Here is a 102,434-nt window from a genome sequence, read left to right on the forward strand (position 1 = left end):
AGCTATGTGCGGGGCCAAAAGGGGAATCGCGTTGACGCTTGACGGGTTCCTGGGTTTTCTAGGGTTATTCATAGCTATTTATGCAATTGTTTCGCCGGTGACGCGATTGCGGGCGCAGCTGCACCTCACTGTCCAAATTCCGCTGGCTATAATTGCGGTTTCGCTTGTTCTTTATTTCGAGTTTTTTTCCGTGGTTGGACAGTTGTGCCGACTGCCGAATGCAGCAGTGTGCGGCTGGCTGACTTTTCCAAAAGATGAAAGCTTCACACCCCCGCAAGCGGCTTTCCTTGTTGTGTTCTGTTGGATGGTCTTTGCTTGGGGGCTTCACGTCATGCTGAAGCCGGGGCCGCGTTCTTTGTCGGCGATCGGCAAAGTCGTGCAAATGCTGCTTCATGACCACCGTTTTTCAGAACTACTGGATTTTATTCGCCCTCATCTTCCTCTGATCGAGGCGGTAACCGAAAGGCGGCTCCGATGTCAGAGGGTGCACGATTGGTTAGCGGATTCGAATTGGTTAGGCCGCCAAAAAATTCGTTTGCTCAGACCGGTAGAGGCTGGTGGTGGCGAGCCCGAGACACGTAGGACCAGTTTCCGCAAACGAGCATACGACGTTTTTCGGCGTCGCATCCGATGGATGGCGGTGCTCGTTCCCTCCAATCGCAAACCACAAGCAAATGGCGAGAATATCGCGCGGATGTTGTTACGTTCGGAGGAGTTCAGAAAATTCGTCGTCACGATGAGACCCGATGCGTTGCCAGATCTCATGGCGATAAAGCTACAACTGCGGTTTGATTTCTCCGACAAGGTCCTGCGTGAACTAATCACCGACAGTGGCAGCAGGCTTTATCAGGAGATCGAGCAGAACCAAAATCTGTCCGATCGTGGCGGCTACGCGATCCCGGACCAGAATACGTTGCTGCAATTTCTCTTCGGCGATGCTGATGTTGCACACAGGCTTGGAGCCTGGAAACCAGTGGGTGATGCTGTCATTGCCACAATCCGTGGCGGGACGAAGAGCGGCTATGTTGGCCATCTCAATGACCGGGCCGATAGTTTTGACAATGAACAATGGCGCGATATCACCTTCATTGGCATTCGATATTTCGACATCATGGTCAACGAAGCCATGCGTCAAGGTATACCGTACCACATGTGGCTGTTTTACCTTCCGCTATTCGTTAATGAACTCGAAGACGTTTACGACACCAGTGATCCGAATATTGACGTGATGGCGGAATTCCCAACTCGCAATGCACGCCTAATCTACGAAGCCTTCGATGTCTTGGGCAATTGGGTGCGCAACATCAGGCACCTTGATGCCGCCTCCCCACATGCTGCGATGAACGCAGATGGGTTTTCGTTAGGAGCTATTCCTGCCGACGCTGCCGTCGCCCTTGGTAATGCGATGGTGACAGTCACGCTCTCCCCACGGATCGGCGACGCTTTTGCAGGCTATCTCCATGACTGCATCCTGCATGACATTGCGTCCCTGTCGAGGAATGGACTTGAAGGACGTATGCGGGCCACGCTGATCAGAGCGATTGTAACCGGTGGTAATCGCCAACCTCCGGCACGCTATGGCCAGCGTCTTCGTACCTTCCTCGCAATGGCTGACCACGTGCTCCGCGATCAGGTGGACGACTATGTGGAGATGCTCGAGCCAGCTTTGTCGAAAGTCGGGAGCGACCTATGATTGGCGTGATCCCAAGGGCTGAACCTTGGCGTCAAGCGTATGGACCAGTGCGCGGAATTCAAGTGGGAGTCAGTCCTTGCCTGCCCCGAAAACCTTGAGCCAAACGGCAGTCGGCACCGCTTGGATGGCACAGTTTGCCGCCGTTGACCGCGCGGACGCCGCTAGTTTGATCGATGCCATGCTGCTCCTGAACGAGGAGCAGGTAGCCACTTCGATACGATCGGCGCTGGACCGCATCGCCGAACACCCGCGACACCGAAAGAGACGAGTGGCGCTCTACGCCGAGCGTGAGTTCGATTCGGCCATGATCTTCGAAATCAAGTTGGTCCCGGATCTCAGGGGGCGACTACGTCGGCGTGCCGTCGGCTATAATGGCCCACCCGCGGTCAAGCCAGTTCGCGGGCGCGCCCGAGTGGGTAGCGAAGGTTTCGTCTCACACCTGATCTCACAGTCGGCAGAGCGCTGGACGAAGATATTCATGAACCATCCCGGTCCCGACAGACTTCGGGGGAAGACTGCTCCGGCGGGTGAAATCGTGATCGTCACCGACTTTCTGGGATCGGGCACCCGTGTCTCAACGATGCTTGACAAATTTTGGGCCGTTCCCACCGTCCGATCCTGGGTGTCACGGGGTATGATGAGATTTCGTGTGGTCGCGGCAGCGGCGACTTCGTCTGCGCTGGGCAAAGTCCGTCGACATCGGTTGCAGCCGCAAGTGGAGGCAGAATGGATCGCGCCCACTGTGACCTCGACCGCGGACTATATGACCATGCTCGCGTGGAAACGCCTGATCGACAAAAATGGACCACAGGAAGGACGTGGCACCGGGCGCTACGGCTTTGGCGAAGAGGGCGCATTGATCGCTTTCAACTATCGGCTTCCAAACAATACCCCGGCAATGGTCCATCATGGCGGCTCAAACGGGTGGCAGCCACTCTACGTCGGCTCTGCACCCGCGGAACTGCGCAGCCTTTTCGGCGTAAGGTCGCTCGACCAGGCGGTACTTTCGGCCGCCGATGCTAACGGCGTTGAATTTGGCGAGGAGCTCACGGAGGAGGACCGGCAGGCGATACTAGTTCTGAGCATGCTCAGGGGGCGGTGGCACCGCGGAGCTGAGGTCGCCCTGGCCTCGAGAACCTCGTTGCCGGTCCCCACGGTGCTGGACATACTCACGCGTGTACTGAGGGCCGAGCTAATCACGCGGTCAGGGCGGTTAACTGACAAGGGCTACAAGTTCATGGAATCCGGTCGCGCTGGCGAGCGAAAGACACCAATCATTGCAACATCTTCGCTTCCGTACTATCCAGAAAGTCTGAGGATCCTATAGGCTCTGCTCATCTAGAAAAGCTGTCTTCGGACGGCCACGACCGTGGGTACAAACCTGCCGTCTTGGGGGACGGGGCTTCCTGTCGCCATTGTAAGAGCTTGCGAATGCAGGTCCACATCGCGTCATCCATCGTTGCCCTTTGGGCAACCTCCTCGGAGGCTCATTTCGATGGACGACGCGATGCCGCCAGGGCCCGACTAAAGTAGATGAAGCACCCATGGGATTCTCAGGCCTTCACGGTAGGCGCCAAGGATAAGGACCGCTCCGAGGAAACCATAGCGGCGTCCATCGCGGCCGCGACGGCGGTGAAGCGGCACCACCCCGACCTACCCGTCATCCTTACGCTCAACCACCTGGCTCACCTGTCCGATGTGTCCCCTGACTTCCTGCAGGAGGTCGCGCATCGCAAAATCGATCCATACCGAGTGTTCCGGGTCAAGAAACGAGGAGTGGCCAACAAAGTCCCCTCACCTCCACGCCGATACCGCACCATCTGCGTCCCCGAGCTTCGCCTCATGCGGGTCCAGCGATGGATAGCCCAGAATATTCTGCAGGCTATGCCTTCCCATCCCGCAAGCTTCGCCTTCATCCGAGAGCGGGATCTCGTCGGAGCCGCGGAGCGACACGTTGGCGCCAAGTGGCTCGTCAAAATGGACGTCCGGCATTTCTTTGAGTCAATCTACGAGGACTCTGCCTACAGGGTTTTTCGTGGCTTTGGCTACGGCGCCCTGATCTCCTTCCAGATGGCCCGCATCTGCACCCGGCTGCCGATCTATTCTCGAAAAGACCCGCGGGCTCGATTGGGACGGAGGGAAGAAAACCTGCCATACCGCACCCACCCCAAGGGGCATCTGCCGCAAGGCGCGCCGACCAGCCCCATGCTCGCCAATTTTGCATCGGAAGCTCTGGACAAGCGACTGTCCAATCTGGCGTTGACCGCAAATTGGACCTACACGCGATATGCGGATGATCTTGCTTTTTCTCGTCCGGGCGACTCTACGCGTGCCGAAGCGATGCATCTGGTCAAACGAGTGGAGACCGCCCTAAAACTCTCGGGCCTCGTAGTGCACCGTCAGAAAACGTCGATCGTGCCGCCCGGTGCACGGAAAATCCTGCTCGGAGTGAGCGTCGATACCGGCAATCCGCGCCTGACGAAGGCCTTCAGGAACAACATCGAAACCCATTTGTACGCGCTGAACCACGACGCCATCGGACCGGAGCGCCATCGCGTCAAAAGAGGCTTCGCCTCGACTATCGGCATGCGACGACACGTACTCGGCCTGATCGCCTTCGCGCATCAGGTCGATGAGGGATATGCGGCGAGACTGTATGCCGAGGCCAACATGGTGGATTGGGGCAGATGAGCACGAACTTGGCGCGGCATGACCACTAGAAAACAGCGTTACGTTGTCATTCCACCGAGCGCATGTCCGCCGGCGATACGGTTGCCGAATGGTCACCCGCCAGCGGAGATTGAACTCGACATGGCCGACGTCGCCCGCTGCGCGTTGGGGGAGATTTTCCAAACAGCGCCCCATTCGGCCTCCACTTTTGCCTTCCTTGAGGAATTGCTTGCTCCCGGGACCTACCTGACTTGGCGCGAGGCTGGCCCGGGACGCGGCACTGAGATGAGACGCTCGTTCTCCGCCATGTTCGGCAGGTTTTTCGCCAGGACCTATCTCCAAGTCCATCACGACTACAGTTGGTTCTCTGCCATCGACGGCAGTCCATTCCATTTGTCGCCGCATTGGCGAGTGACGCGGCACGCCCATGCAAAGACCGAAATGCCCGACTGGATCTGTGCCCGTCCGGGTGGGTTGGCGATCACCTCGGACAGACCGTACGGCAATGCCGTGCTCATCTGATCCTGGAAGGATTTCACGATATTCGCCTCCTGATCACTCAGGTCGTTCTTATCCTTGGAGAGGAGAACTGAGACCTCAGCGAATGCACGATCAATCTCGGCGTCGTCGGTCGAGAACATTTGGAATAGTTCGGACGTCAGTAGCTGCTCGATTGTCAGGCGCGTGAAATCTTGCTCCAGCCTGACCGCCTCAACCGCTTCGGGACGCTTTGAGACCCCTGTTTGGTAGCGGTTGAGTAACACGACTTCGCCCTGCTTCATGCCGCGGACGCAGAGCGGGTCATGCGACGTCATGATGAACATGATGTTAGGGAATGCCCTTCGCAACCCCTCGATCACCCCGAGTTTCCACCGAGGATGAAGGTGCGCTTCGATCTCGTCGATCAGAACGATGGCGACCCTGTTCCGTGCCTCCAATGCTATGTCAGCTTCCGAGATACCGTCGTTCGCCGCGGTTTCCATGAGTCCCGCGTAGAGTGCGCATACCAACGCCAGGATTGACCTGTACCCCGACGACGCAACCGAGAGCCGCTGCCTTATCTGGAAGTTAGAGCCGTCGGCGGCCGTCTTCTTTATGTTGATGTAGCAGATCCCATCCGATCCCCTGGCGCCTCTCGGAACCTCGATGTGGCTGAACTCGCCATCAAGCTGAAGAACATGACGCAGCGCGCTCACCACTTCAGAGAGGACTTGAGGGGGCCGCCGAGCCAAACTCGCGAGCCAAGGCTCCGGGTTCGATATCTTCCTGTCCGGGAGGAATAGGGTGTCGACGTTTCTGAGGCCGGGACGCCGTACGCTCCCGTCGAAATATCGGCGTGGACGATAGGCGAAAAGCGGCGGCGCCGTCTGCCGGGTGATATCAACGTTGTCGCGTTCAATGATAAGCCTGCGTTCGCCTACCTCGAATTTCAGGTGAACGTCGATCACCCGGTCTGTGCTTGGCGACTCCAGGTGACGAATAACTGAGTCGTGTCTCCTTCCCTACATTGGATCCTTTGTTAAGGTAGCGCCGCGAGATCATGGCTGTTTTGATCCGAAGTTTGCGTTCCATAGCGGGGCCGGCAGGACAGTTAAACCTCAAGACTCCAATCCTCGCTTGGCGTCCCTCCAGAAGTCGGATCCGACTTCGACGCCCTGGTTGACGAGGTCTTTGATGGATGGGCGAGCTCGCTGCGACCAGACTGCCTCGAAATCCAGAGCCGTCTGCATGACGGCATCACCGAATTGGAAGAGGTTCGTCCTAGTGAAGTCTACGCCTTCCGGGTTGATGCCGAGCGAGATGGATGTTCTCGAAATCTCCGAGCTGTGGGCAAACCCTTGGTTTCTCACGATGTCCAGGTTCTGACACTCTTTGGACATCACGAGTTTGTCGATCCGGTCGCACAGGCCGAGGAGAAACTGCCAATCCTCCAGGATCTTCTCCGCATACTGGTCCATGTCCCTCCGAGGAAGGTTGTACTGTTCCACGATCTCGCGCTGCCTCTCAGAGTATCGGAAACGGTAGCTGTCTGGACTAATCGCGAAGGCGTCTCGGAACAGAAAGGCGGCTCTGGGGAGCGATCGTATTTCGTCGTGCGTTCTTCGCTTCTCGTTCACATGACCAATGAAAATCTCCCCTGGTCGATGCTTGTCGTCCTTGCCCTTCAAACGTTCGGTCATTTTCCAGATCGACATGACCAATGCTAGATCGAGCATTGCAGTTAGGCCGTTGAAAAAGCTGATGGAGGGTGGGCTAGTATCCCGAAGCCAGCTCGCGTTTTTAGTGAAGCCGATCCCGATAGCCCGATACTTGGCATAGGATGTCGCCTCCGAGACCCATGTCTTTGCCACGACGTTGACTTCGCGGATATATGCTGCCAGCTCGAGTTCGGACTTCATCAGGGATATAGTTCTCACTGCCGTTGCTGAGCCAAATGCATCCCGCTGCAGCTTCTATGGCATCTGACCGAGGCGCGAGCGATTGGCTTTGAGCGCATACGGCGGTGTACGATTTATCTGCTGCCAGGCCTATTGTACAAGGAGTGCATTGATACTGCATGCCGATCGAACGGCAGGACCGCCGCCTGACATTGTTAAACGAAAATCGCCTGGACGCGTTTACTAATCAATTGCTTAACCAGGTAGCATTGCGCAAGTATGTCTGACTTTGCAGAGCCAATTGGGGATGGGAATGCGTGTTGATGAAAACGCGGGGAGGGCGCCTTTTCTTGCCAAGTTCGGTACCATACGACCGGAAGGTGTTCCGCTGCCGGGTCGCTACGACGCGGCCCAGTCGTTGTGGGTCGTCGACACTCCGAATGGCGTAGTGCCGCTCGTGGATGCTGGACACCGTCTGATGGAACTCGAGACCAAGACCAAGGTGGACAGTGAGCAGGACGATAGTGCCGATCATGTTCTCGACCTTGTCGGAACGACTGAGACCCGCGTCGGGGGGGAGCAGGACGACAACAGCATGCTCACCTTGCTCACCGTGACGATAACCGACGTCAAAACCGAGGCCGACGACCTCGCATGATCCTGTTGGTTTCCAATAGCAGGGACATCACGACGGACTTCATCGTAGCCGAGCTCCGACGTCGCGGCGTGCCGTTTCATCGCTTTAATGGCGATCTCGCGGACCGAGCAGGACTGATATTTTCTGTCAGCGAAGAGGGAAACGCCTCTTGGTCCCTGATGGTTGAAGGCCACAGGGTTCAGGCTACGTTTCGGTCGGCGTATTTTCGGAGACCGGCTTTGCCCGATCTCGGGTCAGAGCTCGATGTACGGTTCGTCGACCAGGTCAACGGCGAGTGGGCGGCTTTGCTCAACTCGTTCTATTCGTCGTTGGATTGCCGGTGGCTAAGCGATCCATCGTTGATCGCGAAAGCTGAAGATAAGCCGAGGCAGTTGGCGCTGGCGGCAAGCATGGGCTTTTCCATTCCCACAGCCACGATAACCAACGAGTTCGCCCAAGCAAGTGCATTCGTTTCTTCGGGGCCGGCAGTAGCCAAGCCGCTTAGATCTGGGCGGCTATCGAGGGGCGCCGAAGAGCAAATCGCCTTCACCTCGTTGCTGGACGGAATTTCCGCATTGGACGAAGCGTCGATCCGCGTCAGCCCAGTGATCTATCAGCGAGCCGTCAAAAAGGCACGCGATCTGCGGATCACCGTCGTCGGCGCCCGCGTCTTTGCGTGCGAAATCACGCAGATCGACGCCACCGAGATCGATTGGCGAAGGTTGGGTACCGAACAGCTGAGCTATCGTGCCGTCGATCTGCCGCCTCCATTGGCCGACCTTTGCATTAACTTGGTCAATGCGCTTGGGCTAGGCTTTGGCGCGATTGATCTCGTGCAGGATTGGGAGGACCGCTACTGGTTTCTAGAGATCAACCCCAACGGCCAGTGGGCATGGATCGAGAGACAGGCGGGCCTGCCGATCGCGGCCGCGATCGTCGACGTATTGACGGGGGAGGCCGATTGATGGGTCGAATAGCAGACTTCTTCTGGCCGACTCTCGAACGGCTATCGCAAGGGGAGACGGAGGCCGCGGCAAGCGCGTTGGTCGCGGATCTGAACGCCATACACGCGATAGAATCGGCTTCCTCATCGTTATTGGAAGAGGCTCGGCGGTTGACAGACCAAGAGACGGCCACGCGAGCTTCCATCGAGACGCGTGGCGGCATCTATCTGGCTACCATAGGCACATTGATCCCGATCATCGTCTTCGTGGCCGATGCGGTGACCACCGGAACTTCAACCACGATCCAGAACATCATCATCATCATCATGTCCGTCGTGGCCTCACTGTACCTGTTCGGCGCCGGCAGGTGGGCCTTGAAGGCCTTGGCGATAGATAGCTATCACCGGTTTGGCGTTTCGGATTTTCGCGCGACGTTTGCGTCCAAGACCCCAGAACTGGTCCTGGCAAAAGCCCTGTTGCAGGCAGTGAGACACAATCGGGCGGTGATCAACCAGCGCGTGACATCGATCAGAATAACCCAAATGTTCATCTGGCGCGCAGTCGTCGTTCTCATCGGCCTGCTCTTAGTGGCAGTGATCCCCAACAGTGTATCAAGGCTGATTTGGCCACCTGAACAAACTACGATCGCCGTTTGTCGATTTACTTCTCAGGACGCGCCTGCCGTCGGAGGCGAGTTTTTTGACTTGTGTCGCATGGAGCCGGCGGAGAGGTAGTCAGGCCAACACGGGACGGTAGCTGCTGCCTTTTCCAGATCATTCATCAGATCAAACCCTCTCGACTTCGTCGAGCGTCACCTCGTCCGACCGACGATCATTCGACTCGGTTGTCCGAGTCGAATTGTGGTTTGCCATCGTTGCCGCCATTTGATCGTACCGCCGGTTTTAAGGTAGGCGGTAATGCCGGTGGCCCGAAACGTGTTGTTGCCGATTTTGCTACCGATAGGCGCGGCGAGTGTTTGGGTTGCGGGTATGGGAGACAGAAAGCTTTAAAGGCTGGTGGAGACCTGCGGCCCGGCTGCAGCGACAAGGAGTGGCAGGGTTTCTCTGCGAAAAGCGATTGGCTCCATCACCGCGATACTTCCGATTTAGCGATGTACCGGCGAAGCATCGCTTTGCTTTCTGGCGTCAGCACCACACCAAGCGAGGGATAGTCCGGTTGGATGACCCTACGAACCTGGCCATCCGGAAAGAGCGCCAGCAACAGGCGGAATGCAGGATTGAAGCGCCGCTTGGGCCACCCTGCTTTCGCAATCAGATCCGGCGCGTGGCCTGAATTGCCCCCAACCATCAATCGGGCGATGTCGACTGCATCGGCCTTTGTATCCCAGTCCATCACCTGGGCGTCGACTTGCTCGTAGGTGCCGTGGGCCATGGATAAAGACCAACCACCGATCCAGTTACGGCTTTTCAGCAGGCCAAGCGTTTTTAGGTCAAATGCTGCATCTTCAACCGCCTGCCGCTCCTCGGCGGGGAACAACGCGCAGAGTTCATCGAGATTGTAGTGCATGTTACCGAGGCCATCGGGGCAGTCCCGCGCAATCCTCACCATCAGTAGCGCAGCCAAGCCAGTGAGCGTCTCCGTTGGAAAGAGGGCGTCTTGGTGATCGTCCAGACGGACATCTTGCTCATTAGTACGCTCGGAAATATCCTTCTGCCATTCATCGCGCGCCTTCTCCGATCGTGGCGGGTGGGCAACTCGCAAAGCACTGGTAACGATACCTCCGCCGGGGACTAATTCGACGATGCCTTCAGCGACCGTTCGTCCGAGATCGCGAACGACGTGCTCAACGGGGGGATTGATCGGAACGCGTCCCTTCTTTTCGTCAACCATCCGCGAGTCCCCTATGTTTGATAAGGGACATTACCCTATATCGAGGGTGGTTGGGGTCCTAACCTTCGCGGCAACTGCCAATCTGATATCAGGCCATTTTACCGTTATCCAGATCCGACAAACGTCGGAAGGGGGGCCGTGAGGTACTGGCAGCATTAGGTGTCCAGACCCACGAGAGCAGACACGGAAGAAGCGAGGCGCCGTAACGCATGTCATCTCGCCCCGATGATGGCTCGTACGGCGTCCCACGCTTGCATGCTCAGCCACATCAGCGGGCCCAAGCCAAGAAGCACCAGCACCTTGAGCAAGAACCGGGCCGGCAAGGCGAGCCAGCTCTTTGACCATCGTTCGGGTCGATTCTCTGCTTCGCCACCCGCCACGCGGTCGGCCGGCGCGGTTAGGAAACGGTCCCAGGACCCATTTGGTGAGAGATTGGCGCTTAAGAGCCCAGGATTGAAGAAAGTGCCGTGGCCATATCCTTTGACCGCATGCTCCCTCTGGAGACCGCTTGATAGCATCATCCAGAGCCTACATCCTTCCGCTTCGCAGACAAGAACGGTTGGACCCCGCTTGCACCCCATCACTCAACTCATCTCGGGCAGTTCGACCTCTCCTTCTTCGAACCAACCCTGCGCTACCAGAGACGACGTCAAGCCCGCTGGGCTATCGGTATAGCAGACGAGCGCCAGGCTCTCCTCCGCCCGGCTGGCGATAACATAAAACAACCGCCTCGTTCGATCGATGCCTGTCTCCTCGCCTTCCGCTTCTTTCTTCAAGTCAGCCGGACTTTTGTCCTTCAACCCAAAGAGCTTGTCATAACTGAACAGGAAGCCTCGAGCTTCCTCGTCGCTCATCACCACCATGACCCTGGGGAACTCCAGGCCTTTGACACCCTGATGGGTGCCGAACGGGGACAACCCGCTCACATAGCGATCGTAGGGCTCGATCTGCCAGAAACGACTGTTGAGCATCTCGCGCCAGGCCAGTGTCTCTTCGGAGTCGAAAGCATCGAATTCGGCGGGGAGATCGCCGAAGTCGAACTGTGCTTCGGCTTTGTCTGGCGTAATGAAGGGTGCCAAGGCGTCGGGGATAGCGAACAGGCCGGTCTTGGCAACGACGTCAAACACTTCCCTGAAGCTCGGGTCCGGGTTGTTCTCGAGGAGCCGCGCCAGCTCTTGGGTGCCTTTAAGCGCTTTTCCGAGCTGGTCCATCTGATCCTCTGCCATCATGCCCTTCAACCGCTTAGCATCTAGCAGTGGCGAACTATTCCGCACGACAGCGGCGAGCGCAAACCTGTCGCCCGCTTGCAATGCCTTCACGGCCGGCAGGACTTCCCGGCCAAAGAATCGAAGCGGTGCAGACGTACCCTCTAGCAGCGAGGTCTGCAGCCGGTCGGCATTGTAGATGGGCTCGAACATGCTGGCGAAGCCGAACCGAACCGCCGCCATATGGTGTTCGAGGGTCAGCGTCTTGAAAAGGCGCCCTTCCCGCGTCCAATCCTCATCGCCGGTGATGCTCGCCATCCTGGCTGCAACCAACGCCTCCGCGCGCTCCTTTTCGACGCCGTTCGAGAAGGCGAACAATCTGACGAAACCTTCCGGCTTGTCCTTGCGGGCGACCTGCTGTTGCTTGTCGGCGTCACCGCGAACCCGATTGATCAACTTGATCACGCGATGGGCGGAACGATGATTCATCACCTTCTTCGGCAAGGCCCACCCCTCTAGGCCGCGACCCAGGTCGGATTTGCCGTCGGTATAGATGCGCTGCATGGTGTCGCCGATGAGGCCCAGGCAAAAATCGGCCGAGTTTGAGGCCTGGACCGCAAGCAATGCCTCCATGAGATGCTTGTTGGTATCCTGGCTCTCATCGACCAGCAAAATTGGAAACCTGGACACCAGTAGACGCTGGAGTGCGGGTTTTTGCGAAAGGAACTGCGAGACCATCGAGATGACCTCCGAGTGGTTCAGCGCATCCCTCGTCCTGTTGTCGCCGGTCGGGCTGTAGATGAATTTGTTGACCGAAGGCAATTGCTCCAGTCGGCGTCGCTTGCTCTCCAGCGAGCGGACCCGCTCCTGATAGGTCTTAGTGGCCCTGTTCTTGGTACCAGCAACGGCGTCCGACAGCTCCGCCACCCTGCGAGTCAGTTCCGATGTAACCCAGGCCCTTATGTCCTCGGTACGCCCCTCGATCAGGGACCACGCGAAAGCATGAATCGTCGATACCTCTACGCGCGGGTCATATTCGAGACGGTGCTTGATTTCGTCGCGCGCCGCGTTCGTGTAGGTGATGACCCCGATCTTTTGGCGGGATAACGAGAGCCGCCTTCCGGATTTGGTCAGCACGTGTTGGACGGCGCCCACAAGTGAACGCGTCTTTCCGGATCCTGCGCCCGCATAGAGGAAAAAGCTGACGGGCTTGTCGAGGTCTAGGCTTTCCCGAATGATGCGATCAGCCTCTTGATCAATGTCCTCGTCTGCCACGGATAGATCAGCCATTTTGCGGTCCCTCCGCACCAGCCAGGAATTCGACCTGTTTCTTCTGCATTTGGGCTTCCAGCCAGGCCAACCCCTCGGCGATATAGTTGGGCACCTGCAGGGTCTCGAAACCTTCGGCACCCAGCACATTGAGCGCGAACTCGGCTTTAACGCCTTTCCGAAGCGCCTCGAGCAGCAGCTTCCCGATGACGTCGACGTCCTGATTTTGGGAGATCGCCTCCCTGAACCGCGCCACGAGGCCAGTCCCCTCCAAGCTGGAGAAGAATTTCAAGTTCTCGAAGGCGAGCGCGTCCTCGAAGGTATAGGGCAAAGCGGTCTGCGTATCGGTCTCGGTAACCGGCCATCGGACCAGCACGGGTGTTTGGTAGGCCACACGAACCGAATAAAGCTCGTCCTCCTTCTTCACCTTGAGGACCTGAGCTCCTAGCAGATCGTCGATGGCGGACGCCTTCGGCCACCAGGACTTCAACGTGTCGTTGTTGGTGACCTGCCCGTCGCCGATCTTGGGCTGAACGGCGCTCCCCTTTTGGGCATCGAGGTCCGTGATGATCAAGGTGGTGATGCCGAGCAGGTTCATCAGACTCTCGAGCTTGTGGGCATGGCTGCCGCCGACCTCGAGGATGGTGATGTACCCCTGGTTGAGGCGCTGGAAGTCGCGCTTGATGAAGTTCGGCAGCATCATCTTCTCGGCGGAGCCTTCCACCAGGATGACGGCATCGGCGAAGAACAGATCGGCGTGATGCGCGCGAATGTATCGGGTGACGAACCGGGAGGTCTCGGTCTCTTGTCCAAAGGCTCTGGTCAGATTCACTACGGTCGAGACCGGGACGTTGACCCCGTCCATGCCCGCAGGCAGTCGCCTGAAGTACCGCAGGCTTGAGTAGGGCGTCTCGTGCGCCACGTGGCTCGAATGGGTGCTGACGACCAATTGCGTCCTAAGGGTCCTGCCGTCTCCGAGATCCTTGTGCGCTCTGAGCACGCCATAGGCTTTCTTGATGAAGACCTGCTGCACCTGTGCATGAAGGTGAGCCTCAGGTTCTTCCACGAGGACCAGGTGCAATGGCTCGAATTCGAATTCCTCAACGGTCTTGGCCGCCTTCTTCACTCGCATCCAGGCATCCCGGAACGACATCAGCCTGAAGATCATGGAGATGAGGTTCTGGTAGCCCAGGCCATTGTTGTCCTCTGGTAGCCGGATGACCGGCACCTCGCCTTTAGGACCGATCATGTCGACTTGAAATGAAACGGCCGCTTGGTGGTTGAGGCCATCGACAGCCCGCAGTCTGGTGGATACATGCGGCTTGGGATCGGTCACACCGGGATACCCGATGCCCCGAACCTCGGTGAAGGCAGCCTGAAAGGCCTCGGTGAGGCGGGCGTCAAAGGCATTTTGAGCCTGTTCGATCGCCTGCAACGCACCAAGGTCCTCGGCTTCCGGGCTGTCGGAAGGATCGAGGTGCTTGTTGTAGTAGGCACGGAGCTGATCCGAGAGCCTATGGCCTGCCGATCGTGTCGAACGAATGTCATCTGGATCGGCAGAGCTTGCTTCCCCGAAGCCACGCTGGGCGTTTACCTCGTCCACGCGGATCAACCCAGATAATGGGTCGCCGTCCAACGGGATGGAGTTGTCTGCCAATATTTGCGGCCGGGCCTTGGACTTCTTAGGGTCGACAAGCCCATCCAGGTCGAGGACATACGCCCTAATCTTGAAGTGGTGATCGAGCCGCCGGGCGAGGAAGTCCATGAGATTGGCGGGCCAGAGCGTCAATTTGGCTTCCGCGGCATTTGGCTCCTTGCCGGCGGCGACTGCGGCCTTCATCTTCTCGGTCGCCTCGATGGCGTCGAGAAATTCCTTATAAAGAAGCTCAGGGTTGACCGGCTCGAGACGCAAGCGAATACCCAGCAAACCTCCTGTCCAATCCAACGTGGGCACTAGCTTGCTGACATGGTGAAGCTCGCGCGGCGAAACCGTCAGCCACAAGTCCAGCGCCGGCATGAACGACGTCCATGAGGATATTGATAGATTTGGCGGCACATCGCCTGCGCGGCCTGCCAACCATGTAGCGCCCAGCGCGTTGATGCCGCCCCAGTGGCACAACGTGATGTCGTGGGTGTCGAATTTGCGGCCCCGGTTAGTCAGGAAGCGCCTCATCGCAAGCATGGCAGAAGTCTTGCCACTGTTGTTGGCACCTACGAACAGCGTGGTTTCGTCCGCAAGATCAATTCGCACCGAAAGCAGCTTTCGGAAGTTCGACAGTTCGATGTGTTTGATATGCATGGCACTCCCCCTGACCATGTATTGTCCCACGGAGTGTTCAAAGATCAAGTCCGAGCGCGCAAGGCGATATTGGCTGCTTTGGGTTTTCGTGGCAGATGTTTTCTGAGAGCGCCCGCTTAAGTAACCCGACTAAATCTACAATACTGATGATTCTTATTCGGTCTGGCGATGAGAACCGGCCGTCCAGCCCCCACGCTTGTCATAGGAGTGCGCCCGCTGAGATGACTGCTTTCAGGAAGGAATCGCTTCAAGCCTAACGGCCAGATTAGGTTATCGAGGGCGTTGATGCCGATGCCCAAAAGGGGCCGCCGCGGCATGGTGCTGCAACAAGACATGCGCGATGCTCCCAACACGTCTATAAGGCGAACTTCTCGTTCGTCTTGTCGATGCCCTTTCGCAGCCGCCCTCGCCGAGCTAAGACGACTAAGTTTTTTTCGGGGTGTGCCTTGGGGCTTGTTGTTATCGATGGTGAGGTGATCGTTGATCACGGCGTTAGCGACCATCTCAATACGGCAATTGAGGGTAATCCCACCCAGGTCAATCTGCGTGGCATGACCGTGCATTGCACATTTCAGCGCAGGTATCTCTCAGCCAAGACGGCGAAGGGTGTCGATGACCGTGTGCCGGGAGACAATTGCCCCCTGATCTATGCCCTCAAGGGTGCGGATGGTCTGCGTGTATCCCATTCCAGCATCAGGGCGCTCAATGCGCACGCGCCGACCATCCTCGCAGCAATTTCGGAAGTGCTCGCCGGCCAGATCGACGCCATTGTGCCAATGCCTTCTTCGTCTGCACTGGCGCGCATTCTCGCAAAACGGCTCGCAAGAATGACCGGCATTTCCGTGCAGGAGGGGATTTTCCTTAAGTCGAATAACGCGCAGGCTATGATTCGTGCGCAGACTCTGACCACTAGTGGGAACAAGACCTTAAGCTATGCCCAGGTGCAGGAGCTGAGGCCACTGCTCCGCTGGATGCATCGCAATGCGGACCTGCCCTACGCCGCCAAGAACATCAAAACGCGCCTACGCGGGTTTTTTGACCCACTTCAGCTTGCTCCCGGCTTTGCGCCGCAAATGCAGAGCGCCCGCTACCTACTTGTGGACGATCTTCTGGCGACTGGTGAAACCCTAGTTGCCGCGCGCAGTTTGATCACTGCACATAATCTTGGTAGTGTAGATCGTGCTGTGGCGTGGTTTGGCCCTGTACGGGAACCACGTTAGGAACCAAGGCGTTCATCAGTGGTCTAAACTTGACATTGAACTGATATCTAGTTAGGTTTAGGAGCCTGAGTGATTAGGCGGAGCGTGTTTGAGATGCCCCGCTCTTAAAAGATATGATGCATCCCGCGTAGCGCGCCACGGCCGGATCGTAAAGATCAAGTAGTGGACGACTAGAGAGCGGCTGGTACCTTAGCTTCGTGCTATTGAAACTGAATTCTGAAGAAAGCAGGCCTAAGGCCTGCTTTCTTGTTTTATTGTTGCCCTGTGACGCACCTTGGCTAGGCCGCCCAATCCGCACCACTCAGAGTGTGATGTTGTCGCGTCCGCCGCATTGACGTTCAGTTCACCGATATGGAGATCAAGATCTTGCGGGGCAATACCCGCATGGAGCCCTCATCCTTCTCGAAACCTGCTCGCTATGAAAATGTTCTGACCGGCGAATATTTTGAGTCAGACATCGTCGAACTGCCTATCGGGGCCACGCGAACCTAAAGTGGGTGGGCACTATTTCCAGTATCACCCGCTTAGATACTTTTACTGTGAGAGTCTGACCCAGGGAATTGTGACACTGTATATGGTGGAAAGCTTTCAAAACGCCCAGCTCATACAGATTCAGATCACTCAAGATGCTAAGTATATAGCCCACTACATACCCCTGAACGATCGCAAGATTGAACGGCGGCTGCATGATCGCCTACAGCGGATGTTGGGGCTCATTGCGTCGGAGGCTTACCCCACGCCGTTTCGCAGCGAATGATCGTGGGATGGTACCAGCGTTTGCTAGATACCGGCCTAAAAGCTGCCACTCCGATAGCGCCCGTCTGTCTCCGACCCTATATCAGCCGTTCCTGACGCTGTAGCGGATTGCCAATAACCGCAGCCGCCAAGCAACGCTGAGCGAAACGACAAATGCCTCCTGCGCTGAATTCAAATCCTTGGGCCTAGTGTCAGGTCATATAGGGACGCCAAAAGAGCTTGAAATGGACAGTCGACATTAGACGAGATCCAGATGGCGGCATCTGAGTGAGATCGCCACACACGGCCACCTTACGCTGCTAACGTCCGGAATCTGCCGAGCAGAAGGGTTTTTCTTTTTCGTTAAGGTTTGACACTCTGCTTTCGGCGCTGTCTTCTCAGGCGACGATGCTGTATCGAAGCGCTGGGAAAGCTTGGCGCCCGACCCGCGTCGGCAGAGAGACAAGGAATGGACCGCACCCTAGACGTGCAGGTGGACCGGACGACGTGGCCGGGAGCGCCGACCTATAAATCCTACCCGCCGGCTTTCATGCCGACGAAGCAGTCCTGGACGGCAAACATCCCTGACCTACTGCTGACGATCGGCTACCTGACCACACCGTCGCACGCGTCGGGCGTCTCGCTTAGTGAATTTTGGGCCTGGGTGCGCTATCTGCACGCCGTGTCGTCTGATTCCGACCTGCGGCTGAGCCGGGCGTTCTTCGAATTGGACTCCCATCAAAAGACCATCCTCAGCGACGATTTTGGCATGGGCGCCCCGATGTACTGGCTGACCGGCAAGCTCGGCCTGACCCAGATAGTCGACGGGCGCTACTTCATAGACCGGATGGCTGCCCAAGTGGGCGCGAGCAAGGCGGCCACGCTGAAAAAACGCGGCCCGACGAAGTCGTCTGACTTCGTGGCGCGGGACGCCAACGGCAAATGGCATGTCATAGAGTGCAAGGGAACGCAGACGGGTACAGGGTATCGCGATAGCCAGCTTGGCTCCGCACTGCCGTTTCCGAAGGGCGCTGTGGCCCAGAAGAGGACCGTGGCGTTCCCGCAAAACAAGACAGGCCAGATACTCGCTGCCGGCCTGTTTCTAGGCGTAGAAAACGGTCGATACGCCAGCGACATGAGGGTTATCGATCCTCCCGGCGAAGACCCTTTTAAGGTTGGCCCCGACGATATCGAGTTCGCCGATGACGCCGCCACCCGTTCGACCGGCGCTAAGGCGCTGCGCCTCGCCGGGTTTCCGGCAATTTCATCGGCCGTCTCCGCACCTTCCGGGCACAATCCGGCCGAGCGCGCCGAAGAAAACGGCCAGCGGGAGCGCCAACGACGGGAAACCGTGGAGGGTAAACGCGCTAACGCCGAAGAGGAATTCAAGAATCGTACGGGCCGAAAGAGGATGGTCTCGGACGGTCGGACCTATCGCGGTCGACAGGTGGAGGTGCCGCTTCCGACACCGATCCACATCGGCAAGCGCCAGATCAATTCCATACTTCTCCGTTACGGCGTCTCATCGACCTTTCTGGACGAACTACGCGAGCACCCAGTGGTCGAGGATCAGATCCAGAAAATGGTCCCGGCGGTCGTGGACCTTGCTTCGGGCATCCGTCTTGAGGGCGACGCGACGGGCGGAAGCATGCATATCGGCGAGTCATTTCTCGCGGACATGACCTTCAAAACCTGATCTCGGGCTGAAAACTGGTGCTTTTCGCGGCCGCTGTCGAAGAAAACGTCAGGAGCACCGCCAAGCCGAGAAGGTCGCATCCTTGCGCAGCACGCCGATTCGATTGAGATGGCCCATGACGTCGGAGTAGAACGCACGTGCTGACGAAGATGCAAACACAAGTTCGCTGCCGCTTTTTGCGTGTGCTGTCGCAGCATTCGAACAAAAGCGGACCGTCGGCTTTTGGAAACATGAAAATCCCGCCTGATTGTCTGCAATGGGGCGCGCCGCTACCAGTCTAGTGGTTATCCTCGAGATTTAGCGGGGAGCTGCGGGGCGAGATTCCGCAACATATTTCGAAGGCACTGGAGCTGGGATTGTGTTCGACGCAGGTCACTCAGAGTTATTTTCCTCACTCCGGCGTCGAGGGTCCTGCAGGTGACGTACGGCTCGACCTCTGGCTTCCATGGGTTGCCATGAGCAGATGCGAGTCCATGCGCAATGGCGTTGCGTACACCTCGGGGTTCGACAAGCTCGTGCAAGAACGTTTTTAGTGGGTCTGTCTCGGCAGCGGGGGCTGCACGGCGCCAATTTATTCCAGCGTCGATCATTTCACCTTCAAGCCAGCCCCATAAGATGAGGGTCCTGCCTATCTCAGCATGAAGGTCTTCAAGTGTTGGTCCAAGCTCGCTCACGCAGTGACCTTACACGATCACCGTTACCGAGCACCCGACGCTTCGCTGATTTGTTTGATTGGTAGGTCAGCTATTTGGATTTTTCTCAATGGTGCTGAACGACTGAGATGAGGCGAATGCCTTTAATTGGCAGGCTGGCTTTCATGCCACCTGCTTATTTGGCTCGTCGCTTTAAGTCTTCCGTCGTCACCCGAATTTCCGCCTCTACGCTTTCGCCACGATAGACGTAGGAGGTTTCGTGGCGAGCATATTGTCCCTCTCGGTCGGCACTCAACCAGTTGAAGGAGCCCACACAAAGAAGGTTGTCGTCGACGGCGACAATCTTGCTGTGAAGCTTCTCGAGGCGTTGTAGCGTGACGCCAATTTGCTTCAATGCATTGGCTGCCTCGTCGATCTGTTTGTCGCCGTTGGGCATCAGACCAGAATTCAGCAATGGATCGGCGTAGATGTCGATAAGCGCGCCGCGGTCAACGGCAGCTCTGAGGGCAGCCAAAATGCCTGTACGCTCCATGGTGCGCAATTTGATCCATGGGCTGACTATGAGGTATCGACGAGCCTCACTCGACAAAACACCCAGCAGAAACGCATCGTGTTCTGCGGCGTCGCGGAGACTTTGTAGCTGTCCTTGGCTTGCTTGTAGATCCAGACGCGGCGGCGGCTGGAATTCGAGTTCGCGGCCAGGCCGGTCGAGGAAATTCGACAATAGTGCCCGCGGGGATCCAAGCGCCGCGCTCGCTAGCAAATCCATGTCACCAAACAGTAGGAAACTGTCCTTGGCGCGCGAGACGGTGACATTCAACATGCTGGGGGAAGCATCGATGAAGCCGCCGTCAGCGTGCTTGGAATATACCGGCGAAAATATCACCACTGGGCGCTCCGCACCCTGCAGCGCATGGACCGTGCCGATCGTCATGCCTGTGCGGCCAGAAACCGTGATTTTGTGTGCGGAGCAGGCTCTGCGCAGCTCACGAACCTGAGCGCCAAAGGGGGTTACAACGCCAACAATTTGTTCTACTGGGCGATCGTATCGAGATTCCAGTAGCGGGCGGTTTTTCGCGATCCAAGTCGCGATGGTTTGGGCTTCAGATAGGTTTGATCTGCTGTTACCCGCCTTGATGGATTTTCCGTCGATATGGACGTAGCCCATGGCGGGCAGGGGCGCATCGCCTGGTGCTGGTCCTCGACGAGGTAGAAGCTTGCCTTGGTAACACAGGGCACTGCTGTACTCGATAATCTCGTCATAGCAGCGACGGTGTTCTAGGAGCCACAGACCGGGGGCGAGATCAGGCCACGGAGATACCCGACACGCCACCTGTGCGATTTGCATAGCGCTCCCAGATGTGCTGCAGATTCCCGTCGCGCTCAGAGTTTCGATATCTGCATTTGGTGCTAGCAGCCCCGCCTCGCGCAAATTCCCGACATCGACGGCGCGGGGTACTGATGAGATTGGTTCTATCTGCCTCAAATCACCAATGATGAGCGCGCGCTTCGCCAAAGCGAAGGCAGCGCCGGCGACCTCTGGCAGAGCCTGGCCCGCCTCGTCAACGATCAGGAGGTCAATAAAATTGTAAAGGTAGTCGGTTGCCCATTCATTGCCATCGCGGCGGCTGTAGGAGAGCTTCGAGGGCAGGGTGGCAAAGGTTGAAACCGCGCAGGGCGTCAACATCATGCGCCGCTGCCAACGCGGCACGAGAGCCGCGCGACCCCTCTTTGCACCTGATGAGGTGATCCCCGCTAGATCGGCCTCCATGGCCATCAGCCATCGTCCCTCCCAATAATGGGTGGCGAGACGAAATAGCTGGAACCGAAGTCCCACATCGGTTCGATCTTCTAGACCATCCTCGCTTCCATCCATTCCATCGAGCGCCTGCAATGCAAGCTTTCGAAGAGACAGAGCGGCATCGAGTTCACGCCGGACATTTCTGATATAGGCGAGCACGCCCACGGCCGCTGTGTGCTCCGCTTCGGCGCTGCGAACAATCCGAGCCAGGTATTGGTCAATTTCGGAGATGCTGCCGAGATTATCGAGACCGGGCATATCTCCAACAGCTAGCCGTGCCCGTAGTACCCGCTTGCGTTCAATGGGAGGAAGAAAACTGAACAATGCCAAAAGGCCAGATTCGCGTGCCTGCTGCTTCTCAAATGCTGCGCGCTGACCTTTGGAGGCTTGGACTAAATGCGCGTGGTCGTCGACAATTGACTGAGCGCGCGTCTCTGCCTCAACGGGGTCGGCTCCGAGTGCACGAGCGGCTTCGAGCGCGATCGACAGCCGCTCAAGACTACGGTCAGCCTCTTCGAGTTTTCTCACCTGTCGGGCAATGGCAGCTTGGAGGGCCGCCACCAAATCCGAAATCTCGCCTCGAACATCGGGAAAGGCCGTTGAAGCAGAGGTCTGCCACGCCGCTTTTGCCGCGGTAAATCCTTCCAAGCTTTCCAGGCGCGTTTGGAAATCTTCCGTCTGATACTTTTCCGCTGCCTCTTGCCGTCGAGAATTGGCAGGCAAGAAAATGCCGTAACTGTTGACCTCTGGCAGCCAATGCCCAGCAAAGGGTCCTTCACCTTCGGCAAAATCCTTGCCGAAGGCGTCGATGATGTTGGTGACGGCCTGGTTGTTCGAAGACGTGGCCACGACGACCGGTGGGTCGCCGCCATTGAGTGCTGATCGAACCCAGAGACCCGCTACAGCGGATAGGAGTAGGGTCGTTTTACCCGTCCCCGGCGGACCATTGACGGCTATAACGTCACCCGGCTTGGCGGCGTCGAGCCAAGCCAGAACCTGTCGCTGTTGCTCGGCGAGCGGGAAGTGAGGGTTGGAATGGCCGAGACGGCGACCAAGCACCCCTTCAACCTTGGGATCAGTAGCCGGAGCCGATGCAGGCGAGACAAGCTCCGCCAGGAGAGGTACGTCAGGCTGATCGGCGAGCAGCTTGTCATATAGGTCCAGGATATTGCGGATCGTCGCCGAAGCGTCTTCTGCCTGCTCCAGCAGACCAAAGCCAGCGGGGCCGTAATTCAAGTCGCCTGTGGGCCAACCTTTTGCCACGGCGTCAACCATTCTGCGGCAATGGGACAAGTAAGCTGCCCAGTCCGACGAGCCGTCAAATCGCAATGGCTCTTCTGTTAGGAACTTATCCATCGCCTCCACTGCGCCGATGGTGAACTCGTCATTCGGCAATGGACTGAGCAGGTCCCGCGCAATTGCATTACGCTGGGGCAAAATTCGACCATCACGGCCAATCAGCGCTTCAGTAACCACGGGGGCGACCAAATCAGGCAACCCATCAGCGCGTGTCTGGCCGTGGGAAAGCCGCTTTGCAACGACCAGGGGCCAAAACCGGACGGTGACGGTTTTCGCTTTCGGCGCGTCCTTAAATAGCTTGCCAACCACGCTTGGCGCCAGCAGGCCTGTCTTTAAGGCCTCGGACGACAGCTCTACGAAACGCTGGCGATCGCGTTCACTGAACTTGCCCTCGCCCAATGCTCCATCAGCGAGGGAGGTACGCCAGTAGTGCAATACGGCTTCAACACGTCGGTTCACAAGTCTGGCCCAGTTCTGGGAATGGCAATCGGAATTGATCGATCAATTGCATATTCGTCAATTCTAGATACTGGCCGCATGCAAGTGCCGACGAAGTTGCGGGCGACTAAGCTCCGCCCTGTCCTCGCATAGAGTTTCCGTTTTCAGGAGACTGAAGAGATGAGAAAAATTGACCGGAATGCGGCGCAGAGCCACGGTCACCAGGACTTCCGAGGTATCCAGCGTCGGCGGTCGCGACGGTGATTTTGTTCACCGCACCGGTCGCGGCGATGAATTTGCTGATGAGGGGGTATTGATAGCCGAGCTCGAGAGCCTAAGGATTTTCGGCAGCGCGATATATACGTGCCGGACCTACCTATTGATAGCATTCGGATGAGAGGGCGGAACTTTCACTGACGTCGGGTTCTGTGTACTTTTCAATAAAAGCAGACCTTCGATGTAGGGAGGTGTGGGCCTGGTCCGTTAGTATCGCAGCGAAAAGTCACCCCCTTCTACAAAATCTTTATCACCGAAACGCTGCTGCCCTGCACTATCAAGTCGTAGTCGCTGCTTTGGAGTGTCCCACGAGGGAAGGTCTCCGGCACTTCCGAAACAGCAAGTTTATACCCGGAGGCATCAAGCCAGCGGATTCGGTTTGGCGATCTGACTGGGATGACGGCGTAACGACCCCGGCGGCCGTCGGTACCTGACAGCGTGGCTTGGATTTGAAGTCGCTGCTCCGTGCCTGAACGGGCGGCGCGAAGTGATCGCGACCATTCGAGGAAGTGGTTCGGGTTGATGCGATCCTCTGCCGACACATCCCCATCCAGACTTCCGTCCAGCCACGCTAAAAAAGTGACGCGCATCGCAGCCGCTTCTGGTCGTGATTTCGCCAGGCCCATTGAGAGCGCGAACGCCACGAATGGGTCAAGAGTGCCCCAACGCAGCAGTTCCTTAGCCCAAAAAGCGAACCAGGGCAGTTCGGTGACCTCCTGCCAGCTATCCAGCGTGGGCGTATCAAGCACACCCTCAGCCTTTTGCGTCCAAATTTGAGCGACAACGGCGCCCACAGCGACGCCAAGCCTGAATTCTAGATTGTCGGTAGTGAAAATTTGCCAAGCGCGCAGATCGCCAGGGCTTGGCTGCGCCGCGCCATCGACCGCCATCCACCACGCCAGGACCTGCCGCCAATTTGCATAGAGGTTGCGGCCCATCTCGGTGTCCCGAACCGAAAAGCCGAAGCCCCCACCGTCTGCCACGACATCTCCCAGGCGAACGAAGACAGCCAGCCTATCAGCTTCCGATTGGTCACCATACCTCCCTGTGTCTTCCAGGATCGCTAGCAGGCTGGTCGCCGCGGTTTCAAAACGTCTGCCTACATGTGGGGAATAACCATAATCATAGAGGCGCTTGCGCTCCTCCGCATCGGGGTAGACAGTCTCAATCACAGCATTGCCACGTTTGATAAATGCCTTCTCCATCCAGTTTTGATGGACGGTGGAAACGCGGGTGAACGTTTGCTGCCAGAGAGTAGCCAACATTTCCTCGGTGGCTGCCGGGGTCGCTGCTGCGCCACTGATGGCTCGAGCCTCCTCAACGGCCGACAATATCATGGCATCCAGCTCATCAATGCTGTCTGCCAGCTTGGCACGTGTCGTTGTGCGCGCCTGCCCGGCGAACGACGAAATGTCTGTCGGCGCGATTGTCTCCAGCCAATCTATGAAATCACTGTCGTCATCTATGCCTGGCAGACGCAGTGCCTGCTTGCGAATTTCAGACAGGAGCAGCGCGAGCGGACTTGACGTTTGACCCGTTCCTCCACCAGCGAGACGCGCAAGCAGGTCATTGTAGTCGCTCCGGAATGCCGCTAGCTGCCCGTCCTGCGTTTCCACTTGCTTTGGGGCTGTTGTTGACCGAACCACCGGCAAGGCAATAAGCGTTAGCCCCTCCATACCTCTCGCCGCGCCCGGCCGGCCCGCTCGCCCCGCTAAATTGCGAAATTCAGAAGCCGACATTGGATATTCATGTCGCTGCTGATTTTCGACGTCGAAAGACGTTCGCTTGAGCGAAGGCAGGAAGATCATATCGAAAGGTAGATTGACCCCTTCGGTCAACGTTGCTGTAGCGACAGTTATGCGGCAGACCGAGCGGTCAATCAGCGCAACCATCATGCGTCGGAGGCGCTGGGGCATCTGACCGTGGTTTGTGGCGATACCGCGGTCGAGCAAACGCAACTCATAGGAATCCTGGCCGCAGTAATCCAGACATACGGATCGTGCCTCAGCAAACAGTTCAGCGTCCGGGCCATCTTCTGGGGCAACGAAGGCGGGCGCGTTCTCCCAACCGGCCAAGTCAAAAGCTTTCGCATACCACCCCATTGTTACTTCAGGCGACTGTGTGAGCGAAATCAGGATGCGTCTTTCCCCATCACTCAAATGCAGTGCTGTCCAGAGAATGGTGTTTTGCATGTAGTGGTTGAGGCTATTCCGTATGCCGGATAGAGGCTCGGGCATAGGTGGAATGCGCAGCGGGATGTAGACCGCTCCAGCATCTTCGACGCTCAATGGATGGTCGTTGAGGCGGCTAAGTTCGATACGCGGTGCGCCCTTCGAGACTTGAAGAATGCCAAGAGCCTGTCGTGCGCTACGGTAGTGCGAACCGACAGGCTCTGCTTCGTTGTTGGATTCAATCCAGCGAGCTACGGGGCCTGCAGCACCGCCAGCAACCGCCGTCAGCGCTAGCCGAACAATGTCTGGCTTGCGGGACAGAAGGCGGGAAACAAAGCTCTCCAGCCGGACGGCTCGGTTAGTGTGTTCAGCCAGGCTATCTCGTTCGCGCTTATTGTCCTCGATCACAACCTGATGGGCTTCGTCGAGGATCAGGAGGCGAAGTCGTGCAAGCAACATCGACCCGAGATAGCGCATCAGCGCTTCCGCCTTTTCGACCGTTGCGATCAACACAGTAGGTTTGTCTGAAGTAAGCCACGCATCCGTGATGCCCCAGTCTGACCCACCATATAGACCGGTTACCAGGACCTCTCGCCCCAATTCTAAGCCCAGTTTGGCCTCGACTTCGCTCGCCAGCGCCCGAGAAGGCACAAGATAAAGTGCAAGGGGAGCAAGTAGGTCATCGCTCCCAAGTATCAGGAGTTCCTTGAGAATTGCTAGGTTGGCGACGAGGGTTTTTCCAGATCCGGTGGGGGTGCAAAGTGCAAAAGACGAGTCGCTGATCAGGCGCTCAATGCCTTGTTGTTGCGATTGCCAAAGAATTCCACGTCCCCGCGCATATTGGCGACGAGCAAATCCCAGGGCGTGAAATTCGTGGGTTGGAGCCAGGGCCGCAAGCCGCCTTAGCGGATCGTAGATTGTCGCCTTGCCAAATCTTTCGCATGTAGCGCGAAGAAAATACGCCAATAGCGCGACGTCGTCTGATGCAGAGCGGACAAGAAAGCGCTCTACGTCCTGGAGCCTCGTTAATGCGGCATCGAACCTCTCGGTGTCACCACGGCGAAGCGATTGCGCCGCCAAACCTATGCAACGGACAAGCTCAACCGTGCCGAACCAGGCGGTACTTTCTCTGGTGTCCTCGCCGAAGAAGCGCTTCGAAGCTCCAGGCTCTGTAAGAGGCCTATTTTTGGCCCAGAAGCGCGCCGCTTTTCGAAGAACACCGTCAAAGTCTGCCCGCAGGAAATCAGCAAAAAGACGTGTTCCTCGATCATCAGATGTCACCTGGCGCAAAAGTCCTGCTGCCATCGCAGGCAGGCCGCCCAGCTGGTAGCACCCAGCTGCCAGGAGCGCCGCTGGCGTTTCAGCACCGATCTCATCGTCAGATCTAGCCAACCATTCCAGGAGCTCTCCAGCACGGCGAAAGGCCAGGGCCGCCGTTTCTGGGTCGCCTTGCTCAACTGTGGTCAAGATGCGTCCAGCACGGATCAAGTGTCGAGCCTGATCAAGTGTCGTCCGGGAATCCCGTTCAGACCATCGAATTGCCTCGACTTCCCAGGTCAGCTGCATACAGCGAACAAACGATCGGGCCTGCAACGAGCTGAGCGTGCCTTCCTGGCCTAGGTCGTTCTGGATCGCGGTAGCCAGCGCAACGCGTTCGTCGTCAAATTCCGGCATCGGGTTTGTCCTTTGCCCATAGAACGTCATAGATGGCGTTGATCACGTCATCGCCGTCTTCGATGATCATTTCAACGACCTGCAAATCTCGGCCGGCCGTATATTCCTCGGGGATTGTTTTCCAAGGTAGAAGGGACGTTTGTGGCTTACGCTTTTTCGATGCACCGCCGGCCAGCAAAATCAGATCTGTTCGCTCGACCGGATCGGGGTTTCGATGTGCGAGAATACGATCGAGCGATGCAATGACAGAAGCGAACTTTGTCGGCTCACGATCCAGCAGAATGGCTTGGAGCTGCTCAAGGCCCAAAGGTACATTAAGCGCCCGGTTGACTTCGAACCATACACCACGATTGTTGTGGGCCTTGTCCCCTTCCGGCCCTATCTTGGGTCCCAGCATGACCGTGGCTAAAGTCGAGGCGTTCCAAGTGCCTCGCCACTTGGCTTCACCAGCGATGAACCGCACCACGTTGCCGTCCTTGTCGACAACAATAGCGATGAAATCGTCACCTTTGCGTCCAAGCACCTCGCGCTTACGTTCGGGGTCCCGATTCAAAGTGTAGATGTACTGCCCGGCATCTTCATGGTTGCGGAAGAGGAACACCGGGATCAGCCATTCGTGCTTCCCGACGAACTCGTACGCTTCGGTGAACATCCCCGACATGACTTCGCCAAACAGGCCCTTGCGGGTGATCAGGGGAAGCGCATTGGGATACTGGCAATCACACCCTATGTCCCCGTCGTCTGGATGGAGGCTGATGCGGGCCAGGCGATGAAAGCACTCACGAGCATCCAGGTGAGCAGACTCGAAATAGGGGACTATCGATCCCTTTATTTCATCGTCGATTGCCTGCAACTGCTCCAGCAGCAGGTGGCCGTAATTATCAACCTCACTGGGATAGTCATCCAGCCATTTGAGCAGCGATTTTTTTGGAGGTGGGACACTGTGCATGTTTTACTTCAAGGCAACACAATTGATGCTTGAGGCGGCTATTGCTGCCTGTACATTGGCTAAGCAGTTTGTGAATGGCACCGGCAGCTCAAGTCAAGTCGCGTTCTCTAGGCTCAACAGAAGCTTGCGCTATTGCTCCGGAAATTACGCTCGATGGCGAGAAGAGGGAAAATGGTGCCCTGATTGCGTTTGCTTTCCGGTCCCGACACGATCTGAGGGAATTCGGTAGATAAGCGCTTCTTGATTTGCCTACGCTAACCAATTCGGAAACCAATAACCTCACCCAATTGAACGAGCACAGATTTGCTCAGATCACATGGTGCTTTTGGCGGATCCAGGCTTCTTCATAGATAATTTTATCGACTCCTATTGGATGCTTCTCAGCGAGTATTATCGCTACGTGTCCATAAGGTTTAGTCGGTCGAAAAACACTCTATTTCTCCGTTTGGCATCAATAAGAAGCCGACTATAGTCGATGACCTCAAAATAGATCCCGAAATGGCGGTGATATCCATAGTAAGATAGCTGGTCCGGCGTCGGCATTGCGTCTGCTATGCCAAGTTCGTTCTTCATGCTTGGCGTGATATCGCAAACGACATAGGCGGAAGCGGGTATCTTTTCACCGGCGACTACGAGTGGCCGGCCATTGTCGTCCTTGAATTGGCCGCCGCGAATGAGCTGTATCTGATCGAACACCTGCCGAAGCGGATTGTCGTCCGCTGTGTAGTCGTCTCGTTGTGGTCGCTTAAACTCGATAACCGAGATGCTATTCAACGGCATTCCATCTTCTCGCCGTTCGGAGAAGGCGATCTTTCGGTCGAAGATGAACAAATCGGGCCGTTTGCGTGAATCCGAAGTGAATTCGGCGTGAGAGTTTAGCGGCCGGTCCGAAGCAATGAACGAGTGAAAATTTAGTCGCTCGTCGATGATCCAGAGGTTCTGCTGCGAATACAGTATATCATGGTCCGTCGCTCTCATTGGGAAAAGGATATTATGGACCGCCTCCTCGAGTGGATATTTGCCAGTTTTCTTGTCATTGGCGAGGGCCTTCTCCAGCAGCTCAATGATGATCTTTCGGTGCGACACGTACTGGGCGAGCGCTGACACACCGAGCTCGTTCGAGCGTTCCATGAATTCGGACAGTCGCAGCCGATATCCCTCGTAATCTTCCTGCTTGGCTGCTTCGATCAGTATCCGGGATCCCTCCCGTTTTAGACTGACTTCGCGCTGATGGAGTTCGCGGTGGAGGGCAAGCTCCATGTCCATCTTCGAGGCATTTGGAGAGATCGATCCGATGAAATGATCCAGATAGCGCAGTAGCGGCTTGTACTGCGGCGCATCAATCCGCACGTATTCTCGGACCCGTTTAGCCTTTGCCGTATTGAGGCCGTCGATCAGGTCGGAGAGGTCGCGCTGTACGAACGCCAGACACTCGTTGCGAATATCCGATCGTCGCAAATCTTCGAGTTGGAGAAGGTCGCTCTGACCATCTTCCAACTCCTCGCGCATGTCGAAGTCAGTGCGGAAATTATTGACCCTATCATTGAGATAGTCGCCTTGGACGACTGCGAGATAGACGAAGCTATCGCCTTCTTCGTCCTGGAGGCGCCCGATGAAATTGGGGATGAACTGATCCAGCCGTTCCGTGATCACGGCACGCGAGTTGGCCGCATAGATAAGGCGGTGTTTGGCAGCGCGCGGGGAATGAAGTCTGAACCCGTCGATACGGAAACTACGGCCGCCGATCTCGAAGCTCTCGTTGTGCCCGCCACGATGGAAGCTTTCGGTGAATACCTTATTGAGCGACAGTTTGATGCCGCCGTCATGAATCTCCACCTCAGGGCAGTCCGGCTGCATCAAAACGAGGATGAAATGCTCGGCTAATCTCTGGGCGAGAACATCGATGTCGGCAGGACATTCCTCGCGATAAGGGGAGAGAAAGCCACCTAGTTTAACGGTGGTACCAGGCGCGCCGCTCTCTATGGAAGTTGCACTAGCGGCATCGGGGTCATAGTCGAAGCCAAACTCGAAATCCCGTATCCAATAGCTAGGCTCTTCATCTCCGTCCTGAGCTTGGAACACGGTTTTTAGGTGGACGGTCTCGAAAGCCTTGAGCCACATGAAGCGGCCAAGGCCCTTTCCGCCTCTATCGTACTTATGTTCCGAATATGCGGTGTTAAAAGAATCGAAATTCTCATCGGTAAAGCCAATTCCCGTGTCGCGGATTTCAAATCCAACGATCGGGGAATTGTCGCTGCCAAGCAGATTGTCGTCACGTTCCACCACGATCGTCACCGTGTGGCGTCGATCGCCCCCGGCATCCTGGATCGCCTGAAACGAGTTCATCACCGCCTCGAACAACGGAAGGAGCGCCTTCCATTTCGGAAGCTGGGTTTGTCGGATCTGGCCCCGAAGGTTGGTGCGGAGCATGCCCGGTTGTAGAGCGACTATCTGGTTCACCTGTCAGTCACCCCACATCGTTGGACATCCAATTCACTCGCGCGCATTCACCAAAAGCGGAGATCGAAGATGCGCAAATCTGATTTCTATTCAGGAGCATCGCTTAGGCCCCAGTCGTTGAGCAAGATTTTTCTCGCTTCCCCGATGCCAAATGCCATTGCGGGGGGTGTCAGGCCGATCAGCGTCAGTGCGGCCAGGGAAAGTTTGATAGTATGAACCAAAAAACTGAGGCCCCGGAAGCTGCCAGGGGTTCCTCTTTAGGATTCGTCGCCACCGGTGTCGATGGTCCGCAGATACTCGACCGTCTGGTCAGCGGTGCCGATTAGCTTGGGGCCCGAAACGCTATCGAGAAGGAGCGATAGCCCAGCAAGGTTGGTTACCCCGCATGGCAGCTATTGGGATCTGCCAATATTGGCTTGGATACTGGAATTGGGCGCAGAGCCGCCACGACCCAGGGAGCCGCGATACTTGGATTCGCATAATATGCGGTCTGGAAACGTTCCGAATGATGCTGATCGACCGATGCCGCCCCCCCTACACACTTCACAGGCCTGCACTCGGCTTGCCGAAACCGGACGTGTGGGCGCCTGTATCGATCCTCTGGTTCATTCGATACCGAGGCCTGGCGCAAGATCGTCAACGAGATGTTCGATCTCGGCCATTGCGTCGCCCCTCACCACGCTAGGAGCACCTTCGCGACTGAAACTGGTGGCAAGGGACCCGTTATGACGCGTGAGCTGCTTGGCAGTTGTGCTCGACACAGGCGCAACAACCTCTGAAAGCGACACCATTGCACCGGTGTTGCCCGGTACAAAGAACTCGAGTACGTCCTCAACCTGCGTGCGGTACTTCGCATCTGTGTAGGCCGGTTCGCCGTCAGTCGCTGCTTGTGCGACTTTGGGGCCTATCAAGGGGGAGTTCGATTTCGAACGTCATGCCACCCATCTCGTTTCGCTTCGCCGCTACGGCGCCGTCATGCGCTTCCGCAATGGCGCGCACGACGGACAAGCCAAGCCCACTCCCGCCGCCGGCACGCGATCTCGAGGCATCCGCCCGCCAGAAGCGATCGAAGACGTTTGTAATCTCGTCATCCGACATTCCGGGGCCGGCATCGGAGCAACGGAAAACGCCCGTTTTGCCAATTTTTCGCGTGGTCAATTGCAGTTTGGAATGGGGAGCGTAGTGGATGGCGTTGTCGACAACAGCAACAATTGCTTGCCGGATGCGCGCCTTGTCCATCGAGATCGGCACCAAGCCAAGATCCAAGGTCAGGACCATGCCGTGACGTTCCAGCTCCCCCTGCATGGCTTGAACTGTGCTCGCGATCTCGTCGGCCAGATTGCCGTGTTCGAGGCGCAATTCTAGCTTGCCCGCATTCGAGAGCGCGAGAATTCGAAGATCCTCGACGATATTGGTCATGCCATCGACGTGGGAAATCAGGGCGTCATAGAGCTGTGGGCTGGGTTGAAAAACACCATCGCGCATTCCCTGGAGCCGCCCCCGCAAGATGGTGAGCGGCGTCCGCAACTCGTGGGCAATCGCGGAATTTTGGTATCGCAACTCACCTTCCGCGCTCTCCAACAGTTCGGCCATCCGGTTAAAATTGTCGATGACGTCATCGATTTCCCCAAGCGGGCTGCCTTGCTGGGGCACCCTGATCGAAAAATTGCCTGTTGCTATTGCGCCCGCAGCACGACCAATTGCCAGAAGAGCATTCACCACCTTCTTGCCCAGCCGCACCCCCATGAATGCAGCGATGAGAAGGCTAACAATGACAACTACCGCCAGCGCCACAAAATCATACCAGGCGAAGGTATCCGTCGTCGTCGGAGGGTGGAATTGGTACCAGATCAGAACATAGATTGTGAACCCAGCGGTTAAGGTGGCAAGGGCCGACGCTGCGACCAGCAGCATGTTACGGACGAGAACCGAGCTGAAGCTTTCCTGTGTCACTGGCCGTTCAATCGATAGCCGACGCCCCGCACGCCAGTAAGCATTTCGCCCAAACCAACCGCCGTCAGTTTGCGGCGTAAGTTGCTGACATGGGAATCGACAGCCCGGTCGAGCGCATCACCTTCAGGCAAGCAGGCGTCGACCAGTTCGCTGCGCTCAAAGACCCGATTTGGATGTCGAGCCATGTGGGAAAGCAGCCGAAACTCCGTTCGCGTCAGGTCTAGTGGTCGAGCGCCTGACGACTCGTCCACGACGGCCGTATAGGAAACGGGATCTACGGTGAGACGACCAATGCGTAAGCTCTTCTCGGTTTTGGCGCCTTGGCTGCGCCTCAAAATAGCGCGCGCCCTGGCAACCACCTCCAGGGGATTGAAAGGCTTGACGACATAATCGTCCGCGCCGATGCGCAGGGCCTGTAATTTATCGAGATCTTCTGCCAGCGCCGTGAGCATCATCACGGGAGTGTCGCTCGTCCGGCGCAGGGCTGCGAGCACCCCATAGCCATCAAGAAACGGCATCTTGACGTCGAGCAAGATCAGGTCGGGTTTGAGCTGCTGATGGAAGACGAGCCCAGTTTGACCATCTGATGCGCTCACCGTGCGAAACCCTTCTCGCTCCAGGTAGCCCCGCAGGATGTCAACGATCTCGGGATCGTCCTCGATGATCAATATGAGTGCTTCGAACATCGGTAATCCTCTCGATCGTCAGGATCGTTGCGATCCCGACGCAGGTCAATGCACCGACAGGCCCAGTCGACCAAACCTCCACACAACGCCGACAATCGCCACACAAACGGAGGTTTAGAAAGCTGCTGTGAGCCGGGGTACCCGGCCCACCCTCAGTCAGGACCTCGAAGCATGATCAGGCACGTCGCAACCATAGCCCTAACCGGCATTCTACTGGCCGGCTGCACGACGCTCAGCACTTACACGCGGCCTGCTATCCCGAATGCTCCAAATTGGGGAGATGCAGCGGGTGTCCGGAATCCCCTGTCAATGGCCAACTGGTGGCGCAGTTTTGGCGATAGCAATCTGGATAGGCTGGTCGCCAGGGTCCTCGAATCGAACAATGACATGCTTGCGGCCTCCGTTCGCGTTCGCATCGCTCTCTTGCAGGCTGAACGCTCCGGCCTCGCTTTGATGCCAACCCTGACTGGGTCGGGAAATGCAGAGCGCGCCACCCCCCTGAATGGCGGTCTCGCCTTGGCCACAACCGCCTCGTCGCTGGGTGCCAGCTACGAGCTCGATCTTTGGGGGCGCCTCTCTAGCGAGCAAGATGCGGCGCGCCTCCGGGCGATTGCCACAAGCGAAGACCTTCTGGCGGCCCGCACAACTGTGATTGCATCCAGCATTGAAGCCTACTGGCGCCTAGCCTTCGCCAATCAGAATATCGCGATCGCCGAGCAGAGCCTGAGCGCAGCGCGTAAGACCCTGTCTTTGGTTGAGAGCCAATCAACAGCCGGTGCAGCAACCGAACTGGAATTGGCGGAGGTTCGCCAGGCGGTTTCCGAACAGGCTGCCGCACTCACGGACCTGCAGCAAAGCCGAGTCGTCGCCAGAAACACTCTGGCCACCTTGCTGAACGGACAACCGAGCCCGGTCAGCGAGCCAGCCCGCCTCGCCGTCCACACGCCGGTCGTGGTTTCCACGGGCCTGCCAGTCACCCTTCTTTCCAGAAGGCCCGACCTTCGCGCTGCCGAATTGCGCTTGATGGCAACACTGCGCAATGTCGACGTCACCACTGCCAGCCTCTATCCGCAGCTGCGTCTCACCGGCAATCTGGGTGGCACAAGCGACCAGCTCATGCAGGTTCTTGCCAACCCCATCTTGACGCTCGGCGCTGGTCTCACCCTGCCATTCCTCAATTTTGCGGATGGCCAGGTTCGCCTAAAAGTGTCGGAGGCGGAGTACGAGCTCGCGGCCATCGAGTTTCGAACGACGCTCCTCAACGCCTTCGCCGATACCGCTAATGCATTGAGCTCCCGAACGATGCTGGCCGAAAAGGCCCGTCGCCTTCGCGCTGCTCTGGAAGCAGCAACTACGGCAGCAAGAGTGATTGACGAGCGATACACGGCCGGTTCGGTGACGTTGCGTGTTCTCTTGGATGCCCAAGAGCGCAGCCGGACCGCAGAGCGCGCCGTGGTTGCGAACCGCCTCCAGCAGCTTCTCAACGAGGTGCAAATTTTCCGCGCCTTGGGGGGAGAGCCTGTGGTGCCGGCCGCGCCTGAAATTGTCGCCGCGCGTTGATCGCTCCCTACACAAAACCTCTACCAACGCGGGACAAAATCTCCACTCTCCCGAGCGAAAACATCAATGCCGGGATGAACTCAGCCCGAACTCTGAAGGAACTACAAAGATGAAACTCCAAGCCACGTTTGCACTGCTCGTTGCGGGCGTCGTTTCCGTGGGCGCCGCTGCCACGGTCCACGCTGCCGATCTGCCAACATATTCGTCCCCAACCTCGGTTGACGTTGCGCTCGACTACGCAGTGCCAAAGTCCAACCGTTGGACCGGCTTTTACGTTGGCGGCAATATCGGTGCAGGTTTCGTCACGAACAATGGCAACGACCGCGACATCGCAGGTGGCGTTCAGATTGGCTACAACCAGCAGTTCGATCACTTCGTTGTCGGCGGCGAATTCGAAGGTATCTACACCAACCGCCTGCAGTACCAGATTGGCGCCGGTGGCCTGCTGGAGCAAACCTGGAACGGCACCGCAAAGGCTCGTGCTGGCGTGGCATTCGACAACATCCTGTTGTTCGGTGCCCTCGGCGTCAACCTCGCTCGCCTTGAAGGCAAGGGCACCGTGACGTCTGGCGACCGGTGGCAAGCGGGTGTCGCTTTCGGTGGCGGCGTTGAAGTGGCGTTCACGGAGCAACTCTCCGGCAAGCTGGAATACACCCAGACGCGCTTCAATGGCGTTGAATCCACCATTGCCGGCATCGGTCGTAAGGACGATCTCGTCAATCATGCGATCAAGGCCGGCGTCAATTTCCGCTTCTAACGTCGCTGGCGTCGCACATTTGGGCGCTGCCAGCTCTCAGGACCCCTGGCCATTCTTAAAATCAAACGATGAAAAGACACATGGTCGAGCCACCAACACCATGAGCTCTGCCTAATGTCACTCAGGTGAAAAATGAATACGTCAAACCATATCGTCCTCGCAGTTGCTCTTATGGGGATTGTCTCTGTGTCTGCTGCCAATGCTCAGGACAGCGGCGGCCGGAATTTCCCCAACGCAGAAAAATCCAGCGTCACCCAGCGCCTCGAGAGCAAGGGATATGATGTCACCGACCTCGAAGTTTGGGGCAGCCACTATCGCGCGTTTCTGGTGGATGAGAATGGAGACATCAGCATGAAGATCTTCAGCAAGAGCGACCTCGCTGTCGTTTCCAACTGACTGCTACGCGGGTCGGGCTTCAAACCCCGACGCTCAACATGCGAAATCTCCTGGCGCACTTAAAGCTTTGGATCGCCCTGATTTCGCATGTACCTTTTTAAGAAGAGCACATCATGACGTCGGAGCAGCTTTGCCTATCTGTTTTGATCGATCGCGATGCCTCGGGTTACGATATCAAACAGTACTATACCCATGGCGAGGGAGCGCTCTTCGCCAGCGCCAGCTTCGGATCGATTTATCCGGCGCTCGCTCGACTTGAGCAAAAGAATGAGGTGACCTATGTGGTCGATTATGGGAGTGTGCGCCCGAGCCGTAAGGTGTACCGCATCACCGATATCGGGCGAAATTCGTTGGTTTATTCGCTGATGCAGTCGAGCGCGGAGGACACCTATAGAAGCTCCTTTGCCTTTCTGACAAAGCACGCTAACCTAATAACCTCCGACCAAATGAGCCGGCATCTCCATGCTCGCAGGGAATTTCTGTCTCGCCAACTGCTGCTCATGGAGCAGATCGTAGGTCATCAGGACAGCACTTCATCAGCACGCTCCACTGCCCGCTTATATCGCTGCATGCTAATTGCGATGGATAAACATCTGCAGGAACACTTCCCCACCACCTGAAGAGGGTGCTTGGTTCAGTCCCAACTCGGTTGGTGACCTCGACGATATACTGGCGCAATCGCTGCGGCAAAGTGCAGCTTCCGCCAGACTTGCTTCGGTAGTTGCAACGTCCAAGGAACATTCGGCGGCCTTGATATCTGGGCGGGTTCGCAACAGATCGGCTGGCACCCCCGGGTTTAGCCGAACTCTCGGCCAAGGCTGGGTGCACCCCCTCTGGAAGACCGCGGCGAGGTCGCAGGAGCTTTGGGCGGTCAGCGCGGCCAGTCGGTTCTGTGCACGAATGGAGTTAAGTTCAAGTTGTGGCATTTCCAGGGTGGCCGCGTTCAGTGCACTTTGAGCCAGCAGCACGTCAAGGCGCGAGCCTGCGCCATCCGCGAACAGCCTTTCGGTCAGGGCAAGAGTTTCCTTGCGGGTCGCGAGGCCTGTGCTGCCCGATGCCAACCAAGGCTTCGCTGATATCGGAAAGCTTTGGCCTGCCGGTACTCGACAGTGACGGTATCCGTGAGTTGCACGAGAAGCTGATCATCGAGACAGGTGACGGTCTCGGTGAAGGGCTTAGCGAGTGCGCCATGCAGATCCACCTTCAGCGCATCATCGGCACCTATGTCGGTCCGCCCACGGTGCCGCACAGTTCTACAGCCCGGCGGTGACCGAGGCTCGGGACGCCACTCTCCGGCCCGCCTGCGATGACCGTGACGAAGATGTAGGCCCTCTGGCTTCGATAGCGCCGCTCAGCGAAAGCGGGGGTTCGCCGCCGGCGTGGCGCTCCAGGCACACGCCTTGCACATGGCTGCGTAAGGCACCATCGCCGTCTGCGAGCATGTCTTCGGCGAGAAGTGGAAGCCCTTCGAGCGGACCGTCGAGAACTTTGGCCTGAGCGCCGATCGCAAAGCAGCCGAACTTCAGATGTCGTCCCTCGGAAGATCCGCTCCGCCCGTTGTTCTTCGACTTCAATATCGCCGACCGAACGGCCTGTCTGTCTGTCGATGGCTAAGCCGTCAAGTGCGCGATGCACGACTACGGTCCCTTATGCTGGATAGGCCAGCCAACGTGCCTTCGCCGGCTGTCGGGATATGGACGAAGAGTACCCAAACTCCAGGTATTGCCAATAGCTGACTCCGCGAGCCTCTACGGCACTAGGAGTTGGTGGGAACTCGTGGGTGAGTCATTCGATTGACCCGAACGACATCGAAGCACTGGAGCCGTCCGTCAATCGTATCCGGCTAGAACTTACACGCTCGGAACTAGCAATCCGCTTCCGCCCTCGGCCATAATGTTGCCGAGGCTCGGGTCGTCGAGCTCAAAAGGAAAATACAATGAACCGCAAATGGGTCTACTGGGTCGCTACCAGCCTTGTTTCTCTCGTCTGTCTTGCCAGCGCGCTGATGTACCTGACCAACATGGCAACTGCGCAAGATATGTTCGTCATGTTCGGATACCCGGGCTATCTGGTTCCGCTCCTCGCCCTAGTTAAGATTGCTGCAGTGGCGGTGATCCTCTCGCGCATCAGCGTTTCGTTATCGGACCTGGCTTATGCCGGCATGTTCTTCCACCTTTTCCTGGCGGCTGGCGCGCATATTGGCGTGGCCGACTATTTCGGTGCCGTGCCAGCCATCTTGGCGCTTATCCTCTTGTTGGTCTCGTTCGTTACGCAGAACGTTGTGCGGCGCAAGGCGTCCCCATGCGGCTCCCTGTCCGCCATTCGCGGCCGCGTAGCTTGACAATAATAGCTGCCGGACCGGTGTTCCGGTCAGGCAGCGCCTGAGTAGAGTTGGTATGTCACCTCTTATACGGAACTGCTGGAATTGGGGCTTTCGCGCTTGGCCCGGTGACATGACCCTTGCGCCCGCCGCAGGGTCTCAAAGGGCTAGTGCGCGGATTGGGAGCTATCCCTTTCCCGGACTAACCCTCGATACTTGACCAAATACAAACCGACCGGTATGATTGTTTTATGGCAGAAGCTCATCGTCGTGAAAAGAACCCTGAACAGGTCAGGCAATCTATCCTACAAAGCGCCGCCGAGGCTGCTGCGCGAGGGGGTTTGGTCGCTATAAGTGTGAACGCTGTTGCGGAGGCTGCAGGGGTTACGAAGGGCGGTTTGTTCCACCACTTTCCGAACAAGCAGGCGCTGGTCAACGCTGTCCTTGAGCAGCTTCTTGAGATGTTCAACAACGAGATAGACGCTATGATCTCTGCGGACGGTCTGAGCGTCGGGAGTTTTACGAGGGCCTATGTGACTGCAGTGACGAAGAGTGGTAGCGCCACTATGAGTTACTTGGCTCTGTGGCGCTCGATGATGACCGACACGACAATCGCCGCCGTCTGGCGGGACTGGTACACTGAAAGGCTTGTGCGCCACCAGGATACAGACCGGGGGCAGAACTTGGAACTGGTCAGGTATGCTGCAGATGGCATCTGGCTGGGGTTGGTGAGCGGCGTTCTAGACGCTCATGGCGCCGACGTATTAAGCGACCGGCTGCTCACAATGAGCCGAAGTACCTGACAACAAAGAAAAATTCATCAAATCAAACATACCGCTGAGTTGGTATGTTTATAATGGAGAAAACTATGAACCCCGTTTTAGTCGCCTACACATTCTTGGGTTTCGCGATCCTGTGTGAGGTCGCAGGCTCAGCGCTGCTACAGCAGTCACAACAATTCACGAAGTTGGTGCCAACCGTGGGGATGGCGCTGCTTTACCTTACCTCATTCTATCTCCTGTCTCAGTCCCTCCGCGAACTGCCACTTGGTGTGACATACGCCATCTGGGCGGGCTTGGGCATTGTACTAACCGCCTTTGTCAGCGTGTTGGTGTTCAAGCAGCCGATGGACCTGTGGGGTGGCGTGGGAATTGCCATGATCGTCGGCGGTGTGGTGATCATGAACACGCTCTCCAAAACAGCGACGCACTGATGCGCCGCCGCGCTGATCAGGACCAGCCCAAACCATCGATTGGTCAAGTCATTCAATGGATCGTCTGTGGCGTTATTCTGATCGTCGCGGTTGAAACGATTGGAACCAAGATCAACGGCCTGCCGGGGATCTTTCGCTTCCTGCTCCACTGCATCGGGGCTGGGATGATTGTCGTCGGTGCCGTCATGGCATTGCGACGCGGCCCGGCGGGGTCAAAAGTGCTTTCCCCAGTTCACAAATCCGAAGTCGGCGGAACGCGCAAACTTGAGGACCCGAACTGAATGGCAAACACTCAAAACGCTGCCGCAACCTCCCGCATTGCCTCTGGTCGGCAATATCTTCGATATTGACGCGCAGAAGCCAGTGCAGGGCCTCATGGCTATGGCAAAAAGCAGGGCCCTTTCTTTAAGCTCCAGATTTTGGGCAGCGAGATGTATTTTGTCTGCTCGCAGGAACTGGTCGATGACATGAGCGAGGCACCGCGCACAGTAGCTTCGTGCCGGATATACCCTTGAGACGTCAACCTAGGCCCGCCGCCCTCCCGACCAGGAGAGGGCGTGGATCGACTGCTTCAATGACCGGCCGGCCTCCCCCCCCCCCCGAACCTATCGGCAAAATCCTGCCTACGGAAGCGGAAAGATGAGACTGGAGCTGTGTTCAGCCGCGCTCGCCTGGCAGCGTAAATGCGATGACATAGTCGCCTTTATCATTCGAGTAGGGGGCACCGCCGACTGAGATCAGCACATACTGCTTGCCGGTGGTAGGGGATACGTAGGTCATTGGGGTTGCGCTCGAGCCGACGGGTAGAGGGTACTTCCAGACTTCCCGGCCGTTCTCGGCGTCGTACGCGCGGATGTAAAAGTCTTGGTAGCCTGCGAAGAACACGAGCCCACCGGCCGTCGCGCTGGTGCCGGCATAGGTTGGTAGACCCATCGGCATGGCAAGGCCGGTCTTGATGCCGAGCGGCCCGAGCTGTTCGGTCGTACCTGCCGGTACCTGCCATGCGATTGTGCGCGTCGTCATGTCCACGGCAGTGATCGTGCCGAAGGGCGGGGTGATACAGGGGACGCCAAGCGGCGAGGTCCACATCTCGGTGGCCATGCCATAAGGTGTGCCGTACTGCGGTGACGGGCCGTGGCCAGTGTCATCGGCATGCACGCTTTCGGCAAAAGCTTCGTAGCCCTCGCGTGGCACGAGGCGGAAGCGGCTCGGCACCCGCACGTCGTTGAGGAACACACGGTTGTTCGGCACATCGACCGATACCGAACCCCAGTTGAGGCCGCCAATATTGCCCGGCTGCTGGATCACATAATCGAGCCCAATAGGGGTGAAGTCGCCCTCATAGCGGTGCTGATAGAATGCGATGCGGCAGGCAAGCTGATCGAACATGGTCAGCCCCCACATCTTGGCTTCCGTCACGCGCTCGGCACCAATAGTTGGCATGCCCACGGAGTAGGGCTGGGTCGCTGAGAGGTACTCGCCAGGGGCGTGGCCGGTCTGCGGCACGGGCTTTTCTTCGACATCAGCCAGCGGATCCCCGGTGGCGCGATCGAGCAGGAAGAGCTGGCCGCGCTTGGTGGTCTGCAGCAAGGCGGCGACCGTGCCGCCATTGCCGTCCGGCAGATCGAGCAAGGCTGGCTGGCTTGGCAGGTCATAGTCCCAGATGTCGTGGTGGACGGTCTGGAACTTCCAGCGCTCGCGGCCGGTGGTCACGTCGAGTGCCACCAGCGAAGCGTTGTATTCGTCGGCAAAGGCCGGGCGGTCGCCACCATAATAGTCAGGGGTGGTGTTGCCGAGCGGCAGATAGACGAGGCCGAGGGTGTCGTCATAGGACGCGGTCGTCCACATGTTGGGCGTGCCGAGTGTGTAGCTTTCACCTTCCGGCGGCAGGCCGGTGATGGCAGGGTTGCCGAGGTCCCAGGCCCAGTCGAGCTGGCCGGTCACCACGTTAAAGGCCCGAATGACGCCCGAGGGTTCGCCCACCATCTGGTTGTCGACCACCCAGCCGCCGACCACGATCTTGTCGCGGGCGACCAGCGGGGCCGACGTCTGGAAGTAGAAACCAGGGATAATCTCGCCCATATTCTCTCCCAGCGAGACGGTGCCGTTGTTGCCGAAAGCGGGGCAGAGAACGCCGGTCTTCGCATCAATAGCGAGGAGGCGTGCATCGACGGTGGTCTCGATCAGGCGGGTATTGCAGAGCTGCCCTTCGACCTGCTGGTCGGCTGGCAACTCATAATAGCCGATGCCGCGGCAGCGCTGCCAGAACGGACCGTTGGCCTGCGGATCGAACTTCCACCGTTCCTCGCCGCTATCGGCGTCGAGCGCGATGATGATGTTGCTGGTAGTGCAAGAGTAGACGAGGTTACCGATCTGCAGCGGTGTGTTCTGGTCGATGCCGACATCACCGCGGCCGGTGCGGTAGGTCCAGGCGACCTGCAGGTCATCGACATTGTCACGGTTGATCTGGTCGAACTTTGAATAGCGCAGGCCGGCTGTGGTGCGGCCATAGGCGGTCCAGTTATCGGGAGTGTTGTCGCCGGCTGCCGTCTCATAAGGCGTTATGTCGGCACCCGGCGAGACAATGCCATGCGGCTGAAAGGCGAGGGCGAACCCGCCCGCAAACAACAGGGCTGCTGCTGTCGCGCCGCCGAAATAGATCGGGCGGCTGGCTGTCTTGCTAAGGAAAGGTACTGTGACACAGGCGAAGCCAGCGAGCGCCAGCGGCGCCATTACGCGGGCGAAAAGTGCCCAGAAGTCGGTGCCCGACTCCCACAGTGCCCAAGCGACAGTCCCTGCAAGGACGGCGAGGACGATGAGCGCGCCGGCCTGTTTGCTACGGAACATGAGGACGGCTGCGACCACATAGGCGACGCCGACGATCACGTAGTATGCGGATCCACCGTAGGAAGCGAGCCAGCCACCAGTCACGGCCAGTCCGACACCGACAATCGCCATCATCAGTACGAACAAGTGGGCAAAAATCTTCATCACTTAATCACCGCGTGAAAATGCGACCTGCGCGCTGAGGCGATCGCCGACATCAAAGGAACTCCAAGCTAATAGATACCTCCCGGTAGGTATCTTGTCAAACCCGTTGCTGTCGTGCGAGAACTGCACAGAAGTCTGGAGGTGGATTGACCATGGCGAGAAGAAAGATCGGAGTTGCGTTAGGGAGCGGTGCAGCGCGCGGATGGGCTCATATCGGCGTGCTGGAGGTCCTTGCAGAAGCTGGCATCGGCGTTGACGTTGTGTGCGGGACATCCATGGGCGCAATGGTGGGCGCCGCATTCGCGAGCGATCGGCTGGATGCTATGAAACAATGGGCAATCCACGCGGACTGGTGGACTGTCGCTTCGCTGGTCGACTTCGGTGTCCTTGCCGGAGGACTCGTTGATGGTGATCGGATTGTCAACTGGATGGCTGGTCTTGGAGTAACGGGACAGATTGGCGACATGGCCAGACCATTCGCCGCAGTAGCGACGAACCTCTCCACAGGCCAGGAGGTATGTTTGGCGCATGGTTCTGTGCAGGCGGCCGTACGGGCGTCTATTGCACTACCTGGGATTTTCAGCCCGATGATCCTTGATGGCGATCCGTTGGTTGACGGAGGACTCGTAAATCCCGTGCCCGTTTCGGCCTGCCGATCATTAGGGGCAGATTTCATCATTGCGGTTAGTTTGCATGATGAGGTGCTCGGTCAACGCTTGGCACGAAAAGTGGCGCCCGCGAAGCAAACCTCGGGCGCGCCCGGCCCCTTGCATCCGGGCCCCAAGAGAACCCTGGCTGATCATGCCCGGGCACCAATTCCAGGATATTTCGAGGTGCTTACCGGTGCCATAAACATCATGCAGGATCAGATAACGCGTTCAAAACTTGCAGGAGACCCTCCACATGCGCAAATCTTACCTCTTGTCGCACATATCGGTTTGCTAGATTTTCATTGTGCAAAAGAGGCAATCGCCGCTGGTCGGTCTGCCGCCACACAATCATTGCCAATGATAAAAGATCGTCTGAACTATTGATTAGATGCCGCTGAGTACCGAGCATTTTCGGAAACCCAAGTGGTAGCAGCCGTACTCATTGCGCATTTTGCGGCAGCTCTTGTCCTCTGGCGTTCTCCGGCAGCGGGAGGGAGGAAGAAGGGAACCGTTGAAGCGAGCGGGGAGCCAAGCATCCAACCAATGGCCTTGGAACAGTTCAAGACGCTGACCTGGAGTGATTTCTAGACGTCGTGGTAAGGCAGGCGCCCTTAGGGCGGCGCAAGAGCACTTACAGGATGGTGGTCGAGCAATAAAATGGCACATCATGGCGTCCCCTTCGGGTCGGGATGTCGGCGGACCTGAAGCCCCCATCGGGGTCTCCACCCATCCGGGCGTCCATCTGTGACGTGAAAGAGGAGGGCTGGGAGATGTCGGCTGTCATCGCGCTCCGGATCGATCATCGTCGCGCCCTTCGCCGCCTCTGGCGGGAGAATACGCCCCCCTTCTTACAGCTGAAGCGACCAATGGCCACTACGAGGCGCCGGGCCACGTGCAGTCTGGCTCTCGGCGGGATGGTAGAATTCTATCACTGGGCCAAGGTCACCGCCGAGATCGCGTGTCTCCCCTGAGGTCGAGATGGATATTGATGTCATCAAACAGCTGGTGTTCGAGGACGAGTGCCGGCATCGGTGATGGAAAAGGCGCAGTGCCGCTTGCGCGCCGCGGCCCGCAAGGGATGCTGTCGCCGCGGCGGTTCTCTCGATGCTCACCCCCGACGAAAATGCCGGGTTGACCGCCGCGCCCTTGCCCGCCTTGCTCTACGCGGCCTCTGGTCTTCGCTTCCGGAAGAGTCAGGAGCGGGAGTTGGGCAAGAGGAGCACGAAAGGTGCCTGCGCGAATAATTGACAAGACAGATCTGGAAGAATTGCGGGCGAAGGTGCCCTGCAGCTCGGTGCTGGAGGAGGCAGGGTTCGCGCTCGACCTTAAGGAAAGCACCCGCAAGGCGATGAAATATCGCCGTGACGCCGAGATCATAATCGTTATTCACGAGGGTAAGGGCTGGTTCGATCCGTTGAGTGACGGCAAGGGCGACGTCTTTAGTCTCGTGGAGCATCTGCAGGGTGTGCGCTTCGTCGAGGCGATGCACGCCGTCGCAGATCTGGTAGGGTTCGTGCCTTCGGATCCCGTCTGGGAACGGGAATCCCGCGAACGGGAACCGGATCGTTCCATTCCCGAACGCTGGCGTAGACGACGCAAGCCATGGAAAGGCTCAGCCACCTGGCGCTATCTCCACGATGATCGTGGTCTATCCGAGCGGATCATCAGCATCGCGATTTCCACCAATCTACTGCGCGAAGGCCCGCATGGCAGCATGTGGGCGGCACACACCGATGCCGATGGTGTCGTCACCGGCTGGGAGGAGCGGGGGCAGGACTGGCGCGGCTATGCCACCGGCGGCGCCAAGGTCCTGTTCCGCCTCGGACGATCCGATGCCCTGCGTCTCTGCGTCACCGAAGCTGCGATCGACGCCATGAGCCTGGCGGCGATCGAGGAAATGCGAGGCGGCTCACTCTATCTTAGCGCCGGCGGCGGATGGTCGCCGGCAACGTCTAATGCCCTGTGCCAGCTTGCCGTGCGTGCCAACGTCGAGCTGGTGGCCGCCACCGACGCCAATGCGCAAGGCGAGGTGTTTGCCGAACGGCTCCGTGAGATTGCCGAGGACGTCGGATGCGCCTGGTCACGCCTGCTGCCGCCAGCGGAGGACTGGAATGACGCAATGCGGATGCGGAACAGGGACGAGCAGGATGAAAGAGGGGAGGTAGGACAAGGCCTGCCGCATGCCCGCCGGTTGACTCAAGGGTGAAGCTTCGCCCGGCCGTGCCGGCCCTTGACCCGCCCGGACGGAGAGGCGGCCGCGGGGAGGGGTCCGGAAGGGCTGAAGGGAAAGGTGATCCGCAAGGGATGAACCGCGCTCCGGCCCGCAAATGGCCAGGAGCCTCCCATGACCGTTCAACCTTCTATCCGCAAAATCTACTTCGACGTTGCAGATCGCCGGCAGATGTTCCGCCTATTCGACCGCCATGCCCCGCGGCCCAATCGCTTCGAGGTTGACGCTGCGCCTCTCTATGCCGGCGAGTGGTTCGAAATCGGCCGCACCGAGCATGACTATATGCTCGAGATTCTGCCGCCACTGTGGATGCGCGGGGAGATGTTCGCTATGCGCGAATTTCTCACCGACACCGTCACCAGCGTCTTCTACACGCTCTGGATCGACAGCAAGACACGCTACTTCCACGCCTATTGCGACCTTTCAGTTGCCCGCTCCGCTGTCGAAATCCGCGATGTCATCGTCGAGCGCGAATCTCGCCCGGTAAAGGCAATGACGCGCGCCGAACGCCTCGAGCATGTGTGGAGCGCCACCCATGATGAATATCGCGGCTATGCCGGCGAACGCTTTCTCCCCGAGCTGCGCGGCAAGCGCACTATCGTGGTTCATGGCCTGGGCAGTAGCGAACTCAAGCTGCTCGAGGACCTGACCGACGCCGAGATCGCCGACCGACTGCCTGAGCATCTGCGACACCTCTCTGTTAAAGCCGCAGCATAGGGAGAAGGCCATGTTTACCTTCTCCATCCCCGGCGTTCGAAGAGTCATTGAGCGCGGCATCGCCGACGCGACCGCCCATGGCGGCTTCCGCGTTCCTTATGAGGGCATCTCATCCCCCGACCAGGCTCGGGCCGGCCTCTGGCTGGTGGGCGACCGGGGTGTCTACCTCTGCTCCAACGGTAAACTCGCCGCCAACGAGAAACCCTTCGTCTTCTATTCGGAGCAGTGCCACCCGAAAGGCGATTTCGACTGGTGGGACTACAAGCGCCGCCATTTCGGCGCCGATGACGGTGTGGAGTTCATCGAGGCCGAACGCCTGATCCCGCTGTTTAACAGCAATATACGGGCGACCCATCTCAACCTGGCGCTGACCGAGACCGAAATCACGATCTCGCTGCTTACCCGCTGACCGTCCCAAAACCGCGATGCCACTCACCCGGCCGACTTGTTCGGTCGGGGATTTGCGCACGCCCGCCTCTCAAGGAACTTTCTCAATGTCCAACGATCTCTTCACGCTCGACCTTTTCGGCAATACTGCGCTTTCTTCCGGCCTCGGCCTGGGTGTAACTGCCTTCGGCAGCGGTTTCGATGCTGGCGATACGCCAGAAGACTCGACCCCGACACCAGTCACCGCGTCATCGCATGATGCGCAGCCCAACGCGCCTCGACTGCCCCGGCCATCCGTCCGTGGCGACAACTTCTCGCTCGCCGGTAACCGCGGCCTCGCCAAGGGTTGGAAGCGGCGGGCCCAGGACAACCTCGATGCCATCCGCCTCGCCGCAGAGATCGAGGCCGAGGAGCGGCCAGCCACACCGGCCGAGCAAGCGCGGCTCATCCGCTTCACCGGCTTTGGCGCATCCGCCCTCGCCAATTCCGTGTTTCGGCGTCCGGGTCAGAATGAGTTCAACACCGGCTGGGACGAGATCGGCGCAGCGCTCGAAGAGGCGGTGTCCGATAGGGACTATGCCTCGCTGGCCCGTTGCACCCAGTATGCGCATTTCACGCCGGAATTCATCGTCCGGGCGATCTGGGCAGGGCTACAGCGCCTCGGCTGGCGTGGCGGCAAGGTGCTCGAATCCGGCATCGGCACGGGCTTGTTCCCGGCGCTGATCCCAAGCGAGCTTCGTGAGCAGGTGCATGTTACCGGCATTGAGATCGATCCGGTGACAGCCCGCATTGCCCGCCTGCTGCAGCCGCGCGCGGATCCTCAACGCCGACTTCGCCCGGACGGACTTGCCGGTGACCTTCGACCTCGCCATCGGCAATCCTCCCTTCTCCGATCGCACGGTCCGCTCGGATCGCGCCTATCGGTCGATGGGCCTGCGCCTCCATGATTATTTCATCGCCCGCGCCGTCGATTTGCTGAAGCCGGGCGCGCTCGCGGCTTTCGTCACCAGCTCCGGCACGATGGACAAGGCCGACAGTGCGGCCCGCGAACACATCGCAAGGTCTGCCGATCTCATTGCGGCCATCCGCCTGCCTGAAGGCAGTTTTCGCGACGATGCCGGCACCGAGGTCGTGGTCGACATCCTGTTCTTCAGAAAGCGCCAGCCCGGCGAACCCGAGGGCGATGTTCTGTGGCTCGACCTCGACGAGGTCCGGCCCGCCCATGGCGATGATGGCGCGATCCGCGTCAACCGCTGGTTCGCCCGACACCCGGACTTTGTGCTCGGCACGCATACCACCACCTCCGGGCCGTTCGGCGAGACCTATACCTGCCTGCCGCGCCCTGGCCTCGATCTTGAACAGGGTCTGTCGCAAGCCATCTCCCTTCTTCCGGAAGCCCCCTATGACGGCGAGCCGGAATCCATCGATGTCGACGATGATACTGTCGCTGCTGGCGCTGATGATCGCCCGGACGGCGCCGCCATCCGCGAGGGCAGCTTCTTCATCGGCAAGAATACTGCCCTGATGCAGATGGTCGACGGCGCGCCGGTCACCATCACATTGCGTAAGGGACGCAGCGCTGATGGCGTGCCTGAAAAGCACGCCCACATCATCCGCAAGCTGGTCCCGATCCGCGACGCGGTGCGCGAGGTGCTCAAGGCGCAGGAGCTCGACCGGCCCTGGAGCCCGGCGCAGGTCAAGCTGCGCATCGCCTGGTCGAACTTTGTTCGATCCTACGGGCCGATCAACACCACCGTCGTGTTGACCAGCGAGGATACGGAAACCGGCGAGGTGCGCGAGACGCATCGCCGGCCCAACCTCGCCCCCTTTCTCGACGATCCCGATTGCTGGCTTGTCGCCTCGATCGAGGATTATGACCTTGAGACCGACACCGCCCGTCCTGGTCCGATCTTCACCGAGCGGGTGATCGCCCCACCTTCGGCGCCGATCATCACCTCGGCCGCCGATGCCTTGGCCGTGGTGCTCAACGAACGTGGCTATGTTGACATCGATCACATTGCCGAATTGCTGCATGTCGATCCCACCATCGTCATCGCCGACTTGGGCGACGCCATCTTCCGCGAACCAGAGACAAGGGCCTGGCAGACGGACGACGCCTATCTCTCGGGCCAGGTCCGCGACAAGCTCAAATCTGCCGAAGCCGCGGCAGCGCTCGATCCGGCCTTTGAGCGCAACGTCCGAGCGCTCATCGAGGTACAGCCCGCCGACCTCGGCCCATCCGACATCACCGCGCGTCTCGGCGCCCCGTGGATCCCGGCTGCTGACGTCGTTGCCTTCGTCAAGCAAACGATGAACGCGGACATAAAAATCCATCACATGCCCGAACTCGCGTCCTGGACGGTGGAGGCGCGGCAACTGGGCTGGATAGCCGCAGGCACGTCCGAATGGGGCACCGAGCGCCGGCATGCCGGCGAACTGATCGCCGATGCGCTTAACAGCCGGGTGCCGCAGATCTTCGACATCATCAAGGAGGGCGACAGCGAGAAGCGTGTTCTCAATGTCATCGATACCGAGGCGGCCAAGGAAAAGCTGACCAAGATCAAAAACGCGTTCCAGACCTGGATCTGGTCTGATCCCGATCGCACCGACCGGCTGGCGCGGGTCTATAACGATCGCTTCAACAATATCGCCCCGCGAAAGTTCAACGGGGACCATCTGCAACTTCCGGGCGCCTCAGGCGCCTTTTCTCTTTATGGGCACCAGAAGCGCGGCATCTGGCGCATCATATCCGCTGGTGCGACCTATCTCGCTCACGCCGTAGGCGCCGGCAAGACCATGACCATGGCAGCCGCCATCATGGAGCAGCGCCGGCTGGGCCTGATCGCCAAGGCGATGTTGGTCGTTCCAGGACATTGCCTGGCGCAGGCGGCGCGGGAGTTCCTGGCGCTCTACCCGACGGCCCGCATTCTCGTTGCCGACGAGACCAATTTCACCAAGGACAAGCGGCATCGCTTCCTCAGCCGTGCCGCGACGGCGACCTGGGACGCGATCATCATCACGCACTCGGCCTTCCGCTTTATCAGCGTGCCTTCGGCCTTCGAGCAGCAGATGATTCAGGATGAGCTTGAGCTCTATGAGGTTCTGCTGACCAAGGTCGAGAGCGACGATCGCGTTTCCCGCAAGCGCCTCGAGCGACTGAAGGAGGGGCTCAAGGAACGGCTGGAGGCGCTCGCCACGCGCAAGGACGATTTGCTCACCATCTCCGAGATCGGCGTCGACCAGATCATCGTCGACGAGGCGCAGGAGTTCAGGAAGCTTTCCTTCGCTACCAACATGTCGACGCTCAAGGGCATCGATCCGAACGGCTCGCAGCGGGCCTGGGACCTCTATGTGAAGTCCCGTTTCGTGGAAACGAAAAACCCGGGCAGGGCGCTCGTGCTGGCGTCCGGCACGCCGATCACCAACACACTCGGCGAAATGTTCTCGGTGCAGCGCTATCTCGGCTTTGACGCCTTGCTTCAGCGCGGCCTGCACGAGTTCGACGCCTGGGCCTCGACCTTCGGCGATGTCACCACCGAACTCGAATTGCAGCCCAACGGCAAATACAAGCCGGTGACGCGCTTTGCCACCTTCGTCAATGTCCCTGAGCTTATCGCGATGTTCCGCAGCTTCGCCGATGTGGTGATGCCGTCGGACCTCGCGCGCTATGTGAAACTGCCGGCGCTCTCTACCGGTACGCGGCAGATCAGGACGTCGAAGCCGTCGGCCGCCTTCAAGCGCTATCAGATCCTGCTCGACGCCCGCATCAAGGCGATCGAGGAGCGCGAGGGCCCACCCGAGCCCGGCGACGACATCCTGCTGTCGGTCATCACCGATGGGCGGCATGCGGCAATCGACCTGCGGCTGGTCGATCCCGACAATGACAATGAGCTCGACAACAAGCTCAACGACCTGGTCGGCAATGCCTTCCGCATCTGGCAGGAAACGGACACCAGAGAATATGTCCGGCCCGATGGCAAGCCCTTCGAGCTGCCCGGCGCGGCGCAGATGATCTTCTCGGACCTCGGCACCATCAATGTCGAGAAGACCCGCGGTTTCTCAGCGTATCGCTGGATTCGTGACGAGTTGATCCGCCTTGGCGTGCCGCCTTCGGAAATCGCTTTCATTCAAGAGTTCAAGAAGTCCGAAGCCAAGCAACGCCTGTTCGGCGACGTGCGCGCCGGCCAGGTTCGATTCCTTATCGGTTCGTCCGACACCATGGGCACCGGCGTCAATGCGCAGCTCCGCCTCAAGGCCCTGCACCATCTCGATGTGCCTTGGCTGCCGTCCCAGATCGAGCAACGGGAAGGGCGCATCCTGCGCCAGGGCAACCAGCACGATGTCGTCGATATCTTCGCCTATGCCACAGAAGGTTCGATGGACGCCCAGATGTGGCAGAACAATGAGCGCAAGGCACGCTTCATTGCCGCGGCATTGTCGGGCGATACCTCGGTTCGTCGGCTCGAGGACCTCGGCGAGGGCCAGGCCAATCAGTTCGCCATGGCCAAGGCCATTGCTTCGGGCGATTCGCGCCTGATGCAGAAGGCGGGTCTTGAAGCCGATATCGCCCGACTGGAGCGTCTACGCGCTGCGCATCAGGACGATCAGTTCGCCATCCGGCGACAGGTTCGCGATGCCGAGCGTGATATCGAATACACCGCAAGGCGCATCGGCGAGATCGGGCAGGATATGACCCGCCTCGTGCCGACCGTGGGCGACGCATTCCGCATGCAGGTCGGCAAGGCTGCCTTCGCCGAGCGCAAGCTCGCTGGCCGAGCCCTGATGACGGAAATCCTGACGCAGGTCCAGCTCCAGCATGCCGGTGACATCACCATCGCCAGTATCGGGGGCTTCGACCTCGACTATTCCGGCCAGCGCTTTGGTCAGGATGGGTATCGCTACGCCACCATGCTGGTGCGCACGGGCGCGGAGACCGAGATCGGGTTGCCCGTCACCACCACGCCGCTCGGTGCTATCGCCAAGCTCGAACACGTCCTCGCCAATTTCGATGTGGAGCAAGAGCGCGCGCGACACCGTCTTGCCGAAGCCGAACGGCGTCTTGCCGCCTATCGCTCTCGTGAGGGTGGAACCTTTGGCTTTTCGGACGAACTCGCCGACAAACGTCGGCAGTTATCGGAAGTAGAGGCCTCGCTTGCCGAGGACATTATTGGCGCAGGCGCCCAAGCTGCGTAAGCAGTGGGGGCGCGAACGCCTCGCACTGCTTAGCGTCGCAGGGCGGCTAGTCATCCAGCAGTGTCAGGCATTGATCGTCATAGCGGCTGGCCAGCTCGGCCAGCTCGCTTTGTTGTCTGGACATCGTCGACACCTGTCGGTTGCGTTCTTTCAGCAGATCCATGGCATTTGCGCCCGACACGGCCGCACCGGCATCTAGGTCCTGTTGACAAAGTATGGCATCCATATCCTGGCTGCGGCTAAGGCCAGGAAGGCGGCGAAGGATTTTGCGGTCTTTTCGAAGCGCGTGGCGATGCGGCGGAACTGCTTGAGCCTGTTGAACATGCGCTCGATGCGGTTGCGGTCCTTGTAGGCCCGGAAGTCACATGGGGGCGGGTTCTTGCGGTTGGCCTTGGGTGGGATCACCGGAACGATGCCGCTCAACAGCAAATCCTCGCGCACGGCGTCGCCATCGTAGCCTTTGTCGGCCAGGAGCAATCGTGGCTTGCCCACCGGCATGGCCATCAAGGCAGGAACGGCTGCATAGTCGGATGCTTCCCCGCCCGTCAGGACAAAGCCAAGAGGGCGTCCTTGACCGTCTGTGCGGGCGTGGATTTTGCACGTAAAGCCGCCGCGTGATCGACCAAAAGCCTCCTTATGAGTCCCCCTTTAGCGCCCGCTGCCTGCGAATGGCCGCGCACCGTGGTGCTGTCGATCATGTGTTGCCAGTCATCGGTGAGCCCGAGTTCGACCAGGGTTTCGAGCAGGGCGTCCCAGACCCCTTGCTCGGCCCAGCGGCGAAACCGGACATAGACCGAGTTCCACTTGCCATAGCGCTCATGCATGTCGCGCCAAGGGCAACCAACCCGCAGAAAGTGGAGCATCCCATTTAGATATCGGCGATTGTCTTGCGCAGGCCGGGACTTGCGACCTCGCTCAGCTGGCAAAAGCTCGCCAATGAGCCGCCACTCTGCGTCCGACAAATCCCCACGTGCCAAAACCGCCTCCTAAAAAGCAGTCTTGAATCACGGCTAAACCGATTTGAGAATCCACTTTGTCAACAGGCCCTAGCGCAAGGGCGGCCTTGTCGCTGTATTGTTGGGCCGTGTCGGGATCATTTTCACCGACAAGCACATCGGCGGTCCTGCGATAATAGGCCGAGCATTCCACATAGATGGTCGCAACGCGGGCTACGGCATCGGGCCCCCCGTTTCTGTCTCCGCGCAGGACCAGGACAGCTGCGGCGATGCCAGCAAGCACGATCGCGTAGAATAACAACGTCCGCCTCATCTGCCCCCCGATGGTTGGTCGTTGTTGTCTTGAATCATGTTTGTCCTGCATCGCCAAGACGCAAAGCAGAACAGGGAAGAAGAGGTGAGGAAAGAGGGAATTGGGAATTGGAAAGAGCGTTCGCAGACCGGTTGGCCCGCCGACGCTGATGCTCAATCGCGCTCATCGCAGTCCCGGCCCGTCATCCTGCGCAGGGCCAAGAGCCCCGCTGGTCCAGCCGGGCATGGATGCTCGGGCGCAATTGTACCGGTCCGCCCGCTCCGCGGTCCTGGGTGTGTCTTCGAGAAGAAGACGGAAAAGGACCGGCAATGGGCCGCGTCCGCAGCCAAGGAGAATCCCCAATGGAAATCAAGCTGATCGATCCGCGCGCGCTCGTCGACAATCCCGACAAGGCCCGGCTGACCAAGTCCAGTCCCCAGTCGGACGCGCTATTGCTGGCCACGATCCGGGCTGTTGGCATCGTCCAGCCGCCCGTCGTGGCGCCGCAGGCCGATGGCGGCAACGGTTTCGTCATCCAGCATGGCCATCGTCGCGCCAAGCAGGCGATTGCCGCTGGTCTCGAGCAGATCGTCGTCATTGTCGACGAGGCGGCCGCCGATGGCGGCGCGATGCGCTCGATGGTCGAAAACACCGCCCGCGAAAACCTCAATCCGGTCGACCAGTGGCGCGCCATCGAACGGCTCGTTGCCCTGGGCTGGACCGAGGAAGCGATCGCCGTCGCCCTCGCCCTGCCGGTACGCCAGATCAAGAAGCTGCGGCTTTTGGCCAATGTTCTGCCCGCCATGCTCGACCATATGGCCAAGGGCGACATGCCCGATGAACGCCAGCTCCGCACCATTGCCGGGGCGGCACTCGATGAGCAGAAGGAGGTCTGGAAGGCCTACAAGCCGACCAAGGGCGATCCGCAGGTCGATTGGTGGCGTGTCGCACAGGGTCTCGCCAAGACCCGGATGTATGCGCGCGATGCCAGCTTCGGTGATGACCTCGCCCAAGCTTATGGCATTGCCTGGGCCGAAGACCTGTTCGCCCCGGCCGACCAGGACAGCCGCTACACCACCGATGTGGAGGCCTTCCTCGGTGCCCAGCAGGAATGGATGACCCAGAACCTGCCCAAGAAGGGCGTCATCGCCGAGGTCAACACCTATGGCGAGGTCAAGCTGCCGCCCAAGGCCGAACGCGTCTATGGCACGCCAAAGAAGTCCGATCATACAGCCATGTACCTCGATCGTGAGGGCAAGGTGAAGAGCGTCCATTTCCGGCTTCCGGAGGCGAAGAAGAAGGGCAAGGGGGCGGACGATGCCGGTGGCGAGGACGATGCCATCATCGTGTCAAAGCCACGTCCCGACGTGACGCGCAAGGGTGTCGAAATGATCGGTGACCTGCGCACCGATGCCCTGCACGAGGCGCTGTCGCGGGCGCCGATTGAGGACGACACGCTGCTGGCGCTGCTCGTTCTCGCCTTCGCTGGTCAGAATGTCCGGGTCGATTCCGGTGCAGGTGGCGACTATCGCTATGGCAGCAGGTTCGGCCGGCATGCGGCCGCCCTATTCGATGCCGAGGGCAAGTTCGCCTTCGACACCGACACTTTGCGCATCGCCGCTCGCGGCGTGCTGATCGACGCGCTGTCCTGCCGCGAAGGGATGACGAAGTCGGGCATCCTGGCTTTGGTCGCCGGCGGGACAATCGGCGCCGACACGTTCCTCGCCAATATGGGCACGGAAGACTTTCTGTCCTGCCTGTCGCGTCCGGCCCTCGAAGGCTCCTGCGGCGACACCCCGGTGCTGCCGCGGGCTCGCGTCAAGGATACGCGTGCTGCCTTGGTCGAGCATTTCAAGGAGGGGCATTTCGTCCATCCGTCGGCGCTGTTTGCCCCGGACGCGGCCAGCCTCACCGAATGGCTCGGCAAGAACGCCATTACTGAGGAGGAGGACGACCACGAGGACACCCCTGCCGAGCAGGATGTGTCCAACTTAGAAGCTCAGCCGGAGCCGGTCCACGAAGACGACCTCTCGGAAGGCTATCGGCAGGCCGCCGAGTAAACCTCACCTCTTTGCCATTGCCACTACCGCCGCCGGGTCACCCGGCGGCGGTTTTGTTTTCAACGTCATCAATTGGAGGACACGATGTCCGCACACTCGATCTTTGAATACGCCCCAATCGGCGCCACCATCGCCTGGTCCGATCAGAGTCCGCGCCCACCAGAACGGCACCGCCGCTTGCTCGACGCCTGGAAGACCAATAACAGTCAGGGCCGCCTCGTCCGCAAACAGGGCGCCCGCGATATCGGCACGTTCGATCCACATGCGAGCTTCACCCTGCATGAAGCGGACTTTGGCGCCGGGGGCGTCATTGCCATCCGCGTCTTCCGGACATTCCCGCTGCAATCGACCCTGCGCTTTACCATCATCGAGCGGCCTGCTGTCGGTTCGGTTCGGGTCTTCGACCGGCCCGGCGATCATGCCGAACTCGTGCACCTTGCCGCGCATCGCGCGGCGGCTGAGCAATGGTTGTCGGAGCACGGCTATCCCAATGCCGTATTGGAGGAGGTCACGGCCGACGAGGCGGCCGCCGATGCCGTCGAGGGGAGGGCCGCGGCATGAGCCCGGACCCTCAATCCTCCATGCGACCCGAGGCCCCGGATATATCCGGGGCCTCGTTCGGACGCAGTAGCGACGGCCTGCCGGTCGCGCTTGTCGGCGAGAGCAGCTATGCCATGGTCCCGGGGCGCCGCGGTCAGCACTATCTCGCCACCGGCTGGCGTATCTCCCGGCCGATGGCGGAATGGACACGGTCCGATTTCTACAGCCATCTCGGCGATCTCGCCGATGAGGCTGCGTTCCGCGAGAAAGTGCTCGAACAGGCGCAGCATTGTCGGGAAAAGCAGGCTTTGGGGCGTCTCCGCCTTACCGGTGGCGCACACACGCCTTGGGGGCAGTCGCAGGGCGGCACCATCTATGCCGAAGGCATCGTCTCGCATTCGACCGCCGGACACGGCGGGTTCAAGCTCTCGGCCGAGCACAACCGCAAGGTGCATGTCATGCTTCGTGCCGCTGGCGGCTGGTATGAAGAGGACGAGTGCTGGGCCATCGTCGCCTTCACCTTCCCGCATGTCTTCACCACGCTCGAACGCTGCTATGCGGAGCAGACCATCAAGGACTCGTGGCCGGACGCATGGGAAGCGATCTTTGGCACGCCCCTCGCTCCCGGCGAATCCAGGAAGAAGGACCAAAGGGCCTTCGAGGCGACGCACGCCGCCGATTGGATCGTCGTTTCAGCGAACATCTCGGAGCACGAGCCCGGATTCGTGGAGTGTGTCGCGACGCTTGGCAGGCAGCCTGGCGACCGCGGTGAGGAACGCCGCTTTCTGGTGCCGTCATCCGAATATGACATGGGTCGCTTCGGCTTCGTTATCGATCCGGATCGACACGCCGTCTATGATGGCCCGTCGAGCTTCGTCGGCCAGGGCGGGAGGAAGTCGCCATGACCCTCCGGCCCGATCCCTGCCGGCAACTTTCGCGCCTCGAGGAACAGCGTCGCCAAACCCAGCGGCAGATCGAGATGGTCGAGCGGCAGATCATCCGGCGCATGACGGCGCGGATTCCAGACCTGCTGCCGCGCCGAACGCATTATCGTCATGGCAAGGCCCCCGACCCGCGGGCCTTCCTTGAACGCTACCGGTCGCAGCTCGCCGCATTGACGGACGAGCGACAGCCCGAGATCGACGCTTTGTCGCGCAAGCTTGCCCGGCAGGATCGCGCGATCACCCTGCTTGTCGAACGGCATGGCCAGGCCGCCGAGATGAGCAAACGGTCCCAGACCATTCCCATCCATGGTGGCGCGGTGAAGCCGATCTGAGGGGGCAGGGAGCATGCATGGGGCCGCACGATGCCGGATTGAGCCACTGTCCCGAGCACATCAGCAGGGACTGGGCGAAACGGGCAGATGGTCATCATCATCTGCCTTCCAGTTCCCATGTCGAAATCGAGGCCCGTGCCTGTCCCTCCTCGGTCTTCAAGCGGTCCTGAACCGGTGGCCGAGTGCTTCAAGGCCGCGTGCCGCGCCGCGTTGCGGCCGGATCGGCCCGGTGTCGACAGGGCAGGCGCCGCGTCCTGCGCGAGGGCTAAAAAAGCCCTGCTGGGCCGCAGACCTCCCCTGCTCGCCTCGGTCCGCCCGGACCCGGAAGCGCCCGTCATTCCACCGGTTCCTTCGGTCCGCGTCCGAGGAAGGGCTGGCACGGAGCCGGTCCAAATCTCGGGACCGAAAGAAAGGAATTTGTCATGACCAAAAGTGCCGGTTCTCGCTCAAATGCCCGCGTCCTGTCGCAGCGCCGGGCCACCACACTCGAAATGGTGCGGCTCGCCTGTCCTGATGCCGCGCAATGCAGCCTCATCTCCGAGAGCTTCGGTCTTCCGACCCTCGATAGTGATGGTATTCGTGACCTCCATGAAAAGTTCATCGTCGAGACTGCCACGGCGCTCGGCGAGGGTCTTGGCGAGCGTGCCATGCAGATACACCTGCAGCGGATCATCGGGGCTTATGTCGGGTCCGCCCACGGCGCCGGCCAGTTCTACAGCCGTGCAGTCACCGAGGCTCGCGATGCGACGGCCAAGTCCGCAAACGACCTACGCGACGAAGATGTGGACGGTCCAGTGGGCTTCGACAGCGCCGCCCAGCGCAAGCGTGAATTCGCCGCCGACATGGCGCTGCAGGCTCATGCGCTGCGGATGACCGCCGAGGGTGTCGTGGCAGCCTATGAGCAGGTCGTCGGGGAACGCTGGAAGCCGTTCGAACGTCCCGTCGACAATCCACGCTACGCCGTCGACCGCAAGGCGGCCGCGTTGCAAATGGCAGCGCTCGGATAACGCAATAAGGGCGGGGTTCTGCCCCGCCCTTAGCGATGGGGTGGCAGCTAACGAGGTGGGTTCGACTGACTGTCGCAACGCCCTTAAGCCAGTGGCGGGCGTGTGAGGCTCTGGAAGCTCTTGATCATTCGTGCCTGCGGTATCGCAGTCTGCGGCCGGATGATCAAGAGCTTCCGGAGGCGATAAAGGCTGTTGCCGCCTGGCGGTGCTGGTTCGGATGTCGCCGTATCCATGTGATGTTGCAGCGGCAGGGCATCGAGATGAACATCAAGAAGCTCACGCGGCTCTATGCCGAAGAAAAGCTACAGGTGCGCAAACGGGGCGGCCGCAAACGCGCCTTGGGAGCACGGTGTCCTATTATCGTGCGGAACAGCCCAACCAACGCCTTGGACGTAGACACCTCGCTCTCCAAGCGACTGTTGGTTCGTGTGCTCGATGCCATCATTACGCGAAGGGCAGGCCGTTGAAGGTGGTCAGTGACAAGGGATCCGAGTTCACCAGCATGGCGATCCTGCGTTGGTCTCAGAATCGGCAGGTCGACTGACCCTACATCGCGCCCGGAAAGCCGCCGCAAGACGGCTTCGTCGAGTGCCTCAAAGGCACTTTTCCGCGAGGAATGCCCAAGTGGACGCTGTTTACCCACTTGCCGAAGTCTGGATGCAGATCGGCGCCTGGACGGATGAGTGCAACGACCATCGCCCCATTCTTCACTGGATAATTTCACGCCTGGCGAATTCGCCAACAACCTTGCACTGGAAAAAACGGGTCGCTTGGCGCCAAACATCAGCTCAGGGACTCTGCGCAAAACCGGAGTGGAACTGAAGCTTAGGTCATCAACCATACGGATCGCAGTGCTTTTGGGCTGACAATCTTGAAGTACTCACGTCTAGGGCGGGGCGAGGGTCCGATACGAAGTCTGGCGGGCTGCCTAGCTATGCTCTGGCTCTGCATCTTCGCGAATATCGTCACTCTTCCTCCTAAAGGCTATAGAGTAGAGCGCGGGGATGAGGAAAAGCGTGATAAGCGTTCCTAATGCCAATCCTCCCATCATTACCGTTGCCATCGGCTCCCACAGCGGGCCGCCGAATAGGAAAAGCGGGATTAGCCCTGCGATGCAGGTCATTTTCGTCATCAGAATTGGGCGTAGTCGGACTTCGGCGGCATGCGCGACCGCGTCAAGCAACTCCCGGCCGGATCGCCTCTCTTCCGCAATTCTATCAAGCATCAGAACTGCGTTGTTCACGATAATGCCCATTAGGGCCAAAAATCCGATTGTCGCCGTGTAGCTCATCGGCTGACCGGCAATCAACACACCCAAGGTTCCACCGATCAATACGAACGGCATCGAGGCGATCACTATAAGGGACTTTCGGATACTTCCGAACTGCCATAGAAATAGCAGAAACATCGCGATGAATGCCAAGGGAGCATACTGAACCAGCCCAGCAGTTGTCTTGTCGTTTTCTTCGACCTCGCCACCCGTCTGGATGTAATGGCCAGCGGGCAGTTCTATTGCGTCGAGAAGCGGCGTGATCGTCCCCAAAAGCCCAGACGCATTTTGGACGCTATGCCTTGCCGTTACTTCGACTACCGGCTGCAGGTTGCGCCTGGTGAAGATCGCGGGTTGATGTCCGAATGTGATGTTCGCTAGCATATCCAGCGTTGTGCCGCCAGTAGAGCTAGCGATTGGCAGGGATTTTAGGTTCTCGATCGAGAAGCGATCGGGATCACCGCCCCGAACAACAACAGGTATTGCAGCGTCGCTGGTACGCACTGCAACGGCAGGGTTGCCATTTTGTATTGCGTTTATAGTTTCGTAAACGTCCGACTTCGACACACCGGCCGCAGCTACCCTTTGCTGATCCACGTCCACTATCAGCCTGACCAGCGGCGCCTCCAGATTGGTCGTTACAGACGACATGCCTTGAATTTGCCGGAGCTCCGACTCGAGCCTTTCCGCCGTCTGTTGCAATACAGCGCGGTCCGCCCCGACGAGCCTTAGAACAACGGTCCCCGCCTCCGTCCCGCCTAACGAGAAGCGCTTGGGGTCAAATCTTGCTTCTGGGAAGCGCTCGGTGAGGCTGTCACGCAGATCTTGAATCAAGTCGTTGGGCGACGTTCCCGCCGAGAGATTAATGATTGCGTAGGCGCGATTGACAGCCGGTGTTGGAGGGTTCAAGCCCAAGATAAAGCGCGGGCCTCCGTCGGCCACATAGATCACATGGCTATCAATCCCAGAAAAACTCTCTCTATCAGACAAGAAAGTTGAAATCGTTTGAGCAATATTCATTGTCTGAACGGTTCCATAGCCAGATGGAAGCTCGATCGGCATCTGTATTTGCTTGCGCTGCGAATAAGGGAATAGTTCTGTTGGAATTGTCTGGGCTACACCCCCAGCAATTGCCAGAAGTGAGACCATTGTACCGACTACCACCCAAGGCCAAACAACGAGTTTAGTGACGATCCAGTGATAACCCCGGTTAATGCGTCCCATAACTGCTCCCTGCTCACCATGTCCATGCGCCTTGGTGATGAACCTGGGAGCGATCAGTGGAATTACAGTAACACCCAAGACCAGCGAAACCATCAGAGTTATCCCGAGGACAACTGCAAGGCTACGCATATATTCGCCGGTTTCAGTTTGTCCGGCGACCAGTGGGACGAAAGCGAAAACAATAGCCAGAGAGGACACAAGCAGCGGGATAAACATTGTTTCTCCGGCCATACGCGCGGCCTCCCATCGCGGCTCACCCTCTCCTATCCGTCGTTCGTAATCCTCGACAACAACGATGCCGTTGTCGACGAATATGCCCAACGCGATAATAACTGCTGCGATAGATATTTGATGGAGCTCAATCGACAGGATTTGCATGACAAGAAGTGTAATCAAGACTGTCATCGGAACGATGGCGCCTGTCACCAGCCCACTTCTCCATCCCAGAAATAGTACAACCACCCCCAAAACGACGGCTACTGTTTCAAGAAATACTTTTCCGACTTTCTCCAAGTCGTGAGCGACCACTTCGGCCTGATCAGTCACGTTCCCGACTTCCAGACCGACAGGGAGCGACGCTCTTACCTCTTCAAGCCTCTCATCGAGGGCGTCAGCGAAACCTATGACGTTCAGGCCAGCCAGCATCGAGATGCCTAGCATCACGGCAGGGCGGCCGTTGAAGTAAGCACCACCTTGTGGTGGGTCTTGGGCGATTTGTCGAACCGTTGCTATTGACCCCAAAAGGACCGAAGAGCCATTTCCTGTGGGAATAGGAAACGCTGTGAGCTCGCTAGCGAGCGTTAGGCGATCTCCCGAATGAACCGCTATTGTCATTCCGCCTTGTTGCACCTCGCCCGCAAGCAAGACGTCATCGCGCGAGGCCAGTGCGCGCGTAACATGTGCTACGCCTATGCCGGCGTCGCGCAGTGCATGATGGTTGATATCGACATAGACGATGTCGCGCTGCACACCATGCAGCGAAATGGTTGCAATGCCGGATACGGTTTGTAGCTGGTTGCGTATGTGCTTCGCCCATGTTTCGATTTGTCCAGCTGTGTATCCGTCACCCGTTACTGCGAGCGTTCGCACTGCAACCCGACCAAAGTCACTGTTCAGTGTTGGTCCAATCGTGCCACTTGGAAAATCGGTCTGCACCTCCGCCAAACGAGCGCGAATCTGCTGCCAAATGTCTGGGACGATGCCTGCTGCGACGTCCTCATGGAGGAAGATGTACAGCAGTACGCTCCCTGGACGAATTTGGGTGTCCACTAACCGCACCTCAGCTTGCGCGCGGACAGCCTCCTCGATCGTGCGAGCAAGGCCACTCTCTAGCTTCTCGGTTGTCTCTCCAGGTAGGAACGCTGAGACCGTCGCGACCCTGAGCGTGACACTTGGCTCCTCGGTTGCCGGGAAATTGAGCAGTGACAAAAGACCGACAATACACGCAATGAAAGCGGTAGCTATGACGAAGCGAGGGCGTGCAAAGGCGGCGCCCGTCAAAGAAAATCGAGTTGTTTTCATGATTGGTTCTACCGCTCAGATGCCAGGTACGACAATTTTGACGAGTTCGCCGTCTTGTAAGAATGCGCCGCCAGCCAGAACAATCGATGCACCTACTGGTAGGTCTGTAGCCACACGATAATCGGCACCTGCGACGCCTATTATGTCGACCGCCACGCGCTGAGCTTGTCCATTATCGTCAATTAATACGACGTGGTTTGCGCCCGAGCTGTCCGGCGTCACGGATGTTGTCGGCACTCTTCGAAAAGTACTATCGAACCCTTGGTCAACGCTAACTTGTGCTATAGAGCCTGGGTGAGGATTTCCGTTCTGTACCGCCAGACGCACAATCAGGCCTCCGCCGCTCTCGACCTTCGGGGAGATTGAAATCACCTGCGCGGCACCTTCCAGAGCGCCTACATTAAACTTTGCTGGTTCGCCGATCTCCAGCTTGTCCGCGATTGCTATTGGAACTGATGCTTCAATTACCCGGCCCTCCGGGCTCTCAATTGAGAAAAGAACTTGGCCTGGAGACACAACAGCGCCGACGTCTGCTTCTCGCGCCGACACAATGCCAGTCTTGAAAACACGAACCAGAAACTGCTCTGCTTCATTTTCTGCCAAGGAGAGGGCTTCTTTGGCTGCATCAACCGCTGCTTGGCCCGCCTCTGCCTCAGCAACCGTGGCCGAGCGGCTGGCCTCGGAAACTGAGCCAGTCGCTGCAAGATCGACCGCTCGTTTTGCAGCCGCGAGGCGGTCAACAAGCAGCGCCTCAATTCTTCGCAGTTCCTCTGTTGCCTGGCGTATCCGGATTTTGGCCGACGTGTCATCTATCGTTGCTAACACGTCTCCCGGAGAGACAGTCTGACCAACATTTGCCGAAACTGACACAAGTCTGCCGCCCTGGGCGGCACTTGCCTGCATTGGCTCCACTGAGCGGACAACGCCAGAGAATATATACTGCGCGCCCTGATCCTCTTTCACGAGCGAGGCAGCGACATACGTAAATCTCTGTCCGGAATCCGCGGAGGGTTTATCGGGCGTGCAGCCCGAGAGGATCACCACTGCCAGCAGCGACATAAGGGTGAGCAGAGATTGCCTGGAGATACTGTGCGTCATGTTTTTGTTCTTTATGGCGGCGGCTGAGCGTGGCGACAGTTGCGCGGCGGGAGAGGGTGAAATTCAGTACACTTTTAAAAACCATCCGGTTGGTATGTTATCGAAAGGCCACCTGAATGTCCAGTGCTGTCACGATGCGTCTTTCGCGCGACTTTGTAAGGGCCCAAAGCGTCGCTCCGCAGCGGCGCCTTGGGCAGTCCATCTGTCAACCCAGAGGCGATAGCGGTGTGGGGCGCGTCGATCTGACCAGACATCCAGAGATTTCTGGCGCATAAGTCGCTCGGGTCCCATACCTCAATCCTGTCCTTGACGTCCTCCGCTACGTAAGATGCGGAATCTGCGCTTCCTTTGCGTAGGCATTTCTGTCCTCCACAGCACCTGCGTTACCAAGCGGCCTTCTGCGCAAAGTGATGCGTACAGCGCCAGCCCACCGGCGACGTGTCCAATCCTCGCTCTTCGCGATGGCATTCCTGGTGCGTCAGCGGATCTTCCACGATCAACCCGCGAGGGGTCCGCCACGCAAGCGTGCGGCCGCTTGGCTGAAGCCTTCGCGGTGATCGCGCCCGCCGCCGCACATTGACGGAGCCATCGAGCGGGAATTGGCCCGCTCCAAGATGGAGCCTTCAAATGTCACACGATCTCACTCTCGCCCAGAAAGCCGCCTGGACACTCGCTCGCACCCTTATGGTCCCCGTCATCCTCTTTCAGGTCGACGACGAATTCGGCGTCATTCCCGCCGACGAACTCGACGATGCCGATGTCGACGTGCTTTTCGAATATGACCCCTATTGCGGCAGCCGGTCGATGCACTGACCGAACTGTTCGTGATCCCACTTGGCGGCGCAGCGCGCCGCCTTTCTTGTTTCTGCCGTCCGTTCGCGGTCCCGTCCCTCCCGGGGTCCTGGCAGAGCCGGGCAGCGCGCAACGGCGTTGCCGTCCTCCGCTCACGCTGCGGCCCTAAGGGCCACCCCGTCGCGCCAGCGCAACGGGGTGGTGGGTGCGTCGCCCGCCTTCCTTCTCTGCTCAGCGGACCTCGCAACGGGGCCGCGATCGGCGCGGCCTCCATGATTGGAGGTTCATGAAAATGAGCAGTAGAGAAGGAACTGGACCGCGCATCGACATCTATGCGCGCATCACCGACCGTATCGTGGCTGACTTGGAGAAGGGCGTCCGCCCCTGGATGCAGCCCTGGTGCGCGGAAAATGCAATTGGCCGAGTGACGCGGCCGTTGCGCCATAACGGACTGCCTTATTCTGGCATGAACGTGCTGCTGCTATGGTCCGAGGCGATTGCACGCGGTTATGCCGCTCCGATCTGGATGACATTCAAGCAGGCGCTCGAGCTCGGCGGCGCCGTGCGCAAGGGCGAGACCGGCTCGCTGGTCGTCTTCGCCAGCCGCTTCACCAAGACCGAAACTGACACCTTTGGCGAGGAAATCGACCGCGAGATTCCGTTTCTCAAAGGTTACAGCGTCTTCAACGTTGCCCAGATCAATGGCCTGCCGGACCATTTTTACGGGAAGGCCGAGCCGGTTCGTGACTTGATCGAACGCATCGACCATGCCGACCGCTTCTTCGCCAATACCGGTGCGATGATCCGGCATGGCGGCGTCCAAGCCTACTATGCCGTGTCGAGCGACCACATCCAGATGCCACCGTTCCAGACATTCCGGGACGCAGCGGCCTATGTTTCGGTTCTCAGCCATGAGGTCACGCACTGGACCGCGGCACCGGATCGCGTAAACCGCGACCTCAGCCGCTATGGCATGGACCGCACCGAACGGGCACGGGAAGAGCTCATCGCCGAGCTTGGGAGTTGTTTCCTCTGTGCCGACCTCGGCATCGTCCCGGAACTGAAGCCCCGGCCGGATCACGCGAGCTATATTGCGTCGTGGCTCCCCGTGCTTGCCGACGACAAGCGGGCGATCTTCTCGGCAGCGGCGCATGCGCAGCGTGCCGTCGCGTTCCTCCACGGCTTGCAACCGGCGGTGTCCGCAGGGCGCGAGGCGGCATGATGTCCTGTGCTGGGATGATGGCGAGTGGTTGCGCAACCACTCGGATCGGGGCACTTCCAGTGGGGCCAGGAAGTGCTGCAGCACGGTGATCAGTGAAAAACCCCGCCTGCGTCGGCTTGCAACACACCAATATCACGTGTTAGCAGTCTGGCTGTCGATAAGAGAACAGGCCATTGGTAGTTCGGCCGCTTCAACTGACGAAGTTTCTCGTCCTCATGGACATCCACGACGGCGCGCCCACCCGGGCGCTCTGGTGTGTCCGAGGATCATGACGTCTCCGGCACGCCCTATTTTAAGGATGCAGGATGACTGAAAATACACTGAAATATCTGATCACCGGTGGTGCTGGCGGTATCGGCCTGGCCCTGGCGAAAGCGCTTTGCCGGGCCGGACATACCGTCATTGTCTGCGGCCGCGATATGGCGCGCCTGCAACGCGCTCAGAACGAAGTTCCGGCGCTGATCACCCGCCAGTGCGACATTGCGAACGCCTCTGACCGGCTCGCCTTGGTGACCTGGATCAAGGCAGAACATCCAGACCTGAACGTGCTGATCAACAACGCGGCGATGCAGACCAAATTGAGCCTGCTTGGTGCTGTGGATGAAGCGCTCGTTCAGCAAGAACTGAACACCAATGTCACGGCGCCGCTCATGCTGTCCCTTGATCTGCTTCCGGTACTCACCAGCCAGGAAGAGGACGGGGTGATCATCAACCTGTCCTCCGGACTCGCATTCTGCCCGGTTGCCAGTCTCCCAGTCTACAGCGCCTCCAAAGCCGCTCTGCATTCGTTGACCCTGAGCATGCGGCACCAGTTTGCCTCCCAGCGGGTCAAGGTTCTGGAAGTGATTGCGCCGCCGGTGGCTACCAGTCTCGGTGGGAACGCAGCGCTGGATGCGGCGGATGTAGGGATTCCTCTCATGCAGCCAGATGAGTTTGCCGCCGAACTCTTGCGGGAAATGTCTGGTGGACAGGAGGAAATCGCTATCGGCATGGCCTCTGCAAGTCGCGCCCAGGGCGAGGCCCTGTTCGGTCTCATGAACCCCTAAACACAATCTAGGTGCCCCCGTGTTCGCAACAAACGCGGGGGCATTGTCTAACGAGTCATTCCAGTTCATCCGTCCAGCAGGTTGGTCTCAACGCCAGAAATTACCTGTTCTGTGACATGACTGGAAGACACCTGGCCGCGCGGACCAGTCCCGCCAGACGTCGGTGCAGCAAATTGCTGGCATTTGCAGCAGGAGCAGACGGCGAAGCGCGTCCTGTGCTCGCTCTACTCCACGACCTTCAGCCGACTGTAATGCGTCGGGCTTCGCGGCGGAACACCGTTGCGTCATCGGCTCTCGCGGATCGAGTGACAGACCGCGAACACCCGGTTGGCACGACCTCGTTTGGGTAAAATGCTGTGGTGGAGAGCGACCAGCAATACCAGTCTGCGCCGGCTGCCCGACTTCAGCGAGGTGATGCGGCGGATTGGAAACACTGCATACGGGCTTCCGATTGACCGTGGCGGAGCTCTCCGGCCTTTCCCACATGGCGGCGAGCTGGCCAGCACCGTAAAATCATCAGGGATGGGCAGGCAGGTCGTCGTGGGGTCTTGCCAAGGCCAAGTCCCTAGACGGTGGACGCTTGATGGTGCCGCACCATAACCATGGATGAGGGATGGCATCGAAGCGAGCCAGGTCATCTCCGGGCGGGTCTTCAAGTTCACGTCCATCTGCGTCCTCGATTTGGCATGTCTGACCGAAGGTCGACTGCGCTGCGCGCCCTCTCGCTCTAATCCCCGCAACGGCCATCCGCGACTTTCTTCCCCTGCGCGCTGCGCGCGCATTCCTCGCGAGCCAAGAAAGCCGCTCCCGTCCGCCCTCCACTGTGTTCCGGCCCCTCCGGGGTGCGGGTCGATCGCCCCCGGTCTTCCGACAGCCATCGAGGTCGCGATAGGCGCGACCCGACAAACTCACGGAGACGACAAATGGCTACCATCGGCACCTTCACCACCACTGCCAACGGTTTCACCGGCACGATCAAGACCCTCAACCTCAACGTCAAGGCTCGCATCGAGCGCGTCGAGAACCCCTCCGACAAGGGCCCGCAGTTCCGCATCTTCTCGGGCGCCGTCGAGCTGGGCGCAGCCTGGCAGAAGACGGCCAAGGACACCGACCGCGACTATCTCTCGGTAAAGCTGGACGATCCGAGCTTCCCGGCTCCGATCTACGCCACCCTCGTCGAAGTCGAAGGCCAGGAAGGCCTGCAACTCATCTGGTCCCGCCCCAACGGTAACCGCGACTGACCCTCATGAGGCCCCGCTAACCGGCGGGGCCTCGGTTCCTTCACCCACGCCGCGGGAGAACATCGCCGTGACCACGATCGACGAAATTGCAGAATTGCGGGCCGAGCTTCATCACACCCACCTGACCGCCGAGGAGCGCCGTGACGCCGAGACAAGGCTGGCGGACCTCCTGCGGGACCGCGACGCCACCTTTTCCGACGATGAGCTGCACGACTCGGCCAACCGCGCAGCTGAGGAATAGTCCTCAGATGCGGGTGACCCGTATCGACGAGTATCTGAAGCTGGTAGGGTCAGTATCTGCGCAGCCGGGAGATACACATATGGACGATATGACGCGCGCCGCGTTCGAGCGCCTTCTCGATCTCGCCCGGAGCGATACTGGTCAGGCCCGTCGCGCGGCCAACTTCATCCTCGCCTGGTGGAACGCCGAGAGTCTCGGCGCCTTCGATATCGCGGAGTTGTTCGGCCAGGACGAGACCATTGCCAAGGACATGGCCACTGTCTTTGCTTGGATCGCAAGTCGCTCCAACGCGACCTATCCCGACGAATATCGCTCCGAGATCGAGGGTCTTATCGAGGCCTGGCGGCCCGAGGTTTGGGCCCGCTCGAAGGGCTCGCTCTTGGCTGGTAGCCCCGTCTCCGCTTGAGCCGCAACAGCGCGAGAAAGAGGCCAACGGCATCGCTTTCATCTTCGAACGAATGCTGGACGGTTCGGCCTTCGGTGCCGATCCGCCCCCATCGGCGAACCAGGCATGGCTGGCCGAAGAGTGTCTCTTCAATGGAGAGAGCATAGAACCGCTCCATATTCTGGGCCGAGTCCCGGCGTTCGATATAGAGGTGATAGGGCTGCGCGATCATGCACATAGAATCGCCCAGCCTGACTCCGGCGTCCAATGAGAGATTTGAATCGCTCCAGCGGGAGCGATTCATTTCCGTGATGGATATCGAGTTGACGACTTAGCCGTTCAACGCATCCTTGATTGCCTTGGCCGGCGTGAAGGTCAGCTTCTTCGACGCCGCAATCTTGATCGTGGCGCCGGTCGAAGGGTTGCGGCCGTCGCGTGCCGGCGTGTCCTTGACTTTGAACTTGCCGAAACCGGGGATGGAGGTTTCGGCACCTGAATGCGCCGCCTCGGAGATCTGCTTGAACACACTCTCCACAATCGTCTTGGCCTGCGCCTTGCTCAGGCTGTTCTCGGCCGCAATCTTGTCGGCGATCTCGGTTGTCGTCGTCATCAGGTTTTTCCTTCTGGTTTTTGAAGTACACGATCCTAGAACAGGATTGGTCAACTGACGATATGACTGATCTACCGGACATATTGGCCCCCCGGGCCGCCGGCCAGCGTCTCGATCGCATTGTCTAGCCGATGGAGGCGAAAGGCATTGTCGGCAAACCAGAGTTCGATCTCTGTTGGATCGAGGCTATCGATCATCGCCGATGTCGGGACAGCGCAACCCGCCGCCCGAATCTCGCGGATATTGTGCTGGTAGCGCCGGATGCGCTCCACCATGGGCAGTTCGGGGCCGTGCTTGAGCAGTTTGTCCTTTGGCCAGATGCCCATGTCTTGCTGGCTTCCCTTGATCCCGGTCATTCCGATCATAGCAGGGCGCAATATTGCGGGCGAGGGCAGTATAAGGGGAGCGACCGGAAGGGCTTGGGGGCGGGCCGCCTTGCGGCGAACAGCTCTATTCGCTGCGCTCACGAAGCCCGCAGGCGGTCTCCGCCCATGTCGGGTAACGATCCTCCCGCGACAGCGCTCAACCACAAACGGCGGCGCTCGTGACAGGCATCAGGCCGGCTGGTCGCCGGATGCGGACACGGCGCTGTTGGCGCCGTGGGTGTGCATCACAATGACGGCCCATTCTACCGGGCGCGGACCTCGCCTCAAGGTTGAGCGGTCCCCCCAATTTTCCGCGTCGCCAAGGGGCGCCATCACAAAATCGGTTCCCCCGCCCGCCGCCTCTGGCGGCCGCTCCGCGATCCTTGACCCGATGCCCGACTGGCCAGGTCAGCGATCTCCGTCACTGCAATAAAAGGAGATCAGCATGACAAAGACCATCACCGCCTATCTCGTCGAAGTGGAACAGCGCACGATCCGTACGGTGGAGATCGATCCGGCCAATAGCCTGACCGATATAAGGCGCCATATCGGATGTGACCTCATCGACATGGTCCGCGTTGATCAACACCACTGCGTGGTGGTAGACGATAATGGGCTCATGGACGAGTTGCCCTGCTTCACCGAGCTCCAGGACTATGCCAGCCCGCTCGCCGGCAATCTGCTGATCGTCGGGACGGACGCCGAGGGCGAGACCGTTTCGCCAACGCGGTCCATCGCGGATATCGCCGGGATGCTGACCATCTGCCATCCCGTCCTCTCGCCGACCTTCGAGACCCTCAACGGCCCGTTCGTTTTCGGCAGCCGCATCACAGGCTTCGCCGTTACGCTTAAACGCGCAGTGCCGGCGGTGGTCGCGACGGCCTGACCAAACGCCTTGCCGGGCCCGGAAACTGGTCCGGCTTTTCTGTTTTTCTTGCGGGCTCGTTTTCACGAACACCAGCCCAGGTCAGGGTCGCCCCAGCGTCTGGCCAACCCTTCGCGCACCAGAACCTCGCCGAACGAGGCATTGTCACGCGCAACGATCCGCAGCTTACGGCCAAACCTGTCCTCGTCGTGTGAGCCGGCGATCAGTCTAAACCGGTCGGCATTGAGCAGGTCGAGCAAACGGGCCTTCGCCAATTCTCCGGCCTGCGCCTCCTCGGTGCAGACCGGATTGGAAATCTCCGGCGCGTCGATATCGGCTATGCGGATCTTGATGCCCTCAAACCAGAAGGTATCGCCGTCGACCACGCAATTGGTGCGGATCGGTCCCGCGCAGATGGAGAACCTGGCCTGATAGGGATCGTCAAAAAGAGGCGCAACGGGTCTGGTTGCTGGAGCCAAGATCAGCTCCAGCAGGTTCGGATGCCCGAACTCCTCGCCGGTCAGAAGATAGCCCAACCCGGCGGCGCCCAGAAGCCCGATGGACAAGATAAGCCTACCGGACCTCACGACTTTTCCTCCTTCCGGTGGAACCTGTTTTCGCCGACCACCGACTTCATATCGTTGCGCCGAAACCAGATGGCGCGTCCGCACCGTAACGGTGCATTGCCCGCTGTGAACACGATCTGCTCGTCGCCGCGCATGCGCAGCACTTCATCGGCCAGGATCAGGGGTCGCGATGCCAGTTGCTTGGAGCGCGTGCGCGAAGATCCAGACATCTGCGACGACCGGCTGAGCTGGTCGACCTCGACCGTCGTATTGCCGCAGCGGCGCGAAATATAGTCGGCGGTCTCGGGATCATTGATCGCCGCGAACGAGACCCATGATGCGCTTTCGAACCACTTGCTGGTCGCGTCGCGCCCACCATAGACTTCGCGCATCTGGCCGATCGACTGGAACAGCAGCACGAGGCTGATGCCGTATTTGCGGCCGGCATCACGAGCGGTTTCGAGAATCCGCAGATAGCCCAGCCGGGCGACTTCATCGAGCAAGAACAGTGTCCGGCCCTTCATCTCTCCGTTCCGGTTATAGATCGCATTGAGCAGCGCGCCGATGATCGTGCGCGCCAGACCCGGATGGGTCTCTAGTGTCTTGAGGTCGAGATTGACGAAAATGTCGGTCTTGCCCTCGGCGATCGCGTCTGTGGCAAAACTCGAACCAGAGACCAGGGCGGCATAGTTCGGATAGCTCAGCCAATGGGTTTCTTTGACCGCGTTAGCATAGACGCCGGAAAACGTCTCCGGCGTCATGGCGATGAAGGGAGCGACATTCTCTTTGACGAAATCGGACTCGGAATCGTCGTAGATCTTCTGCAGCCGCTCGCGCAGCTTTGGCTCGGGTTCGGACAGATTCGCCCGCATCTGCCGCAGATGCTGGCTTTCCTTTTCCGTATGCCCTGAGAGACAGACATCGGCGATGAGCGCAGTGATCAACTGCAACGCCGATGCGCGGAAGAAGTCGTCGCGGATCGAGGTGGACCGCCCGGTGTCGGTCACTACCCAGCTAGCGACAGCAACCACATCCTCTTCCTTGGTGCCCCCGAACCCGCCAATCCAGTCCAGCACATTGAACCCCGTCGTTGGGTCCTTCGGATCGAGGACGAAAACGTCCCGACCGGCCTTGCGCCGATGCGCCATCACCATGGGGGCGACCTCATTGGACGGGTCAAGAGCGACGAGGCCACCACCCCATTTGAGCGCGGTCGGCACCGTTACCGACGTCGTCTTGAAGCCGCCCGATCCGGCAAAGACCAGGCCATGGGTCGAGCCGAAGCTCGCATCGAAGCAGAGGAGCGGCGATCGCCCGCCCGCGCCCCAGGTCTCCCGGTCATCTGACCGGAACCCACGCGCCGCGACCACATCCTTGTCGACACGATAGGCTTCGCCGACGACGATGCCGCCGGCGTCGGGAAAGAGGCGCTTCGCCGTGTTGACGCCCATCCATTCGGCTTCGCCATGGATCGCCCGGTTCCCGGAAACGCGGCGTGGCACTGCGGCGGCGAAGGCCGCATTACCGCGAAGGGCGACCCGCAGCGCGAACACGCCGGCCACCATGGCCAACATCCCGCCGATGGCGGTTGCCGGATCGATGTAGTCCGTGATCGCGCTCTCTGGTGGCACATCTCCAGCGAGTGAGGCCAGACGGACGACTTCCCTGACCGCAGCGATGGCAACGACGATCACCGTCGCGCTCAACACGCCTGCGCCCGCAAAGCGGATAGCAGCCGCGCCCTTGGCGCCGAACAGGAAGAAGATGCCGGTCCCCGATGCGGCGACATAGGGCAGGGCGATGCCGATCCTACCGAGCGCGAGACGGGCATCCTCCGTTGTTCCGAAACGCGCGGTCCACTGCTCTATGCCGGTGAGCAGAAACACTGTCATCAACATGATGACGCTGGGCGCCACCACAAGCGCGATCCTAGTCGGAGTCATGAACAAAGGCCGTTTCTCCGATGGCAAGCAGGCGGGCTCGCTCGGTCTCGTTGCCCTTGATCCGCTGGCGAGCATCAATCAGCAGGCCAAGCAGGAGCGCGCGCTTCTCGTATCGCAAACCCGCCTTGGCGATGAGCCCGCCAAGCTGGATTTTCTCTCGCGTGTCTTTCTTCCGATCCTCGGACTGGCTGGCTTGTCGCATGCGTTCAAGCCTCCCCACCTGTCCCCGCAACCGCGCCAGACGCGGGCGGGGTGGCGGACCTGGCCGACCGTGGGCCAGCCTTGCGAAACTTTCCGGCCAGCTCTTCCAATGCTGCCAACAGGTCGGCCTCATCGATCTCGATGTCGCCCAGGCCCGCCTTGAGCGCGACCCTGCCAATCCGCTCGGCTTCCTTGGTCTCCGCCGCTTTCAACTGCTCCTGCAGCTTGGCGATCTCTTCCCTGATTTTCGATGATGGCTTCTTCACTCCGGTAGCTCCTCTTCTGCCTGATCGCCTCTTGGCAGGAGGCAGAATTGCCCGGGAGAGCGCGAAGCGCACCCCGTCAGAAACGACGGGTCGGCAGCGCCGACACTTTCGTGGATCATCCCGGCGTTCCGAAGGAATGCTCCAAGGGCGCAATTATACGTCGCTGGCGCGACGCGTTGCGGTCCGGTGTTCAACCGGCCTGTAGGGGCATCCGGAGGGGAGGTATCAACCGGGAATAGGGGCGGCGCTGCCGTGGCCATCGCGCATTTTTCAGCCAGCATTATCAGCCGCGGGGACGGCCGCAGCGCTGTGCTGTCGGCGGCCTACCGGCACGCGGCGCGGATGGAGTTCGAGCGCGAGGCTAGGACAATCGACTACACGCAGAAGGCTGGCCTGCTGCATGAGGAATTTGTCATCCCGGCCGACGCGCCCGATTGGCTGCGCGCCCTCATTGCGGATCGGTCGGTTGCGGGCGCCGCCGAGGCGTTCTGGAATAGGGTGGAAGCCTTCGAGAAACGCTCCGATGCCCAACTCGCCAAGGACATCAATTTCGCCCTGCCGCTGGAGCTGACCGCCGAGCAGAACATCGCTTTAGTGCGGGATTTCGTTTCAGGCCAAGTCCTATCCAGAGGGATGGTGGCGGACTGGGTCTATCACGACAATCCGGGCAATCCTCACGTCCATCTGATGATGACGCTGCGGCCGCTCACCGAGGACGGGTTCGGGGCCAAGAAGATTCCGCTCATCGGAGAGGACGGCCAGCCGGTCCGTTCGAAAACCGGCAAAATCCAGTATGCGCTCTGGGCCGGTGGCATTGATGATTTCAATGCAGTTCGTGACGCCTGGTTCGAGCGGCTCAATCATCATCTCGCCCTCAACGGGATTGCGCTCCGTGTCGATGGCCGCTCCTACGAAAAGCAGGGTATCGAGCTGGTGCCGACCATTCACCTGGGCGTCGGCGCCAAGGCGATGGAGCGCAAGGGACAGGCGGCCGGTGATGCGCCGGATCTCGAGCGCCTTGCTTTGCAGCAGGAGCGGCGCGCGGAAAATGCCCGCCGCATCGAGGCCAATCCCGACGTCGTGCTCGACCTCATCACCCGTGAGAAGAGTGTCTTCGACGAGCGCGACCTGGCTAAGGTGCTGCACCGCTATATCGATGACGCGACGCTCTTCCAGAACCTCTTGACGCGCATTCTGCAAAGCCCCGAAATCCTGCGGCTGGAGCGTGAGCGCATCTCGCTCGCCACCGGAAAAAGGGAGCCGGCCAAGCTCACGACGCGGAAGCTGATCCAGCTTGAGGCCGGGATGGCTGCGCGCGCCATCTTTCTGTCTCGCCAGACCACACATGGCGTTCGCAGCGCCGTGCTCGAAAAGACCTTCGAACGCAATGAGCGCCTCTCGGCGGAACAGCGCTCGGCCATCGAGCATGTCGCGGGGGGCAAGCGGATCGCCGCGATTGTCGGCCGTGCCGGCGCCGGCAAGACCACGATGATGAAGGCGGCCCGCGAAGCATGGGAAGCTGCCGGGTATCGCGTCGTCGGCGGCGCCCTGGCGGGCAAAGCGGCCGAAGGGCTGGAGAAGGAAGCCGGGATTGCCTCCCGCACCCTTTCGTCATGGGAGCTGCGTTGGCAACAGGGTCGCGATGGACTCGATGACAAGACCATCTTCGTCCTCGACGAGGCCGGCATGGTGTCGTCGAGGCAAATGGCCCTCTTCGTCGAAGCCGTAGCGAAAGCCGGCGCCAAGCTGGTCCTGGTTGGCGATCCCGACCAGCTCCAGCCGATTGAGGCGGGCGCCGCGTTCCGCGCCATCGCCGATCGGATCGGCTACGCGGAGCTCGGGCAAATCCATCGCCAGCGCGAGGCCTGGATGCGGGCGGCGTCCACCGATCTTGCCGGTGGTCGGATCGGTACCGCGCTCGCGGCCTATGATCAGGCTGGCATGGTCAAGACGCAATGGTCGCGGGACGAGGCGATCACCGCCCTGATCGACGACTGGAACGACGATTTCGATCCATCCAGCAAGGCGCTGATCCTCGCGCATCGCCGGGTCGATGTGCGCGAGCTGAACGAACGCGCGCGCGGTAAATTGGTCGAACGCGGCGTCATCGACGATGGATTTGCCTTCCAGACCGAGGGTGGTGCCCGCAATTTCGCCGCTGGTGACCAGATCGTGTTTCTTAAGAATGAAGGATCGCTGGGGGTCAAAAACGGCATGCTGGCCAAGGTGGTCGACGCGGCTCCAGGTCGGATCGTCGCCGAGATCGGTGAGGGTGGTGAGCGCCGACAGGTCCTTGTCGAGCAGCGTTTCTACGCCAATATCGATCACGGCTATGCTACTACCGTCCACAAGTCGCAGGGCGCTACCGTCGACAGCGTCAAGGTGCTGGCCTCCCGCAGCCTCGACCGGCACCTAACCTATGTCGCCCTCACCCGCCACCGGGATGCCGCCCAGCTCTATGTCGGCCTCAATGAGTTCACCAATCGCGGCGGTATTCTCGTCGATCACGGTGAGGCTCCTTACGAGAACAAGCCGGAGAACCGCAAGAGCTACTTCGTGATGCTGGAAACCTCCGAGGGCCAGCAGAACACTATCTGGGGCGTCGACCTCGAGCGCGCGATGAAGAAGGCCGCTCCCGAGATTGGAGACAGGATCGGCCTTGAGCACCAAGGCTCCCAGGACATTCAGCTTCCCGATGGCAAGACAGTTCCCCGCCATGCCTGGAAGGTGGTCGACATTCGGGAGCTGGCCTTGTCGCGGCTGGCCGAGCGCCTGTCACGCGACGGATCAAAGGAAACGACGCTCGACTATGAAAGCGCATCGACCTATCGCGCCGCTTTGCGCTTCGCTGAAAATCGTGGCCTCGACCTGATGACTGTCGCGCGCACGATGGTGCGCGACCGGCTCGAATGGACGGTCCGGCAAAAGCAGAAGATCGCCGATCTGGGAAGCCGCCTGATGGCGATTGCCGGGCGGCTCGGTCTCGTCTCCGGCTCTCGGCGGCAAACCCATTCCACCAATATCAAGGAGGTCCTGCCGATGGTTGCAGGCATCACCGTATTCCCGAAATCCGTTGAGCAGGCGGCCGAGGACAAGCTCGTCGCCGATCCCGCGCTCAAGTCGCAATGGGAGGAAGTCTCGACGCGCTTCCACCTGGTCTATGCGCAACCCGAAGCCGCCTTCAGCGCAATCAATGTCGATGCCATGCTGAAGGATGCGGCGACCGCAAAATCCACAACAGCGAAGATCGGCAGCGAGCCGGAGAGCTTCGGCCCGCTCAAAGGAAAGACCGGCCTCCTGGTCAGCCGAGCGGATCGGGAGGACCGTGAAACCGCCAAGGTCAATGCACCGGCGCTGGCTCGGAACCTCGAAGCCTATCTGCGGCAGCGGGCTGAAGCCGAGCGCAAGCATCAGGCCGAGGAGCGAGCGCGTCGAGTGAAAGTCTCCATCGATATTCCGGCACTGTCCGACCACGCGAGGCAAGTGCTCGAGCGCGTGCGCGACGCCATCGATCGGAACGACTTGCCTGTATCCCTCGGCTTTGCCCTGGCCGACAAGATGGCCAAGGCCGAGATCGACAGCTTCAACAAGGCCGTCAGCGAACGCTTTGGCGAGCGCACTTTTTTGTCCGTCGCTGCCAAGGATGCGGCCGGTTCCGCCTTCGAGAAGCAGGCATTCGGTATGTCACCGGGCGATCGGGAGAGGTTGGCATCGGCCTGGCCCATGATGCGTGTTGGCCAGCAGGTGGCGGCCCATGAACGCACGACCCAGGCACTCAAGGAAACCGAGGCGCTCCGTCAATCGCAGCGCCAATCTCAGGTGCTCAAATGACCGTGCGTGGGGGGCGAGCGGCATTCGTTCTGGCAATCATGGTGATCCCGGTGCTGATCCTGGTGGCCGCCCACGCCGCTGGATACCGCCTCAACCTTACACCGAGCTATCCGCTTGGGGTCTGGCGCGTCGTGCCCCTTGAGCGTGACGTGGCGATTGGCGATCTGGTTTTCATCTGCCCACCGATAACACCGACCTTCCGGCTCGCGCAGGAGCGCGACTATGTGCGCCGCGGCTCCTGTCCAGGATGGTTGAGCCCGCTCATCAAGACCGTGGTCGCGCAGCCTGGCCAGACAATCGCAATCGCCCAGCGGGTGATCATCGACGGCCACGCATTGCCGCAGTCCGAAATCCATCCTGTCGATGCTGAGGGCAGGGTGCTTGTTCCCTATGCCGGCGGCGTCGTGCCGGCCGGCCAGATCTTTCTTCACTCCAGTTTTGCAGGTTCCTATGACTCGAGATATTTCGGGCCCATCCCGGTCGACGGCATTCTCGGCCGCGCTAAGCCGCTTCTGGTCTTCGCGCCCTGATCTGCTCCGGTCAGGTCTGCTGACCGTGGCGGCAGTGGCAGTTGGTGCTCTTGGATGGAGCGGCGAGCCGCTCCTCCTGCCGATCGCAATGCTGTTCCCCGCGCTCTGGGCTCTTGCTCCGTCCCGGGTTGGCGCGGTTCTGGTGTCGGCAGGATATTTCCTCGCCGCGTCGCATGGCCTGCCGAAGGGCGTCGCCAATTTCTACAGCAGTGGGTTCGGGGCTGGCATCGCGCTCTGGATTGGCGCTGCGCTTGCCTTCGTCTTGGTCCATGCGATCATGTGGACCTCGCGACAGGGAGCAGGCAGGGCAGGGCGATATCTTCTGGCCGCGGTATTAATGAGCGTCCCGCCGTTCGGGATCGTCGGTTGGGCGCATCCGATCACGGCGGCCGGCATCGTCTTTCCAGGTTGGGGCTGGTGGGGACTGGCGGCGGCGGCCATCGGCCTTCTTGCCATGATGACAAGATTTTGGCCGATCGTGATCCTGACATTTGGAGGTCTCTGGATCATGTCCGCCGCTAACTGGACAGGTCCAACTGTGCCGGAAGGCTGGATCGGAGTCGATACTGGTTTCGGGGGTAGACAGGATGTCTATGCCAATTATGAACAGCAACTCGAGACAGTCGCGTTGGTGAGAGACGCTGCCGCGAAGGGGCATGCGGTCGTTGTGCTGCCCGAAGGTGCCGCGGGCATCTGGACGCACACTGTCGAGCGATTGTGGCGTGACGCCCTTACCGATGTTGATGCTACTGTCATCACCGGAGCGATCGTTGTTGCCGATTCCGGCTACGACAATGTCATCATGGGAATATCCGCCGATACAACTGCCGTGCTCTATCGGCAGCGAATGCCAGTACCGGTCTCCATGTGGCAACCTTGGCTTTCGCTCACCGGCGGCGGAGGCGGAGCGAAGGCGCACTTTTTCGCCAACCCAGTTTTTGACTTCGCCGGCCTGCGGATCGCGCCACTTATCTGCTACGAGCAACTTCTGATCTGGCCTGTCCTGCAGGCGTTGCCTCATGCACCTGAAGTGATCGTTGCGCCCGGAAATGGATGGTGGACGGCTGACACTGGTATCGTCGCAAACCAAATGTCGGCAGCTAAAGCGTGGGCGCAGCTTTTTGATCACCCTCTCGTGATCGCTACTAACCTTTGATCTAGGCCATCCCAATCCTTGGCATCGTCAGAAAGCAACGAGTTCCGATTCGCATAACTTTGATTATCGAACTAAATCGTTGATTTTAAAAAATAATAGTTAAATTCGACGGGCGAGAAACGAATGGAACGGCTTATCGACGCAATGACTGCGCTATCGGCGGTTGCTACGCCCGGCGATTTGCCTGGGCATCTGGCCGATATTGCTGCGCAATATGGGCTGTCTACTGTTGCCTATCTTGGATCGGGTTTGCCCGGTTGGACCGGGACTGAGCCTTATCTCGCCGTAACATACAGTACGGACTGGGTGGAATACTATCGCCAGCGCAATTTCGTGGCGATCGATCCCGTTATCCGGACAGGGCTGCGTCAGCTGTTGCCGATTGACTGGGGTGTCTTGTCGACCGATGACCAACCTGTCCGCCGCTTCTTCAACGAGGCCCAAGATTTCGGCGTCGGTCGCGAGGGCCTAACTATTCCAATCCATGGCCGGAACGGCGAGAGGGCGCTGTTCAGTATAACAGCCCACACCAAAGAACACGATTGGAGAAAGCAACGCCTTTACCTCATGCGCGATTTCCAACTGCTTGCCGCCTTTACGCACGATGCAGTTGTGCGACTGGAAGGGCTTTCCAAACCTACGCCGCGCCTATCCCCACGGGAGCGAGAATGCTTATTATGGGCGGCCGAAGGAAAGACCGCTTGGGAAACCTCACATATTTTGTCGATCTCTGAAAGCACAGTACGCCACTATCTCGAGACCGCTCGCGGCAAGCTGGCTGCTGTCAGCAATGCGCATGCGGTTGCCAAAGCTATGAGAACCGGACTGCTGTCGTCACTGCTGTAAACCCGGCTGATTGACCGGGTACAGGGCCCAACCCTCATTCGAATATCTGATGTCTCCACCAAGAGAGATATCAGATGATCAAAATTGTTGAAGCTGCCGATCGAGACACGAATGTAGAGTACATTGACCAGATGCATCGTATGCGAGCGGAGGTCTTTGCCGATCGGCTCGGATGGGATGTGACTGTTAACAACGGCCGCGAGGCTGACCGATTTGACGACGAGGACCCGGCCTACCTCCTGGCAATCGACGATCGGACAGGCACCCTAAATGGTGCCGTTAGATTGTTGCCAACCACTGGCCCAAACATGCTCCGAGATGTGTTTTCAGTACTTGTGCCAGACGGCGCCCCTGAAAGCCCGCTTATCTGGGAAAGCTCGCGCTTTGCAATCAAGCCAGCGATCAATAAAGCCGCGCATGTGGATGCCAATTTTGTGGTCAACCGGATGACCGTCGAATTGCTCTGCGGCATTGTCGAAGTCTGTCGATCTGCTGGAATTGCGCAGGTTGTTTCCGTTTTCGATGCTCGCATGGCGCGCATTTTTCGTGCCGTCGGTTGCCCGTTTACTCCAATTGGTAGACCCACGCGGATTGGTTCCGTCATGACCTATGCGGGGATATTCGACATGACAGATGAGCTGCGGGCAAAACTCGGTCGCGCAGGTGGCTTCAATGGACGGGTTATCCCATAACCTAACGCGGCGCACATGACGGCTGCTGATCAGTAGCATCGTCTATTTTTTCAGACGAAAATGCTCTAGAAAGGCCCCGAGGTAGTACGTGCTGCCTCGGGGCTTAGAAACCTCTCCTCAACGGCTGGTGTTGGTCGATACGACACCTGATCCTCTGGCTTTCGGCCCGGGGCCCGTGACGCATGTCCAGGTACCTCGGTGCTAAAGGTCTCAGGGCTGTTTGAGGACGGCTTTCTACCCCCGGCTTCGGGTCATGATCTACTGTTCGCGGGGGCGCACCGCGAACCAAGCCGCAGGGTCGCCTATGCAATGAAACCAGTCTCCGATATCCGAGCAAATGCTGCGCCGAGCTCGAGTACCATCGAGAGTGTTCTGCGCGACCTGACAACAGAGGAATTGAAACGACTTGCTGTGTCGGTGATCCGGGAGCACCGGAGTCGTCTGCAAGTAGCGCAGGAACTCTTCGAAGAGATAGAGAGATTGAAACGGAATCGGCCAGACGAAACTCGACTGGATCTTGCGACCAACGACTATCGCTGTGCCCTGTTGTGTCTAGATGCTCAGCATCACGTCGTGCGGACGATTATTGCGCGTCTGGGATACGTACCCATCGTCGACGGGCAGACTCCAACGCTGAACTAACTAACCGAAGGCGCTCTGCGTTCTTTAGATCAGTCCTTTCTTCACAGCGATGATACCAGCTTGCCGATTGTTGTCGGCACCAATCTTGTGCGTGGCCTGGTGGATATAGGACCGTACAGTTCGCTCCGACAGGTTGAGCATTATGGCTATCTCGGGGATCTTCACGCCCTCCATATACCAGCGCAGGCATTCAGCTTCACGCGGCGATAGCCGAATGTCAGTTGCGAGATCTGTGTCGCCGGTCATCTTGTTCAGGCGAGCATGGATCAAGGTCACTGCGACGGCGGCCGTCACCGGATCGACGATTTGGTCGGATTCAAAAACCGTGCTGTCGCCGGCTAGTGTGAACACCATCCGGTTACGAAAGCCAACTGGCACGGAGATTGACAGTCCGGACACAATCCCAAACTGAGCGGCATCGGAGAAGAACTGGGTGAGGACTCGGCGGCCCAACCGTCGCCCCATTCCGGCCGACCAGGTGAATACCGGTGGGCCGTGCTTGGCATTGGTCACAACGGGATCGACGCGCAGGTAGCCTGACTGGACGTAGTGTTTCTGCCATTGGCGCGGATAGTTTGAGACGGCAAAGCTTTCGGGGCCGCTGAGATAGAGATAGGCATAGTAGCGGAACCCCGCTTCATCGGCGAAGTCGGACAGTGCCCGGCGTGTCCCCCGCTCATCGAGCGGAAGGGAAAGTGTGTCGATCAGATGGAGAAGTAGATTATTCAATGGGAAGGTCTTCCGTTCGTTAGAGACGATGTGCGGCAGACAGATGCGGGCCGGCCCTGATTGCGGAAGTATCGCCGGTTTCATTGGAAGGCGCGTGGAAAGATGATGTCCTGGTCGACTAGGACATTGAACTGGTAGCCCGGCCGGATTTCCAGGGTAGGCTGAACATTAAGATTTCGTGATACCGTCTGCTCCGAAACCTGGCCGAATGTCTCCGCAAAAGAGCGACGGGCAGCATCTTGGGCGTTGTTGCCTGATCCCGAGCTGTTGCGATCCTGCGGGATCATCATTTCGGTGCCAGCGCCGATCAGCGCCACCAGGATCGCCGAGCCAAACGTCTCGAAGTAATGGTTGTCGACCTGGTCGGTGAACCCTCCATAGCCGGCAGCATCCGTCCCAGCCATGCCACCAATTTGCAGTGTCGACCCATTGGGAAAGATGACATCGGTCCAGATGACGAGAACCCGGTTCTGGCCAAAGGCGACTTCGGAATCATAGCGGCCAAAGAGCTTAGCGCCTTGCGGGACAAGCAGATGGCGACCGGTGGCGCTGTCATAGACATTTTGGGAGACCTGAGCGGTGATGCGCCCCGGCAGATCGGAATTTATTCCCGTCACCAGCGTGGCTGGAATGACCGAGCCGCGCTTGAGTTCAAAGGCCGACATCTGCGGCACGATAGCGTTTGGCAGATAGCCGAGATCGGCAATGTCCTGATTGAAGAAACGATCTTTCGCCGCCTGGCCGTTAGCGTCCGCGTTCTGGCCACCCGCCTGCATTGTGGCGGCATAGAGGTCCAAGGCGCTCGGCGTGCGCTGCGCCGCACCCGCATTGATGCTGCTCGGTCCCAGACTTGCGCCCATCTCGGTCTCGCTGAGATTGCCCAATTCGACAGCGATTGGAGAATCGAGGGCCGCGCTGTCGGCCTGGAGGCTGGCCATGCGCTGACGATGCAATTCGCGCAGCAATTGTTCCTCCTGTTCCCGCTTCAGCCTAGCGCGCCAGACCTCTTCGGATTCGAGGGTTGTGCGCGTGGCTGGAGGTGCGTTTGCAGTTTCTACCGAAGGAAAGGGATTGACTGCGGCCTCTTTTGGCTCTGGTGGGATCGGTTGAACAATGACGGGTTGGGGTTCGCCGATGATACCGTCGGGAATGCCCTGCTTGAGCTGGTCAGCATCGCTCGATGCCGGCCGGATGGGGCTGGAGTCATTCCTCTGCCCGCCAAACTGCAGGCCGCGCGAGCTCAGGCCATAGACGATCACGGCGAAAAACGCGACGACGAGGCCGATGCCGACCAGGATCGGCACGCGGTTGAGACGCCTGATGCGTGGCCCGGATTTTTTGTCGGGACCAAGCTGCAGGGATTCGATCATGAAGCGCCCTCCCCGCTCCGCGTCATGATCGAGAGCGGGCTGACCGGCTCGGCGCCTGTCGTGGATAATTTATACATGCGGGTCAGATCGACCTTCGTCGTCGAGAACCGCACCAATACGCTGCCCTCTAACTCGTCGACGACATAGGCCAGCGGCAGCATTTCCGTGCCATTCGTTTGCTGGTCAGTGACGATGGCATAACCCCAGCCACGCAGGGACGCTTCGAGAGCCTGGCCGAAAACAGATCCATCCGACGTCAGCGCTATCGTGGTCTGGCCCGGCCCAGCCTGTTCTGCGAGCCGCCCCACCATGTCGCCTGCAATGGCATTGGCGGCTTCCGGAGAGAGAGCTGTGGTGACGGTGCTGGCGACCAGCCCGGTTCCGCCCAAGGTTTGGCAAGCTGCAAGCGTGGCGGATAGGACGGCGATCGCGGCAAGGCGGCCGAAAAGGGAGAGCATGGTCATGGTCCCTACCCTCCCCTTCGGATGGTGATTTTCTGCTGTTTGCTGCCAGCGCCGGATACGAGGATGGCCTGGTCAATGTAGTAGTCGACCACCATCATGGTGCCATTCATCCGGTAATTGACGATGCGGTTTTCGCCGCCCGAGACGACGAACAGCACCGGAGCGTCCCGGCCCGATATCGCCGAGGGGAACTGGATATAGGTCTTCATCCCGTCGCTGTAGATTCGTGTTGGCTTCCATCCGGCATTGCCGGAAGCACTGAAGGCAAAATTGAGCTGGTCGGCCGGGACGCCGGCGCCCGGAACGATACTGGCTTCCATACGCGCATTGATTTCCTCGAAGCGCGCATTGACGTCTTCGGGATAGTCGAAGCCGACCCGCGCCATGTACTGGCTCTGATGGGACTTGAGCTGGATGTGATAGGTCCGGCGCGACGTCGTCACGACCATGGAGGTTTCAAGGCCCGGTTCGGATGGTTTAACGATCAGGTGCATGGTCTGCGCGCCTGCCGCCCCAGAGGTTGCCGGCTCGACCTTCCATCGCACCGTATCGCCGACGAGTACGTCGCGCACGATCTCGCCCGGTTGCAATTCGATATCGCAGACTTGTAACGGCGAGCAGACCATCGATGGCTGGACCTCGCCATAGAGGAAAATTACCTTGCCATCGGGGCCGCGGGTGACGACGCCTTGCGCTTCCTGCCATTGCCCGGAAATCGCAGTGCCGCGCACCTCGTTGCCGCTCAAATCCTGTGCCGAAGTCGGCAGGGCAGTGATTGCGAGCAAAAGTCCGGCACCAAGAAAAGAGCGCCGCATGGAATTGGAAGTCATACGAAAAAGTCCTTTCCGACGCTCATAGCTGCGCCGTCCAGTCGAAGTCGGTGAGATAAAGCCCGATCGGATTGAGGCGGATGACCGCCTCGTCCTGGGGCGGGGTCAGGGTGACAGTGGCCACCCCGCGAAAACGCCTGACCGCAAGCTCCTTGCCCTGTCGGTCGCGCTCATATTCCGTCCAGTCGACTTGGTAGCTCTGGTTCGAGAGCGGCACGATATTGGTGACTTCGATGGCGACAGTCAGCGTGCGTGCGCGGTCAAAGGGCGAATTGCTCCTGAACCAGGCGTTGACCTTCTGGGTGCCGGGATCGCCGCTGCGCAGGTGGGCATAGGTGCGGTCGATATATTGCTTCTGGACTACTGCATCGGGCGTCACCGACCGGAAATTGGCGACGAAGCTTCCAAGGGTCGCTCGGACCACCCGCGGATCGGCATATTCGATCTGCTGCGGAAAGCCGACACTGGCGGCGGTTCCAAGCCGGTCGACCTCCACGATGTAGGGGACAAGTTTGACCTGGCTGCTCTGATAGAGGGCATAGGAAAAACCGATAACTGCCATCGCCATGCCGGTGATGCCGACAATACGCCATGCGGCAGCGGCCTTCACAAATGAGCCGTAGCGTTCGTTCCACTCCTGACGCGCGGCGATATAGGGATTTTCGGGAGGCTTGGTGCCGGCCATAGGATCTACGCTTTCTCGTCGCGATTGGGTTTGCCGCCATTGCGGCCCTGGCTCTGATCGAGCTTGGCATTGGCGAGACCCAGCGTGGATGCACCCCAGGTGCCCGGAACGCCGATAGCCTTGTCGCGAGCGGCGGAACCCACGGCGCCGGCCGGTGCGCCCATGCCTGCAGCCATGCCCTTGAGGGCTGCAGCGCCGAAGGAGGAACCGCCGGCCCGTGCGTCGGAATAGGCCGAGGCCCCTGCCCGCGCCCCGCCCCAGCCGAGCGCTGCGCCGCCGGCCGCAAAACTCGCGGCCTGTCCGCCATGACGGATGGCTTCCATCCCGCCGGTGACGGAAACGCCCTGCACCACGCCTTGAATGATGTTGGGCACGTACATGGATATGATGAAGACGACCACCGAGATGCCGCCGATCGCCAGCGTCGTCATGAACTGGTCGGTTCCTTCCCCACCTCCACTGGCGAGTCCTTGCAAGACGTCCGAGCCAATGCGGGCGATCATCACCAGGGCCATCAGCTTCATGCCCACGGAGAAGGCATAAACGAGATAGCGGACGGCAAAGTCCTTGGTGAAGGATGACCCGCCCAGCCCCAGCATGATCATGCCGGCCAAGAGGCCGACATACATTTCTACCATGACCGCGATGAAGATCGCGGCGACAAGGCTGAAGGAAATGACAACCACGACCATGGCAAAGACCGCTGCAATGGCGAGGGCATTGTCCTCGAAAAGGCCAAACCTTGCCTGTTCAGACATCGACGCCGCCACTTCAAGCCCAGCGTTGAAAACATCCGCCGGCGAGGCCGATCCGCCTTCTGCGCCGATCTGAAACAGGCTGTCGACAACCGCCCGGGCAAAGTTGGGTCCCTGCTCGAGGATGAAGACGAAAAGCCCGATAAAGAGAATGCGTCGGACCAATTCGGCGAACCAGCTGTCGAGCGAAGCGGCAGCCAAAGCCAGCCAGACCGCAGCGATGCCGACTTCGATACCGGCAAGAATCCAGAATAGAGACCGGGCGGCGTTCATGACCGTGGTTTCCCAGCCCTGCGCCGCAGAGATGACCTCGTTCTCGAGCTCGGTAAGTAGCGCGCCGTCTTGGCCGAGCGCCGGTGCAGCGAACGAGACAAGGATGATCGTTGCCGTGCCCGCCAGTCGGCTTGTGTAGCTGTTTGTCACCATCGGGGCCGCATCTCCTGCCCGCCCGTCGTGTCGTAGGTCTTCTCTGTGCTGAAGAAGGCGTCGCGAGCCTGACGTTTGGAGGCGTCCATGAACAGCCAACCCGTGATGCAGCCGGCGACAAGGAGGACGAGCGTGGCAAGAAGGATCGTTCTCACCAGCGCGGCTCCATCTGCTGTCCGCCCGTCGAAGCCGGCGGCGTGTAGCTGAAGAACTCTTCGCGCCGGGTTTGTGCGAGGTCCTTGGCAGCCTGTTCTGACTGATACCAGGTGCCCATCATCGTCACCTGCTGGGAGACCAACCCCCTCAGCTTTTGCGCCTGGGCCACCTGTTGGGCGGCAATGTCGTGCCCGACCTGCAGCGCCTGCATCTGGCCAACGGCGCTTTCCGACATGGTGCGCAACTGCGCCATGGTCGCTTCTTCGGAGGCGAACTGATCGGCAGTCAGCCCCGCTGCGCGCAGCGTCGCGGCTATGGTGTCGCGGTTGGTGTCGGACCAGGACTGGTAGCTGTCCGAAAAGCTCTCGCCGTCGGCGAGCCCCGTCTCGAATTCTGCAAAGCTCTGAAAGCGCTGCTTGAGGACGTCGTCGATGTTGCCCATTGAGAAGGCGATGCCATTGCCCTGCGCTACCAATTGCTGCAGGCGCGACAGATCGGCCTCGACCTGCCCCCAGGCGTGGTCGGGCAGCTGGAGCGTATTCTGCAGCATGTTTTCGTAGATGCGGATCTGGTTCTGGATCTGCTCGGCCAGTTGCCCGATCTGAGTGACCTGGTTCTGGATTTGCTCGGCCGACTGGCCCGTCAGGTTGATCAGCTCGGCATTGTTGAGGATCTGCGTCCACTCGGTGGCATTGCCGGTCAACACGCCAGCTTGGGCCGGCAGCGGTGCGAACGTCCCTAGGAGCGAAACTGCCACGACGGCAATTCTAACGTTTGGCAAGCAGGGTTTCAGCATTCGCCACTCCTCTTTCCGAAAGCCAGGTGATCGGCCAGTCAGCACCGTGCATCTCATGAAGCTGTTGAACCCTTTTGAGATTTTCTTTTGAAGACGCGCCGACGAACGCGAGGGTCAATGGCCCGAGCGCCATGTCAAAGAGGCGTCGGCCCACCGGCGAGGCGACGTAGTATTCTCGCTTCGGCGAGGCAGCGGCGACGATTTCGATTTGCCGCTCGTTGAAGCCAATGCGCTCGTAGAACTCGCGCGTGCCGGGCTCCCGCGCCGCACCATTGGGCAAGCAGATTTTGGTCGGGCAGCTTTCCTTGAGCACGTCGATAATTCCGGAGCGTTCTGCGTCCGAGATGGATTGGGTAGCCAGCACCACAGCGCAATTGGTCTTACGCAGCACCTTGAGCCACTCGCGAATCTTGTCGCGAAAGGTCGGATGGCCGAGCATCAGCCATGCCTCGTCGAGGACGATCAGACTCGGGGCGCCGGTCAGGCGCTTTTCGATCCTGCGGAAGAGATAAAGCAGGACCGGGACCAGATTACGTTCGCCCAGATTCATCAGCTCTTCGATTTCGAAGGTCTGGAACGAGCCCAGTTCCAGTGCGTCTTGCTCGGCATCTAGAAGTTGGCCCATCGGTCCATCGACTGTGTAGTGCAGCAGCGCGTCCTTGATCTCGCGCAGTTGCACGCCGCTGACGAAGTCCGAAAGCGAGCGGCCGGAAGCCGAGACCATCAGCCCGACCTGCCGGGCAATGGCATTGCGATGGTCGGGCGTAACCTTGATGCCCTGCATGGCGATCAGGGTTTCGATCCATTCCACAGCCCAGGCGCGATCCTGGTCGGTCGAGAGCTCGGCCAGCGGGCAGAAAGCGAGAGCCTTGACGCCCTCGCCTGCCCCCACCTCATAGTGATCACCGCCGGCGGCGAGCGTCAGCGGGAGGAGTGATCGACCCTTGTCGAAGGCGAAGATTTGCGCCTTTTCATAGCGCCGGAACTGTGCCGCGATCAGTGCCAATAAGGTCGATTTTCCCGAACCGGTCGGGCCGAAGATCAACGTGTGGCCGACATCATCGACATGCAGGTTCAAGCGAAACGGCGTCGAGCCACTGGCGACCTGCATCAGAGGCGGCGCGTTCGGTGGATAGAATGGGCATGGGGAGGTTGCACTCCCCGACCAGATGGAATTGACCGGGATGAGGTCGGCCAGGTTCGCCGTGTTGATCAGCGGTTCGCGGATATTTGCGTATGAGTTGCCCGGCAGACTGCCGAGATAGGCCTCTGTGGCATTCAGCGTTTCGATCCTCGCGCCGAAACCTTCAGCCTGCACCAGGCGGCGCACGGCTTCAGCCTGTTCGCGCAGCCGCACATCGTCTTTGCCGAACATGATAATGACCGGGGTGTAGTAGCCATATGCGACCAGCTGCGAGCTTGCGTGCGCGATTGCATCTTCTGTCTCGGCCACCATCATCATGGCGTCCTGATCGACAGACCGGCTCTGCGTCTGAAACAGCTGGTCGAAGAACGGCCGTACCTTCTGCTGCCACTTCTTGCGGGTGCGCTCGAGTTTTTGGCGCGCTTCCTGGTCATCAAGGAAGATGAAGCGGGATGACCAGCGATACGTCAGCGGCATCAGATCGAGAGTATTGAGGATGCCGGGCCAGCTTTCGGCCGGGAGGCCGTCGATAGCCACGACCGCGAGATAGCGGCCATCGACTACCGGCGACAGCCCATGATGAAACTCGGCCGTGGCCAGCCAATCGAGATACATCGGAATCTCGGGAAGCCGGACCGGATGGTTTTCGCCGCAGATGCAGAAGCGGATGAACTGGAACAGCTCGTCATATCGCGCATCGCGCCCAGTCTCCGTGTCGGGCACGGTGCGCGTCACCATGCGACGGATCGACAGTACATTACCCAGATATTGCTCGACCTCGCGGATCGCGCTTTGGAAACTGTCGAGGACCGTATCGGCATAGGTCGCCGACCGGCTTTCATCGTCGGAATAGACATAGCGCGTCATGGCCGACTTTCGTGGCTCGGCTGGATGATAGGTCAGGATCAGCGCGTGCTGGCTCTCGAAATGGCCATGCTCCGCCTCAAAATGCCGTCGACGCTCATCGTCGATGGCGCGGGTTACAGCATCCGGGAAGAAGGACTGGTTCGCGGCAGAATAGGCTATGGTAGGCACCCTGACTGCCTCGACCTGGATCATCCAGCCGGTGCCGAGGCGTGCCAGCACGGTGTTTATCTGGCGCGAGACCTCGTTGCGCTCGAGATTGGTCGAACTCTCGGAGTCCGGTCCGGCAAAATACCAACCGGCCATCAACGACCCGTCCTTAAGGAGGATGATGCCGTCGGCAATGAGGCCAGCATACGGGACGAGATCGGCAAACGATGGCCCGGCATGCCGGAACCGCTTGAGCGCAACCATGGTGGGCTAGTACCTCCGCCAAGGCGTGGAGGTCGGCCGGTAGTTCGCCTTGTAACCGACATGGCGAAGATAGACCTGCCGCATCATTGGGTCGGCTTTCGCCATCATGCGCAGTGCGCCGAAGACCGCGATCCAGATGGCGATGCCAAAGAGCGCTGAGAACCAGGTCAGGACCACGAAAATCAGGATGACCGTGGCTAACCCTGTCAGCAGGACCAGTTCGCGATCAGCGCCCATCAGGTGGTTCGGCCGCGAGAGCGCGCGATGGATGCGCGATCGGGCGAGAGGAACGCCAGCTTCAGCCATCGTTCCTCTCCCCTGCCCGGCTCAACTCTGCCTGCTCCGAAATCCCGATCGATGCGCCGGACGCGCCGAAGAGCCCGACAATCTGGGTGGCGCCAAGGAGAATGCCGGCGACGAGCACGACATACATCAGCCGCCGCGCGAAATCGTTGAGTTCGCCACCAAAGATCAGCATGCCCCCGGCGACCGCTACGGCAGCGAGCGCTATGAAGCCGGCGACAGGTCCGGTGATAGACTCCTGGATCTGTTGCAGCGGACCTTCCCATGGCAGGCCGCCCCCTGAACTGGCCATTGCGGGTGTCGCCAAGGCCAGGCACGCAACGACAAGCGCGAGCCCCATGGTCGCGGGTCTGAAGAATTTATGCTGCATGGGAATCCTCGTCGATCTGAGCGCAGTGGACCGTCTGGTACTGAGCCCCGTTGAAACCGTTGACCTTCATCACGTCCCGCACCCGCCTGCCCCGCCCTGTGCGCTTAATCGAGACGACGAGATCGACCGCTTCGCCGATCACGGCATGCATTGGCTGCTGGCTGACCTCGGCAGTAAGCTGCTCAAGCCGACGCAGGGCTGATAGCGCGCTGTTGGAGTGGATAGTGGTGACGCCGCCTGGATGGCCGGTATTCCAGGCCTTGAGTAGGGTGAGCGCTGCGCCGTCCCGGACTTCGCCGACAATGATGCGGTCGGGACGAAGGCGCATCGTGCTCTTAAGCAGTCGTGCCATGTCCACGTTGTCGCTGGTGTGTAGCGCAACGGCATTCTCTGCCGCACACTGTATCTCCGCAGTGTCCTCCAGGATCACCATGCGATCCGTGGATGCGACGTTGACGATCTCGGCGAGCACCGCGTTGGCCAAGGTCGTCTTGCCGGAGCCGGTGCCGCCGCAGATGACTATGTTCATGCGGGCAGAGATCGCATCACGAATGGCTGCAGCCTGGAGCGCTGTCATGATCCCGTCCGCCACGTAGTCGTCGAGGGGGATCAGTCGCGAGGCACGCCGGCGGATGGTGAACGTAGGCGCGACCACGACTGGCGGAAGCAGACCCTCGAAGCGGTGCCCGCCGATCGGCAGTTCTCCCGATATGATCGGGCGTTCGCTGTCGGCTTCTGTCTGCAGTGCGTGGGCGACCGTCCCGATGATGATCTCTGCGGCACCGGCGTCGAGTTGGGCCACAGGCCCTATCCCCTGCCCTAAGCGCTCGACGAAAAGCCTGCCGTCCGGATTGAGCATCACCTCGACCACCGAAGTGTCGTCAAGGGCGTCGCAGATCGCGTCCCCGAGTGCTTCGCGAAGCTTTCTCACAAGACGGTCACGCGACGAGCGTTGTGAAGCGCCCGCCGGCCTCTCGATATCGCTGTGCTGTCCAGGCGTGTTTTCCATCGCTGCGCGCCTCGTGATTGAAACCGCGCGATAAAAACTGAGCCGACCCGATCGGTCACCCCGTCAGAAACGACGGGGTGACGACGTGGAGTGAGTCGGATTTTCTGGCGACAGGAACGCGTCTGCGTCGCGTCCGAGCGCCAGGAGGATAATGAAATCCTGAAGTGAAGTGCCTAACAGAGCCATCAATTTCATGAGGGAGAACCGGCTGGCACCGCCAAGTGCAGTGAGCGTCACGCTGGACTTATCCGGTAGGTAACCTTTGAAAGGCCGCCTAAAAGAATCTCGTTAGAGGTTTGTTAACCTAAAATTCCTTGTCAGAACTCCGGAATCGGACATACTGGCGCTAAGTTGGCGCAAATGTGTAAGTTGGCGCTATTTTCTCCAGCCTTGGACTTTAGATGCTTTCCCTGCCATCGTTTCAGTTTGATGACAAGATATTGGCCCAAGGTGCCGAGATTTCGCGCAAGCTGGACCAGTTGCGCATGGAAAAATTTCCGCCTAACGCCCAGAAGACGCTTCGACTATTCGGGATGGCTGAGGTGGCTCACTACCTTGGCGTCAGCCCGAATAACCTCAAACGTCTGCACCTCGAAGGTAAAGGGCCGGTTCCCCAGATCGCCGGTGGCGGCAGGCGCTTCTACACCGCTGAGCAGATGATAGAGCTTCGGCATTACCTGGACAAGAATGGTCGATCGGACGCGAAGAATTATGTTCCACGGCGGAAGTCAGGAGACAAACTCCAAGTAGTCGCTGTCGTCAATTTCAAGGGCGGATCGGGCAAGACAACGACAACCACCCACCTTGCCCAACACTTGGCTTTGACCGGCCATCGTGTGCTGGCGCTCGATCTCGACCCTCAAGCGTCGCTTTCAGCCTTGCATGGGTTCCAGCCGGAGTTAGACAAGAATGCGTCGCTCTACGACGCAATCCGCTACGACGAACCCAAGCCTCTGGCCGAGATCATCCGGCCAACTAATTTCCCGCTCCTTGACATCGTCCCCGCAAATCTCGAGTTGCAGGAATACGAGTACGAGACACCGCTCGCGATGCAGAGCTCGGCGGAAGGCAAGCGGTTCTTCACACGCCTAGGAAAAGCGCTCGAAAGTGTCGACGACCAGTATGATGTAGTCGTTATCGACTGCCCTCCGCAGCTTGGCTACCTTACCTTGACGGCGATGAGTGCCGCGACCTCTGTCCTGATCACTGTACATCCGCAGATGCTAGATCTCATGTCCATGAGTCAGTTCCTGCTGATGCTCGGCAACATCGCTAGGACAATTAAGAAGGCGGGCGCTGACTTTCATCTAGACTGGCTGCGGTACCTCATTACTCGGTATGAGCCGATGGATGTCCCCCAGGCCCAGATGCTTGGTTTTATGCAGTCCATGCTGGCCGAGGACATCCTCAAGAACCCAATGCTCAAGTCTACCGCAATCTCAGACGCTGGCCTAACCAAACAATCTCTTTACGAAGTCGAGCGCGCAAACTTTAACAGGGACACCTACGACCGGGCGATTGAAAGCTTGGACGCAGTCAATTTTGAGGTTCAGGGTCTGATCCACCAGGCGTGGGGGCGTCAATGAAGTTGACGGCCGTAAAAACCTTCAAAAAGCGTATTGGAAACAAGCTTGTAGGTAGTTTGGAGGGTGGGGGCGATGGCGCGTAAGAACCCGTTCGCAAATGTACTCAGTACCTCAGAGCCTACAGTCGATACGCGTGCTCTGGACTATGCAACCAAGGGCGCGACGCGCTCGCTGTTGAACTCGATCGATGAGATGGCCTCGCAGGCAGACCAGTTGCTCGCTGGCGAGACGATCATCGAAATCGACCCTAATCTGATTGACGATTCTTTTGCCAAGGATCGCGTTGCCTTGGATGGTGACGATTACGCCGAAGAATTCCAGCGGGTGTTGGACGCAGTGCGCGAGCGGGGGCAAGACACCCCGGTGCTCGTTCGCCCTCATCCGGGTCTGTCGGGTCGCTATATGCTCGTCTTTGGGCACCTTCGCCGACGGGCAGCTGCCCAACTCGGGCGGAAGGTTCGCGCTGTCATCAAGGAGATGACCGACCGCGATCACGTCATTGCGCAGGGTCAGGAAAACAATAGCCGCGCCAATACGTCTTTCATCGAGAAAGCAATCTTTGCTGCCGAAATCGTTAGCCGCAAGTTCGATGACGATAATTCGACGGTGATGGCCGCTCTTGGCGCCGACAAATCAACGCTGTCCAAAATGCTCGCAGTCGCTAGCCTGCCAGCGCCATTGCTTAAAAGCATCGGCCGAGCCAGGCGTGTAGGGCGCGACCGCTGGTACGAGATTAAGCTGCTGCTGGAGAAACCGGGCAATTTAGACCGGGCGGTGTCATTCACGGCCCTGCCGTCGACTGCAGAATTGGGCAGCGATGAAAGGTTCGATGCACTCGTCGTCCACCTGAAGTCCTCAAGCAAGACAAGTAAACCGCGATCTGCCGGGACAAAGGCGAGCTGGTCTCCGGCTGACGGTCTGCTTGCTGGCGAAGCAACCGGGGACGGCAAGAAGTTTACCTTAGCCCTCAAGGCAAAGGGCGCCGACGCGAGAGCGTTCGGCGACTATCTTACGGAGCATCTTGATCGATTTTACGAGGAGTTCCGCCAGCGCAACGATCGACAACAAAACGGAGAGTGACAGGCAAAGAAAAAGGCCCCCAGAAGCGAATTCCAGAAGCCCTCTCGTAGTGTGGTAACGCGAGAGTCGCACTTCCCCGAATCACAGTCAAGCCTTTCGAGGCATGCTCCGCTTCTGCGGCCGGATTTCTTTTGCCCTTAACAAGGTGAAAGACAATGCAAACGCATACAGCAACGACGCCCTTTGGGCGGCGGTCGATGTCGCTTGGCATGATTGCCAGTCAGGTCACGGCCGAGAAAGTTCTACCGGAAGCTACGGTGCACAAGTGGCACGTCTTCCGCGATATCAAAGAGGCCAGGATGTCGCTCGGCGCCAGCGATCGGGCATTGGCCATTCTGGATGCCCTTCTGTCATTTCATCCGGAAACGGCCTTTTACGGCGATAGCGCCCTCGTGGTGTGGCCATCCAATGAGCAGTTGATCATCAGGGCTAACGGCATGTCGCCGGCGACGCTGCGACGCCATCTGGCCAATCTCGTGGACTGCGGCATCATCATCCGTCGCGATAGCCCAAACGGCAAGCGCTATGCCCGCAAGGGGCAGGGGGGTGAGCTCGAGCATGCCTTTGGCTTTGACCTCTCGCCGCTCGTCGCCCGTGCGGCAGAGTTCAAGGCTATGGCTGAGGGGTTAAAAGCGGAGAGGCGTGCCCTCAAGCTCGTTAAGGAGCGCTTAACCATCTGCCGGCGGGATATCGTCAAGATGATCGAGACCGGCATCGAGGAAGGTGTCCCAGGCAATTGGGGCCAGGTTCACCAAGTCTATCAGGGCATCATCGGACGCCTCCCCAGAACGGCACCTAGGTTGATCCTTGAGGCGATCGCCAGCGAGCTAGACGATCTGTGGCGCGATATCCGGGACGTGTTGGAATCATTCGTAAATTCAATGAATTTGAACGCCAATGAGTCTCAAAGTGAGCGCCACATACAGAATTCAAACGCTGAATCCAAGTTAGAATCTGAAAGCGGCTTCGGAGGTAAGCAGGAAGCGAGCGGCAGCGCCGGCGAACCCGACAATGTGCGGAGCTTGCCGAAGCGCGAGTTGCCACTGGGTATCGTGCTGGACGCCTGCCCGAACATGCTGTGGCTGGTGAAAGGCGGAAGCGGAATCCGAAACTGGCGCGAATTCCTGGCAGCGGCTGAAACAGCCCGGCCGGTTCTGGGGGTCAGCCCGAGCGCCTGGGAAGACTCCAAGGTCGCCATGGGCGAACAGCAGGCGGCGATCACGCTGGCAGCGATTTACCAGAAGTCCGATCAGATCAAATCCCCGGGCGGCTATCTCCGAAACCTGGCCGATCGCGCCAAGGAAGGCAAATTCTCGACCTGGCCAATGATCATGGCCCTCCTGCGGGCAAAACTCGACGTCGCGAAAGCCTCCGGCGGCAATGCGGACAACGCTAAGGCGGAGTTCGATGCTGCTCAGCGACTCGACAGAACCGGCAAGCGCCTGGAGATCAGCGATGCCCTGCGCAAAAGCATCGACAATTGGGACGAGGAAACCTAAATGAAGCAACGCGGATCATGGTTCTTGCGGCACGCCTGCGATAGGGGAGGGGCCCTGAATCTCTGGAACTTGTGCCCTTTCCTACAATTCCCTATATTAGGCGCACTATGAGCAAGCATCTGGTTTCAGTGTTGACGACCGTGAACGCACCTTACAGCACCCAGTTGAACGGTGCGGAGCTTGCTTTTTGCCTTTCGGACGTTGAATTCGCAAAGCAGTTCTCGGGTCAGGTCAGTTCCTTTCTGGGCGAAGTTCCTCTCGAACAGCAGACCGACTTCGCCATGGATTTTGGCATCGCGCTTGCTGATCTGAAGGTATTTGCGTCCAGCTTTGCGGCGTGGTCCGGCGAGACTTATAAGCTCGCCGCCTGATGGTCGCGTCGCATAATAGCCGGCCGTCGGATTGGCCGCGACTGTTTGCTATTGCCTGCGATCTTCTCGATCAGGTCCAGCAAAATTCTGGGGGCTATCAATTCGGGTGGTCATTCGGCGGCGGCACCGCGATGATGATCCAGATTGGCCATCGTGAGAGCCATGACATCGACATCTTTATTGATGAAGCGCAGATCCTGGGGTTTCTCGACCCTGCAAAAGCCAATCTGAACTTCACGACCAAGCCGGCTGAGTACGTGGGCGACGGTGCTCGCTTTCAGAAGTTCGCTTTTGCCGATCTGGGAGAAATCGACTTTATCGTCTCCGGCCACCTGACCGCCAACCCGTTCGTGACACAGGCAGTCGAGGGCAGGGAGGTCCAGTTAGAGACCATCCCAGAAATCATCGCCAAGAAGATCTATTACCGAGGTAATGAGGCGAAAGCCCGCGATATTTTCGATATAGCCGCAGCGGCACAAGGCCACCGAGAAGAGATCATCGAGGCACTTAAAGAGTTTCCTGACCAAGTAGAGGCAACTTTGGTGCGCCTCGACAAGCTCAATCCTGAGTTCGTTGCGTCGACCATCCGGCAATTGATGATCCTCCCGGACTTTCTCCCGTTGGCCGGTCAAAGCCACCACATTGCGAAGGACCTCTTGGTCGAAGTGATGCGGGGGTAGGGCAGGAGGCTAAAGGCCAGCCGCCTTGGTCAGGTTTACGCGGAATCGGTCCCTGCGACGCTGATACCGTCGCGTCATCTCTGCCGATGCGTGACCCAGCTGCTTCTGGACGTAGCGCTCGTCGACCTCAGCCGAACTGGCAAGGCCCGCCCTTAGCGAATGCCCGGCAAACTTCAGCGCGCGTTCCAGCTCCGGCAGGTCACCCCGGATTCCCGCAGCCATTGCAGCTTTTTTCACCAGGCGTGCCACCTCCTGGTCAAGTAGGCGCTCCGGCCCGACGTTCTTGCCAGCGCCGGTCACGCGGCGAAACAGCGGGCCGTTGGCGATCCGCCCCAGCTTGAGCCAGGTCTCAAGGGCCGCGACGGGGCAGGTGGCGTCTGAGGAGCCGCGGCCGATCTCGACCTCGCGCCAGCCATTCTTGCCCCGAAGCGTCAGGAGCATGCCGCGCTCCAAGACCTCCACCCAGCCACGGCCGTCCTCGGTTTGCTCGCGGCCGACGTCGAGTCCAACCACTTCCGATCGCCGCAGGCCGCCGGCAAAGCCGATAAGTAGCATGGCGCGATCCCGCAGGCCGCGCAGTGTGCCGCGGTCCAGTGTTTCGAGCATGGCGATCACGTCCTCAGGCAGAACCGCTTCCTTCTGCATCGGCGGCCGCCCATGGGTATTGCGGATACCGTCGAGGACGGTCACGATATGCCGGTCTGAGCGATCCAGTTTCTCGCCGGCTTGACGATAGTGCCAGGACAGGGCCGACAAACGGCGTTCGATGCTCGATACGGCCGCGGGCTTGCGATCACGGGTAGCCACGCCAGAGGCGCAGGCTGTGATGTAGAGCCCCACGATTTGCGGGTCGGGATGGCTGTTGTCGAGCCCCTGGCGTCGGCACCAGCTCGAGAAGTGTTTCCAGTCACTCTCATAGGCCCGACGGGTGTTGGGCGAGCTCGCGGCTTCGACATATCCGCGGGCTCGATCGGCGAGCTCTTCGAGATGTATCGGCACGGAAAGGCTTCGATCCGGGGCAGGGGAGGGCGCTTGTGCAGCTGGTTTGTCTTTGCCCTCGGCCGGTGAATTTTCGCCGGTTTTGACACTACCCGAAATCTCAGGCGAAAACCCCACGGGTGCCGGCGTGTTCTGTGGTCGAGCAGAGCCCTGCTGAGGGTCGTTTTCCGCGTTCGCGTCGAGTTTTCGGGCCATGCTCTCTATAATGAGCATTATGAACGATAATGCAAGATTATCAATCGTTATTATCTGTCGACAAGCGGAGCGCTTATAGGGAAATATAATGGTGACAAGCGCCGCTACCTGTTAGCTTGTCCGCATGAAATCGCCTGCTGATTTGCTTCCTTCCGATCCTCCACCGGTGCCGAAAGTGCCGATGTGGGCGCGGCCACGAGGTGTCGTATTGCACGATGTCGATGCGGCTTACTCCGCTGGGGCGGCCTTGAATTCGTTGGATAATCTCGTGCGGCAGGACTTTTCTTGGGCCGGTGTTTGGCGCCAGAGACTGGCCCTGCAGAGCGCGGCGGCAGCAGTGCGTTTGAGCGGCCGGCGCGAAGACGAAACAACTTTGCGCGATACCCATTATTTGCGCGGAGTCGGTGACGACCCTGGCCCCGCGGGGCACCTGCTGATGGCGTGGCGCCGTCTGGCCAGCCGCACGACCGGTTGCGACGCAGAAATGGTGCGCCGGGTGGCCGAACAGCATTTTGCTCTGCATTGGGATGACGCCCTCGCCGAAGTGGTGGCCAATGCCGAGGACATGGTGGGGTCGGCGCGGCCCGCACCGGTACTGGCGGCCGAGATCGCCGCCGCCGTCTATCGGGCGCGACCCGATGCTGAACTGCTGGGGTTCTGGCTTGCCGACATGCTGCTCGCCCAAAAGTTCAGATGGCCCGTTTCGGTGCCGTTGCTGATGGGGCAGGTGGCCTCATCGGTCTTCAAATCCGGCGAGAACCGTAAGCGCATCCGGCCGGGAGGCGAAGGCTGGGGCAGGGCGGTGTTTTTAGCCTATGCGGCCGCTGCGGCGGAGGCCTGCGATCGCGGGCTAGAACTGGCGCAACGAGCCGAAAGACTGACGGGGGTGGCGCCAAAGTTGCGTGCCAAAGGTTCTGGCGACGTCATCAAACTGCTGCTGTCCGATGATGCCGTTCCGGGCTCCTGGTCGAGCCCAAAACTGTCGGCGCGCGGGGCACGGCGGCTGTTTGATCGGCTGGGTGAGCTGGACGCTGTGCGCGAGCTCAGCGGCCGGCCGACGTTCCGGCTCTACGGTTTGTGAGGGCCAAGGAGATGGCCAGGCGCAAACGGACAGCCGCGGAACCGCCGATCTTCGATACCGAGCTGGCCGACATGCCGGCAGACCTGCGCTGGCGCGAATGGATGAACCGCATCGAGGCGGTGCTGTTCGCGGCACCAAAACCGGTGGAGCGGGAGGCCCTGGCGCGGGTGATCGGTCGCGACGCCAGCATTGACCTCCTTATCGATGACATCCGCGAAGCGCTGCGCGGCAAACCCTATGACGTGGTCAGCATCGCTGGGGGCTGGGCGTTCCGCACCCGAACGGCCTATGCCGATGCGATTGCCACGTCTGCGGCCGTGCCTGAACGTGCGGTCGATCTGACCCAGAACGAGGCCATGGTGCTAGTGTCGATTGCCTATCATCAACCGGTGACGCGGGCAGGTGTGTCGGAAGTCCTGGGTCGTGAAGTGTCGCGCGATGTCATTGGGGCACTGCGGGACAAGAACATGATCACCGCCGGACCGCGCAGCCCGACGGCGGGGGCGCCGTTCACCTATGTGACGACCAAGGGATTTTTGGAGCATTTCGGGCTGGATACTCTTCGCGAGCTTCCAGAAATTGAGGCGCTCCAAGATGCCGGCCTCCTTTCCAACGACCTAGGGGCGCCCGAGGCCTTTCCAGTTGGCAGCGACCGATTGCCGGACGATATGTAGAACTTAACGCTCGCAGCGGTGCAGCGCCAAAGCTAGACCTGCGCCCGAAGCAATCGGTTATACTGTGACAACATTCCGGATCGCCGCATCTCTTCATGCCGCTGGCGGTCCTGCGCTTTGGCACCATTCGGACGAATCTCACAATCGAGATCATCAACGGCACGTTTTGACATATTGAAGGTAACGTTCACCCCTTCAAAACCACTCTCGTTGACGTAGGTTTTGTAACGAAATCCCGCGTGCATTGCGGCAGCAATGAGAACCCCATTCTGCACGTAAGTTGGTCCAAGTGGGGAGCTTGCGGGGTAGGTGCACACGTAATTTTCGGCAATGTGTTTGAGTTTGTAGCTGCCAGTACCGGAACGAATGGTCGCTGTGGCAGGGATGCGTTGCAACAGCGCGAACGAAAGCAGAAACGGTATTGTGGTTCCGTCTGTCACGAGTTCAGCTCGGGCATTCAAAAATCGCCTTTGCCTTTCTTGGTAGCTCTCCCAGCTACCGTCGGATTTCAGCTGCAACTCGCCAACTCCGATACCCCACGCAGTTAAACGATCGTCACGCCTCCTTACCTGGTGAAGCGCCGCAAGAGCGGCGGCTCGAAATAAAGCGTTGGGGGAAGGCTGAAAGGCATGGGCAGAAAGGTATGCCTCAAATGACTGACAGTCAGTGGTCGCTCTGACCTCTGCAGGCCCGGCAGACACGCGTCGCATAGTGGCATAGGTCCTAAAGCCTAGGCCGCGTGCCAAGGCTTCGCAACGATGCGACGATTTCACGTCGGGCATCGCTCGAAGGAGATACCCCTTCATCAATTCAACGGCATCCGGGGTGACAAGTATTCCTAGGGCAAATGACATTGCATCCTCACAGTGTGGGCAATGCTGTTCGCCGATTACGCAGCAGCCCATGTGGGGTGCGGTGCTAAACGAGGTTTTCGAATTCAAGCGTTTGACCCGGCGACAGGTCACAGGTGCTTCCGCCCAAATCAAAACGTAGCAATTTTCATGCCTACGCTGCAACCACTTGCCGAGTCTGCTCCCCACCTAGATAGATGATTTCTATTACCCGCGGCCATACACGCAAGCGCCACGGACCTTGTCGTAGAACCGGTCGATCAGGCCTTGGTCGTCGACACGCTCCACTCGGATTGGGCGCCCTGAACTGACGGTGCTTGCATTTGGGAAAGCCCATTCCAGTTTCGAATTGCGCCGGAGATTTCTCACGGAGAACTGAATCCCGAACGCCCCTCGTATGTCCGAGTCGTCCAAAATCAGTTGGATGTCGCGCAAATGACGAGCAAACTCACCGTGAAATTCACGGATTGTCAGCCGTCCTTCCCCGTCGGTGACAACGAATGGGTGCGAAACGTAAGAATGAATGAGCCAGTTATCGTCGATAAAGAAGCGCGATATCGACCGTCCCTCTTGGAATGTTGCGTCCCGAACTTCCAGACCATTTTCACATCCACGGAAAATCCCTTGGATTTCGCCATGATAGTGGCGCATCGCTTTTAGGACGCCTCGTCCGGGGTCAAAAGGCGGGTGATTTCGTTCGTAGTGTTCTTGTGGCACTATTGCGATATGGAGGGTGGCACCATTGGTCTGCATCATGTCGCGCTCCTCGACAGCCTTGTTCTCGCGCTCCATCAGATGCTGGGTATCCGTTTCGAGCTTCTCGATGGGGGTGAAAAGCGCATGCACCTGGTCGCGAGGAATCGGCGTATTTTGCGCGCCAGTTCGGATGTAAAACCCGCCAGAAATTCTGTTCTGATAGGGTCGCAGTCGGTGTTCTGGCAGATGAAGATCGATGAGAAAGCCGCCAGTATCCAGATCAAGAAATTGCAGGCGAACACCCAAAGGTGTGGGTTCGATATTGTCTTGGATGATCGAGGTGATGCGGCGTTGAGTTGCATCACGATCACCGACCATGGGCTCGAAGCGCTCGAAAGCCCCTTTCTTTTCGCAGACACCGACGATGAGATGCCCCGGTCCGGCGTTTAGGAACGCGACCACATCATCAATAAAGTTCGATTTGCCCCGTGCTTCGTCGAGGTTTAGGCGCGCCTTAAACTCGCATTGCTGGCTCTCCACGAGAAGACCGGATTTGATTTCATCGATGGTTGGCGCATCAGACTCGACATGCATATTCAATTCTCGTCTAGACTGTCGAACAATTCCTGGTAGCAGGATTTCACTGCAGCTGCTTTAGAGCAATGCTGGCTTGAGAAATTCTCCCAAAGGCAACAGTATTTTGCGTGCCTTGGACGAGCGGAGGAATTGTTGAACATCGCCGATATAGATCTCGACGTATTCCTCGACGACGTGCTTTCACTAGGCCAATCGCCCAGGGCGCCGGCAACGATCTCTCCATGGAATGAGGGGAAGTTGCGAAATTTCCTCGAGAACCAATGCGGGCTGAAGAAATATCCATCAACTGACCGGCCGGAGGGGCGTTTTATCGTCCATCATGATGAGGCCTTCCCGATCCTGGAAGCGCTTTCCCAAAACGGGGCGGTTCCGTTGACCGTAACCCATATTGACGCGCACTCAGACTTGGGGACCGGGTTTGGAGATTTGTCGTGGATCGATATCGGCAAGCGACTACTCGGCGTTGAGTGGAGAGATCGGGTCAACGCCGTCCCGCGAAATGGCATGGAGCAGATTTCGCCGGCGAACTACCTCTCGTTCGCGTTGGCTTGCAGATGGATCGCGTCCCTTACCTACGTGCATCACCCAAGCAGAGGCGATGACTTAATGCCGTTCTTTTTTCGCGATTTTGACCCGGCAAGCGACACAATGGAATTGCGATTTGTCCCGCGCGCCGACGAGGCATACATGAGAGAAGATCTGCGCTCGCTGCCGCATACCCTTGAGCCACCCATAGCCTTTCAACTGGTTTCAACAGATGATTATCAAGCCGCTAAACCTTTCGACTACGTGATCCTCTGCCAATCCCCCGGCTACACCCCCGTCGAAGCGGATTTGCTAATCCCAATCTTTGGAGACTATGTCGACTTCGATCTCTCCAACTCCCAAAGCTCCATCTACCTAGGTCCTGTTGACAAAGTATGGCATCCATATCCTGGCTGCGGCTAAGGCCAGGAAGGCGGCGAAGGATTTTGCGGTCTTTTCGAAGCGCGTGGCGATGCGGCGGAACTGCTTGAGCCTGTTGAACATGCGCTCGATGCGGTTGCGGTCCTTGTAGGCCCGGAAGTCACATGGGGGCGGGTTCTTGCGGTTGGCCTTGGGTGGGATCACCGGAACGATGCCGCTCAACAGCAAATCCTCGCGCACGGCGTCGCCATCGTAGCCTTTGTCGGCCAGGAGCAATCGTGGCTTGCCCACCGGCATGGCCATCAAGGCAGGAACGGCTGCATAGTCGGATGCTTCCCCGCCCGTCAGGACAAAGCCAAGAGGGCGTCCTTGACCGTCTGTGCGGGCGTGGATTTTGCACGTAAAGCCGCCGCGTGATCGACCAAAAGCCTCCTTATGAGTCCCCCTTTAGCGCCCGCTGCCTGCGAATGGCCGCGCACCGTGGTGCTGTCGATCATGTGTTGCCAGTCATCGGTGAGCCCGAGTTCGACCAGGGTTTCGAGCAGGGCGTCCCAGACCCCTTGCTCGGCCCAGCGGCGAAACCGGACATAGACCGAGTTCCACTTGCCATAGCGCTCATGCATGTCGCGCCAAGGGCAACCAACCCGCAGAAAGTGGAGCATCCCATTTAGATATCGGCGATTGTCTTGCGCAGGCCGGGACTTGCGACCTCGCTCAGCTGGCAAAAGCTCGCCAATGAGCCGCCACTCTGCGTCCGACAAATCCCCACGTGCCAAAACCGCCTCCTAAAAAGCAGTCTTGAATCACGGCTAAACCGATTTGAGAATCCACTTTGTCAACAGGCCCTAG

General features: G+C 59.2%; 84 protein-coding genes and 4 pseudogenes. 49 read left to right on the forward strand and 39 right to left on the reverse strand.

Annotated features, from left to right (window positions below; all coding sequences use genetic code 11):
• The 3 genes from ACSQ2A_RS22270 to ACSQ2A_RS22280 all read left to right on the forward strand — a co-directional run.
• Positions 1–1,693 (forward strand): hypothetical protein (locus tag ACSQ2A_RS22270; protein ID WP_436074039.1); only part of this gene is annotated, 1,693 nt, incomplete at its 5' end.
• A 124-nt stretch (positions 1,694–1,817) separates the two neighbouring features.
• Positions 1,818–3,020 carry a phosphoribosyltransferase-like protein gene (locus tag ACSQ2A_RS22275; RefSeq protein ID WP_436074040.1) on the forward strand — a complete coding sequence of 401 codons (1,203 nt, stop codon included), beginning with the start codon at positions 1,818–1,820 and terminating at the stop codon, positions 3,018–3,020.
• A gap of 206 nt (positions 3,021–3,226) precedes the next feature.
• On the forward strand, positions 3,227–4,384 hold the full coding sequence (locus tag ACSQ2A_RS22280; RefSeq protein WP_436074041.1) for a reverse transcriptase family protein: 1,158 nt from the start codon (positions 3,227–3,229) through the stop codon (positions 4,382–4,384).
• A gap of 332 nt (positions 4,385–4,716) precedes the next feature.
• Here ACSQ2A_RS22280 and ACSQ2A_RS22285 read toward each other — a convergent pair whose 3' ends face one another.
• Both ACSQ2A_RS22285 and ACSQ2A_RS22290 read right to left on the reverse strand, forming a co-directional pair.
• The gene (locus ACSQ2A_RS22285; RefSeq protein WP_436074042.1) at positions 4,717–5,811 is read right to left on the reverse strand and encodes an AAA family ATPase; all 1,095 of its coding nucleotides are present in this window, start codon (positions 5,809–5,811) and stop codon (positions 4,717–4,719) included.
• Between the two features lie 150 nt (positions 5,812–5,961).
• Entirely contained in the window at positions 5,962–6,762 is an 801-nt protein-coding gene (locus tag ACSQ2A_RS22290) for a hypothetical protein (RefSeq protein ID WP_436074043.1), read from the reverse strand.
• 292 nt (positions 6,763–7,054) lie between these two features.
• Here ACSQ2A_RS22290 and ACSQ2A_RS22295 point away from each other — a divergent pair, with 292 nt between their 5' ends.
• Genes ACSQ2A_RS22295 through ACSQ2A_RS22305 form a run of 3 tightly spaced genes read left to right on the forward strand, consistent with a single transcriptional unit; the run spans position 7,055 to position 9,056 of the window.
• Entirely contained in the window at positions 7,055–7,399 is a 345-nt protein-coding gene (locus tag ACSQ2A_RS22295) for a hypothetical protein (protein ID WP_436074044.1), read from the forward strand.
• Positions 7,396–8,343, forward strand: a complete 948-nt coding sequence (locus ACSQ2A_RS22300; RefSeq protein WP_436074045.1) for a hypothetical protein — start codon at positions 7,396–7,398, stop codon at positions 8,341–8,343. The genes ACSQ2A_RS22295 and ACSQ2A_RS22300 overlap by 4 nt, the downstream gene beginning before the upstream one ends.
• On the forward strand, positions 8,343–9,056 hold the full coding sequence (locus tag ACSQ2A_RS22305) for a hypothetical protein (RefSeq protein WP_436074046.1): 714 nt from the start codon (positions 8,343–8,345) through the stop codon (positions 9,054–9,056). The genes ACSQ2A_RS22300 and ACSQ2A_RS22305 overlap by 1 nt, the downstream gene beginning before the upstream one ends.
• A gap of 352 nt (positions 9,057–9,408) precedes the next feature.
• On the opposite strand, the gene ACSQ2A_RS22310 is transcribed toward ACSQ2A_RS22305, so the two are convergent.
• The 3 genes from ACSQ2A_RS22310 to ACSQ2A_RS22320 all read right to left on the reverse strand — a co-directional run bounded on the left by ACSQ2A_RS22310 (position 9,409) and on the right by ACSQ2A_RS22320 (position 14,946).
• Complete coding sequence (locus tag ACSQ2A_RS22310) at positions 9,409–10,173, reverse strand: hypothetical protein (protein WP_436074047.1); 765 nt, start codon at positions 10,171–10,173, stop codon at positions 9,409–9,411.
• Between the two features lie 584 nt (positions 10,174–10,757).
• The gene (locus tag ACSQ2A_RS22315; RefSeq protein ID WP_436074048.1) at positions 10,758–12,668 is read right to left on the reverse strand and encodes a UvrD-helicase domain-containing protein; all 1,911 of its coding nucleotides are present in this window, start codon (positions 12,666–12,668) and stop codon (positions 10,758–10,760) included.
• Positions 12,661–14,946 carry an AAA family ATPase gene (locus tag ACSQ2A_RS22320; protein WP_436074049.1) on the reverse strand — a complete coding sequence of 762 codons (2,286 nt, stop codon included), beginning with the start codon at positions 14,944–14,946 and terminating at the stop codon, positions 12,661–12,663. Before ACSQ2A_RS22320 ends, ACSQ2A_RS22315 begins: the two co-directional genes overlap by 8 nt.
• Before the next feature lie 446 nt (positions 14,947–15,392).
• Between ACSQ2A_RS22320 and ACSQ2A_RS22325 the strand changes: the two genes are divergently transcribed.
• Together ACSQ2A_RS22325 and ACSQ2A_RS22330 are read left to right on the forward strand one after the other, a co-directional pair.
• Positions 15,393–16,166, forward strand: coding sequence for a hypothetical protein (locus ACSQ2A_RS22325; protein ID WP_436074050.1), 774 nt, complete (start codon positions 15,393–15,395; stop codon positions 16,164–16,166).
• Positions 16,167–17,370: 1,204 nt separating this feature from the next.
• A complete protein-coding gene (locus ACSQ2A_RS22330; RefSeq protein ID WP_436074051.1) occupies positions 17,371–18,597 on the forward strand; it encodes a hypothetical protein in 1,227 nt (408 codons plus the stop codon).
• Between the two features lie 828 nt (positions 18,598–19,425).
• Here the strand turns inward: ACSQ2A_RS22330 and ACSQ2A_RS22335 are convergent.
• The 6 genes from ACSQ2A_RS22335 to ACSQ2A_RS22360 all read right to left on the reverse strand — a co-directional run bounded on the left by ACSQ2A_RS22335 (position 19,426) and on the right by ACSQ2A_RS22360 (position 32,957).
• On the reverse strand, positions 19,426–22,809 hold the full coding sequence (locus ACSQ2A_RS22335; protein WP_436074052.1) for an AAA domain-containing protein: 3,384 nt from the start codon (positions 22,807–22,809) through the stop codon (positions 19,426–19,428).
• Positions 22,810–23,300: 491 nt separating this feature from the next.
• Complete coding sequence (locus ACSQ2A_RS22340) at positions 23,301–26,909, reverse strand: DEAD/DEAH box helicase (protein WP_436074053.1); 3,609 nt, start codon at positions 26,907–26,909, stop codon at positions 23,301–23,303.
• Positions 26,896–27,858, reverse strand: coding sequence for an aminotransferase (locus tag ACSQ2A_RS22345; protein ID WP_436074054.1), 963 nt, complete (start codon positions 27,856–27,858; stop codon positions 26,896–26,898). The genes ACSQ2A_RS22340 and ACSQ2A_RS22345 overlap by 14 nt, the downstream gene beginning before the upstream one ends.
• Before the next feature lie 396 nt (positions 27,859–28,254).
• Complete coding sequence (locus ACSQ2A_RS22350; protein ID WP_436074055.1) at positions 28,255–30,318, reverse strand: ATP-binding protein; 2,064 nt, start codon at positions 30,316–30,318, stop codon at positions 28,255–28,257.
• 876 nt (positions 30,319–31,194) lie between these two features.
• Positions 31,195–32,271, reverse strand: coding sequence for an ATP-binding protein (locus ACSQ2A_RS22355; RefSeq protein WP_436074056.1), 1,077 nt, complete (start codon positions 32,269–32,271; stop codon positions 31,195–31,197).
• Entirely contained in the window at positions 32,268–32,957 is a 690-nt protein-coding gene (locus ACSQ2A_RS22360) for a response regulator (RefSeq protein ID WP_436074057.1), read from the reverse strand. Before ACSQ2A_RS22360 ends, ACSQ2A_RS22355 begins: the two co-directional genes overlap by 4 nt.
• A 171-nt stretch (positions 32,958–33,128) precedes the next feature.
• Between ACSQ2A_RS22360 and ACSQ2A_RS22365 the strand changes: the two genes are divergently transcribed.
• From ACSQ2A_RS22365 to ACSQ2A_RS22405, 9 genes and pseudogenes are all read left to right on the forward strand, one after another.
• A complete protein-coding gene (locus ACSQ2A_RS22365) occupies positions 33,129–34,517 on the forward strand; it encodes an efflux transporter outer membrane subunit (RefSeq protein WP_436074058.1) in 1,389 nt (462 codons plus the stop codon).
• A 109-nt stretch (positions 34,518–34,626) separates the two neighbouring features.
• Positions 34,627–35,274: an outer membrane protein gene (locus ACSQ2A_RS22370; RefSeq protein ID WP_436074059.1), complete on the forward strand. Its 648-nt coding sequence runs from the start codon at positions 34,627–34,629 to the stop codon at positions 35,272–35,274.
• 132 nt (positions 35,275–35,406) lie between these two features.
• Positions 35,407–35,670: a hypothetical protein gene (locus ACSQ2A_RS22375; protein ID WP_436074060.1), complete on the forward strand. Its 264-nt coding sequence runs from the start codon at positions 35,407–35,409 to the stop codon at positions 35,668–35,670.
• A 113-nt stretch (positions 35,671–35,783) separates the two neighbouring features.
• Positions 35,784–36,290 (forward strand): PadR family transcriptional regulator, encoded by a 507-nt coding sequence (locus tag ACSQ2A_RS22380; protein ID WP_436074061.1) that lies wholly within the window; start codon positions 35,784–35,786, stop codon positions 36,288–36,290.
• A gap of 406 nt (positions 36,291–36,696) precedes the next feature.
• Positions 36,697–37,211 (forward strand): annotated as a pseudogene (locus ACSQ2A_RS22385) (hypothetical protein); the annotation flags it as partial.
• 395 nt (positions 37,212–37,606) lie between these two features.
• On the forward strand, positions 37,607–38,011 hold the full coding sequence (locus ACSQ2A_RS22390) for a DoxX family protein (protein ID WP_436074062.1): 405 nt from the start codon (positions 37,607–37,609) through the stop codon (positions 38,009–38,011).
• Between the two features lie 230 nt (positions 38,012–38,241).
• The gene (locus ACSQ2A_RS22395) at positions 38,242–38,793 is read left to right on the forward strand and encodes a TetR/AcrR family transcriptional regulator (protein ID WP_436074063.1); all 552 of its coding nucleotides are present in this window, start codon (positions 38,242–38,244) and stop codon (positions 38,791–38,793) included.
• A gap of 65 nt (positions 38,794–38,858) precedes the next feature.
• Entirely contained in the window at positions 38,859–39,203 is a 345-nt protein-coding gene (locus ACSQ2A_RS22400) for a DMT family transporter (protein WP_436074064.1), read from the forward strand.
• Positions 39,203–39,484: a hypothetical protein gene (locus ACSQ2A_RS22405; protein ID WP_436074065.1), complete on the forward strand. Its 282-nt coding sequence runs from the start codon at positions 39,203–39,205 to the stop codon at positions 39,482–39,484. Before ACSQ2A_RS22400 ends, ACSQ2A_RS22405 begins: the two co-directional genes overlap by 1 nt.
• A gap of 376 nt (positions 39,485–39,860) precedes the next feature.
• Here ACSQ2A_RS22405 and ACSQ2A_RS22410 read toward each other — a convergent pair whose 3' ends face one another.
• A complete protein-coding gene (locus tag ACSQ2A_RS22410) occupies positions 39,861–42,194 on the reverse strand; it encodes a membrane-bound PQQ-dependent dehydrogenase, glucose/quinate/shikimate family (protein WP_436074066.1) in 2,334 nt (777 codons plus the stop codon).
• Positions 42,195–42,346: 152 nt separating this feature from the next.
• Between ACSQ2A_RS22410 and ACSQ2A_RS22415 the strand changes: the two genes are divergently transcribed.
• The 5 genes and pseudogenes from ACSQ2A_RS22415 (at position 42,347) to ACSQ2A_RS22435 (ending at position 51,371) form a co-directional block, all read left to right on the forward strand.
• Complete coding sequence (locus tag ACSQ2A_RS22415) at positions 42,347–43,228, forward strand: patatin-like phospholipase family protein (protein WP_436074120.1); 882 nt, start codon at positions 42,347–42,349, stop codon at positions 43,226–43,228.
• 859 nt (positions 43,229–44,087) lie between these two features.
• The gene (locus tag ACSQ2A_RS22420; RefSeq protein ID WP_436074121.1) at positions 44,088–45,050 is read left to right on the forward strand and encodes a DUF3991 and toprim domain-containing protein; all 963 of its coding nucleotides are present in this window, start codon (positions 44,088–44,090) and stop codon (positions 45,048–45,050) included.
• 138 nt (positions 45,051–45,188) lie between these two features.
• A complete protein-coding gene (locus ACSQ2A_RS22425) occupies positions 45,189–45,791 on the forward strand; it encodes a DUF1419 domain-containing protein (protein ID WP_436074067.1) in 603 nt (200 codons plus the stop codon).
• A gap of 10 nt (positions 45,792–45,801) precedes the next feature.
• Positions 45,802–46,200 (forward strand): DUF3085 domain-containing protein, encoded by a 399-nt coding sequence (locus ACSQ2A_RS22430; RefSeq protein WP_436074068.1) that lies wholly within the window; start codon positions 45,802–45,804, stop codon positions 46,198–46,200.
• 85 nt (positions 46,201–46,285) lie between these two features.
• Positions 46,286–51,371: pseudogene (locus ACSQ2A_RS22435) on the forward strand (N-6 DNA methylase).
• A gap of 195 nt (positions 51,372–51,566) precedes the next feature.
• Here the strand turns inward: ACSQ2A_RS22435 and ACSQ2A_RS22440 are convergent.
• Positions 51,567–52,348 (reverse strand): annotated as a pseudogene (locus tag ACSQ2A_RS22440) (IS5 family transposase).
• A complete protein-coding gene (locus ACSQ2A_RS22445) occupies positions 52,287–52,796 on the reverse strand; it encodes a hypothetical protein (protein WP_436074069.1) in 510 nt (169 codons plus the stop codon). Before ACSQ2A_RS22445 ends, ACSQ2A_RS22440 begins: the two are co-directional and overlap by 62 nt.
• 185 nt (positions 52,797–52,981) lie before the next feature.
• On the opposite strand from ACSQ2A_RS22445, the gene ACSQ2A_RS22450 reads away from it, so the two are divergent.
• The 6 genes from ACSQ2A_RS22450 (at position 52,982) to ACSQ2A_RS22475 (ending at position 57,969) form a co-directional block, all read left to right on the forward strand.
• Positions 52,982–54,679 carry a ParB N-terminal domain-containing protein gene (locus ACSQ2A_RS22450; protein WP_436074070.1) on the forward strand — a complete coding sequence of 566 codons (1,698 nt, stop codon included), beginning with the start codon at positions 52,982–52,984 and terminating at the stop codon, positions 54,677–54,679.
• An 84-nt stretch (positions 54,680–54,763) separates the two neighbouring features.
• Entirely contained in the window at positions 54,764–55,240 is a 477-nt protein-coding gene (locus ACSQ2A_RS22455) for a hypothetical protein (protein ID WP_436074071.1), read from the forward strand.
• Positions 55,237–56,124, forward strand: a complete 888-nt coding sequence (locus ACSQ2A_RS22460) for a DUF7007 domain-containing protein (RefSeq protein WP_436074072.1) — start codon at positions 55,237–55,239, stop codon at positions 56,122–56,124. Before ACSQ2A_RS22455 ends, ACSQ2A_RS22460 begins: the two co-directional genes overlap by 4 nt.
• Positions 56,121–56,495: a hypothetical protein gene (locus ACSQ2A_RS22465; protein ID WP_436074073.1), complete on the forward strand. Its 375-nt coding sequence runs from the start codon at positions 56,121–56,123 to the stop codon at positions 56,493–56,495. The genes ACSQ2A_RS22460 and ACSQ2A_RS22465 overlap by 4 nt, the downstream gene beginning before the upstream one ends.
• A 422-nt stretch (positions 56,496–56,917) precedes the next feature.
• Positions 56,918–57,502 (forward strand): hypothetical protein, encoded by a 585-nt coding sequence (locus ACSQ2A_RS22470; RefSeq protein WP_436074074.1) that lies wholly within the window; start codon positions 56,918–56,920, stop codon positions 57,500–57,502.
• A gap of 35 nt (positions 57,503–57,537) precedes the next feature.
• Positions 57,538–57,969, forward strand: a complete 432-nt coding sequence (locus ACSQ2A_RS22475) for an IS3 family transposase (protein ID WP_436074075.1) — start codon at positions 57,538–57,540, stop codon at positions 57,967–57,969.
• Between the two features lie 461 nt (positions 57,970–58,430).
• Here ACSQ2A_RS22475 and ACSQ2A_RS22480 read toward each other — a convergent pair whose 3' ends face one another.
• Positions 58,431–61,517, reverse strand: coding sequence for an efflux RND transporter permease subunit (locus ACSQ2A_RS22480; protein WP_436074076.1), 3,087 nt, complete (start codon positions 61,515–61,517; stop codon positions 58,431–58,433).
• A 15-nt stretch (positions 61,518–61,532) separates the two neighbouring features.
• Positions 61,533–62,615: an efflux RND transporter periplasmic adaptor subunit gene (locus ACSQ2A_RS22485; protein ID WP_436074077.1), complete on the reverse strand. Its 1,083-nt coding sequence runs from the start codon at positions 62,613–62,615 to the stop codon at positions 61,533–61,535.
• Between the two features lie 627 nt (positions 62,616–63,242).
• Here ACSQ2A_RS22485 and ACSQ2A_RS22490 point away from each other — a divergent pair.
• From ACSQ2A_RS22490 to ACSQ2A_RS22515, 6 genes are all read left to right on the forward strand, one after another.
• On the forward strand, positions 63,243–63,428 hold the full coding sequence (locus ACSQ2A_RS22490; RefSeq protein WP_436074078.1) for a hypothetical protein: 186 nt from the start codon (positions 63,243–63,245) through the stop codon (positions 63,426–63,428).
• A 271-nt stretch (positions 63,429–63,699) separates the two neighbouring features.
• Positions 63,700–64,629, forward strand: a complete 930-nt coding sequence (locus ACSQ2A_RS22495) for an ArdC family protein (protein WP_436074079.1) — start codon at positions 63,700–63,702, stop codon at positions 64,627–64,629.
• Between the two features lie 305 nt (positions 64,630–64,934).
• Entirely contained in the window at positions 64,935–65,675 is a 741-nt protein-coding gene (locus ACSQ2A_RS22500; protein WP_436074080.1) for an SDR family NAD(P)-dependent oxidoreductase, read from the forward strand.
• A gap of 923 nt (positions 65,676–66,598) precedes the next feature.
• Complete coding sequence (locus tag ACSQ2A_RS22505) at positions 66,599–66,916, forward strand: DUF736 domain-containing protein (RefSeq protein ID WP_436074081.1); 318 nt, start codon at positions 66,599–66,601, stop codon at positions 66,914–66,916.
• A 67-nt stretch (positions 66,917–66,983) separates the two neighbouring features.
• The gene (locus ACSQ2A_RS22510; protein ID WP_436074082.1) at positions 66,984–67,157 is read left to right on the forward strand and encodes a hypothetical protein; all 174 of its coding nucleotides are present in this window, start codon (positions 66,984–66,986) and stop codon (positions 67,155–67,157) included.
• A gap of 79 nt (positions 67,158–67,236) precedes the next feature.
• A complete protein-coding gene (locus tag ACSQ2A_RS22515) occupies positions 67,237–67,563 on the forward strand; it encodes a DUF7673 family protein (protein WP_436074083.1) in 327 nt (108 codons plus the stop codon).
• On the opposite strand, the gene ACSQ2A_RS22520 is transcribed toward ACSQ2A_RS22515, so the two are convergent.
• The 3 genes from ACSQ2A_RS22520 to ACSQ2A_RS22530 all read right to left on the reverse strand — a co-directional run bounded on the left by ACSQ2A_RS22520 (position 67,487) and on the right by ACSQ2A_RS22530 (position 68,478).
• Positions 67,487–67,846 (reverse strand): WGR domain-containing protein, encoded by a 360-nt coding sequence (locus tag ACSQ2A_RS22520; RefSeq protein ID WP_436074084.1) that lies wholly within the window; start codon positions 67,844–67,846, stop codon positions 67,487–67,489. The two genes, ACSQ2A_RS22515 and ACSQ2A_RS22520, sit on opposite strands and share 77 nt — an antisense overlap.
• Positions 67,847–67,873: 27 nt before the next feature.
• Positions 67,874–68,152, reverse strand: a complete 279-nt coding sequence (locus ACSQ2A_RS22525; RefSeq protein ID WP_436074085.1) for an HU family DNA-binding protein — start codon at positions 68,150–68,152, stop codon at positions 67,874–67,876.
• Between the two features lie 71 nt (positions 68,153–68,223).
• Entirely contained in the window at positions 68,224–68,478 is a 255-nt protein-coding gene (locus tag ACSQ2A_RS22530) for a hypothetical protein (RefSeq protein WP_436074086.1), read from the reverse strand.
• A 484-nt stretch (positions 68,479–68,962) separates the two neighbouring features.
• Here ACSQ2A_RS22530 and ACSQ2A_RS22535 point away from each other — a divergent pair, with 484 nt between their 5' ends.
• The gene (locus tag ACSQ2A_RS22535) at positions 68,963–69,403 is read left to right on the forward strand and encodes a DUF3846 domain-containing protein (RefSeq protein WP_436074087.1); all 441 of its coding nucleotides are present in this window, start codon (positions 68,963–68,965) and stop codon (positions 69,401–69,403) included.
• Positions 69,404–69,465: 62 nt separating this feature from the next.
• On the opposite strand, the gene ACSQ2A_RS22540 is transcribed toward ACSQ2A_RS22535, so the two are convergent.
• The 4 genes from ACSQ2A_RS22540 to traC are packed head-to-tail and all read right to left on the reverse strand — an operon-like array spanning position 69,466 to position 72,358.
• Positions 69,466–69,948: a thermonuclease family protein gene (locus ACSQ2A_RS22540; RefSeq protein WP_436074088.1), complete on the reverse strand. Its 483-nt coding sequence runs from the start codon at positions 69,946–69,948 to the stop codon at positions 69,466–69,468.
• Between the two features lie 17 nt (positions 69,949–69,965).
• The gene (gene traG / locus ACSQ2A_RS22545; protein ID WP_436074089.1) at positions 69,966–71,891 is read right to left on the reverse strand and encodes a Ti-type conjugative transfer system protein TraG; all 1,926 of its coding nucleotides are present in this window, start codon (positions 71,889–71,891) and stop codon (positions 69,966–69,968) included.
• A complete protein-coding gene (gene traD, locus ACSQ2A_RS22550) occupies positions 71,878–72,093 on the reverse strand; it encodes a type IV conjugative transfer system coupling protein TraD (protein ID WP_436074090.1) in 216 nt (71 codons plus the stop codon). Before traD ends, traG begins: the two co-directional genes overlap by 14 nt.
• Positions 72,094–72,097: 4 nt before the next feature.
• Positions 72,098–72,358 carry a conjugal transfer protein TraC gene (gene traC / locus ACSQ2A_RS22555; protein ID WP_436074091.1) on the reverse strand — a complete coding sequence of 87 codons (261 nt, stop codon included), beginning with the start codon at positions 72,356–72,358 and terminating at the stop codon, positions 72,098–72,100.
• A gap of 252 nt (positions 72,359–72,610) precedes the next feature.
• On the opposite strand from traC, the gene traA reads away from it, so the two are divergent.
• The 6 genes from traA to ACSQ2A_RS22585 all read left to right on the forward strand — a co-directional run bounded on the left by traA (position 72,611) and on the right by ACSQ2A_RS22585 (position 80,055).
• Positions 72,611–76,189 carry a Ti-type conjugative transfer relaxase TraA gene (traA, locus tag ACSQ2A_RS22560; RefSeq protein ID WP_436074092.1) on the forward strand — a complete coding sequence of 1,193 codons (3,579 nt, stop codon included), beginning with the start codon at positions 72,611–72,613 and terminating at the stop codon, positions 76,187–76,189.
• Complete coding sequence (gene traF / locus ACSQ2A_RS22565) at positions 76,186–76,719, forward strand: conjugative transfer signal peptidase TraF (RefSeq protein WP_436074093.1); 534 nt, start codon at positions 76,186–76,188, stop codon at positions 76,717–76,719. Before traA ends, traF begins: the two co-directional genes overlap by 4 nt.
• Entirely contained in the window at positions 76,640–77,875 is a 1,236-nt protein-coding gene (locus ACSQ2A_RS22570; RefSeq protein WP_436074094.1) for a conjugal transfer protein TraB, read from the forward strand. The genes traF and ACSQ2A_RS22570 overlap by 80 nt, the downstream gene beginning before the upstream one ends.
• Positions 77,876–77,998: 123 nt before the next feature.
• Entirely contained in the window at positions 77,999–78,721 is a 723-nt protein-coding gene (locus tag ACSQ2A_RS22575) for a helix-turn-helix transcriptional regulator (RefSeq protein WP_436074095.1), read from the forward strand.
• A gap of 74 nt (positions 78,722–78,795) precedes the next feature.
• Positions 78,796–79,413 (forward strand): acyl-homoserine-lactone synthase, encoded by a 618-nt coding sequence (locus tag ACSQ2A_RS22580; protein WP_436074096.1) that lies wholly within the window; start codon positions 78,796–78,798, stop codon positions 79,411–79,413.
• 309 nt (positions 79,414–79,722) lie between these two features.
• The gene (locus ACSQ2A_RS22585; RefSeq protein ID WP_436074097.1) at positions 79,723–80,055 is read left to right on the forward strand and encodes a transcriptional repressor TraM; all 333 of its coding nucleotides are present in this window, start codon (positions 79,723–79,725) and stop codon (positions 80,053–80,055) included.
• 24 nt (positions 80,056–80,079) lie between these two features.
• Here the strand turns inward: ACSQ2A_RS22585 and ACSQ2A_RS22590 are convergent, their stop codons facing one another.
• From ACSQ2A_RS22590 to trbB, 12 genes are read right to left on the reverse strand one after another with little or no spacing between them, the layout of a single operon-like run.
• A complete protein-coding gene (locus ACSQ2A_RS22590; RefSeq protein WP_436074098.1) occupies positions 80,080–80,868 on the reverse strand; it encodes an autoinducer binding domain-containing protein in 789 nt (262 codons plus the stop codon).
• A complete protein-coding gene (trbI, locus tag ACSQ2A_RS22595) occupies positions 80,865–82,154 on the reverse strand; it encodes an IncP-type conjugal transfer protein TrbI (protein ID WP_436074099.1) in 1,290 nt (429 codons plus the stop codon). Before trbI ends, ACSQ2A_RS22590 begins: the two co-directional genes overlap by 4 nt.
• Positions 82,151–82,618, reverse strand: coding sequence for a conjugal transfer protein TrbH (gene trbH / locus ACSQ2A_RS22600; RefSeq protein ID WP_436074100.1), 468 nt, complete (start codon positions 82,616–82,618; stop codon positions 82,151–82,153). The genes trbI and trbH overlap by 4 nt, the downstream gene beginning before the upstream one ends.
• A gap of 5 nt (positions 82,619–82,623) precedes the next feature.
• Positions 82,624–83,448, reverse strand: a complete 825-nt coding sequence (trbG, locus tag ACSQ2A_RS22605; RefSeq protein ID WP_436074101.1) for a P-type conjugative transfer protein TrbG — start codon at positions 83,446–83,448, stop codon at positions 82,624–82,626.
• A gap of 22 nt (positions 83,449–83,470) precedes the next feature.
• Positions 83,471–84,133, reverse strand: coding sequence for a conjugal transfer protein TrbF (locus tag ACSQ2A_RS22610; protein ID WP_436074102.1), 663 nt, complete (start codon positions 84,131–84,133; stop codon positions 83,471–83,473).
• Between the two features lie 5 nt (positions 84,134–84,138).
• Positions 84,139–85,314 (reverse strand): P-type conjugative transfer protein TrbL, encoded by a 1,176-nt coding sequence (gene trbL, locus ACSQ2A_RS22615; RefSeq protein ID WP_436074103.1) that lies wholly within the window; start codon positions 85,312–85,314, stop codon positions 84,139–84,141.
• Complete coding sequence (locus ACSQ2A_RS22620; protein WP_436074104.1) at positions 85,308–85,469, reverse strand: DUF2749 domain-containing protein; 162 nt, start codon at positions 85,467–85,469, stop codon at positions 85,308–85,310. Before ACSQ2A_RS22620 ends, trbL begins: the two co-directional genes overlap by 7 nt.
• Positions 85,466–86,266 (reverse strand): P-type conjugative transfer protein TrbJ, encoded by an 801-nt coding sequence (gene trbJ / locus ACSQ2A_RS22625; protein WP_436074105.1) that lies wholly within the window; start codon positions 86,264–86,266, stop codon positions 85,466–85,468. Before trbJ ends, ACSQ2A_RS22620 begins: the two co-directional genes overlap by 4 nt.
• Positions 86,238–88,688 (reverse strand): conjugal transfer protein TrbE, encoded by a 2,451-nt coding sequence (locus ACSQ2A_RS22630; RefSeq protein ID WP_436074106.1) that lies wholly within the window; start codon positions 88,686–88,688, stop codon positions 86,238–86,240. The genes trbJ and ACSQ2A_RS22630 overlap by 29 nt, the downstream gene beginning before the upstream one ends.
• A 6-nt stretch (positions 88,689–88,694) precedes the next feature.
• Positions 88,695–88,994, reverse strand: coding sequence for a conjugal transfer protein TrbD (locus tag ACSQ2A_RS22635; protein ID WP_436074107.1), 300 nt, complete (start codon positions 88,992–88,994; stop codon positions 88,695–88,697).
• Positions 88,987–89,331: a TrbC/VirB2 family protein gene (locus ACSQ2A_RS22640; protein ID WP_436074122.1), complete on the reverse strand. Its 345-nt coding sequence runs from the start codon at positions 89,329–89,331 to the stop codon at positions 88,987–88,989. The genes ACSQ2A_RS22635 and ACSQ2A_RS22640 overlap by 8 nt, the downstream gene beginning before the upstream one ends.
• Positions 89,332–89,350: 19 nt before the next feature.
• Complete coding sequence (trbB, locus tag ACSQ2A_RS22645) at positions 89,351–90,370, reverse strand: P-type conjugative transfer ATPase TrbB (protein WP_436074108.1); 1,020 nt, start codon at positions 90,368–90,370, stop codon at positions 89,351–89,353.
• Positions 90,371–90,771: 401 nt separating this feature from the next.
• On the opposite strand from trbB, the gene repA reads away from it, so the two are divergent.
• The 5 genes from repA to ACSQ2A_RS22670 all read left to right on the forward strand — a co-directional run bounded on the left by repA (position 90,772) and on the right by ACSQ2A_RS22670 (position 95,586).
• Positions 90,772–91,956, forward strand: coding sequence for a plasmid partitioning protein RepA (gene repA / locus ACSQ2A_RS22650; RefSeq protein ID WP_436074109.1), 1,185 nt, complete (start codon positions 90,772–90,774; stop codon positions 91,954–91,956).
• A gap of 72 nt (positions 91,957–92,028) precedes the next feature.
• Entirely contained in the window at positions 92,029–93,036 is a 1,008-nt protein-coding gene (repB, locus tag ACSQ2A_RS22655) for a plasmid partitioning protein RepB (protein ID WP_436074110.1), read from the forward strand.
• A 155-nt stretch (positions 93,037–93,191) separates the two neighbouring features.
• On the forward strand, positions 93,192–94,535 hold the full coding sequence (gene repC, locus ACSQ2A_RS22660) for a plasmid replication protein RepC (RefSeq protein ID WP_436074111.1): 1,344 nt from the start codon (positions 93,192–93,194) through the stop codon (positions 94,533–94,535).
• Positions 94,536–94,642: 107 nt separating this feature from the next.
• Positions 94,643–94,906, forward strand: a complete 264-nt coding sequence (locus ACSQ2A_RS22665) for a hypothetical protein (protein ID WP_436074112.1) — start codon at positions 94,643–94,645, stop codon at positions 94,904–94,906.
• Positions 94,906–95,586: a nucleotidyl transferase AbiEii/AbiGii toxin family protein gene (locus tag ACSQ2A_RS22670; RefSeq protein WP_436074113.1), complete on the forward strand. Its 681-nt coding sequence runs from the start codon at positions 94,906–94,908 to the stop codon at positions 95,584–95,586. Before ACSQ2A_RS22665 ends, ACSQ2A_RS22670 begins: the two co-directional genes overlap by 1 nt.
• A gap of 9 nt (positions 95,587–95,595) precedes the next feature.
• Here the strand turns inward: ACSQ2A_RS22670 and ACSQ2A_RS22675 are convergent, their stop codons facing one another.
• Positions 95,596–96,780, reverse strand: coding sequence for a tyrosine-type recombinase/integrase (locus ACSQ2A_RS22675; protein ID WP_436074114.1), 1,185 nt, complete (start codon positions 96,778–96,780; stop codon positions 95,596–95,598).
• A gap of 124 nt (positions 96,781–96,904) precedes the next feature.
• On the opposite strand from ACSQ2A_RS22675, the gene ACSQ2A_RS22680 reads away from it, so the two are divergent.
• Both ACSQ2A_RS22680 and scpB read left to right on the forward strand, forming a co-directional pair.
• Complete coding sequence (locus ACSQ2A_RS22680) at positions 96,905–97,861, forward strand: DUF1403 family protein (RefSeq protein WP_436074115.1); 957 nt, start codon at positions 96,905–96,907, stop codon at positions 97,859–97,861.
• A gap of 11 nt (positions 97,862–97,872) precedes the next feature.
• Positions 97,873–98,535: an SMC-Scp complex subunit ScpB gene (gene scpB, locus ACSQ2A_RS22685; protein WP_436074116.1), complete on the forward strand. Its 663-nt coding sequence runs from the start codon at positions 97,873–97,875 to the stop codon at positions 98,533–98,535.
• A 32-nt stretch (positions 98,536–98,567) separates the two neighbouring features.
• On the opposite strand, the gene ACSQ2A_RS22690 is transcribed toward scpB, so the two are convergent.
• Together ACSQ2A_RS22690 and ACSQ2A_RS22695 are read right to left on the reverse strand one after the other, a co-directional pair.
• Positions 98,568–99,389 carry a hypothetical protein gene (locus tag ACSQ2A_RS22690; protein WP_436074117.1) on the reverse strand — a complete coding sequence of 274 codons (822 nt, stop codon included), beginning with the start codon at positions 99,387–99,389 and terminating at the stop codon, positions 98,568–98,570.
• 204 nt (positions 99,390–99,593) lie between these two features.
• A complete protein-coding gene (locus ACSQ2A_RS22695; RefSeq protein ID WP_436074118.1) occupies positions 99,594–100,676 on the reverse strand; it encodes an AlbA family DNA-binding domain-containing protein in 1,083 nt (360 codons plus the stop codon).
• A 135-nt stretch (positions 100,677–100,811) separates the two neighbouring features.
• Here ACSQ2A_RS22695 and ACSQ2A_RS22700 point away from each other — a divergent pair, with 135 nt between their 5' ends.
• The gene (locus tag ACSQ2A_RS22700) at positions 100,812–101,627 is read left to right on the forward strand and encodes a hypothetical protein (RefSeq protein ID WP_436074119.1); all 816 of its coding nucleotides are present in this window, start codon (positions 100,812–100,814) and stop codon (positions 101,625–101,627) included.
• Here ACSQ2A_RS22700 and ACSQ2A_RS22705 read toward each other — a convergent pair.
• A pseudogene (locus ACSQ2A_RS22705) lies at positions 101,580–102,361 on the reverse strand (IS5 family transposase). The gene ACSQ2A_RS22700 and the pseudogene ACSQ2A_RS22705 overlap by 48 nt on opposite strands.
• Positions 102,362–102,434: the final 73 nt, after the last annotated feature.

Source organism: Devosia sp. LjRoot3 (assembly GCF_964252865.1).
Taxonomy (GTDB): domain Bacteria; phylum Pseudomonadota; class Alphaproteobacteria; order Rhizobiales; family Devosiaceae; genus Devosia.

Coding starts and splice junctions, on each gene's coding strand:
- ACSQ2A_RS22525 (WP_436074085.1), bottom strand. CDS start 68,152: ATGACGACGACAACCGAGATCGCCGACAAGATTGCGGCCGAGAACAGC.
- ACSQ2A_RS22315 (WP_436074048.1), bottom strand. CDS start 12,668: ATGGCTGATCTATCCGTGGCAGACGAGGACATTGATCAAGAGGCTGAT.
- trbG (WP_436074101.1), bottom strand. CDS start 83,448: ATGACTTCCAATTCCATGCGGCGCTCTTTTCTTGGTGCCGGACTTTTG.
- ACSQ2A_RS22470 (WP_436074074.1), top strand. CDS start 56,918: ATGACCAAAAGTGCCGGTTCTCGCTCAAATGCCCGCGTCCTGTCGCAG.
- ACSQ2A_RS22345 (WP_436074054.1), bottom strand. CDS start 27,858: ATGCACAGTGTCCCACCTCCAAAAAAATCGCTGCTCAAATGGCTGGAT.
- repA (WP_436074109.1), top strand. CDS start 90,772: ATGCTTTCCCTGCCATCGTTTCAGTTTGATGACAAGATATTGGCCCAA.
- ACSQ2A_RS22580 (WP_436074096.1), top strand. CDS start 78,796: ATGATCAAAATTGTTGAAGCTGCCGATCGAGACACGAATGTAGAGTAC.
- ACSQ2A_RS22300 (WP_436074045.1), top strand. CDS start 7,396: ATGATCCTGTTGGTTTCCAATAGCAGGGACATCACGACGGACTTCATC.
- ACSQ2A_RS22370 (WP_436074059.1), top strand. CDS start 34,627: ATGAAACTCCAAGCCACGTTTGCACTGCTCGTTGCGGGCGTCGTTTCC.
- ACSQ2A_RS22400 (WP_436074064.1), top strand. CDS start 38,859: ATGAACCCCGTTTTAGTCGCCTACACATTCTTGGGTTTCGCGATCCTG.
- ACSQ2A_RS22665 (WP_436074112.1), top strand. CDS start 94,643: ATGAGCAAGCATCTGGTTTCAGTGTTGACGACCGTGAACGCACCTTAC.
- ACSQ2A_RS22670 (WP_436074113.1), top strand. CDS start 94,906: ATGGTCGCGTCGCATAATAGCCGGCCGTCGGATTGGCCGCGACTGTTT.
- ACSQ2A_RS22290 (WP_436074043.1), bottom strand. CDS start 6,762: ATGAAGTCCGAACTCGAGCTGGCAGCATATATCCGCGAAGTCAACGTC.
- trbB (WP_436074108.1), bottom strand. CDS start 90,370: ATGGAAAACACGCCTGGACAGCACAGCGATATCGAGAGGCCGGCGGGC.
- ACSQ2A_RS22455 (WP_436074071.1), top strand. CDS start 54,764: ATGTCCGCACACTCGATCTTTGAATACGCCCCAATCGGCGCCACCATC.
- ACSQ2A_RS22515 (WP_436074083.1), top strand. CDS start 67,237: ATGGACGATATGACGCGCGCCGCGTTCGAGCGCCTTCTCGATCTCGCC.
- ACSQ2A_RS22280 (WP_436074041.1), top strand. CDS start 3,227: ATGAAGCACCCATGGGATTCTCAGGCCTTCACGGTAGGCGCCAAGGAT.
- ACSQ2A_RS22330 (WP_436074051.1), top strand. CDS start 17,371: ATGGACCGCACCCTAGACGTGCAGGTGGACCGGACGACGTGGCCGGGA.
- ACSQ2A_RS22500 (WP_436074080.1), top strand. CDS start 64,935: ATGACTGAAAATACACTGAAATATCTGATCACCGGTGGTGCTGGCGGT.
- trbI (WP_436074099.1), bottom strand. CDS start 82,154: ATGATCGAATCCCTGCAGCTTGGTCCCGACAAAAAATCCGGGCCACGC.
- ACSQ2A_RS22410 (WP_436074066.1), bottom strand. CDS start 42,194: ATGAAGATTTTTGCCCACTTGTTCGTACTGATGATGGCGATTGTCGGT.
- ACSQ2A_RS22430 (WP_436074068.1), top strand. CDS start 45,802: ATGTTTACCTTCTCCATCCCCGGCGTTCGAAGAGTCATTGAGCGCGGC.
- ACSQ2A_RS22495 (WP_436074079.1), top strand. CDS start 63,700: ATGAGCAGTAGAGAAGGAACTGGACCGCGCATCGACATCTATGCGCGC.
- ACSQ2A_RS22535 (WP_436074087.1), top strand. CDS start 68,963: ATGACAAAGACCATCACCGCCTATCTCGTCGAAGTGGAACAGCGCACG.
- ACSQ2A_RS22295 (WP_436074044.1), top strand. CDS start 7,055: ATGCGTGTTGATGAAAACGCGGGGAGGGCGCCTTTTCTTGCCAAGTTC.
- traD (WP_436074090.1), bottom strand. CDS start 72,093: ATGCGACAAGCCAGCCAGTCCGAGGATCGGAAGAAAGACACGCGAGAG.
- ACSQ2A_RS22505 (WP_436074081.1), top strand. CDS start 66,599: ATGGCTACCATCGGCACCTTCACCACCACTGCCAACGGTTTCACCGGC.
- repC (WP_436074111.1), top strand. CDS start 93,192: ATGCAAACGCATACAGCAACGACGCCCTTTGGGCGGCGGTCGATGTCG.
- ACSQ2A_RS22520 (WP_436074084.1), bottom strand. CDS start 67,846: ATGAATCGCTCCCGCTGGAGCGATTCAAATCTCTCATTGGACGCCGGA.
- traG (WP_436074089.1), bottom strand. CDS start 71,891: ATGACTCCGACTAGGATCGCGCTTGTGGTGGCGCCCAGCGTCATCATG.
- ACSQ2A_RS22380 (WP_436074061.1), top strand. CDS start 35,784: ATGACGTCGGAGCAGCTTTGCCTATCTGTTTTGATCGATCGCGATGCC.
- ACSQ2A_RS22375 (WP_436074060.1), top strand. CDS start 35,407: ATGAATACGTCAAACCATATCGTCCTCGCAGTTGCTCTTATGGGGATT.
- ACSQ2A_RS22365 (WP_436074058.1), top strand. CDS start 33,129: ATGATCAGGCACGTCGCAACCATAGCCCTAACCGGCATTCTACTGGCC.
- ACSQ2A_RS22390 (WP_436074062.1), top strand. CDS start 37,607: ATGAACCGCAAATGGGTCTACTGGGTCGCTACCAGCCTTGTTTCTCTC.
- ACSQ2A_RS22395 (WP_436074063.1), top strand. CDS start 38,242: ATGGCAGAAGCTCATCGTCGTGAAAAGAACCCTGAACAGGTCAGGCAA.
- ACSQ2A_RS22465 (WP_436074073.1), top strand. CDS start 56,121: ATGACCCTCCGGCCCGATCCCTGCCGGCAACTTTCGCGCCTCGAGGAA.
- ACSQ2A_RS22475 (WP_436074075.1), top strand. CDS start 57,538: ATGGGGTGGCAGCTAACGAGGTGGGTTCGACTGACTGTCGCAACGCCC.
- ACSQ2A_RS22640 (WP_436074122.1), bottom strand. CDS start 89,331: ATGGGGCTCGCGCTTGTCGTTGCGTGCCTGGCCTTGGCGACACCCGCA.
- ACSQ2A_RS22575 (WP_436074095.1), top strand. CDS start 77,999: ATGGAACGGCTTATCGACGCAATGACTGCGCTATCGGCGGTTGCTACG.
- ACSQ2A_RS22360 (WP_436074057.1), bottom strand. CDS start 32,957: ATGTTCGAAGCACTCATATTGATCATCGAGGACGATCCCGAGATCGTT.
- ACSQ2A_RS22490 (WP_436074078.1), top strand. CDS start 63,243: ATGTCACACGATCTCACTCTCGCCCAGAAAGCCGCCTGGACACTCGCT.
- ACSQ2A_RS22485 (WP_436074077.1), bottom strand. CDS start 62,615: ATGACGCACAGTATCTCCAGGCAATCTCTGCTCACCCTTATGTCGCTG.
- traF (WP_436074093.1), top strand. CDS start 76,186: ATGACCGTGCGTGGGGGGCGAGCGGCATTCGTTCTGGCAATCATGGTG.
- repB (WP_436074110.1), top strand. CDS start 92,029: ATGGCGCGTAAGAACCCGTTCGCAAATGTACTCAGTACCTCAGAGCCT.
- ACSQ2A_RS22310 (WP_436074047.1), bottom strand. CDS start 10,173: ATGGTTGACGAAAAGAAGGGACGCGTTCCGATCAATCCCCCCGTTGAG.
- ACSQ2A_RS22630 (WP_436074106.1), bottom strand. CDS start 88,688: ATGGTTGCGCTCAAGCGGTTCCGGCATGCCGGGCCATCGTTTGCCGAT.
- ACSQ2A_RS22570 (WP_436074094.1), top strand. CDS start 76,640: ATGACTCGAGATATTTCGGGCCCATCCCGGTCGACGGCATTCTCGGCC.
- ACSQ2A_RS22680 (WP_436074115.1), top strand. CDS start 96,905: ATGAAATCGCCTGCTGATTTGCTTCCTTCCGATCCTCCACCGGTGCCG.
- trbL (WP_436074103.1), bottom strand. CDS start 85,314: ATGGTGACAAACAGCTACACAAGCCGACTGGCGGGCACGGCAACGATC.
- ACSQ2A_RS22275 (WP_436074040.1), top strand. CDS start 1,818: ATGGCACAGTTTGCCGCCGTTGACCGCGCGGACGCCGCTAGTTTGATC.
- ACSQ2A_RS22590 (WP_436074098.1), bottom strand. CDS start 80,868: ATGAAACCGGCGATACTTCCGCAATCAGGGCCGGCCCGCATCTGTCTG.
- ACSQ2A_RS22610 (WP_436074102.1), bottom strand. CDS start 84,133: ATGGCCGGCACCAAGCCTCCCGAAAATCCCTATATCGCCGCGCGTCAG.
- ACSQ2A_RS22405 (WP_436074065.1), top strand. CDS start 39,203: ATGCGCCGCCGCGCTGATCAGGACCAGCCCAAACCATCGATTGGTCAA.
- ACSQ2A_RS22415 (WP_436074120.1), top strand. CDS start 42,347: ATGGCGAGAAGAAAGATCGGAGTTGCGTTAGGGAGCGGTGCAGCGCGC.
- ACSQ2A_RS22305 (WP_436074046.1), top strand. CDS start 8,343: ATGGGTCGAATAGCAGACTTCTTCTGGCCGACTCTCGAACGGCTATCG.
- ACSQ2A_RS22690 (WP_436074117.1), bottom strand. CDS start 99,389: ATGTCATTTGCCCTAGGAATACTTGTCACCCCGGATGCCGTTGAATTG.
- ACSQ2A_RS22425 (WP_436074067.1), top strand. CDS start 45,189: ATGACCGTTCAACCTTCTATCCGCAAAATCTACTTCGACGTTGCAGAT.
- ACSQ2A_RS22450 (WP_436074070.1), top strand. CDS start 52,982: ATGGAAATCAAGCTGATCGATCCGCGCGCGCTCGTCGACAATCCCGAC.
- ACSQ2A_RS22320 (WP_436074049.1), bottom strand. CDS start 14,946: ATGCATATCAAACACATCGAACTGTCGAACTTCCGAAAGCTGCTTTCG.
- ACSQ2A_RS22460 (WP_436074072.1), top strand. CDS start 55,237: ATGAGCCCGGACCCTCAATCCTCCATGCGACCCGAGGCCCCGGATATA.
- ACSQ2A_RS22675 (WP_436074114.1), bottom strand. CDS start 96,780: ATGGCCCGAAAACTCGACGCGAACGCGGAAAACGACCCTCAGCAGGGC.
- ACSQ2A_RS22585 (WP_436074097.1), top strand. CDS start 79,723: ATGAAACCAGTCTCCGATATCCGAGCAAATGCTGCGCCGAGCTCGAGT.
- ACSQ2A_RS22695 (WP_436074118.1), bottom strand. CDS start 100,676: ATGCATGTCGAGTCTGATGCGCCAACCATCGATGAAATCAAATCCGGT.
- ACSQ2A_RS22480 (WP_436074076.1), bottom strand. CDS start 61,517: ATGAAAACAACTCGATTTTCTTTGACGGGCGCCGCCTTTGCACGCCCT.
- ACSQ2A_RS22635 (WP_436074107.1), bottom strand. CDS start 88,994: ATGGCTGAAGCTGGCGTTCCTCTCGCCCGATCGCGCATCCATCGCGCG.
- ACSQ2A_RS22340 (WP_436074053.1), bottom strand. CDS start 26,909: ATGCCGGAATTTGACGACGAACGCGTTGCGCTGGCTACCGCGATCCAG.
- trbH (WP_436074100.1), bottom strand. CDS start 82,618: ATGACCATGCTCTCCCTTTTCGGCCGCCTTGCCGCGATCGCCGTCCTA.
- trbJ (WP_436074105.1), bottom strand. CDS start 86,266: ATGCTGAAACCCTGCTTGCCAAACGTTAGAATTGCCGTCGTGGCAGTT.
- scpB (WP_436074116.1), top strand. CDS start 97,873: ATGGCCAGGCGCAAACGGACAGCCGCGGAACCGCCGATCTTCGATACC.
- ACSQ2A_RS22530 (WP_436074086.1), bottom strand. CDS start 68,478: ATGGGCATCTGGCCAAAGGACAAACTGCTCAAGCACGGCCCCGAACTG.